Genomic DNA, 115343 nt, shown 5'->3' on the forward strand with positions numbered 1-115343 from the left:
CGCTGGATCGCCGATGACGGCCTCATCGTCCTGCGCACCGTGCGGAATCTGTTGGCGGGCAACGGTCCCGTGTTCAACAAGGGCGAGCGCATCGAGGCCAACACGTCGACGGCGTGGTCCTATCTGGTAACGCTCGGCGGCTGGATCGGCGGGCCGGTGCGCCTCGAGTACGTCGCCCTCACCCTCGCGCTGACGCTGAGCATCGTCGGGGTGGCGCTCGTCATGCTCGGCACCGGCCGGTTGTACGCGCCGAGCCTGCAGGGCCGCCGCGCGGTGCTGCTGCCCGCCGGCATCCTGGTGTACATCGCTCTTCCGCCGGCCCGCGACTTCGCGACCTCGGGCCTCGAAAACGGTTTGGTGCTGGCGTATCTGGGCCTGCTGTGGTGGATGCTGGTGTGCTGGTCGCAAGCGCCCCGCCGCAACCCGCCCGCCGGTCCCGACCCGCACGACGCCACCAGCGCGCGCTTCGACGCGACGCTTGCGTTCGTCGCGGGCCTGAGCGTCCTGGTGCGTCCCGAACTCGCACTCCTCGGTGTCGGCGCCCTGCTGATGATGTTCGTCGCGGCGAGTGGATGGCGCCGCCGGGCGGTTGTCTTCGTCGCAGGCGGCCTGCTTCCCGTGGCGTATCAGATCTTCCGGATGGGCTACTACGGCCTGTTGACGCCGGGAACCGCCGTCGCCAAGGACGCGACCGGGTCCAAATGGCAGCAGGGCTTCGTCTACCTGACCAACTTCAACGGACCGTACCTCCTGTGGGTGCCGCTGATCCTGCTCGTCGGCCTGGCGCTGCTGTTGCTCGCGGTCCGCGGGTTGCTCTGGGGTAGTGGCAATTCCCCCGGTCGCTACGCTCCTGCCCTCCGGATCCGCGAGCAGCCGGCCCGCAACCAGGGTCGCCTGCGCCGAATCGTCCAGAGTCCCAACGCGATCGTGGTGTTCATGGTCGTCAGCGGCGTGGTGCAGGCCGTGTACTGGATCCGGCAGGGCGGCGACTTCATGCACGGCCGCGTACTGCTGACGCCGATCTTCTGCCTGGTGATCCCGGTCGCCGTCATTCCGATCGTGTTGCCGCAGAACGCGAGAGCCACGCGCGGCCCCGGCATCCTGCTGGCGGGTGCCACCGGCGTGATCTGGCTCGCCGTGATCGGCTGGGCGCTGTGGGCGGCGAACTCGCCCGGCCTGGGCGCCGACGGCACTCGGGTGACGGCGTCCGGCATCGTCGACGAGCGGAAGTTCTACGCGCAGGCCACCGGCCACGCCCACCCGCTGACCGCCGCGGACTACCTCGACTATCCGCGCATGCGAGCGGTGCTGGTGGCGATCAACAACACTCCGGACGGCGCGCTGCTGCTGCCGTCTGGCAACTACGACCAGTGGGACGTGGTGCCGGCGGTCCCGCCGCCGGTTCCGGAGGGCGGGAGCGAAGCGACTGGGGGATCGGGTTCGGCTGCACCATCCGATTACATTCCGCCGCACACGGTGTTCTTCACCAACCTCGGCATGCTCGGCATGAACGTCGGCCTCGACGTCCGCGTCATCGACCAGATCGGGTTGGCGAATCCGCTCGCCATGCACACGTCGCGCATCGAGGACGGCCGGATCGGCCACGACAAGAACCTGTTCCCCGACTGGGCGGTGGCCGAGGGGCCGTTCCTCAAGGAGCGCCCGTTCATCCCGCCGTACCTGGACCCCGAGTGGATCGCGCAGGCGCAGGTCGCGTTGACGTGCCCGGAGACCGACGCCATGCTCAACTCGGTGCGGGGTGAGATGGGGCCGCGCCGCTTCCTCTCCAACCTGCTGCACGCGTGGCAGTTCACCGAGTACCGGATCGATCGGGTGCCGATGTACGAGTTGTACCGCTGCGGGCTGGAGCCGCCCGCGCCGAAGGTAGCGCCGTACACGGGTTTGCCAGCAACGGGACCGTGACCCACGTCACGTGAATTTGTCGGCCGGTCGGGTTCTCTGCTTTTCTTACCGTGGGAGTAACGCTCCGGTCGCGTTCGGCCGATAACAGTTCGAGCGAATCTCTCCTGCACAGCGCTGTGCACCGAAATCCGCTGCGCACGGCGCGCGGAACGGACGAAATGGACGGTAAGAACCAGACTATGGCCAGAACATCGCTGCCATCGCTCCGCCTCGCCGTGAGAAACAGTCTTCGACGGATGCCCGCGATGTTTGCCGCGGTCGCACTGCTCCCGGCGTTCCTGGTGGCCGGCGAGGTTGCCGGCGGGGCTCCCCGCGCGGCGGCGTTCTCCAAGCCGGGCCTGCCCGTGGAGTACCTCGACGTCCCGTCCGCGTCGATGGGCCGCGACATCCGCATCCAGTACCAGCCCGGCCGCGCGCCGGTCGTCGCACCGCCGCCCGAGCTGGGGCCCGACGGCCAGCCGCTCCCCGTCGCACACGGTCAGGGGATCGTCCCGCCGGTGGAGACCGGACCCGAGAAGGCGGTCTACCTCCTCGACGGGCTGCGCGCGCAGGACGACTTCAACGGCTGGGACATCAACACCCAGGCCTTCGAGTGGTTCAACGACTCGGGTGTCGCCGTCGTCATGCCGGTCGGCGGGCAGTCGAGCTTCTACACCGACTGGTACTCGCCGTCGAACCGCAACGGCCAGACCTACACCTACAAGTGGGAGACGTTCCTCACCGGTGAGCTGCCCAAGTGGCTCGCCGCGAACAAGAACGTGTCCCCGACGGGTAACGCCGTCGTCGGCCTGTCGATGGCGGGCGGCTCCTCGCTGATCCTGTCGTCGTATCACCCCCAGGTGTTCAGCTACGCGGCCGCGCTGTCGGGCTTCCTCAATCCCTCGACGCTGTTCATGAAGCAGGCCATCCGGTTCGCGATGCTCGACGCCGGCGGCTACAACGTCGACAACATGTGGGGCCTGCCGTGGAACGAGGCGTGGAAGCGCAACGATCCCGTCGAGCAGGTCGACCGCATCGTCGCGGCGGGCACTCGGCTCTGGATCTACTGCGCACCCGGCGGCGGCCCGCTCGCCGAGGACGTCGACCCGAGCCAGCGGTTCAACGCCGACAACCTGGAATCGCTTGCCATCGGCAGCAACAAGAAGTTCCAGGAGAAGTACAACAAGGCCGGCGGCAGCAATGCCACGTTCGTGTTCCCACCTGAGGGGAACCACTCCTGGAGTTACTGGGCCACGCAGCTTCAGACGCTCAAGCCCGATCTGATTCGCACGCTCAACGGCTGAGCGGCCGGGCGGCGACCCGCCCGTCGGTGTGGTTGGATACACACGCAACGCCGCTGTCCCTCAAGGGATTACCGGTCCGGCGCTGCGGCTGACGACGACGAACGGGATGGGTACCTCCATGGGATTTTTCGGGAAGATGTGGAGTGTCGCGGCGGTCGCCGTGCTGCTCCCCGCGCTCATCGGCGTCGCGGGTCAGCAGGCGACGGCGAGCGCGTTCTCGCGTCCGGGGTTACCCGTTGAGTACCTCGCCGTACCGTCGGCGGGAATGGGCCGCGACATCAAGGTCCAGTTCCAGAGCGGCGGCGCCAACTCGCCGGGCGTGTACCTGCTCGACGGTCTGCGCGCCCAGGACGACTTCAACGGCTGGGACATCAACACCGCGGCGTTCGAGTGGTACGAGGGCTCGGGCCTGTCGGTCGTCATGCCCGTCGGCGGCCAGTCCAGCTTCTACTCCGACTGGTACAAGCCGGCCTGCAGCAAGAAGACCGGCGGCTGCCAGACCTACAAGTGGGAGACGTTCCTGAGCCGGGAACTGCCCGCCTACCTGTCGGCCAACAAGGGGGTCGACGCGACGCGCAACGCGGCGATCGGCCTGTCGATGGCCGGATCGGCGGCGTTGACGATGGCGGTCTACCACCCGAACCAGTTCCAGTACGCCGGGTCGCTGTCGGGCTTCCTCAACCTGTCCGAGGGGTGGTGGCCGATGCTGGTCAACCTCTCGATGGGCGATGCCGGGGGGTACAAGGCCGACGACATGTGGGGCAAGACCGGTGACGCGGACAACGCGTGGAAGCGCAACGATCCGATGGTCCAGTTGCAGACGCTCGTCGCGAACAACACCCGCGTGTGGGTGTACTGCGGTGACGGCAAGCCGTCGGATCTCGATGCGGGCAGCAGTTCGGGCAACCTGTTCAACGCGAAGTTCCTCGAGGGCTTGACGATCCGCACCAACAGGACGTTCCAGGACAACTACCTCGCCGCCGGAGGCAGGAACGCGGTGTTCAACTTTCCGCAGAACGGCACGCACTCCTGGGGCTACTGGGGCCAGCAACTGCAGCAGATGAAGCCGGACATTCAGCGGGTGCTGAACGCGACGCCCGCGGCGTAGCCCTCGGAGCGCTTCGTTTTCAGCGAACGCCGGAGTCGGATGTGTTTGACTGACCACCGACTCCGAATCGAATTCTGCAAGAGGTGGGTATGAGACTGCTCTCGATACTGCTCCGGACGATGGCCGCGGTCACGCTGACCGCCGGGCTGTGGATTGCGAGCCCGCAGGTCGCCAGGGCGGACGGCGTCGAGATGCTCATGGTGCCCTCGGGTGCCATGGGCCGTGACATCCCGGTGGCGTTCCAGGCCGGTGGCCCGCACGCGGTGTTCCTCCTGGACGCGTTCAACGGCGGACCCGACGTCAGCAACTGGGTCGGGGCCGGCGGATTCGCCACGTTCGCTGGCAAGGGCGTCTCGGTGGCGGCGCCTGCCGGCGGCGCCTGGAGCATGTACACCAACTGGGAAGCCGACGGCTCCAAGCAGTGGGAGACGTTCCTGGCCGACGAGTTGCCGAACTGGCTGGCCGCGAACAAGGGCCTGGCGCCCAGCGGCCACGGTGTGGTCGGCGCCGCGCAGGGCGGGACCGCCGCGGTGACGCTGGCGGCGTTCCACCCCGACCGCTTCCGCTACGCGGGTTCGTTCTCCGGCTTCATGACCCCGTCGGCGACGACGATGAACGGCGCCATCACGGCGGGCCTGGCGCAGTTCGGCGGCGTCAACACCCAGGCGATGTGGGGGGCCGCGCAGCTCGGCCGGTGGAAGTGGCACGACCCGGATGTGCACGTTGCACTGTTGGCGCAGAACAACACTCGGCTCTGGGTCTTCAGCCCGTCCACGCTGACGTGTAGCGATCCCGCGGCGATGATCGGCTACTGCGACCAAGCGCAGGGCAGCAACCGCAGCTTCTATCAGCACTACCGGGCCGTCGGCGGGCGCAACGGCCATTTCGACTTCCCGGCCGGTGGGCAGCACGACTGGGGCACCTGGGGCCCGCAGCTCGGCGCCCTGTCGGGTGACCTCGTCGCCGCGATCGCCTAGCGGCGTTTCACCACGAGCAGTCCTGCGTTCTCAGCAAAGCCAACCCAGGGCCGGTCCAGACAGCCGGTACCTTGGAAACGTGCGACTCGACCCCAAGCTGACAGCAGGACTGGCTACCGGTCACCTGTCACTGGTGGCGTGTGCTGCGCTGCTCACCTCCGGATGCGGCATGGACGACGGTGTCATCACCGGGATGGGCATCACGACATCGCAGTCGGCGTCCATCGGATCCGGCCTGCAGTCGCTGGGGCAGCCGCCGGGCGATGAGCCGGCCCTCGTCGTCAACCCGCACCAGCGCGCCTACCTCGATGCGCTCACCGCCGCGGGGGTGAGGCCGTCGGGGGAGCTCGTCGCCCTCAGCATCGGGTCCTACGTGTGCCAGGCCCGTGCAGCCAATCAGACCGATCAGGCCGTGTGGGATTTCGTCCTGCCGATGGTGCGCGGCGACGTGCGCGACTCGCACAGCACGGTGGCCCCGCCACCTGCGGGTGAGGTGAACTCGGTGACCGCCGACTACATTCGCATCGCAACCGACAAGCTCTGCTAGGACATAAGCACAACCCTCATGGGAAATTCAGCCAACACCAGCCGCACGAAGCGGCATCGCATTCTCGGATTGGCGGCTGCCGCCTCCGTCACGGTGCTCGTCGCCGTCGTCGTCGCGGCCGTGGTCGTCTGGCTGCGCCAGCCGGAATCCCCGAAGCCGCCCCCGACGGCGGGCGGGCCCGGCACGTCGACGAGCACGATCCCGACGACGCCCGGTTCGAAGCCGCGGCCGGAGTTCCAGGACGCCAGCTGCCCGGACGTGCAGATGGTCTCCATTCCGGGGACCTGGGAGTCGTCGCCGCAGATGGATCCGCTGAACCCGACGCAGTTCCCCATCGCGCTGCTCCTCAACGTGACGAACCCGATCCGCGGTGGGTTCGACGACGGTCGGCTCGGGGTGTGGACGACGCCGTACACCGCGCAGTTCCACAATCCGTTCTCGGCCGACGGGCAGATGTCCTACAACGACAGCCGCGCCGAGGGCAAGCAGCGGACCGTCGACTTCATGACCGAACTGAACACCCGCTGCCCGCTGACCAGTTACGTGATCGTCGGCTTCTCGCAGGGCGCCGTGATCGCCGGTGACATCGCCAGCGACATCGGCAACGGCCGCGGCCCGGTGGACCAGGACCTGGTACTCGGTGTGACGTTGATCGCCGACGGCCGCCGCCAGGAGGGGGTCGGCAAGGAGGTCGGCCCCAACCCGCCGGGCCACGGCGCCGAGATCACCCTGACCGATGTGCCGATGCTGTCGACGTTGGGCCTGGCGATGACCGGCCCGAGGGAGGGTGGCTTCGGCGCCCTCAACGACCGGACCAACGAGATCTGCGCCGAGGGCGACCTGATCTGCGCCGCGCCGTCCGAGGCGTTCTCGATCATCAACCTGCCCCAGACCCTCGACACGCTGATCGGGGCGGCCGGGCGGCCGGTGCACGCGCTGTACGGCACCCCGGACTTCTGGGTGCTCGACGGTCAGACCGCGCCGGTGTGGACGGCGAACTGGGCCCGCGGCCTCATCGAGAACGCCCCGCGCCCGAAGCACGGGTGATTTGGCCTCGTGGTTCGAGGTCACCTAACATTAAGAGATATTTAAGAGCAGTAGCCGACGGCTTGCCCACGGTGTCCGCGCCGCGGTACCGGAGTGAGCGCCTACTCCTCGGTACGATCTTGTGGTTTGGCCATGTGCCGGTCATGCGAATGACGCTGAGACAGGAGAACGAGAATGGGCTTTCACAACCCGTTCCTGAAAGACGGACTGATCAAGTTCCCGGATAACGGCAACCTGGTCAAGCACGTCGAGAAATGGGCCAAGGTCCGCGGCGACAAGCTGGCGTACCGGTTCCTCGACTTCTCCACCGAGCGCGACGGCGTCGCGCGCGACCTGACGTGGGCCGAGTTCGGCGCGCGCAACCGCGCGGTCGCCGCCCGTCTGCAGCAGGTGACGGAGGAGGGCGACCGGGTCGCGATCCTGTGTCCGCAGAACCTCAACTACATCGTGGCGATGTTCGGCACGCTCTACGCGGGCCGCGTCGCCGTGCCGCTGTTCGACCCGTCGGAGCCGGGACACGTCGGCCGCCTGCACGCGGTGCTCGACGACTGCCAGCCCACGGCGATCCTGACGACCACCGACGCCGCTGAGGGGGTCCGGAAGTTCTTCCGGTCCCGGCCCGCCAACCAGCGTCCCCGCGTCATCGCGATCGACGCGGTGCCCGACGACGTCGGCGCCACCTGGGTGCCCGTCGAAGTCGACAACACCACCGTCGCCTACCTGCAGTACACGTCCGGGTCGACGCGCATCCCGACCGGCGTCGAGATCACCTACCTCGGCGTGGCCACCAACATCGTGCAGATCATCGAGGCGCTCGACGGCGAGGAGGGCGACCGCGGCCTGTCGTGGCTGCCGTTCTTCCACGACATGGGGCTCATCACCGCGCTACTGGCGCCGATGATCGGACACTTCTTCACGTTCATGACGCCCGCCGCATTCGTCCGCAGGCCCGGTCGCTGGATCCGGGAGATGGCGCGCAAGCCCGAGGACACGGGCGGGGTCATCTCGGTCGCTCCGAACTTCGCGTTCGACCACGCCGCGGCCCGCGGCCTGCCGAAGGACGACGAACCGCCGCTCGACCTGTCGAACGTGAAGTGCATCCTCAACGGCAGCGAGCCGATCTCGGCGGCCACGGTGCGCCGCTTCAACGAGGCCTTCAGCCCGTACGGGTTCAAGCCGGAGGCCATCAAGCCGTCCTACGGACTGGCCGAGGCGACGCTGTTCGTCTCCACCACCCCGATCAACGGCACGCCGACGATCGTCCACGTCGACCGCGCCGCGCTGAACACCGGCACGTTCGTCGTCGTCCCCGAGGACGCTGAGAACGGCGTCGCGCAGGCCGGTGCCGGCAAGGTCGGGATCGCCGAGTGGGCCGTCATCGTCGACGCGGAGTCGGCGGCGGAGCTGCCCGACGGCCAGATCGGTGAGATCTGGATCAGCGGCCAGAACATGGGCGTCGGGTACTGGAACAAGCCCGACGAGACCGTCGCGACCTTCCAGAACCTGTTGAAGTCGCGCACCACACCGTCGCACGCCGAGGGCGCCGCCGACGACGCCACCTGGGTGCGCACCGGCGACTACGGCGCCTTCCACGACGGGGAGCTGTTCATCACCGGCCGCGTCAAGGACCTGGTGATCATCGACGGCCGCAACCACTACCCGCAGGACCTCGAGTACTCGGCGCAGGAGGCCACCAAGGCGCTGCGCGTCGGTTACGTCGCTGCGTTCTCGGTGCCGGCCAACCAGCTGCCCGACGAGGTGTTCGAGAACGCGCACGCCGGGCTGAAGCGAGACCCCGACGATACCAGCGAGCAGCTCGTCATCGTCGGCGAGCGGGCACCCGGCGCCCACAAGCTCGACCAGGGGCCGATCACCGATGACATCCGAGCGGCCATCGCCGTGCGGCACGGCGTGACGGTGCGCGACGTGCTGCTCACCGCGGCGGGGGCCATCCCGCGCACCTCCAGCGGCAAGATCGGCAGGCGCGCCTGCCGAGCCGCGTACCTCGACGGCAGCCTGCGCGCCGGGAAGATCGCCAACGACTTCCCGGACGAGAAGGACTGACTCAACACGACCGGACCGACTGGGTCGTCGAAGATCGGCGAAAGTGAACGAACATGACTGAACCGCAGGATAATTCGCCGGCAGAACTGGGGGCGGCTCCGCAGCCGGATGTCGCCGCCGGAGCGGCTCCGCAGCCGGATGTCGCCGCCGGAGCGGCTCCGCAGCCCGATGTCGCCGCCGGGGCGGCTCCGCGAACCCACGTCTCCGTGCCCGAGCTCCGCGAGTGGATGCGCAACTGGGTCGCCAACGCGACGAACACCTCGCCGGACTCGGTCAACGAGTCCGCACCGCTGATCGAGTTGGGGATGGCCTCGCGTGACGCGGTGGCGATGGCCAGCGACATCGAGGACTACACCGGTGTCGTCGTGACGGCCACCATGGCCTTCCGGCACCCGACCATCGAGTCGCTCGCAACCGTGATCGTCGAGGGCGAACCCGAGGTCGAGGACGCCGCGGACGAGGACTGGTCACGCGACGTGGACGAGGGACGCACCAACGTCGCCATCATCGGCATCGGCACCCGCTTCCCCGGCGACATCAACACGCCCGACGAGATGTGGCAGGCGCTGCTCGAGGGCCGCGACGCCATCACCGATCTTCCCGAGGGTCGGTGGTCGGAGTTCACCTCCGAGCCCCGCATCGCCGAACGCGTTGCCAAGGCCCGTACCCGCGGCGGTTACCTCAAGGACATCAAGGGCTTCGACGCCGAGTTCTTCGCACTGTCGAAGATGGAAGCGGACAACATCGATCCGCAGCAGCGCATGGCGCTCGAGCTCACCTGGGAAGCGTTGGAGCACGCCAGGATTCCGGCATCGAGCCTGCGCGGCGAGAGCGTCGGCGTGTTCTTGGGCAGCTCCGTCAACGACTACATGTTCATGTCGGTCGCCGACCCGGCGGTCGCTCACCCCTACGCGATCACCGGAAACTCGAGCGCCGTCATCGCGAACCGGGTGTCCTACTTCTACGATTTCCGCGGCCCGTCGATGTCGATCGACACCGCCTGCTCGTCGTCGCTCGTCGCGGTGAACGAGGGCATCAAGGCACTGCGCGCCGGCGACGCCGACGTGGTGGTGGCCGGCGGCGTGAACGCGCTGATCACCCCGTTGGTAACGCTCGGCTTCGACGAGGTCGGCGGCGTGCTCGCTCCCGACGGACGGATCAAGTCCTTCTCCCAGGACGCCGACGGCTACGCCCGCTCGGAGGGCGGCGGCGTGGTCGTGCTCAAGCGACTCGAGGACGCGCGCCGCGACGGCGACGACATCCTCGCCGTCATCGCCGGTGGCGCCGTCAACCACGACGGCCGTTCCAACGGCATGCTGGCTCCGAACCCGGATGCTCAGGAAGCGGTGCTGCGCAAGGCTTATCACGACGCGGGCATCGATCCCAAGACCGTCGACTACATCGAGGCGCACGGGACGGGCACCATCCTCGGTGATCCGATCGAGGCGGACGCCCTCGGCCGGGTGATCGGGCGCGGCCGCAGCGTGGACAAGCCCGCGCTCCTGGGTGCGGTGAAATCGAATGTGGGCCATCTGGAATCGGCCGCGGGCGCGGCCAGCCTGGCCAAGATGGCGCTGGCGCTCAAGTACGACAAGCTGCCTCCGTCGATCAACTACACCGGGCCCAACCCGTACATCGACTTCGAGAAGGAACGCCTCAAGGTCAACGACACCGTCTCCGACTGGCCGCGCTACAGCGGGATCGCCATCGCCGGCGTCTCCGGTTTCGGCTTCGGTGGCGCCAACGCGCACCTGGTGCTGCGACAGGTACTGCCGACCGACCTCATCGAACCGGAGCCGAAAGCTCCTGTTGCCGAAGACAAGTCGGACGGTGCCGCTGCGAACGCCACGTACGTGGGCGGCGTGCGGATGGACGAGTACGGCGAGTTCATCGACGACGACGACGGTCTGGACCGCCCGGCCGCCTACGACGACGAGCACGAGCTGCCGGGTCTGACCGACGAGGCGCTGCGCCTGCTCGAGGTGGCCCGCGAGGAACTGGCGGCGGCCGAAGCGGCCGAGCCCACCGAGAAGATCGTCCCGCTCGCGGTGTCGGGCTTCCTGACCTCGCGCAAGCGCGCCACCGCGGCCGAGCTGGCCGACTGGATCGAAGGACCCGCGGGGCGGGGGACGTCGCTGGAGGCCATCGGCCGCTCGCTGTCGCGGCGCAACCACGGCCGTTCGCGCGCAGTGGTTCTCGCGCACAACCACGAGGAAGCCGTCAAGGGTCTGCGCGCACTCGCCGACGGCAAGCCGAACCCGCTGGTGATCACCGCCGACGGCCCCGTGACCAACGGCCCGGTGTGGGTGCTGGCCGGCTTCGGCGCCCAGCACCGCAAGATGGGCAAGAGCCTGTACCTGCGTGACGAGACGTTCGCGGAGTGGATCAACAAGGTCGACGCCTACGTGCAGGACGAGCGCGGGTACTCGGTGGTCGAGCTGATCCTCGACGACTCGCAGGACTACGGCATCGAGACCACCCAGACGGTGATCTTCGCGATCCAGGTCGCCCTCGGCGAGCTGCTCAAGGCGCACGGCGCGAAACCCGGTGCGCTGGTGGGCCAGTCGCTCGGGGAGGCAGCTGCGGCGTACTTCTCCGGTGGGCTGTCCCTCGAGGACGCCACCCGCACCATCTGCTCGCGCGCCCACCTGATGGGCGAGGGCGAGGCGATGCTGTTCGGCGAGTACATCCGCCTGATGGCGCTCGTCGAGTACTCCACCGACGAGATCAAGACCGTCTTCTCCGACTTCCCGGACCTCGAGGTCTGCGTGTACGCGGCCCCCACTCAGACGGTCATCGGCGGCCCGCCCGAGCAGGTCGATGCGATCATCGCGCGCGCCGAGTCCGAGGGCCGGTTCGCGCGCAAGTTCCAGACCAAGGGCGCCAGCCACACTCAGCAGATGGATCCGCTGCTGGGTGAACTGGCCGCCGAGATCCAGGGCATCGAGGCGCACCCGCTGCAGACCGCCTACTACTCGACGGTGCACGAGGGGCAGCTGATCCGGGCCGGCGCGGACCCGATCCACGACGTCGACTACTGGAAGAAGGGCTTGCGGCACAGCGTGTACTTCACGCACGGCATCCGCAACGCCGTCGACAACGGGCACACCACCTTCCTCGAGCTCGCCCCGAACCCGGTGGCGCTCATGCAGGTTGGGCTGACGACGGCGTCGGCCGGTCTGCACGACGCGCAGCTGATCGCGACGCTGGCGCGCAAGCAGGACGAGGTCGACTCGATGACCACGGCCATGGCGACGCTGTTCGTGCACGGCCACGACCTCGACTTCCGCACGCTCTTCACACGTGGGGATTTCGCCGCCATCCCGCCGACCCGCTTCAAGCGCAAGCCGCACTGGCTCGACGTCCACTTCGCCGGCGACAGCGCTGCGGTGCTGCCCGGTGGCCACGTGGCCACGCCGGACGGCAGGCACGTCTGGGAGTACGCGCCGCGCGGCGCCACCGACCTCGCGATGCTGGTGAAAACCGCTGCTGCGCAGGTGCTTCCAGATGCCCGACTGACCGCCTTCGAGCAGCGCGCGGTTCCGGCCGACGACGCGCGGCTCGTCACCACGCTGACCCGGCACCCCGGTGGGGCGACCGTGCAGGTGCACGCGCGGATCGACGAGTCGTTCACGCTCGTCTACGACGCGATAGTGACGCGCGGCGGTGCCGCAACGGTGCTGCCCTCGGCCGTAGGTGCGAGCAGCGCGGTCGCCATCGCGACGGATTCGATTGCGGCACAGCAGGCTCCACTAGGAGACGACGCTGGATCCGATGTCGCCGCCGGGGCGGCTCCGGCGATCCTGCAGGACAACCTCACCGCCGGCGCCGGGCTGGCCGCCGGGTTCAAGAAGTGGTCGGCCGATTCCGGTGAGACCATCGGCGAGCGCCTGGGCACCATCGTCGGCAGTGCCATGGGCTACGAGCCCGAGGACCTGCCGTGGGAGGTGCCGCTCATCGAGCTCGGCCTCGATTCGCTGATGGCGGTGCGGATCAAGAACCGTGTCGAGTACGACTTCGATCTGCCGCCGATCCAGCTGACGGCGGTGCGCGATGCGAACCTCTACGCGGTCGAGAAGCTCATCGAGTACGCCATCGAGCACCGCGACGAGGTCGATCAGATCGCCGAGACGCAGAAGGGGCAGACCGCCGAGGAGATCGCCGCCGCGCAGGCCGAGCTGATGGGCGGCGCGACCACGGTCGCCGAGCTCGAGGCCAAGCTGGCCGAGGCGGGCCACGCGCTGGGCGAGACCAAGGACGAGAGCACCGAGGCCGAGAGCACCGCCGAGCCCGCGCCCAAGAGCACGGAGTTCCAGATCCCGCCGCCGCCAACCGATCCGGCCGGCCCCGGTGTCCCGGCGCCGCCGACGAATCCGGCCGGTCCCACCGCGGAGGCTGGATTGCCGACTCCGTCGGCGGAGGCTGGATTGCCGACTCCGTCGGCGGAGGCTGGATTGCCGACTCCGTCGGCGGAGGCGAAGCAGAGCGCCGCGAAGGCCGCGGCGTCCGTGCTGACCCGGGAGGCGGTGACCGAGGCGCTCGGCGCCGACGTGCCGCCGCGCGACGCCGCCGAACGCGTCACGTTCGCGACGTGGGCGATCGTCACCGGCAAGTCGCCGGGCGGCATCTTCAACGAGCTGCCGTCGATCGACGACGCGGTCGCCGAGAAGATGGCGCAGCGCCTGTCCGAGCGCGCCGACGGCACGATCACCGCGGAGCAGGTCAAGGCCGCCGGCACCATCCAGGATCTGGCGGTCGCGGTGCGCGATGAGATGGACGCCGGTGTGGTCGACGGTTTCGTCCGCACGATCCGGGCCAGGCCCGAGGGATCGAACCGGATCCCGGTGTTCGTGTTCCATCCCGCTGGTGGTTCCACCGTGGTGTACGAGCCGCTGCTGAAGCGGCTGCCCGCCGACACCCCGATGTACGGCTTCGAACGCGTCGAGGGCTCCGTCGAGGAGCGCGCGGCCGAGTACCTGCCGAAGCTGCGGGAGATCCAGGGCGACGGTCCCTACATCCTGGTCGGCTGGTCGCTGGGCGGTGCGCTCGCCTACGCGTGCGCCATCGGGTTGGCGCGGGAGGGCGCCGACGTGCGGTTCGTCGGGCTCATCGACATGGTGCGTCCCGGCGAGGAGGTGCCGCAGACCAAGGAGGAGATGCGCGCGCGCTGGGACCGCTACGCGCTGTTCGCGTCGCGCACCTTCAACGTCGAGGTCCCGCCGATTCCGTACGAGCAGCTCGAACAACTCGACGACGACGGCCAGGTGCGATTCGTCCTGGACGCGGTCAGGGAAGCGGGCGTCGACATCCCCGGCGGCATCATCGAGCACCAGCGCACGTCTTACCTGGACAACCGCCTGCTCGAGACCGCGGAGATCCAGCCCTACGGCGGTCACGTCACGCTCTACATGGCCGATCGCTACCACGACGACGCGATCTTCTTCGAGCCCCGATACGCCATCCGTCAGCCCGACGGCGGGTGGGGCGAATTCGTCGAGGATCTGGAAGTCGTGCCGATCGGGGGCGAGCACATCCAGGCCATCGACGAGCCGTACATTGCGAAGGTCGGCGCTCACATGAGCGAGGCGATCACCCGGATTCAGGCGGAGGACAAGTGACCGAGACGCCGACGGCGAGCAAGGCCCACACGACCGCGGAGAAGCTCGCCGAACTGCGCGAGAAGCTCGAGCTCGCGAAGGACCCAGGCGACGAGAAGGCCAGGGCTCGCCGCGACAAGAAGGGCATCCCGTCGGCGCGGGCCCGCATCCACTCGCTACTGGATCCGGGCACGTTCCTGGAGATCGGCGCGCTCGCGAAGACGCCGGGTGATCCGAATGCGTTCTTCGGCGACGGCGTGGTGACCGGGCACGGCCAGATCAACGGTCGACCGGTCGGCGTGTTCAGCCACGACCAGACGGTGTTCCAGGGTTCGGTCGGCGAGATGTTCGGTCGCAAGGTGGCCAAGCTGATGGAGTGGGTGGCGATGGTCGGCTGCCCGATCATCGGCATCAACGATTCCGCGGGCGCCCGCATCCAGGACACGGCGACGTCGCTGTCCTGGTACGCCGAGCTGGGTCGCAGGCACGAGCTGCTGCGCGGCCAGGTGCCCGAGATCTCGCTGATCTTCGGCAAGTGCGCGGGCGGCGCGGTGTACTCGCCGATCCAGACCGACCTGGTGGTGGCGGTCCGCGACCAGGGCTACATGTTCGTCACCGGCCCGGACGTCATCAAGGACGTCACGGGCGAGGACGTGTCGCTCGACGAGCTCGGCGGCGCCGATGCCCAGGCCCGCTACGGCAACATCCACCAGGTGGTGGAGTCCGAGGAGGCGGCGTTCCAGTACGTCCGCGACTACCTGAGCTTCCTGCCGGCCAACACCTGGGACGACCCGCCGATCGTGAACCCCGGCCTGGAGCCGGAGATCACGCCGCACGACCTCGAGCTCGACGCGATCGTGCCGGACTCCGACAACATGGCCTACGACATGCACGAGATCCTGCTGCGGATCTTCGACGACGGTGACGTCTTCGAGGTGGCCGAGCAGGCGGGCCCGGCGATCATCACCGCGTTCGCGAGGGTCGACGGCAGGCCGGTCGGCGTCATCGCCAACCAGCCGATGTACATGTCGGGTGCCATCGACAACGAGGCGTCCGACAAGGCCGCCCGCTTCATCCGGTTCTGCGACTCGTTCAACACCCCGCTGGTGTTCGTCGTCGACACCCCCGGCTTCATGCCCGGTGTCGAGCAGGAGAAGGGCGGCATCATCAAGCGCGGCGGCCGGTTCCTCAACGCCGTCGTCGAGTGCGACATCCCGAAGGTGACGATCACGGTGCGCAAGTCGTACGGCGGCGCGTACGCGGTGATGGGGTCCAAGCAGCTGACCGCCGACCTGAACTTCGCCTGGCCGACGGCGCGCATCGCGGTGATCGGTGCCGAGGGCGCGGCGCAGCTGCTGGTGAAGCGCTTTCCGGATCCGACGGCACCCGAGGTGCAGAAGATCCGCGCCGACTTCATCAAGGGGTACAACGAGAACCTGGCGACGCCGTGGATCGCCGCCGAGCGCGGCTACATCGACGGCGTCATCGAGCCGCACCAGACGCGGCTGCTGTTGCGCAGCGCGATGCGACTGCTGAAGGACAAGCAGATCAGCCGCGTGCAGCGCAAGCACGGCCTCACCCCGCTGTAACCGCGCGGCTTGCGTGTGGGAACCCGCGCTCAGCGCGGGTTTCGACACGCGAATCGCCACGCGGCTGGTTGAATTAACGCTTGTGTCAAACCACTTCACCGGGCTGAGTCTCGGACCACCGCTCGGCGATCAACGCCTCGATCTGTGCGACCTCTACGCGTTCGAATCGCCGGCGGATCGCAGCCGGACGGTGTTGATCCTCAACGCCAACCCGCAGGCCGACTTCCTGCACCCTGACGCGATCTACCGGCTGGCGGTGGACAACGACGGCGATCTGCGCGACGACATCGCGTTCAGCTTCGTGTTCTCCGAGCCGAGGGCCGGCCGCCAGACCGTCGACGTCTTTATGGCCGAGGGAGAGGAGGCCGAACAGGCGGAGGCCGTCGGGGCCAAGCTGTTCGACGCCGTCGAGGTGTCCTTCGGCCCGACGCCGAACATCCACACGTCGGGCGACGTCACGTTCTTCGCGGGTGCCCGCAGCGACGCGTTCTTCTTCGACTTCGACGGCGTCAAGGAACTGTTCGACACCTCGGGCGGACGCAACTTCACCGCACCGCACCTCGGTGACCGGTCGCCGTGGAAGGGCGTCGATTCGAACAGCGCCGCCAACGTGTGCTCGATGGTCGTCGAACTCCCCACGAGCGCCCTGGGGGCCGATCCCGACATCCGGATCTGGGGCCGCTGCAGCGTGCGTCGCGACGGCGAACTGCTGCACGTCGACCGGGCCGGTCATCCGTCGGTCAGCAGCTTCTTCAACACCGACGACACGAAGGAGGAGTACAACGCCTCCCTGCCGGTCCACGACCGGGAACGGTGGACCGACATGTTCGTGCATCTGATGGGCCACACCGGCGGTTACACGCGCGAGGAGGCCATCGCGGCGATCGACGTCGAGGGCACCCTGCCCGACATGCTGACCTACGACCCGGCCCTACCCGCAACCTATCCGAACGGCCGGGTGTTCACCGACGACGTCATCAACTATCGGCTGGCGTTCCTCACCAAGGGCGAGTGCCCACCGACCGGGCTGAGTCCGCATACCGACACTCTGGCGGAGTTCCCGTACCTCGGGACACCGCACTGACGGGTGCTCTGAACGGGCCGTCATCGGTTACCTTCGAGTCGTGACGTCCGCCGCGAGTGAGGGTCTGCTGCGGCGCGTGCACTGGCGGGCGGCCGCCTCCGGTCAACTCAGCCTGCCCGCGGTGCCCGGCATGCTCGACGAGTACGTCGCCATGTGCACAGGAGTCTTCGCCAATGTGGGCAGGCGCTTCAGCGACGACGAACTCGCCCACCTGCGCTCGGTGCTGGAAGGTGAACTGGCACAGGCGTTCGCGGGTTCCCCGCGGTCGCACGTGGTGGTGTCCTACACCGCGCCGATCGCGGGGGCGCTCGACTACCACGTGAAGCCCGAATGGTGGACCGTCGAGGGCGCATACGAGAACTGGGTCGCCACCCGGCAGCCTCCGCTGTTCGGTACCGAGCCCGACGCGCGCATCTGGACGCTGGCGCACGAGGCCGCGGAGCCGTCGGGGTGTCCGGTGCTCGACATCGGCGGTGGGACGGGGCGCAACGCGCTGGCGCTGGCGCGGCGCGGGCACCCGGTCGACGTGGTGGAGATGACCCCGAAGTTCGCCGAGCAGATTCGCACCGAGGCCACCGCGGGTGGGCTCGACGTCCGGGTGATTCAGCGCGACGTCTTCACGACCATCAACGACCTGCGCCGCGACTATCGGCTGATCCTGCTGTCGGAGGTGGTGTCGGACTTCCGGTCGACGCGGCAGCTGCGCGCGATCTTCGAACTGGCGACGCAGTGCCTGGACCCGGGTGGGCAGCTGGTGTTCAACGTGCACCTCGCCAGGAACGGCTACCTGCCCGACGACGCGGCGCGACAGTTCGGCCAGCAGGCCTACACGTCGATCTTCACCAGGGGCGAACTGCGGGCAGCCGCATCGGGCCTGCCGCTGCACCTCGTCGGCGACGACTCCGTGCACGACTACGAGCAGGCGCATCTCCCCGAGGGATCGTGGCCGCCCACCGGCTGGTACGCCAACTGGGTCAGCGGGCTCGACGTGTTCGCCGTGTCGCGGGAGGAGTCGCCGATCGAGATGCGCTGGCTGGTCTACCGGAAGCCGAGTTGATTGCTCTATAGGATGCGCGAATGCCGTTAGCCGAAGGTGAGGTGATCGCCGGGTACACCGTGGTGCGATCGCTGGGTGCCGGCGGCATGGGTGAGGTGTACCTGGTTCAGCATCCTCGGCTGCCGCGGCGCGACGCGCTCAAGGTGCTCGGCGAGGCGGTGTGTTCGGACGACGAGTACCGCGAGAGGTTCCATCGAGAGGCCGACATAGCGGGCGGCCTGTCGCACCCGCACATCGTGATGGTGCACGACCGCGGCGATGTCGACGGCCGGCTGTGGATCTCGATGGACTACGTCGAGGGAGCCGATGCGGGTCGGCTGCTCGAGCGGGATTACCCGAACGGCATGCCGCCCGATCTCGTGGTCCGTCTGGTCACCGCGGTCGCCGAAGCGCTCGACTACGCGCACAGCAGGGGGCTGACGCACCGCGATGTGAAACCGGCCAACGTGCTGATCGCCAACCCCGGAGCGGACAACGAGCGGATCATGTTGGCCGACTTCGGTATCGCCCGCCGCAGCGATGATACGAGCAACCTGACCGGCACGAACATGACCGTCGGCACGGTGTCGTACGCCGCGCCGGAGCAACTGACCGGCGAGGGCGTCGACGGCCGTGCCGATCAGTACGCGCTCGCCGCGTCGGCCTATCAGCTACTGACCGGCGCCCCGCCGTTCCAGCACTCCAATCCGGCCGTGGTCATCAGCGCGCACCTGACGGCCGTGCCTCCTCCGATCGGTACGAAACGGCCCGAACTGGACAGCATGGGGCCGGCCTTCGACAAGGCACTGGCCAAGACGCCCGACGAGCGGTTCACCCGGTGCGTCGACTTCGCCCGCGCACTGGCGCACAACGTCGACGCGGTGGGCTCCGCACCGGGTTCGGACGCGCACGCCACCGTCGCCGCCCGTGCGGCGGCGGCGCCGGAGTCAGGACCCAGGCACGCGCGCCCCGCGGGCCCGTCGCGCGCAGGACGCGGTCCCTGGCTGCGCGTCGGCGTCATCGCGGCGATCCTGGCACTGGTGGTCGCGGTCGTGCTGCTGTCGGTCGACGACGAACGTGAGCGCAGGGCGCAGGACGTGCCGAAGCCGTCGACCAACGTTCCGGTCGTCGTCGTGGGTGCCGACTGCGCGACCCTCGGGGGCGCGGGGGTGACGGAGTCGGGGGATCCGGCGTACTGCGCCCGGATGCCGTCGGCCAACCGGGATCTGTGGTCGCTGAGGGAGGGCGACATCCCGGCCCCGACGATGGCCGCCGCGGCGGGCGATCCCGTCTACGCGCCTGCGACGGAGACACCGGTGCTGGTCTGCATGGAGCAGACCGGAGCGGACCGCCTCGAGTGCCACGACGACATCCGCGCCGAGAACACGGATCCGGCGGCTAACGACACGTTGACGCCGACTCCCACACCCTGACAACCGACCCGGCGTCAGTAGGATTCGCCCATGCCGTTAGCCGAGGGGCAGGAGATCGCCGGGTACACGGTGCTTCGGTCCCTCGGTGCGGGCGGAATGGGTGAGGTGTACCTGGCTCAGCATCCGCGGCTGCCGCGTCAGGACGCGCTCAAGGTGCTGGCGACGGCGGTGTGCGCGGACAGCGAGTACCGCGAGCGGTTCAACCGCGAAGCCGACATCGCCGCGACGCTGTGGCACCCGCACATCGTCGAGGTGCACGACCGCGGCGACGTCGAGGGCCGGCTCTGGATCGCGATGGATTACGTCGACGGCACCGACGCCGGACAACTGCTCGCCGACGAGTACCCGGACGGGATGCCCGCCGAGCAGGTGGTGCGGCTCGTCACGGCCGTCGCGGAGGCCCTGGACTACGCGCACGGCAAGGGGCTGACCCACCGTGACGTGAAGCCCGCCAACATCCTGATCGCCGAACCCGGCACCTCGAATGAGCGAATTCTGCTGGCGGACTTCGGGATCGCGCGGCGAAGCGACGACACCAGCAATCTGACGGGCACGAACATGACGGTGGGCACCGTCATCTACGCCGCGCCGGAGCAGCTGTGCGGTGACACGGTGGACGGCCGCGCCGACCAGTACGCGCTGGCGGCCACGGCCTACCAGCTGCTGACGGGCGTGCCGCCGTTCCAGCACTCCAATCCGGCGGTGGTGATCAGCCAGCACCTCACCGCCGCGCCGCCGCCGATCGGTGACCGCAAACCCGAACTCGCCGGCCTCGGCCCGGTGTTCGAGAAGGCCCTCGCCAAGGTCCCCGACGAGCGCTTCGGCAAGTGCGTCGACTTCGCCCGCGCACTGGCGCACGGCGTGGGGGTCACGCCCGGATCCGGTGGCGGCGACGCGACGATGCTCGCGATGCCCGCGTCCGGTCCGCGGCACGCGCGGGCCCAGGCGGCCCGGCGCCGGCGGCCCGCAATCGTCGTCGTCGCCGTGGCGCTCGGCGTTCTCCTGCTCGCGCTCGGCTCGGTCATCGTGATCGACCGCTCGCGGCAGCGGGCGCAGGACGCCGACGCGCCGCGCCCGCCGACGACGTCCGCGGCGCCCACCACGACCGAGCCCGGCATCTCGCTGCCCGTGGTGGCGATCGGCGCGACGTGCGCGACCGAGGGTGCGGCGGGCATCACCGAGGATTACAAGCCCGCCTTCTGCAGCCGCCTGCCCGGCAACGGCGCCACCGTCTGGTCGCTCTATCCCGGCGAAGTCGCTTCTCCCACAATAACTCCCGGTCCCGACGACGAGGTGTATCCGCCGGAGACCGAGACCCCTGTGCTGGTCTGCATGGAACAGACCGGCCAGAGCCGGCTGGACTGCCACGACGACATCGTCTCGGGCAACGCGACCCCCGCGCCGACGCCGGCGTCGTGACGTGACGTGCGGTCAGATCGCGTCGATGTCGAGCCAGTCGTCGACGTCGAAGCGGTCGCCGCGGGCCACGATCGTCGCGCCGCCGCGGCCGGGGTAGTGCGCCGGGATCATCAGCGCGCGGGCCCGCGCGGCCTCGGTGAAGACGCGCTTGCGCGTGACGCCTGCGGCCGCCGCGTCGACGTCGAACGCGCAGGCGTCCGAGGGCCGCGGAATCTGGATGGGGCAGTGGGTCAGGTCGCCGACGAACACCGCGGGCCGGCCCGCCTCGAGCCACAGCACCGACGAGCCCGGCGAGTGTCCCGGTGCGGGGCGCAGCCGCAGCGACTCACTGAGTTGCAGGTCGCCGGACCACAGTTCCATCTGGTCCTCCACGGGTAACACGCTGTCGGAGAACACTATCGACGCCGCCTCGTCGTGGCCGGGGCCGTCGGGGGCGAAGTGGCGGTAGTCCGCCTCGGGCATCACGTAGCGCGCGTTGGGGAACGTCGGCACCCACTGTCCGTTCTCGAGCCGGGTGTTCCAGCCCACGTGGTCGGTGTGCAGATGGGTGTTGACCACGACGTCCACGTCGGCGGTGTCGAAGCCCGCCGCGGCGAAGTCATCGAGGAAGGTCGTCGACAGGTGGTCGAGCGGCGGCATGTGCGGGCGGTCGCGGTCGTTGCCGACGCCGGTGTCAACGACGACGGTCAGCCCGTCGACCTCGACGACCCACGTCTGCATCGCGATCCTCCAGAGGTCCGCGGGCCGGTTCCAGAAGTCGGGATCGAGCAGGCCGGCGTGCGCGACCCACGCGTCGGCGGGGGTGTCGAACAGCGCGGTGCGCATCTCGACCCTGGTTTCGACGACCCTGCGCAGCGTCGCTCGCCCCAACCGCACGGTGTCCATGTCAGGGCTCGATGCGGATGCGTCCGGGTGACCACAGCCCGCTGTGGGTGGCGCTGCCGAGTTCGAGCTCCGCGGGTTGCGCGTCGACGACCGTGTCGAAGCGTCGCAGCGAGCCCCAGTCCTGGCCCCAGTCGTGCGACAGGTAGGTGGACATGACGGACGCCCGCAGCAACACGTCGGTGATGCCCAGCAGGCCGCCCTCGAGGCCGTTCTGCCAGGTGTCGGTGCTCTGCAGCTTCGCGTTGTAGTCCGGCGAGATGCGGAACCTGGGGATCTGGGTGACGCCGTTGGCGTGCAGCATCGGCTGCTGGCAGGGGAACGCCAGCCCGACGGCCCAGTCCATCAGGACGGGCTGCTCGGAGCCGACGTACTCCTGCACGGTCCGCACCTCGGGGACGCGCGGTGGCGTGATGGCGAGCCAGTCGCCGACGCTCAGGGACAGATCCTCGGCGACCACTCGCACCGCGACCGCGTCGTCGGGGATCTCGGCGCGCGGATAGCGCAGATTGCGCCAGCTGGGCGTCGGTCCGACGTCGAACGGGGTGACCCGCCCGGCGGGTACCGGCGCGCCGTCCGGTCCCGGCCTCGCGTACTCGAGCTCGACCTTCTGGCCGGAGTCGACGCCGTCGGCGACGCTGAGGCCGGTGATGGTTCCGGACGCGGTGACGACGACGAGCGGGTGCCCGTCGTCCGCGGCCGGCAGCTCGTACCACGCGGAGGTGAGTCGGCTCTCCCGTTGCACGCCAGTCGAATACGTTCCGGCAACCGGCACCCTGGCGGGGTCGAGGCCGTACGGCAACGGCACGGTCGACCCGTTGATGCCGGGCTTGGGCAGGCGGATCGGCCGGTTCCAGTCGTAATCGGTGCCGGGCTGCGGGTTGTTCTGCCGAATCGCCTCGGCGATGATCCGGTCCGGAACCCCGTTGGGGGAGAAGCCCACCGAGCCGGAGCCGGCGAGCGGGCCCAGCGGTCCCCAGGACTGGCCGGGACCCGGCGGAAGGGCGGTGAGGAAGCCGGCGTTCGAATCGGGTTCGACGAGGACGTCGTCGGCCATCCCGCATCCGCCGACGAAGGCGCGCACGTTGGCCCAACCGTTGGAGTAGGTGGGGTACTGCCGCACCACGCCGATGGCCATGGACGCCACGAACACGACGACCATGAATCCGGCGGCGATCGGGATGGGCGCCGCGGTCAGCTTGTCGACCACCGCGGACTCGTGCCGGTTCGACAGATGCAGCCAGAACGCCCACAGGGCGGCGATGGCGAACAGCGCGAAGAGGACGGCACTGACGCTCACCCCGCCCAGCTGAGGTATCGAATTGTTGAACGGCGCACCGAAGTTCGAGACGTACCACCAGCCGTTGGTGGAGGCGAAGCAGAGCGCCAGCACGAACAGCACCAGTGAGAGGAACGCCATCCGGTTGCGCGCGGAGCGCAGCACGATCGGCGACATCAGCACGGTGGCCAGTGCCGCCATGGCCGCACCCACGGCGGCGAACAGGCCGAAGTGGTGAATCCACTTGGTGGGGGTGAACATCAGGAAGAAGATCGTCCCGAAGATGACGCCCATGAGTCGCCACGCGGGACCGCGGGCCACCCCGGCAACCCGCTTGCGGCGCAGCATCAGGAACAGCGACGGGAACAGGCACATCGCGGTGAACAGGAAGGCGACGCGGCGTGCGATCGCACCGTCGGTGGTGGGCAGGACCAGGTAGTAGTAGCGCAGGTTCTCGGTGAACCACTCCTGGCTGGGGCCGATGGCCGTGCGAATCCTGGTGGCCTCCAACACCGTTGCCAGCGTCTGATCGGCGAACACCACCGTCAGCACGATGGTCCCGGCGGCCAGCAGCGGCAGGATCAGCGGCCAGGTGCCGACGAGCCTGCGTCTGCGCGCCACGATGCGCAGAATCGGACGGCCGCCCGCGACGAGTGCGGCGACCGCGATGAGCCCGGTGGGTTGGATCCCGAGCGTGAAGGCGGCGGTGACGATGGCGAGTGCGGCGGGGGTCAGCCGGCCCGAGGTGATGGCCCGCTCGATCAGCACGTAGGTGATGAGTGCGCCGGTGGCGATCTGGCCCTCGGGGCGAAGGCCGTTGTTGAACGGCATCCACGCCGCCAGCAGCACCAGGCCGGCCGCCCACAGTGCGGGCCTGCTCGCCACCACGGCGGGCCCGAGGCGGGGCAGCACCTCACGGGAGAGCAGCAGCCAGCAGACCAGCGCGCAGATGAGGTCGGGCAGTCGGATCCAGATGCTGGCGTCGCTCACCCGAGTCATGAGTGCCAGCAGGTTGTAGTACCAGCCGAACGGGTCCTCGGGACTGCCGAACCAGCGGAAGTAGTTCGACATGTAGCCGGCGTGGTCGGCGACTCGGGCCATGCCGAGGATGTAGCCGTCGTCCGACGAGTTGGCCCCGATGACGTACCAGAGCGCGAAACCGCCGACCACGACGCCGTCGACGGGGCTCGCGGTGCGCCAGCGCGCCGGAATCAGCCGGTGCATGCGACGCCCGTCGAGGCGGTCCAGTCGCCACAGTGCCACCAGCGCAACCACTGTCGACACCATGGCCAGCAGCATCGCGGTCAGCTTGAGGGCGGTCGGGTGCGAGGTGAAGCGGGTGTCGATGGTCGCCGAGAACGACAGCCCCGGCGGTGCGGGGCCGGTCAGGTCGGTGAACACGCCGACGATGGCGGGCCGCAGGTTCGGGTCGGCGTAGCCGCTGCGCGTCGGTGAGCCGTCGGGCTTCTTCAGGCCCACGAAGTCGGCGAACGTGCCGTCCAGCGTCGAGGTGATGTCGATGCTCGAACACCCTGGGGCACTCCCGGCGCCGCCCGCGACGCGGTCGCGGCTGACGCTGGCGATCACGACGTTGCGCACGATCACGTCGACGCGCGTGGTCGTGACGTTCACCAGCATCGCGTTCAGCGCGGCGTCCCGACCCTCGGCCGGTGCGGTGCCCAGCACCAGGCCGCCCTTCGGCGGCAGCGTCCGGATCAGCTCGCACGGCACCGTCGCGGACAGGCTCACCGGGGACAGCGAGATCAACGGTGCCGTCACGTTGCTGAACTGCCCCTGCTGGGGCCAGTTCAGCGTCGCCGTCGTCTGGGTGACCGGCAGCAGCGGGGTCGCGACGGCCAGCACGAAGCCGAGCAGGCCGGCGATCGCCGCTACCCAGCGGGTGATTCTGGTGTCGTTCTCTGCGTTCACTCGAGTGCCCTGATCGGTCCGCGGCGGGTCCAGCCGAACACTTGGGTCGAACCCTCCTCGATGGCGGCGTTGGGGGCGTCCTCGCTCGGCACCACCGGGGTGTAGCGCTCGATCGACCCCCAGTCGCGGTACCAGTCGTTGCGCAGGTAGGTCGGGATGGCCGTCGTCCGCAGCAGCGACTGGATGAACAGGAACGGCCCGCCGTCGGCGGCGGACTGCCACTGGCCCGACGAGATGACCATCTGCTTGAAGTTCGGCAGGATCCGGTACTCCGGCAGTTCGGCGACGCCGAGGTGCTCGGAGAACGGCCGCTGGCACGGGAAGTTGGCCGCGGTGGCGATGTCCATCAGCACGGGGGTCTGGCTGCCCATCAGGTCCTGGGCCGTCTCCAGCACCGGGACCCGCGGCGGGGTGAACCCGAACCACTGGTCGCTCGACAGGTTCGGATCGTCGGCGACGATCCGCGCGACGTTGGCCTCAGGGGGCGCCGTGGCCAGCGGGAACCGAAGGTTGCGCCAGGCCCGCTGCCAGAACACGTCGATCGGTTGCACCTCGTTGAGGGCCTGGTACGACCCGTCGGGCCTGCGCACGCCCCACTGCAGCTTGAGCGACTGGCCGTACTTGAACGCGCCGTCCTCCTCGTAGTACCAGATCGCGCCGACGGCCGCGACGCTGACGATCGGCCGGTCGGGGGTCCGCGGCGGCAGCTGGTACCAGGCCGAGGTCGCCTTGGCGGCTTGGGTGTTCTCGTCGTAGCTGCCCATCACCGGGGTGCGGGCCGGGTCGAGGCCGAAGGGCAGGAACACGCGCGAGCCGTTGACGCCCTCGGGCCCGTAGCCGCCGCCGGTGCCCGCCGCGTACCCGACGCCGATGTTCGGCTTGTCGACCGGGCCGTCGGAGTTCGGGGTGCCGGGGTTGCCCGCGATGGGTTCCGGCGGCTCGAGGGTGTCGCTGACTCCGTTCGGGGTGAAGCCCACGGGATCCTCGCCGCCCAGCGGCCCGTACCGGCCGAACCGCTGACCCGGAACCGGTTGCAGCATCCCGGCATTGGGGTCGGTCTCGACCAGAACGTCGTCGGCCATGGCGCAGCTGTCGCCTCCCAGCCCGGAGACGATCGCGTCGGCGTTGGCCTTCGCGGTGGTGTACGCGGGGTAGCGGCCCACGGCTCCCTTCGCCAACGAACCGACCTCGAGCACCACCATGATGATCGCGACGACGAGCAACGGCGTGGACGCCAGCGCTCGGTTGCGTCCGGTGTCGGCGACCTCGGTGTGTCCGGCGTAGTCCATCCGGAAGTGCAGCCAACCCGCGAGCAGACCGCAGGCGATGGCCAGCACCAGGAACAGCGTGGTGACGGGCTGACCGGCGATGACCGGTTGCTTGTCGAACCACGGCACCCCGTAGTTGCCGACGTAGAACCAGCCGTTGAGCCCCGACGTCGCCCACGCCAGCACGAACAGCAGGGCCGTCACGTACAGCGCGAGGTTGCGTCGGCTGTGCAGTCCGACCCTGGCGAACGCGAACGCGGTGACGCCGCCGAGTGCGCCCGCCAGGCCGGCGAACACGCCGAACTGCACGGCCCACTTCGTGGGGGTGAACGTCAGGAGCAGCAGGCCGATCGCGGTGGTTCCGGTGAGCCGCCACACCGGTCCGCTGACCGTGCCGGGCACGCCGGTGCGGCGCAGCAGCACCATGAGCAGACCGAACAGGCTGAGCAGCAGGATCAGCACTGCGAAGCGGCGGGTCAGCGTCCCGTCCTGGCTGTCCTCGACGGTCAGGAAGTAGTAGCGCAGGAACTCCTGGTACCAGGGGATCGTCGGCCCGACGGAGTACTTGATGCGGACCGACTCGGCGACGGTGGCAAGGGTCTGGTCGCGGAACACGACGACGAAGATCAGCGAGGCAGCGGCGGCCAGCGGGATCAGCTGGGCGGGCAGTCCGTCGTTGGGTCGCCGCGCCGCGACGATGCGCGTGACCGCCCGCGCGCCGATCAGCAACGGCGCCACGGCCACCAGGCCCTGCGGGGCGAGCGTCACGCAGAACACGGCGATCACGATCGCCAGCGCCGCCGGCAACAGCCGCCGCGTGCCGATGGCCGCCTCCATCAGCACCCACACGGCCACCACGCCGAACGCGATGAGCGGTTCGGGCCGCAGGCCGTTGTTGAACGGCAGCCACGCGGCGACGAACACCGCGCCGGCGGTCAGGACGGCCACCCGGTTCCGGTTCAGCTTGCGGCCGAGTCGGGGTAGTACGCAGCGGGACAGCAGCAGCCACGTTCCGATGGCGGCGAGGGTGGCGGGCAGTCGCAGCCAGACCCCCGCGGTGCTGATCGACGCCAGGTGGGCGAGCACCGACTGGTACCAGTCGAACGGCGCCTCGGACGCACCGAAGTAGCGGTAGTAGTTCGTGACGTACCCGGCTTCGCCGGACACCCTGGCGATGGTGGTGTTGTAGCCGTCGTCCGACGTCGTCGCGCCGATCACGTGCCACAGCAGCAGCGTGCCGATGACCGCGCCGTCGGTGAACCAGGTGGTGAACCCCGCCCGCAGGAAGCGCCGCCACCACGCGCCGGGTAGCCGCCTGCCCGACCGTCGATCGAGCGCCGCGAGCGCGACCATCGAGCCGAGGGTTGCGAGCACACCGAGGGCCATCAGCGCGGTCTTGAGGATCGTCGGCGACGTGATGAATCGGGTGTCGACGTCGATACGCGCCGACAGGCCCGGCTGGGCGGGCACGCGCAGATCGGTGAAAACTCCCGCCACCTGGGGCTTGTTCTCGATGGGGGCGCTACCGGTGGCGCCGGGGATGCCGACGAAGTCAGCACCCACCGCGCCGGGGTTCGCCCAGATGTTCAGCGTGCTGCACGCTCCGGACGCGACGGCCGCTCGCGGGGCGCCGACTGCCACGGAGTCGCGGAACGCCACGAACACGACGTCCTCGGTGGCGCGGACGACGAGTCCGTTGCGCGATGCGTCGATGCCGCCCTCGGGGATCGTCGCGAACACCAGGCCGCCCGCCGCGGGCAGGCTCGCGACCGCGCGGCAGGGAATCGACACGTCCAGCGCCAACGGCGCCCCGGACACCAGCGGCGCCGTGACGTCGGTGACGTTGCCGTCGGCGTTGGTGCCCTGCGGCCACAGGATGGTGGCGGTGGTCTGCTTCACCGGCAGCAGCGGCGTCAACGCGCAGAGGACAAGCCCGACGAGGCCCGCGACGATCGCGATGAGTCGAATGGTCCGTGCGGGCACGAGGGACAAGAGTATGCGACGTGGATGTGTGCTCTGCGGAGCCACACCTAGCAGGGCCGCAGCGGCGGCGCCCCTAGGAAGGCCGCAGCGGCGCCGGGCTCCACAGCCCGCTGCGCGTCGCAGTCCCCAGATCCAGCCGGGCGGTTTCCGCGTTCGGGTACCACGGCGTCAGGCGCTGCAGCGAGCCCCAGTCCCGGAACCAGTCGTTGTTGAGATAGGTCGGCACCGGGATCGCTCGCACCAACAGCTCGGTGATGCCGAGCGGTCCGCCGCCGAGGTAGTCCATCACCGGCGAGTTGGCCTCGGCGCCGAAGCGGTCCGGCAGGATGCGCCACTTCGGCACCTCGGCGACGCCGTTCTGGTGACCGAAGGGGCGCTGGCAGGGGAACGCCAGGCCGACGAGCCAGTCCAGCAGCACGGGATCCTGCGAGCCGACGACATCCTGCAGCGTCTGCAGCACGGGGATTCGAGGCGGCGTGACGGCGATCCAGTGTTGCGGCGAGAGGTCGTCGTCGCTGGCGACGATGCGGACCAGGGTCGCCTCGTCGGGGATCGCGGCCATGGGGGCGCGCAGGTTGCGCCACGCCGGTGCCGCGCCGACGTCGGCGAATCCGATGCCGCCACCGGGGGTGTTGCTCGCCGCCTGGTCGTCGGTGGCCCACTGCACGACGACCTCGCCCGGATCGAACCGGCCCGCCGCGGAGACCACCAGCAGCGGTCCCTCGACGTCGTCGCGGTCCGGCAACCGGTACCACGCCGAACGCAGCACCGCGGGGCGCTGAGTGCCTGCTCGCCAGCTGCCCATCACCGGTGTCGTCGCCGGGTTCAGCCCGTAGGGCAGCCGCGCGCGGGAGCCGTTGACACCGGCGGCCGCGGTGGTGCCGCCCTCCGTGCCGGGCTCGCTTCCGGTGACGACCGACCCGTCCGAATCCGCGAAGTTGCCGCTGCCCTGCGGCTCCATCACGGGATCGGCGGAGATGTCGGCGGGAATTCCGTTGGCGTCGAAGCCTTCCGAGGTGACCGCACCGAGTGCCTCGCCCACCGGAACGGCGCCCGCGGGCCGCAGCAAGCCGGCGTTGGTGTCCTGCTCGACCATGACGTCGTTAGCCAGGCCGCACGTCTTACCGGTGAGCGCCTCGAGGTTCGACCTGCCGACGGTCCAGCCGGGGTACTGACCGATCATCGCGACGGTCAGGGAGAACACCTCGAACAGCACGACGGCCCAGATCGACACGGCCAATGGAGCCTGGGCGATGCCGGACCATCGGCGCGGTTTCGACGGCGGCGAATCGCCGCGTCCGGAGAAGTGCAGCCACGCGGCGACCAGCAGGGCGACCACCGACAACCCGAGCAGGATGGTGGTGAAGCCGAACTTCCACTCGGGCATCGCATTCGCCCACGGCACACCGAAATTCGAGACGTACCACCAGCCGTTGACGGTGGCGAACGACAGCGCCGTCATGAACAGGACGGCGGCGGTGAAGACGGTCCGGTTGCGCCGCGACTTCATCGCCGAGGAGGCGACGGCGACGGCGGCCAGCGCGCCGAGTGAGCCCGCGAGTCCGGCGTAGACGCCGAAGTGGTGCGTCCACTTGGTCGGGGTGAACATCATCGCGAGGAACGAGATGATCGTGATGCCGATGATGCGGCGGCTGGGACCGAGTGCGGTGCCGGGGATCCGGCCCTTGCGCAGTGTCATGGCCACCGAAACCGCAAGTGCGATGAGCAGGGTCAGCACGGCGAACCGGCGGGCGACCGAGCCGTCCGGGCTGGTGGTGAACAGGCGTTCGTAGCGGATGTGTTCGTCGAACCAGGCCAGGCTCGGACCGACCATCGATTTGAACGTGCTGGCCTGGATCTCGGCGGCCATGGTCTGGTCGCGGAAGATCAGGAAGATGGTGACGGTGCCCGCCGCGAGGATGGGTGCCAGCAGGGCCAGGTAGCCGAAGCGCGAAACATGAGCGGCGACAATGGTTTTCAACGGTCCGATGGCGACCAGCAGGGCTCCGACGGCGGCGATGCCGGTCGGCCCGGAGAACAGGGTGAGCGCGCCGATGATGATCGCGACGGCGACCGGCAGCAGCCGGCTGGTGGCGACACCGCGCTCGACCGAGCACCACGTCAGCAGGATGCCGAGCGCGATGATGGGTTCGGGACGCAGGCCGTTGTTGAGCGGCAGCCAGAAGGCCAGGAACATGCCGGCGGCGGTCCAGGTCGCGGCCCGGCTGGACTTCACGGCGTGGCCCAGGCGCGGGATCACCTCGCGGCTGATGATCCACCAGCACGCCAGACCCATGAGCAGCGTCGGCAGCCGCATCCACACGCTGGCCGTGCTCACGTGCGCCCACATCGCGAGCAGGTCGTAGTACCAGCCGAACGGCGCCTCGGGGGTGCCGAACCAGCGGTAGTAGTTGGCCATGTACCCGGCGTTCTCCGACACCCTGGCCATGGTCAGGATGTAGCCGTCGTCGGAGGTGTTGGCGCCGACGAAGTGCCACCACACCATCAGCACGGTGACCACGCCGTCCAGCGGCGTCAGCGACCACCACCGCCGTGGCAGGAAGCGCCGGTGCCTCATCCCGTCGGCGATGTCGAGCCGGTGCAGCGCGATCAGCGAGACGACCGTCAGCAGCACGCCGACGACCATCGCCAGCGTCTTCGCCGATGTCGGTGACGTGCTGTAGCGGGAGTCGATGGTGGCGCGGAACTCCAGACCCGGCGGTGCGGGTCCGGACAGGTCGGTGAAGACGCCGACGATCTGTGGCCGGAAGTCGTAGCCGCTGCGCTCGCCGCGCAGCGGAGCACCGGGGTCGGCCTCTCCTGTCGTGTCCGGGCCCGCCTGCAACCCGACGAACTCGCCCGTGACCCTGTCGGCGTGCGCGGTGAACGTCAGCCGCTCGCAGGCCGGGCTGAGCACCTGGTCCAGCGGCGCGCTGACCACCGGGGTGTTGCGGACGATCACCAGCAGGTCGTTACCGACCCGCTCGATCAGCAGGCCGCGGTCGATGGCCTTCGGGGCCTGCTTCGGCACGGTCGACAGCAGCACGTTCTGCTGCCCCCGCAGGTCGGCGGCGGTCCGGCACGGAATCGAGACGGTGAGCTCCGTCGGCACGTAGCCGATCAGCGGGGCGTCGACGCTCTGCAGGACGCCGTTCTGCGGCCAGTTCAGCTCGGCGGTGGTCTGCGTGACGGGCAGGAACGGGGTGGCCAGCGCGAGGGTGGCGCCGACGAGTCCGGCGATGATGGCGACGAGTCGCACGGTCCGGTGGTTAGCCCCGTGATCCATCCCCCGTCGCTGCGCTCGCCAGGGGATCATCCCCCGTCGCTGCGCTCGCCCAGACGCGGCGCCCTGTCCTTCCACGTCGCTAGATGTTAGTGGTGCGGATCGCGACGACGAACGGACCGATGTCCGACACCGACCACTGCGGATCGTCGAACAGGGCCGAATCGAGCGTCACCTGATAGCGGCGGACGTTCGGTTGGTTGGGATAGACGTCCTGTGCGAGCCGCAGGGTGTAGGTGTCGTTGGCGCCGTGGCGCATCACGAAAACGGTCGGCGGGGCCCACGGCAGCGCGTCCAGCGCAGCGGCGAACTCACCCGGCTCGGTCAGCGTCGCCCAGCTCTCGATGGCCCGCGAGCGCTCGTCGAACTGCGCGAGCGGATTCGCGTAGTGCGAGGTCAGCCCCTGGAAACCCCAGTAGGGGTAGAAGGCGAGGAAGCCGTAGTCGGCGGTCATCACCACGGTCTGGTTCGGGGGTCTGCCGGTGGTTTCGCGGATCTTGGCGTCGACCTCGGCGTAGTAGCGCTCCGCGCCGGGAGGGCGGCGGTCGGCACGCTGGCCGTACCCGTCGGTGTCGGTGTAGGCGACCGCGATGTCGGGCCGGATGGTGTCGGGGATGTCCTGGGCGAACGTCAGCCCGCCGATGACGCCGATGGCCGCCGCCGCCGCGACGATTCGCCGCGACTGTGTGTGGAAGCGGGTCGCGAACGCCTGCGTGGCGGCGATGAACCCGAATGCGCCGGCCGCGCTCAGCAGCACCGTGAGCGTGGGCTGCAGGCGGAAGGACAGCAGCGTCGTGCCCACCAGCGTCGTCACCATCGACAGCAGCGACCACGCGTACACCGACAGCACGGCGATCGCCAGCGCGCCCGCCCGGACGGATGAGCGCGCGTAGACCACTAGCCACACCGTGCCGACCATGCACAGCGCGCCGAGAAGGGTGAAGTCCAGCATCGGGAAGGTCAGTTGGGCACCGGCTTCGGGCAGATAGTGCTGGGCGGTGCCGGCGTCGGCCGGCGACCCCTTCGCCGCGGCGATCAGATACGGCCCCCAGCCGATCAGGGCCAGCGCTCCGGACAGGGCGGCGATCACCACGAGGCGGAGCACCGGCGCCCACGTGCGCCCGGCGATGGCGGCCAGCAGTCCCATGATCGCGATCGCGAACGCGGCGAATCCGAACAGCAGCGTGTAGAACAGCGCCGCACCGCCGAGGAAGAGGCCGACGGCTACCACCGCGCCCCACCCGCTGTGCCGATTCCCCGAGTCGCTGCGCTCCTGCCCGCCTGCGCGAGCCTTGCCCCGCAGCCCCGACCACGCCAGCACGAACACCGGCGGCAGCAGAATCGTGATGACCGCGGCGTACGGCTCGGCGGGCGAGTACGCCAGCATGGTGGCCACAGTGGTGGTCGTGACCACCAGCGCGAACTCGAAGCGGATCAGATGCAACCACAGCACCAGCGCGACGGCGACCGCGGCGGTGATCGAGATGATCGACCACGGCTTGAACATCTCCCAGGCGGGCGTGCCGGTGAACGCGGCGAGCCGGCCGCCCAGCCAGAACCAGCCGGGCGGGTAGAACGGCGGCAGCCCCTGATAGGTCATGTCCTGGGGGGCGGCGGTATCGGCGAGCCGGGTCAGGTACTCGGTGCGGAACTGCTGGTCGACGGAGACGCCGAACAGGTACAGCTTGGTGGCGCCCAGCGGCATGGCCAGGGTCGCAGAAGAAAAGGCCGAGAGGAACAGCACCGCGGTCGCCCTGGCCACCCACCGCCTGCCGCGCCGCCACAGCAGGCCCGCGGCGAAAACACCTGCGAGGCAGACGAACTGGCCGACCGTAGTCAGCGCGTACAGCTGATTGGACGAGTTGAAGGCGGGCCAGTCGACGCGCGCGATCGCCGTCAGCGACACCACCGCGACGACGACGGCGATGAGCACGGCGGCCAGCATGTGGCCGAGGACCGTGAGAGCTTGGCGCACGCCGAACCTTAGATCGGCAGCTTGCGGAAGATCGGCCTCGGGATGTGCCGCAGGACCATCATCACGTAGCGAAACGGGCCGGGCGCCCAGACCAGATCCTTGCCCTTCGCCGACGCGGTCACCGCGAGCTCGGCGACGTACTCCTTGTCGACGGTGAACGGCGCCTCCTTCGTGCCGGTCGCCTTCCAGTGCGCGATCGTCGTCGAGGTCCGCACCTGGCCGGGACGGATGACGAGGACGCGAACGCCGAACTCGCGCAGCGCTTCTCCGAGACCGAGATAGAAGCCGTCGAGGCCGGCCTTGGTCGAGCCGTAGACGAAGTTCGACCGGCGGACCCGCTCGCCTGCGGCCGAGCTCATCGCGATGATGCGGCCCGATCCCTGTGCCCGCATCTTCTCGCCGAGCAGCACACCGACCGAAACCGCTGCGGTGTAGTTGATCTCGGCGATCTGAACCGCCTTGCGTTGGTTCTGCCAGAGTTCCTCGGCGTCGCCGAGCAGACCGAACGCGACGACGGCCACGTCGACGTCGCCACCGGCCCAGGCCTTGTCGATGACGGCGGGGTGGTCCGCGCTCTTCACGCCGTCGAAGTCGATCCACTCGACCGACCTCGCGCCCGCCGCCGTCATCGCGGCGATGGCGTCGGCCTTGCGCGGATGGTCCGGCAGATCGGCGAGGATCACGCGGGCGGCTGCGTTGCGCAGGTAGCGTTCGCCGATCGCCAGCGCGATCTCGGATGTCCCGCCGAGCAGCAGGATGGCCTGCGGATTACCAACGGCGTCAAAGACCATTTAGAGCAACTCCAGACGTCGGGCCATATCCGAGGCGAAGACGCCGTCGGGATCGACCTTGCGGCGCACCGAGATCCATTCGTCGATGCGGGGGTACATGGCGTGGAACGTGGCGGCGGTGGTGCGGTTGTCCTTGGCGGTGTACAGCCTGCCGCCGAACTCGAGCACCCGCTTGTCCAGTCCGTTGAGGAACTCGTTGAGGCCGGGCCGGATCGGGAAGTCCACGCAGACGTTCCAGCCGGGGATCGGGAAGCTCAGCGGTGCTTGGTTTCCGGGGCCGAAGAGCTTGAACACGTTGAGGAACGACACGTGCCCGCTGGCTTGGATGTCGACGAGGATGCGCTTGAACTCGTCGACCGCCTCGACGGGTACGACGAACTGGTACTGCGCGAATCCGTCTGAGCCGTAGGCGCGATTCCACTCGCCGACCATGTCGAGCGGATGGTAGAACTGCGTCAGGTTCTGGGCTTTGCCTCGATAGGTCTTGCCCATCTTGTACCAGAGTTCGGTCATCGGGCCGAAGGTGAACTTGTTGGCCAAGCCGTTGGGGAAGATGTCGGGCGCCGTGAAGAACTGTGGCGCATCGAATTTCAGCGGATCCTTCGCCAGCTTCTCCGGCAGCTGGTCGAGGGTGGCCAGCGACCCGCGGGAGATGACGGCGCGGCCCAGCTTCGGCGGTGCGCTCATCGCGTCGAACCAGCCCGACGAGTAGGTGTAGTTGGATTCGGTGCCGTCGCTGTGGAACGCGATGGTCTCGTCGAGGCTCGCGGTGACGTCGCCGTCGGCGATGAAGTAGGCGGTCTCGGTGGGCGTCATCGCGATCTTCGCGCGCAGGATGATGCCGGTCAGCCCGTTGCCGCCGACGGTCGCCCAGAACAGCTCGGACTCCTCGCCTTCAGGCGTCAGAGTGCGGACGTCACCGGAGGCCAGCAGCAGGTCCATCGACAGCACGTGGTTGCCGAAGCTGCCCGCGCTGTGGTGGTTCTTCCCGTGGATGTCGCACGCGATGGCGCCGCCGATCGTGACCTGCCGGGTGCCGGGCAGCACCGGCACCCACAGGCCCAGCGGCAGCGCGGCGCGCATCAACTGGTCGAGGTTGACGCCGGCGTCCACGTCGACGATGTGGCTGTCGCGGTCCATCGAGTGGATCTTGTTCAGCGCGGGCATGTCGATGACGAGGCCGCCGCCGTTCTGCGCGTTGTCGCCGTAGGACCGGCCGAGGCCGCGGGCGAGAACACCCCTGCCGCCGCGTCCTTGCTGTGCGGCCTGCGCGACGGCGTCGACGATGTCGCCGGCATCCGGAGTGGAGAGCACCGTGGCGACGGACGGCGCGGTGCGCGCCCAACCCATCAGGCGCTTCTGGGTGGTCGTGAACATCGTGACGAGGGTACCGCCCTCAGGAGAGGCTTCCGTCCTCCCCGAGTCGCTTCGCTCCTGCCCACCGGAAGATCACCGCGCGCTGCACCACGAAGTTGATGACGGTGGCGGTGCCCTGTGCGATGACGAAGGCCACCACCACGCCCAGTGCCGAGTAGTCGAAGATCCGCAGGAACAGGTGGTTGAGGCCGACCTGCACGACGAACGTGGTGATGTAGAGCGCCCACACCGCAGCGAGCCGCTTGCCGCTCGGCGGAGCCTGGAACGTCCACCGCCGATTCAGCAGGTACGCCGTCGTCGTTCCCGCGACCCAGCCGAGGGTCTTCGCGAGGTCGGGTTGCATGCCCGCGAGCTTGTACAGCAGCACGTAGAGGCCGAAGTCGACGACGGCCGACAGTCCGCCGGTGACCACGAACCGGAACACCTGGGTGCCCAGGCTGAGGTTCGCGGGTTCGGGTGGTTCGGGCGGCACTGTCACGACAGCGCAGCTTACGGCGCTGCGCTCGGGACTCCGCTACCCCCAGATCCACTCCGTCAGATCGATGATGCTGATCAGCAGCACGGGGTCGGTGGAGCGCACCAGCAGCGGCGGTGACACCCTGGTCTGCACCGCGTAGTTCTCGGTGTGATTCCACGAGATCGACGCCGACTTGGTCCTGAGTCGTTCAACGCATTCAGCGGGGGCTGCCACTCCGAAGTCGGTGAGCAGTTCCGGCAGGGGCTGCCTGGCGACCGTCGCGCCGTCGATGTAGCCGAGCATGTCCGCGCAGGCCTGGTTGGCGTAGATGATGTCGCCGTGCAGGGCAACCGCCAGCATCGCGATCGGCAGGCGGTCCAGCAGCTTCAATGCCGGAAGTTCGTGAAGGTAATCGATCAGGTCTGTCGGTGCGGCGGTCTGACGTCGGTCGTGCATTGGTTCGCTCCCGGAAGACGGCAAGTGGATACCCGACGTCACCAAGGGTTCGGAGCAACGGTCTCTGAGATAGTAGCGGCGTTAACTGTTCGGCGACGAGGTTCGGCCGTACCTCTCGATGACGGCGCGGGCAGCGTCGCTGAGGTGTTGATTGTTGTCTCTTGCGATCTTCCGCAGCCGCGCGTAGGCCTGCGCCATGTCGAGGCCCAATCGCTCCGCGAGCACACCTTTAGCCTGCTCGACGATGATTCTGCTGTTGAGCGCGGTCTGGAGCTGTCCGTTCAGCTCGGCTCCCCGCATGATCACCCGCTGCTGCAGGATGCCGATCGTCGCGACGTCGGCGAGGGCCTGCGCGACTACGACGTCCGAGTCCGGTAGCAGGCCCGGCTCAGTGCGAAACAGATTCAGTGCTCCGATGCGCTCGGTGCGCAGCCGGAGTGGGATCGCGAAGACGGCGCCGAACCCCTCGGCGAGTGCGCCATCGGCGAACGCGGGCCACCGGTCGCGTCCGACAGCCAGATCTTCGACGAACACCTGGCGCCCCGTGCGAAAGGCCTCGAGACACGGGCCGGCATCGGACTGAAGTTGTAGCAGGTCGAGTATTCGTGCCTGCTCGCTGGTGGAGGCCAGCACCTGCAGACCGCCGTGCGGATCTGAGAGGAGGAGTCCCGCCGAGTCGGTGGCCAGCAGCGATACGCAGTCGTCGACCATCTGCTGGGTCAGATCGACGACGTCGTAATCGTCGACCAGGGTGTCCGCAAGTGCGACGAACGTCTGCACCAGGGCAGCTTCGCGACCGTCCATGGGATCTTCTCTTTTCCCGTCGTCATTCGTTGTCATCGGGTCAGCTCTCGTTGTCGGAGTCGAAGCGGAGGCGCCGATCGATGACGGCGCGGGCGACCTCGTGCAGCGGCCGGTCCGTCGCGAAGGCGTGTGCTCGCAATCTGAGGTAGGCGATCCGAGGCGAAACGGACAGCTGAGCGACCACCATGCCGGTGGCCTGGTGGATTTCGACGGATGACGGCGACGGTGCCCACCAAGCCTCGCCCCCGGGGGGGTCGCCGTCAACCGGTTCGCTGCGCGTCAACAGGATCGTCGTGACGATGTCCGCGACCGCGACCACGTCGGCGACCTCGGCGCGTTCCAGTGGAACGGGTTCGTTGCGGGACAGTTCGAGGACGCCGACGGAGATCGCGCCGATCAGGAGCGGGAAGGCGAACAGTGCGCCGCGTGCGTAGCCGTCCAGTGCGGTGACGAATCCCGGCCAGCGATCGAACTCGGCCGACACATCCCCTACCAGGACGGGCACGCAGTGGGCCAGCGCGTCGAACGCCGGGCCCTCACCGGCCAGGATCTGCTGGGCCTGAAGTCGCGTCGCGGTCTCGTCCGACGCGCCCAGCGGTTCCCACGTCGACGACGGTGCGCTGACGCCGATCGCGGCGGAGTCGACGGGCAGCACCGCCACGCAGCAGACCGATACGGCGTCGGCGGTCAGCGAGCCGTCGGGGTACCCGGCGAGTGCCGCCATGAACTTGCCGGAGATCGCGCTCACGTGCGATCACATCGGTCGTTGTGCACGCAATTCATCTGCGTCCCGTCGGTAGCCCCTGATTACACGACGCGGGGTGGTCCGGGCGCGGTGCTGGGTTCCAGCCTACGGCCGTGCCAATCCGCTGGTACGCAGTACCTCGCAGAGCGCGTCCACCGCGCGGCCGAACGCGTGCTCGGCGGGTGCGGCGAAGCCGATGATAACGCCGTCCTGCTCGGGCACCTCCTGGCCTGCGGCGGGGTGTCGCATCAGTGCGAGGCCGGACAGTGCGATGCCCGCCCCGCCGGCCCGCCGCAACACCTCGGGCTCGGCCCCGTCGGGCAGCGTCAGCAGCATGTTGACGCCCGCGGCCAACCCGCTGATGCCCACCGCGAAGGGGGACAGCGCGGCGGCGAGGGCGTCACGGCGGCGGCGGTAGCGGGTGCGCATGCGCCGGACGTGCTTGTCGTACTGCCCGCTGGAGATGAAGTCGGCCAACGTCAGCTGGGTGAGGGCGTCGACGAAGTACTGCTGGCCACCCGCGGCGGCGATCACGGGGTCGACGAGGTGGTCGGGCAGGACCATCCACCCCAGCCGCATCGCCTGGGCCATGCTCTTGCTCGTCGAGCCGAGGTAGGCGACACGGTCCGGGCACAGTCCCTGCAGTGCGCCGATCGGTTGGCGGTCGTAGCGGAACTCACCGTCGTAGTCGTCATCGAGGACGTAACCCCCTGTGCGCCTAGCCCATTCGATGGCTGAGGTGCGCCTGCTGGCGTGCAGGGGCATGCCGAGCGGGCTGTGGTGTGCCGGTGTCAGCAGCGCCGCCGAGACCTCGAGGGTGTCGAGTTCGGCGGTCTTCGCGCCGAGGTCGTCGACGCCGATCGGCACCGTGGGGACGTTCATCGCGGCGAGAGCATCGCGGAAGACGAACAGCGAGTAGGCCTCCACCGCGACGGCGCCTCTCCTGCCGAGTACCTGCGCCAGGAGCTGCACCCCGTGCCGGACACCCGCGCAGATCACGATCGAGTCCGGTGAGGTGCGCACCCCGCGGACCCTCCCGAGGTACTCGGTGAGCGCCTCCCGGAGCTCGATGCGGCCGCGCGGATCGCCCATGCGAAACGCGTCGGTGGGGGCGTTCTGCAGGGCGCGTCGGCTCGACGCCAGCCAGGCGCTGCGGGGGAACTCCGCGACGTCCGGCGAACCCGGCATGAGGTTATGGATCGGGGTGCCGGGGGTTCGCCTCGGCCGCGGCGGTAGTGAGGTCGTCACCGCGCCGACGACCCAGGTGCCCGCCCCCTGGCGCGACGCCAGCCAGCCTTCCGCGACGAGTTCGGCGTAGGCCTCGGCGACGGTGTTGCGGGCCAAGCCGAGATCGGTGGCGAGTGACCGGGACGGCGGAAGCATGCCGCCCTCTGCGAGCCGGCCGGAGCGGACGGCGTCCCGCAGCGCGTTGATCAGCAGTTCCCGCGCCCCGCGGGCGCCGGGGGTGATGGCGGTGCGCAGGTCGAGGTGCAGGTCGCGGGCGCCGGAATTGGCCCATGAAGTCACTGTCGAATTGAACCATGTGGACGGTTCTTTGCCGCCTAGCGTTATCGGCATGACGCACACCCTCGAGCAGCCCACCGCCATCCACCGCCTGAAGATCTACAAGGTCTCGCCCGAGCTCTACGACGCGATGATGAAGCTGTCCACCGAGGCGGCCAAGGACATCGATCCCACGATCGCCGAGCTCGTCAAGATCCGTGCCAGCCAGCTCAACCACTGCGCCTTCTGCCTCGACATGCACGTCGCCGACGCCCGCGAGCAGGGCGAGACCGAACAGCGCCTGGCGCTGATCGCGGCGTGGGAGGAGGCGGGCACGCTCTTCACCGATCGTGAGCGCGCCGCCCTCGAGCTCACCGAGGCCATCACCGAACTCGGCAACGGCCACGTCTCCGACGACGTGTACGCCAAGGCCGCGGACGTCTTCAGCGAGAAGGAACTCGCCCAGGTCATCGCGATGGCCGTCACCATCAACGCGTGGAACCGGTTCAACGTGGCGACCCGGATGAAGGCCCCCCGTCGCTAGCCCCGAACGTGAAGATATGCGCGAGACCGCGCCCGAATTTCGCGCATAGCTTCACGTTCGCGGGGAGCTAAACCCAGTAGGCGACCCGCGAGCGGTACTGCCGCATCGCGAGCAACGTGACGACCCACCCGACGACGGTCAGGACGATCACCACCGCCCAGTGCCGCCATTCCTGGTCGGCCCCGAGCAGTGGCGCGCGGACGATGTCGACGTAGTGCAGCAGCGGGTTGAATTCGATGATCCTGGCCCATGTTCCGGCGCCCTGCTCCTGCAGCATCTGGTCGTTCCAGATGATCGGCGTCAGGTAGAACAGCAGCTGCACCAGGCTGAAGAGCAACGGGCTGATATCGCGGTAGCGGGTGGCCAGGATGCCGAAACACAGTGCCACCCAGACGCAGTTCAGCACGATCAACGCCAGCGCGGGGATCACGGACAGGTCGGTCCACTTCCACGGCTGCGGGAAGATGACGGCGATGATGACGAAGATGATGACGTTGTGGCCGAACAGGATCACCTGACGCCACACCAGCCGGTACACGTGCACCGACAGCGGTGTCGGAAGTTGTTTGATCAGGCCCTCGTTCGAGACGAACACGTCGGCGCCCTCGAGGATCGAGGCGTTGATGAGGTTCCAGATGATCAACCCGAGCGTCACGTAGGGCAGGTGCTCGGCCAGTGGCAGACCGAACAGCACTGAGTACAGCCCGCCGAGGGCGCAAGCCATCGTGCCGGTCGCGATGGTGATCCAGAACGGGCCGAGCACCGAGCGTCGGTACCGCTGCTTGATGTCCTGCCAGCCCAGGTGCAGCCACAACTCGCGCTTGCCGAATCCCGTGGCGAGGTCCTGCCACGCGCGCCCGAAGGTCTTCGACTGCGCTGCCGCGTCGATGAACGTCACGTGTCAGTCCTTCCGAATCTCTCGCGTCTGCCCAACCCCCGCAAGCGAAGCCACTCCCGGAAGCCCGCCGGATCGCGCTGGGACACCAGGAAGAACCAGCCGAAGCGCAGCCACTCCTGCAGCAGCTGGTGCCGCATTCCGCGTTGGGCCTGCAGGTAACCCCGGTTGCGATAAACGAAGTAGCGCTTGGTCTCGTCGGCCGGGTACTGCGTGTGCATCCGGCCGTTGAGGATGGGCTTGAACTCGTCGGACCCCTGCGGGTGCAGGTAGATCGCGTCGAGGCAGGTGCCGAACGGCAGCTTCGACAACAGCAGCCGCCGGTGCACGTCCGTCTCGTCGCCGCGGATGAAGAGCCGAAGATCCGGCACGCCAACGGCTTCCACCGTTGAGGCCCGGAACAGCGCCCCGTTGAACAGCGAGGCGATCCCGGCGAGCAGGTCACCCTGCCCGTCGACGCGCAACTCGGACACGTGCCGCCGCCACACCAGGCCGCGGCGCAGGGGGAAGGCGAGTCGGTCGGGGTCGGCGAGGTCGCAGACCATCGGCGACACCTCCGCCAAGCCGTGCCGGTCCGCACACGCCAGCAGCGTCGCCAGTACGGAGTCGTCGGCCGGCCTGCCGTCGTCGTCGGCCAGCCAGACCCAGTCCGCACCGAGGCTCAGCGCGTGGAGTATGCCCAGCGCGAACCCGCCCGCCCCACCGAGATTGCGGCGAGAACCCAGGTATGTGGTCGGAACAGGCTGTGCCGCAACGAGTTCGGCGACCGCGGGATCGTCGTCGTTGTCGACCACGACGAGGTGGTCGGGGGCCCGGTTCTGCGAGGTCACCGCGCGCAGCGACTCGGCGAGGGCGGCCACCCGGCGGTGGGTCACCACCACCGCGCACACCGTGTCAGGCACGCGCGTCCTCGTCGAGCACCTCGCGGACGTGACGCGCCGCATCCTCGCCCTCGTAGGCGCGCACGACCTCCTCGATACCGCCGGTCATCTTGATGGTGCCGTGGTCGACCCACATCGCGGTCTTGCACAGCCGGGCCAGGAATTCGTTGCTGTGGCTGGCGAATACGAGGATGCCGGAGCGCGCCACCAGGTCCTGCAGCCGGGTGCGGGCCTTCTTGAGGAACTCGGCGTCGACGGCGCCGATGCCCTCGTCGAGAAGGAGGATCTCCGGGTCGATGCTGGTAACCACGCCCATCGCCAACCGCACCCGCATGCCGGTGGAGTAGGTGCGCAGCGGCATCGAGAGGTAGTCGCCGAGTTCGGTGAAGTCCGCGATCTCGTCGACCTTGGCCGCCATCTGCTTGCGGGTCTGGCCGAGGAACATGCCGCGGATCAGGATGTTCTCGAACCCGGAGATCTCCGGGTCCATGCCGACGCCGAGATCGAACACCGGGGCCACTCGGCCGCGCACGGTGGCCGATCCGCGGGTCGGCTCGTAGATGCCCGACAGCAGGCGCAGGAGCGTCGACTTGCCCGCGCCGTTGTGCCCGACGAGGCCCACGCGGTCACCCATCTCCAGCGACATGGTGATGTCGCGTAGCGCCTCGATCACCACGACGTTGGACTCGTTGCGGCCGATCGCGCCGCCGGCCTTGCCGAGGAAGGCCTTCTTCAACGAGCGCGACTTGGCGTCGAAGATGGGGAACTCGACCCATGCGTTCTGGGTCGAGATCGACGGGTGCTCACTGCTGGGCGGGCTACTCACCGCTAGATGTACTGACCTGTCCCGGACTGATGCCCCGGGCCACCGGGGACGCCGGTGACGCCGGGGGGCAGCGCGCCCTGGCGCATCTGCTCCAGCTGCTGGCGGGCCGCCATCTGCTGGGCGAACAACGCGGTCTGGATGCCGTGGAAGAGGCCCTCCAGCCAACCCACCAGCTGCGCCTGCGCGATGCGGAGCTCGGCGTCGGACGGCAGCGCGTCCTCGCCGAAGGGCAGCGCGAGACGCTCGAGTTCCTCGCGGAGTTCGGGTGCCAGCCCCTCCTCCAGCTCGTGCACGCTGCGCGCGTGGATCTCGCGCAACCGGCTCCGGCTCGCGTCGTCGAGCGGGGCGGCCCGGACCTCCTCGAGCAGCTGTTTGATCATCGTGCCGATCCGCATGACCTTCGCCGGCTGTTCCACCAGGTCGGTCAGCGACTTGCCCTCGGCGTCGGAGGTGTCCCCGGCGTCCTGCGAATCGATGATCTCGAAGTCGTTGTTCTCGGTCGTCATGCGCCCTGCCACTCGTAGATGCGGTCCGAGCCGTTGTCGTAGATCTTCTTCCACGACCGCGACTTGTCTAGCGAGACTAGTCCGTCGGGCATGGCGAACCCGAGGACCACCGGGGTGCTGGTGATGGCGTACCGGATGTTGAGCGCGTGCACCGCCTCGGCGACCCTCGGATCGGTGTCGGCGTCGTCGGCGTACGCCCAGAAGATGAAGCGGTGATAACCCGGCCCCTGCTGCTGGGGGTAGTCGTAGTGGGTCCACAGCGGATGAAGGCCGTTGACGGCGTACATCCACGCCGTGCCGTCGGTGTTGGCGTTGCCGATGAGGGTGTCGCGGGCGCCGGGCAGCGTCGCGAGGTACGCGAAGGCCTCGAGGTCCTTGTCGTCGACCATCACGCGGTCGTACTTCTGGCCGATCAGATACGCGTGCCTCGGGAAGTAGTGCCATGCGACGCCGACCGTCGAGACGACCAGCAGCGCAGCGGTGAGGGCGTAACCGGCGCGCGCGCCGAGACGCGGCGTGACGCGGTGCACACCGGCCACCGCGGCGGCGATCGCGGCGAACAGGGCGATCCCCGCCATCGGTGTGATGAGCAGGGTGACCACGGCCGACAGTCTGCGGGGGTCGCTGTAGAACAGGTCGCTGAAGGTGCCCGTGATGACGCCGACGGGCCCGCCGAACGGCGCCGACGAGTGGACGATCGAGACGATCATGAGCAACCACACGGCCAGCGGCCACCAGATGCGCCGGACCAGCAGGATGACGCCGCCGATGCCCGCCAGCGCGATCAGGATGTTCTGGATCGGATAGTCGTTGAGGTGTCGCGTGTGCTGCACGATCGCGTCGAAGAGCGCCTTCTTCTTCCCCTCATTCGTCACGAACGCGTGCCCGACGATGATCTCGGCCTGCTGCAGCACCCCGACGAACTGGGGTAGGAGCAGTACGAGGGTGGTTACCGCGACGGCGGCCAGGGCGACGACGTCGCGGAGGCGTCCGCGCACCGGGTGCCACAGGGCGTCGCACAACCACCACGCCGCGACGAAGACGACGGCGACGACCCCGCCGGTGATGTGCACGGAGAACACCCCGACCAGCGCGATGATCGCGATCGGGATGCGGTCGCGGTGCCGGAGTGTCGACGCGATCAGGGCGAAAGCGGGCACGGCGACGCCGTAGGCGACGAGGTTGGGCATCGACGCGGTGTCGAACTCGACGTAGGGGACCGCGGTGAACGACGCCGACAGGGCCGCCGCCGCCGCTGCGGCGCCCGCGGTGCGCCACTGGTCGGTCCGCGGTCGCAGCAGCTGCCACGTGAGCGTCGCCGCGCTCACCGGGAACAGCCAGACCGCGGCGGCCAGGGAGTTCAGCGTGTAAGCCGTGGTGGGCGCCGCGCCGGTGAGCTGGGCCTGCACGGCGGCCAGCGCGTGGAACGTCGACGGGTAGTAGAGCGTGTCGTGGGTCTCGACGTTGCGCAGATCGCCCATGTGGGTGGGAGAGGCCTGCCCGGTGTCGAGGATGAATCTGATCGTGTTGGCGTGCCAGACCGAGTCCCAGGTGCTCGGAACGGATTGCCAGTTGGGCATCCCGCGCATTGCTGCGATCAGCACCAGACCGGCGCCGAGTGCCACCCCGGCGGCGACCACCAGCGCAGGTCCACGCGCTGCGCCGAGCGTCTCGGCGGTCCGGTCGCGGAAGCGTGAAAGAGCTAGCTGCGCAACGGTGACGAGGGTCACAGCAACGAGCAGAGCAAGCATCGCCGTGCCCGCGTTCCACGGAACTCCGATTGCGCCCATCGGCAGGATCGCCAGCGCGATTACCCCGTAGGTCAGGGCGGGGCCGACGGCGATGGCGGTCGGCCAGGTTAGCTGTGCGGTGCGCGCCACGATTGCTCCGGGGATGACCAGCAACAACGTCGCCACTAGGACTCCGGCTGCCAAGGTCACTGCACTAGTATGGCTGCCCAGGTGACTAGGTCTGCCGGGGCGTACGTGGCGATCTGCACCTGACCAATTCGTTTCGCGTTGCGTTATTCACAGACACTCGAAGGTGGCTGGCATGGCATACGACGTTGCCCGGGTGCGAGGTCTGCACCCGTCGTTGGGCGACGGCTGGGTGCATTTCGACGCCTCGTACGGCATGTTGCTGCCGGATTCGGTCGCGACGACCGTGTCGACCGCCTTCCGCGGGTCGATGACCACCGACGTCGGCCCGCACCCCGCCGCCCAGCGCAGCGCCAACGTCCTGAAGGCCGCGCGCCAGGCCGTCGCCGACCTCGTCGGCGGGGACCCGCGTGGCGTGGTGCTCGGCGCCGATCGCGCGATCCTCCTCTCGGCGCTCGCGGATGCGGCGCCGAACCGGATCGGGCTCGGTCAGGAGGTCGTGGTCACACGCCTCGACGACGAGGCCAACGTCGCGCCGTGGCTGCGCGCCGCGAGCCGCTACGGCGCCAAGGTCAAGTGGGCCGAGATCGACATCGAGACGGCGGACCTGCCCGCGTGGCAGTGGGAGACGCTGATCGACAACCCAACTCGGTTGGTCGCGATCACGTCGGCGTCGTCGTCCGTCGGGACGGTGACCGATCTGGGCCCGGTCACCAAGCTCGCGCACGAGAACGGTGCGCTGGTCGTCGTCGACCACTCGGCGGCCGCTCCGTACCGTCTGTTCGACATCGTCGACACCCAGGTCGACGTCGTCGCACTGAACGCCGTCGCATGGGGCGGACCGCCGCTGGGCGCGTTGGCATTCCGCGAACCCTCCGTCATCGAGACGTTCAGTTCGGTGTCGATGAACCAGTTCGCCACCGGGACCGCGCGCCTCGAGATGGGCGGTCACCAGTTCGGCATGCTCGCCGGTCTGGTTGCCAGTGTCGAGTACCTGGCCAACCTCGACGAATCGGCGTCGGGGTCGCGGCGCGAAAGACTGGTCCACTCAATGCAATCCGTGGGTATCTACCTGGATCGCATGTTCGACTACCTGGTGACGGCGCTGCGCTCGCTGCCGCTGGTGATGTTGATCGGTCAGCCCGAGGTGCGGATCCCCGTCGTGAGCCTGGCCGTACACGGGGTGCCCGCGGACCGCGTCGTGCAGCGGCTCGCGGACAACGGCGTGCTCGCGGTGTGCAACACCAGTTCGCGGGTACTGGACGCCATCGGCGTGAACGACATCGGCGGCGCGGTCACCGTCGGCCTGTCGCATTACACGACGATGGGCGAGATCGACCAGCTTGTGCGCGCGCTCGCCTCGCTCGGTTGACGCGTCAGTCCGACACGCGCAGAACGACTTTCCCCGTCACCTCGCCGGAGCGCAGCAGTCGGTGCGCTTCCTCGGCCCGAGCGATGGGCAGCTGGGCGCCGATGATCGGACGGACCCGTCCGTCGGCGATCATCGGCCACACGTTCGCCACCACCGCCGCCACGATGGCCGCCTTGCCCGCCGGCCCGTCGACGGGCCGTGAGCGCAGTGCCGTTGCGATGACGCCCGCCCGCTTGGCCAGCAGCTTGCCGAGGTTGAGTTCGCCCGTGACGCCGCCCTGGAAGCCGATGACGACGAGTCGACCGTCGGGTGCGAGGGCGTCGATGTTGCGGTCGAGGTACGAGGCGCCCATCAGGTCGAGGATCACGTCGGCCCCGGCCCCGTCGGTCGCCTCCCGGATGCGTTCGACGAAGTCCTCGTCGCGGTAGTTGATCAGCACGTCCGCACCGAGTTCGGCACACAGCGCGAGCTTCTCCGCCGATCCCGCGGTGACGGCCACGCGGGCGCCGAGTGCGTGCGCCACCTGGATGCCGTGCGTGCCGATGCCGCTGCCGCCGCCGTGCAGCAGCACGGTCTGACCCGCTGAAAGATTCGCTGTCATCACGAGGTTGGACCACACGGTGCACGCCACTTCGGGAAGTCCGGCGGCGTCGTGGCGATCCACACCGGAGGGGATCGGCATCACCTGACCGGCGGGTACGGACACCCGTTCGGCGTATCCGCCGCCTGCCAGCAAAGCGCAGACCGGCTGACCTACGGACCAGCCGGTGGCGCCCGAACCGATCTCGGTGATTTCCCCGGAAACCTCTAGCCCGATCACGGGGCTGGCGCCGGGGGGCGGTGGATAGTGTCCGGCGGCTTGGAGGAGGTCGGCGCGGTTGACGCCGGCAGCAGCGACTTTGATCATGATTTCGCCGGGTTGAACTGCGATGTCCGGAACGTCCCGCCACGCCATGCCGGTGGCGGGGTCGGCAACGATTGCTTGCATGTTCATAACCTTACGGGCAGGCCACGACCGTCCTACTATGTGGCAATGGGGGACATGACCGCCACACCAGGGACAGGCGCAATGCCGGGCCTCGATGCGGCGGAACAGCGCGCGTGGCAAAACTTCCTGGACGCGTCCCTGCGGCTCTACGCAACGCTCAACCGGTCCCTCGTCGAGACACACCAGCTCACCTTGAACGACGTCCGCCTGCTCGACATCCTGGACCGCTCGCCGGCGGGCTGTGAACGCATGGGCGACGTCGCGGACGAGCTGCTCTCGTTGCCCAGCAGGGTAACTCGCCAGATCCACCGGCTGGAGTCGCAGCAGTTGGTGACGCGCAGCCCGAGCCCCGACGACGGCCGAGCGGTCCTGGCGACCATCACCCCGTCGGGCCGGGCGCGACTGCGCGAAGCCATCGAAACCTACGGGGAGGGCGTGCGCGCGAACTTCGTGGGCAAGCTGTCGAAACCCCAGGTCGTCGCGATGGGAGAGAACTGTCGGCGCATCATCGCCGCGCTGCAGACCGATCCGTCGCCCGCTCGCCTGGGGCGGGTCTGAACCCCTTACGATTGTCGGCGGTGGCGTGGCAGAGCGGCCTAATGCACTCGCCTTGAAAGCGAGAGACGGCTAACACCGTCCGGGGGTTCAAATCCCTCCGCCACCGCCACATCGGCGACCCAGTGCCCTCCGCTGACGGGGAGTGAGCCGTCCCCACAGGGCCCGGATCCGGTGGCGCGGGAGCATCAGACGCTCGTAGGTGTAATACGGCTGGTGACTCGAGTACGCGAACGTCACCGAGTACCGCTCGGTGCAGGTGGGCGCGAAGACCCGGTGGAACACCTGCCCGGTGTCGGCGTACACGGTGGTGAACCTCGGTCCGGTCACGCGATGCCACTCGCTCCTGGGTACGACGTCGGCCATTCGCTCGTCGGAGACCGCGTGGTGCTGTCGGGAGCTCAGCGAACTCACGCGCGCCGTATGAGTCCGGTCGACGTAGCCGAACGGCCCCGCCCCGTCGTCGACGTCGGAGAGGTAGACGATGACCTTGAGGATGCGTCGATCCTCGTGGTCGAGATGCCACGATCGCACCGTCTCGTGGCGGGCGCCCTGAGCCGACCGGACGAGTTCGCGTTTCACTTCGACGCCGAGGTAGCGCGGCGGCAGGCCGATGTAGTTCTCGGCCAGGTCGAGAAAGCGGTTCGACAGGCCCCAGATGAACACATCGGGTTCGTCGCTCAGTTGCCGGGGGGACGCCTTCACGCACGGCTCGGGGGTGCTCGTCTCTCGAAGCGTCTCAATGAGCCGGTAGGCGGCGCCGAGCACCTCCTCGGGCATGTCGATCGTCTGCAGCGACACCCCGCGGGCCTCCAGCGCGTCGATGATCTCGCGGTCGGAAACGGACACCGCGGGAACGTGTTCCACGTGTTCGGCGATCCGGGTCGCATACCTCGCATCGGCCAGCGGTCGCACGATGCGCGACTGCATCAGCGTTCTGCGGTGGAACGCGGCCCGACGCCGGCCGGCGCTCGCCAGGCGTAGCGCGAACATCGTGGCACCGGTGGGTGCGCGCCGGGCGCCGATCGGGGAAACGCGACTCTGGCTAAGGCTCATGCTGGAAATCGGCGGCACACCGTAGTTCGCCAGAACGTCAAGATCACGCTCAGGATTCTGCCAGGAAGCGGGTCCGGTGAAGGTTACGAAAGTATGTCCGGCTCGACCGCTGTTTTCGCGTTAACCGTTAATAAGCAGCGCTTTTGACAGTGAACGCCAAACGACGGATCCCCGACTACTGACTCCGCGGGGTTGGCTCCGGTACATCGTCCGTGAATTTGCCTGCTGTCCGAAACCGTCCGGAACCGACTTGCCAGCGCAAAGCGGTGCTCACACCCCGATGAGGCCGTCGACCCAGCCCCGAGCGAAGTACAGCAGAAAGCCGACGGCGACGATCCACAGCAGCGGGCTGATCTCGCGGGCCTTGCCGGACGCACTGCGCAGCACCACCCACGAGATGAACCCGACGCCGATGCCGTTGGCGATCGAGTAGCTCAGCGGCATCACCGCAACGGTCAGCACCACGGGCAGCGTCACCGAGAAGTCGGAGAGGTCGATCTCGCGCAGATGCGAGGCCATCATCGCGCCGACGATCACCAGTGCGGCGGCCGCCACCTCGGAGGGCACGATCGCCGCCAGCGGCGTGAGAAACATTGCGGCGAGGAACAATACGCCCGTCACCAGGCTGGCCAACCCGGTTCGGGCACCCTCGCCGATGCCCGAGCCGGACTCGATGAACACGGTGTTGGACGACGCCGACACCGCGCCGCCCGCGACGGCGCCTGCGCCCTCGACGACGAGCGCTGACCGCAGCCGCGGGAAGTCGCCCTGCTCGTCGGCGAGATCGGCCTGCCGCGACAGCCCGGTGAAGGTGCCCATGGCGTCGAAGAAGTTGGTGAACACCAGCGTGAAGATCAGCATCACGGCGGCCAGGATGCCGATGCGGCCGAAGCTGTCGAAGCTGAAGGCGCCGACGAGCGACAGATCGGGCACCGCGAACGGCGACCCCGACAGCGTCGGCACCGACAGACTCCAACCGCCGGGCTTGTCCTGCGACGAGCCCAGGTGCCAGACGGCCTCGACGATCACCGCCGCGACCGTTCCGCTGACGAGGCCGATCAGGATGGCCCCGCGGACCTTCCGCGCCACCAGGGTGCCGGTCAGCAGCAGCGTCAGCACGAAGATGACGGCGGGCACGGTGGTGATCGAGCCGACGCCGCCGGTACCGAGCCCCAGCGGCGGTGACGGGAAGTCGGTGCCACCCACGAAACCCGCGTCGACCAGACCGATGAACAGGATGAATAGCCCGATACCCGCGGTGATCGCGAGCTTGAGCTGCATGGGCACGGCGTCGAAGATCATCTTGCGCAGCCCGGTCACCGCCAGCGCCACGATGATCAGGCCGTTGATGACCACCAGGCCCATCGCCTCGGGCCACGTCAGCGAACCGACGATGGAGCTCGCGAGGAACGAGTTGATGCCCAGGCCCGCCGCGAAGGCGAACGGCAGCCGGGCGATGACGCCGAAGACGATCGTCATGACGCCGGCGGCCAGCGACGTCACCGCCGACACCTGAGTGAAGCCGAGCTCGTTGCCCGCCACATCGGGAGTGCCCGACAGGATGATCGGGTTCAGCACGATGATGTAGGCCATCGTGATGAAGGTGACGACGCCACCACGCAATTCGGTGGCCACCGTGGAGCCGCGGGACGAGATCTCGAAGAAGCTGTCGAGGCGAGTCACGGCTCGACCTTAGGAGATGGGCCGGGCCTGCGCCCGACCCAACCCTCAGGCGTAGCCCAGGGCCGCGTTCTCGGCGCGGATCCGGACGTTCAGCACCGCGGCGTTGGCGATGCTGAACACGATCGCGGTCACCCAGGCGGAGTGGACCAGGGGTAGCGCCGCGACCTCGGCGACCACCGCCGTGTAGTTCGGATGATGGATCCACCGGTAGGGCCCGCCTCGCACCAGCGGCGCGTTCGGGACGACGATCAGCCGCGGGTTCCAGTGCTTACCCAATGTGGTGGCGCACCACCAGCGCATCGCGGTGCTGAGCGCCACCACGCCCACCATCGGCCAGCCCAGCCACGGCACGAAGGGTCGGTGCAGGGCCGCCACCTCGAGGATGCACGCGACGAGCAACAGCGTGTGCATGCCCACGATCACCGGGTAGTGCCCGCGGCCGAACTCCTTGCCGCCGTTGGCGAAAGACCACGCCGCGTTGCGCCGCGCCACGACCAACTCGACCAGTCGTTCGGCCCCGATCGCGAGGATGAACAGGTAGTAGTACACGTCGCCTCCTACCAGCTCAGCAGTAGCAGTTCGAAGCTGAACCCCGGACCCATCGCCAGCATCACGCCGAGCTCGCCGGGGCTCGGCGGCTCGAGCACGGTACGGCGCAGCACGTCGAGTACCGACGCGGACGAGATGTTGCCGTGCTCGCGCATCGAGTCCGCGCTGTGTGCAAGGGCGGCCGGCGGGAGTCCGATCGCGCGCCGAATCGAGTCGATCACCTTGGGGCCACCGGGATGGCACACCCAGGTCGCGATGTCCGCGGTGGTCAGCCCGTAATCGGCCAGGAACCCGTCGACCTCCGCACCCAGGTGGTCGTCGGCCATTCTCGGCACGTCACGGGACATCACCAGCCCGAAGCCGCTGGAGCTGACGTTCCAGCCCATGACGTCGATCGTGTCGGGGAACAACCTGCTGCGGGTCGCGAGTATCGACGGCCCCGACGGGGCGGTGGGGTAGGCCGGGGCACGATCGGCGCCGGTGCCGACGACCGCGGCCGCGCCGTCCCCGAACAGGCAGACGCCGATGAGCGCGGGGATGGAGGAGTCGTCGCGCTGCAGGGTGAGTGAGCACAGCTCGACCGACAGCAGGATCGCGACGTCACCGGGGTAGCCCCGCAGATAGTCGTGCATGCGAGCCGTTCCCGCCGCGCCCGCCACGCAGCCCAGCCCGAACAGCGGGATGCGCTTGATGTCGGGCCGAAACCCGACGCGGCCGGCGAGGCGGGCGTCGATCGTCGGCACCGCGACGCCGGTGCTCGACACGGAGATGACGGCGTCGACGTCCGAGGGCTCCAATCGGGCCGCCTCCAGTGCCGCCCGGATGGCCTGCGTTCCGAGGTCGGTCGCGACCTCGACATAGGCGGCGTTCGCTTCGGTGAACCCGGTCATCTCGGCGTAGCGCGGGAGCGGAACCGCGAGGTTGCGCGACTCCACTCCGCTGGTCTGGGTGAAGCGTTCGAAGCCGGGTGGCGCGACGTCGGTGAGCTCGCGGGTGACCTCGTCCTGGGTGTGGCGGTGAGGGGTGAACGCCACCGCCGTGCTCGCGATGCGTGGAGCGCCGATCCGTTGCAGGGCAAGGCGATCGGTTGATGTGAAAGGGGTTGTATCAGTCATGGCGCCGAATATCCGCGCCGAATCTGAAAAGTCACCCGGAAGTGAAAACGAACACAGCGCGGAATAAAAAGGGGCGCTATTCCATTGCGGGCGTGGCTGATATCGCTTTGACCTGGGAGAAGCCCGGATTCAGGTCGGCCGGCGGCTAAATGCGGTCGCCGAATTCTGGCGACTTCATCGGGGAATGCTGCTATTCACCCTGGAATTCCGGCGGCCGCTTCTCGAACATCGCCGTGATGCCCTCGCTGAGATCCTTGCTCGGCAGGAACGCGGAGTTCCACGCGGCGACGTAGCGCAGGCTGGCCGACACCGCGGCGGTGCGCTGCTCGTCGAGCACGTCCTTGATGCCGTTGACGACGAGCGGCGGGTTGGCGGCGATCTCGCGGGCGGTGGCGTGCGCGGCGGCGAGGCTGGCCTCGGCGTCGTCGTACACGTCGTTGACCAGACCGATCTTCTCGGCGCGGGATGCGTCGATGTCGCGTCCGGTCAGGGCGAGTTCACGCAGATGCCCGTCATTGAGGATCAGCGGCAGCCGGGCCAGCGAGCCGACATCGGCGACGATCGCGAGCTTCACCTCACGCACCGAGAACTTCGCGTCCGCGCTCGCGTAGCGGATGTCGACCGCGGAGATCAGGTCGACACCGCCGCCGATGCACCAGCCGTGCACCGAGGCGATGACCGGGGTGCGGCAGTCGGCGACCGCGGTGATGGACTGCTGCATCGTCTTGAGGTGAGCGTGGAAGTCCGCGCGGGGTTTGGCGGTCGCGCCGTCGGCCATCACCGCCGCCAGCGTGCCGCCCATCGCGGCCAGGTCGAGCCCGTAGCTGAAGTGCTTGCCCGAGCCGGTCAGCACGATCGCGCGGATCGCAGGGTCGGCGTCGAGCGACCCGAACACCTCGGGCAGCTCCGCCCAGAACGCCGGGCCCATCGCGTTGCCCTTGCCGGGGCCGATCAACGTCACCTGCGCGACGTGGCCCTCGACGTCGACCGTGACGGATTCGTAGGTGTCACCCATGCCCGCAGGCTAGCCGCCTACGGCGGCGGCGTTCCAAGCAGGATCTCGCTGACGGTCACGTCGGGTAGGAACTGGCACGCGGCGTCGGTGAGGCCCTTGGCGATGTCGACGTTCTCGGGACCGAGCACCGACCCCTCCTGATTCAGGATCGCCTCGATCACGGCGTCCTGTCCGGCGGCGTCGAGGTCGTTGTACTGCTCGCACGTCGTGGAGAGGGCGTCTCCCGGTGGCTGCGCTCCGGGGGTGCGACTCGGCGTCGAGCGGGTTGTGGTGCGGGGAGTCGAGCTTCGCGTCGACGGGGTCGGGATGCGGGTCTCCGCGGTCGCGTCGGGCGAGCCCGCCCGCGTCGCGGTGCCCTCCACGGTGCGGCTGCAGGCGCCGACGAGGCCGGTCAGCAGCAGCGCCGCGCCGGCCGCGACGGCGACCGACCGAACCGCCGTGAGACTCACACCCGCTCCAGATAGAAGTAGAGGTGCCGGGTGCCGTCGAGGGCGCCCTTGCCGTTCATGATCCCAACGACGGCGTTGTCGTCGACGACCTTGAAGTGGTCGTGCACCGGCTTGCCGTCGTAGACCATCGACGCGACGAGTTCGCCGCGGAACTCCTCCATCCACAGACTGGCCTCGCCGTTCATCGCCTCGGTGTTGGAGAACCTGTTCCCGTCGGCGTCGAGGCACACCAGCGGTTTGGCATCGCTGGCGGAGACGAACGTCTTGCCGAACCAGTTGAGCCGCTTCATGAAACCGTTGGCCCGGTGGCCGGTGTCGAACTCACCGCCCTTCCACTCGCCGATCATGAAGTCGACGGTGGCGGGTTTCAGCGTCTCCCAGAACGCGTCGAGTTCGGCGTCGGGGATCCGGTCGGTGCGCTCGGTCAGTTCGGCGAACGTCTTGCGTGCCTCGGTCATGCGTCTCCAATCCAGCGGCGTGCGAACGCCAGGAAGGCGTCGTTCTCGTGCGGGGCGGCGACGGTGACCCGCACGCCGTCCTCACCGTAGGGCCGCACGATGATGCGGTTGTCCGCCGAGGCCTCGGCGAACTCCTGGGCGCGGCCGGGCAGCGGCAGCCAGACGAAGTTGGCCTGGGAGTCCGGAACCGAATAGCCGGCCGTCCGGAGCGCGGCGGTGACGCGTGCGCGCTCGGCGACCACGGCGTCGGTGCGGGCCAGCAGTTCGTCCGAGGCGTCGATCGACGCGATGGCCGCCGCCTGCGAGACGCTCGTCGCCGTGAACGGAACGTAGACCTTTCCGAGCGCGGTGATGAGGTCGGGATCCCCCACGGCGTAGCCGATCCGCAGCCCCGCCAGCCCGTACGCCTTCGAAAAGGTGCGCAGCACAACGACGTTGTCGTGAGCTCGCACCAGCCCGAGGCTGTCGGGCAGCATGCCGTCGCGGATGTACTCGACGTAGGCCTCGTCGATCACGATGAGGATGTGCGGCGGCACGGCGGCCACGAAACGGGCGAGGGCGGTGGGGTCGACGACGGTGCTCGTCGGGTTGTTCGGGTTGCACACGAAGATCAGGCGGGTGCGGTCGGTGATGGCGGCCAGCATCGCGTCGAGGTCGTGGACGTGGTCGCGCAGCGGCACCTGGACGGGGGTGGCTCCGGCGGTGCGCACCTGCAGCGGGTAGATCTCGAAGCTGCGCCAGGCGAACAGCACCTCGTCACCCACCGTGCTGGTGATCTGGATCAACTGCTGACAGAGACTGACCGATCCCGAGCCCACCGAGATGTTCTCGGGAGCGACGTCGACATGCTTCGCCAACCGCTCCTTCAACTCGACGTAGCCGTTGTCCGGATAGCGGTTGACGAACTCGGTGGACTTCTCGATCGCGGCACGGACGCTGGGCAGCGGACCGTCGACGGTCTCGTTGCTCGCGATCTTGATGGCGCCCGGAACGGTACGGCCGGGGGTGTAGGCCGGTAGGTCGGCCAACTCGGGGCGCAGACGGGCAGTCACCCGAGCCAGTCTAGGGCGGTGGCGTGGGCGCGCTTCAACTGCTTTGCCTTCCGGCGTCGCGTCTGTGTACGCTGTGCCCTCGGATCGTTCAGGAGGCGTGCCAGAGCGGCCGAATGGGACTCACTGCTAATGAGTTGTCCGTCTTAAAGCGGACCGGAGGTTCAAATCCTCTCGCCTCCGCCACATAACTGAATAGCAAGCGCCCGTAGCTCAACGGATAGAGCATCTGACTACGGATCAGAAGGTTAGGGGTTCGAATCCCTTCGGGCGCACTCATCGACCAGGGGGAACGGGTCTCGGCACGCAACGCGCATCGCGTGTTCTCCCCGGCTCATCCTCATCCGCGCCGCGGTTGCGGCGTGACGACGACAGGCGATCGCGCGGCCTGCAGTACGGCACCGCTGACCGACCCGAGCAGCATGCGGTGGAACCCACCTCGGCCTCGGCGGCCCACCACCGTCAATTGCGCGAACGCCGAGTGCGCGATCAACTGACCGGCTGGGTCGCCGTCGGCGACGAGCGGCTGCACCACGACCTCGGGGTGGTCCGTCTTCGAGCCGGCCAGGCGCTCGGCGAGCAGCCTGGCACCGAACGCTCGCGCGCAGGACTCCTCCATGCTCGGCAGTTCGGCTGCTTCGGCGTCGGTGCACGCGTGCAGTGCCACGAGTTGCAGGTGTCGTCGGGAGGCTTCGGCGAACGCGAACGCCGTCGCCCATTCCGATGCCGGCGAACCGTCGACACCGACCAGGATCGTGGTCCGCCGCGCGAGTGCTGCCGGCTCATCGTCGCCGATCACCGCGACGGGGCAGTGGGCGTGCCGACTGACGGCGGCGCCGGTCGATCCGAGCAGCGCGGTGCGGAAGGTCTCCTGGCTACGTCGGCCCAGGACCACGAGGTCGGCTCTGCTGGACCACTCGATGAGAACGGAGGCCGGCGCACCCCAGATGAGTCGGCGTGCGATGCGCCCGCGCTGGTCATCGGGAAGGCTCTCGTGCACGATCCTGCACGCACCGGCCAGGACCCGCCGACCCTCGCCTTCGCGCCAGGTGGCTAGCTCAGTCGACGACAGCGGATCGGGAGCAGGCGACAAGCCGCTTCCCGGCGTCGCCGCGCCGAGCACGTGTACGAGTGTCAGCCCCTTCTCGTGCAGCGCAGCGTAATCCGCCGCCCATCGCAGCGCTGCGCGCGACGCCGGAGATCCGTCGACGAATTCGACTTGGCTTACGACGTTTTCGCGCGGCCGAGCGACACCGGTGCACTCAAGGTCCTGTTGACGCCGGCACGGTGACGACGACCGGCACGACGGTGCGCCCGCCGACGAGGATGAAGTGGTTCGACATCCACCGAACCACTGAGGCGTCGAGGGCGGTTCATCTGCGATTCGGGCTTCCGTCGATCAGCACACCGCGCCGTTGTTCCGAAAGACGCTCGCAACGAGGGCTTTCGACCCTCGCAGCGACACCCCGATCACGGCACAGTAAGCAGATGTACACCGCCTGCGGTAGGAGCATCAACATGACCGCGAGATTTCCCGACTCGGACACGGTCCGCACCGTGCTGTCCATGGCCACCCGCGCGCCGTCGGTCCACAACACGCAGCCGTGGCTGTGGAGGGTCGGAGAAGACAGTCTGCACCTGTACGCGGATACCTCCCGGCATCTGGTCCACACCGACCCCGATCAACGGGACCTTCTGCTCAGTTGCGGCGCGGCGCTTCATCATGCGGTGACGGCCCTAGCCGCCCTGGGTTGGCAGAGCAAGCTCGTGCGCCTGCCCAACCCAGCTGATTCGAGTCACTTGGCGTCGATTCGGGTGCATCGTCAGGAACCCGCTGAACTCGACGTCCTGCTGGCGGCGGCGATTCCGCGCAGGCGAACCGACCGTCGGCTGTACAGCTATTGGCCGGTGCCGCGCGCCGACATCGCGACAATCGGCATTCGGGTGGCGCGGATGGGTGTGCAGATGCGTCGGGTGGAGATGTCAACCGAACTGAAAGCCATTGTCGCCGAGTCTGTGTGGAACCACGCTCACGACGACGGCTACCTCGACGAGTTGACGATGTGGAGCGGGCGACACGCTTCCAGAGCGGGCGTGCCCGCCCGGAGCATCCCGAACCCGCATCCCGGCGCCGCGTTACCGAGCCGAATCTTCGCGGGCGCCGCCCTCGATCAGCCGCCCGATACGCCGGCCGAGCACGACCACGCCGTCGTGCTGGCGCTCGGCACCGGTGGCGATGACGCCGTCTCACGCCTTCGCGCCGGGGAAGCCGCGAGCATAGCCATGCTCACCAGCACGGCGCTGGGCCTGTCGAGCTGTCCGATCACGGAACCGCTGGAGATCGCCGATACCCGTGCGGCCGTCCGCTCCGAGGTGTTCGGGGGAGTGGAGTACCCACAGATGATGCTGCGGGTGGGTTGGGCGCCGGTCGGTGCCGACCCGTTGCCGGCGACACCGCGACGTCGGATCGAGGACGTCGTGTCCGCACTCGACGGATCGCCGTTCCGCTGGAACCGGTGATGTGACCGGGTCGGCTGCTGGAGTTCGCGGCTGCCGCCGGGGCCGCTCGGTGCACTGCAGTAAACGGCCCCTCCCCGCCAGATTCGGCAAGGCCACGTTCGAGCCGGGCCGGCACCGCTATTTTCGTGCCCATGGCCTACTCGTACGACCCTCGCGCATTGATCGGACGTGCGGTCGGCGCCGCGCGAATCGGGCTCGACGTTTACTCCTGGGCCGAGGAACAGGTGGTCGGCGCGATCAGGCACGGCCTGGACTCGATCGACCCCGCGGACGCGCTGGAGGAGCCCGCGCCCGATGCGGTCGCAGAGCCGGCGAAACCGGACCCGAACTCGCTCAACGGCAAGATGACCCGGTTGCTCGACCGGGCGCTCGACCAGAACACCAAGGGCAGCCGGGCCGAGCTCTACCACCACCTGCTCGACCAGCTGGTCGCCGACGAGGCGAGAATCCTCGGGGCACTGTCGGACGGGTCGTCGTCGCCGATGGTCAACGTCTTCACCTGGCTCAGCCCGCGCGTACCGGGCCGGGCCGTGCTGGAGAACGCGTCGCTGATCGGGCGCACCGCGAATGTGGCGCTGCCTCAGATGGTTCCCCAGTACGTCAGCCACCTGCTGTCGCTGGGCCTGGTCGAGGCTCGACCCGAGGACCCCGAGTTGGCCACCGAGTACGAGGTGCTGATGGCCGAGTCGTCGGTGCTGGCGGCCGTGAAGAGCGCGTCGCGTGGGCCGTTGGCGGCCAAAGTCGAGAAGTCGACGCTGACCCTGTCGTCGCTGGGCGCCTCGCTATGGGCGGCGACGATGCAGGACGACGGTCTGTGACCTCTCAGACGCTCGTCGCACTCTCGAGTTGGGCGGACATCAAGCAGGACTTCAGCGCCTACTGGTTCGTCTACCTGTCGATGCCGTTCGTCGCGGCGTTCGTCGGGTGGAGCACCAAGATCGTGGCTCTCGAGATGCTGTACCGGCCGCTCGAGTTCAAGGGCTGGGGACCGATCGGCTGGCAGGGGATCGTCCCGCGGCGCGCGGGCAAGGTGGGCTCCAAGACCATCGACCTGCTGACTTCCAACCTGCTGAAACCCGAGGAGCTGCTTGAACGTATCGACGCCGACGAGGCGGTCGACGCGCTCCGCGGTCCGCTCACCGCGGCGATCGACGACATCTCCCGCGACCTCGCGGAGGAGATCCGGCCCGGCTTGTGGGATGCGCTGCCGGAGTCCACCAGGCAGGCGGTGCAGGACCGCATGCAGGCCCAGGCGCCGCGAATCGTCGAGAACATGCTGACCGAGATGAAGTCGGACCTCGGCCGCTACCTCGATCTGCAGTTCCTCGCGGTGACGACGCTGGTGCGCAACAAGGAGAAGCTCGTCAAGCTGATGCGCAGCGTCACCACCGACGCGATGGCGTTCGTGCGGCGCAGCGGCATCTACTTCGGCCTCGTCATCGGCCTCGTCCAGATGGTGGCGTGGGCGCTGTTCAAGAACCCCTGGATCATGCCCGCGTTCGGCTTCGCCGTCGGCTTCATCAGCGACTACATCGCGCTCAACATGCTGTTCCGGCCGGTGCAGCCGCGGAAGTTTCTGGGAGTCATCCCCTTTCAGGGATTGCTGCACGCCGAGCGTGACAAGATCACCCGCGACTACGCGAAGATCCTCGCCGACGACCTGTTCGCGCCCGAGATCATGTTCGACGCCATCATCAAGGGTCCCGGCTCGGACAAGCTGTTCGCGTTGGCGGCCAGGGAGATCGACGCCGCAATCGACGCGCAGACCGGAGTCGTGCGGCCGGTCGTGACGCTGGCGGTCGGCACCAAGCGCTATCGCGCGTTGAAGGACCGCGTCGTCGCACTGGTGTTGGAGCGGCTGCCCGACACGCTGCTGGAGGCCCAGGAGTACGCGACCAGCGTGATCGACCTGGAGAACACCATCATCGACAAGATGAGCCAACTGAGCAACGAGGAGTACGAGTCGATCCTGCGGCCGGTGTTCAAGGACGACGAACCGTTGATGATCGCGGTCGGCGCGGTCCTCGGCGGTGTGGTCGGTGAGGTGCAGGTGCAGATCATCGAGTTGTTCACGCACTGACGCGTGCGAGGATGGCGCGATGACTCCTCCCGTGATCCAGCGCTGGTACGAGTTCATCGAGGGCGGGCACTCCCTCGACGCGCTCGACGCCCTGCTCGACGACGCCGCCGTCTTCTACTCGCCCGCGATCTTCAGCCCGCAGGAGGGCAAGGCCAAGACGGCGATGTACCTCACCGCCGCAGCGAAACTGTTCGGCGGCACCGACTTCCGTTACGAGGGCGAGTGGTACGGCGACCGGTCTGCGGTGCTGGAGTTCGCCGCCACCGTCGACGGCATGTACGTCAACGGCGTCGACATGATCACCTGGAACGACGACGAGCGGATCGTGTCGTTCAAGGTGATGATCCGGCCGTTCAAGGGGCTTCAGTCGGTGATGGGGAAGATGGCCGAGTTGCTCATGCCGACCTGACAGCGATCGCGCAGCGCGTCGGCGGTGATCGGGCGGGAGAAGTAGTGCCCCTGCGCGACATCGCAACCGTAGTCGCGCAATCTGTCGGCTGTCGCCTCGTCCTCGACACCCTCTGCGACACAAACGATTCCGAGTGTGTGCGCGAGGTCGATGACGGACTGGACGATCGCGGCGGCGCGCTGACTGCGCAGTACCGGTGCGATGAACTGCCGGTCGAGTTTCAGTTCGTCGATGCGAAGGTCGCGCAGATAGCTCATCGTCGCGTAGCCGCTGCCGTAGTCGTCGATGGCGACGCGCAGCCCGTTGGCGCGCAGTCTGTCGATCACGGTGCTGGCGCGGCGGATGTTGGCGACCAGTAGATGCTCGGTGATCTCGACCGAGAGGGCCGTCGGCGGCAGGCCCGCATCGCTGACCGCGGCGAGGATGCGGTCGGGCAGGGCGAGGTCGTCGAGCGAGGGCGCGAACAGGTTGATGGCGACCGGCATTTCGCACGTTCCCGGCTGGAACCACGTCGTGGCGTCGGCGACGGCCCGGTCGAGCACCAGATCGGTCACCGCGCCCATCAGTCCGTTCTGCCGCACCAGCGGCAGGAACTGGTTGGGTGTCAGCACGCCGAGTTCGGGGTGCGGCCATCGGATGAGCGCCTCGACGCCGACGATGCCCCCCGACGACAGGCTGATCTTCGGTTGGTAGACGAGGCTCAGCTCGGCGTCGTCGATAGCGCGCCGCAGCTGACCGAGCAACTGGATTCCTGACACCGTCGTGCGGCGTCGCTTACCTCCGTTGGACGCAGCCGTTCGCAACTCCGCGCGATCGACCAGCCGCATGTCGGCCGTGAAGGTCTGCACGCCTCCGATGCCCGCGCGCTTCGCGGTGTACATCGCGAGATCGGCGCGCTTGAAGAGCTCGTCGGCGGTGATCTCCTCGTCGTCGATCGGCGGTGCGGTGGCCAGTCCGACACTCGGATGGATGAAGAGGTCGTCGCCTTCGAGGTAGAACGGCTTGTCGAAGGCCTCGACGATGCGCTGTGCGAGCTCGGCGGCGGAGACCGGGCCGTCTTCGATGAGGACGGCGAACTCGTCGCCGCCCAGTCGCGCGACGGTGTCGCCCGCGGGCACGACGCTCGTCAGTCGGTCGGCGATGTGGCGCAGCAGCGCGTCACCGTACGAGTGGCCCAGGCTGTCGTTGACCATCTTGAAATCGTCGAGATCCAGTGACAGCACGGACACCTTGCGATCGTCGCGTTGGCGCAACAGCATCGCGTGGTCCAGGCGATCGCTGAACAGCAGGCGGTTGGCCACTCCGGTGAGGGGATCGGTCAGCGCCTGCTCGGCGACCACGTCGAGCAGGGCTCTGTTCTCGAGCAGGATCGTGAGCTGCCGGATCAGTGCGGCGCTGATGAGAAGCACGCCGGCGACCAGGAGCGGCCGGTCTCCGGGGGTGAACTCCCACAGCGCCGTCACGCTGACCGGTATCGCGAATACGAGGGGTGCGTAGGGCAGCCAGAACAGTTGCCGCCGCCGTGTGACGGCGGCGGTTACGCCGGCCAACCGCGGTGTGTGGAGTTCTCGAAGCGCCCCTGCGGCGACCAGGAGCATGCCCGCCGCCCAGCCGATGGCCAGCAGCGGGTTCGTGCGCTCCCCGATGGACTGGACGTAGACGAGTGCGCAGTCGGTGATCGCCACGATGATCAGACCGAACGTCACCGTCACCATCGAGCCCCGGTACGGCGCGCGCACGGCGGCGGTGACGACCAGTGCCATCGTCACCATGACGAGATCGGCGATCGGATACGCCAGGGCGAGCGCCAGTTGCGCTTCGTTGCCCGCGTTCTGCTCGAACAGGCGGTGAAGGATCAGCGGCCAGAGCACGAGGAACAGTGCCGACGCGACGATCAACCCGTCGAGCAGCGGGCGAAGCGCGAGAGGCCGTCGTTCGCGGGGGGCGTTCACGCTCCAGGCGACGCCGGTGGCGATCGGAAACATCAGGTAGGCGACGTCGATGAACGAGAAGCCCGCGGGCTCGGTGCGGAGCACCAACCGGTAGACCAGCCAGGCCGCGTCGCCGATGAGCCAGCCGAACAGGCCGAATGCGAAGAGCGACCACGCCAGGCGCAGCCGTCCCTGTGCCTTCTTCGCCACTGTCAGGGCGCAGGTGAAGGCCAAGCCAGCGAAGGCCAGCGAGCCGACATCGCTCACGGTGTCGGTGACGACCGGGCCGCCCCAGCTGAACACGATCCAAAGTGCAAACACCACGAGCGCCGCGGAAGCAGCGCTCAGTGTGGCTCCCGACCTGCGTGTCAGCACTGAACTCTCCCTGATCGGAGCTATCGTTCGACAGTGACTGCCGGATTGTCAAGCTAGCCCGTCCTTGCTTGAGGTACGGCGCTGGCCATCAGTTCAGCAACGTCGTCTTCGTTCTACGGCTAACCACGGTCGGTTAGCGTTGAGGTGTGCGCGCATTGTTGATTGCCGACACCCATCTGCCGAAGCGGGCGCGTGACCTGCCCGCGGTGGTGTGGGAACAGGTGGCGCTCGCCGATGTCGTCTTCCACGCCGGGGACTGGGTGGAACCCGATCTGTTGGACGAGCTTCAGGCGAGATCCGCGATGCTGGTGGCCTGCTGGGGCAACAACGACGGCGACGAACTGCGCCGTCGACTCCCGGAACGCGCTGACGTGACGCTCGCAGGCGTTCGGTTCACCGTCGTCCACGAGACCGGCGGGTCGAAGGGGCGGGAGGCGCGGATGGCGGCGCTGTACCCCGATAGGGACGTCCTGGTGTTCGGGCACAGCCACATTCCGTGGGACACCACGGCGGACACCGGCCTGCGGCTGCTCAATCCCGGCTCACCGACCGATAGAAGGCGCCAGCCGTTCTGCACGTACATGACGGCGACGGTCGCCGACGGTGCGCTGTCCGATGTGGAACTTCACCGTGTCTGACCGTCCGGCCACCGTCGACGACGTGCACCGGCTCGCGGCGGCGATGCCGCACGTGACTCGCGTCGAAGGGTCGAAGGGGAGGCCGATCTACCAGGTGGGCGGCAAAGCGTTCGTGTTCTTCCGGAACCCGCGGCCGGACGCGCCGCATCCGGATGTCATCGTCATCTGGGTGGGGTCCGAGGCGGACAAGCTCGCCCTGGTGCAGGACCGTGATTCGCCCTTCTTCACGACCGGCCACTTCAACGGACACCGCTCGGTGCTCGTCCGGGAGTGCGATCTGCACCGAGTGGGCCTAGCCGAGCTCACCGAACTGGTCCAGGACGCCTGGCTGTCGCAGGCTTCCAAGCGTCGAGGGGAGAAGTGGCTCGCGGATCAGTCCTGATCGGCGGCGACGATCATCGCGATGTGCTTCGTGGCCCAATCACCGAGCGGCCCAAGCGCATCCAGCAGCTCCCGGCCGGCGTCGGTCATCGAGTACTCGACCTTCGGCGGCACCTGGTGGTAGCTCTCACGATGTACGACGCCGTGCCGTTGCAGTTCCTTGAGGTGCTGCGTGAGCATCTTCTGCGAGATGCCGGGCAGGCTGCGGTGCAGCGCGTTGAACCGCTTGGGACCCTCCTGCAACTCCCAGAGGATCAGCGGCTTCCACTTGCCGTCCACGACGGCCATCGCCGCGTCAAGCCCGCAGGTGTACCTACCCAGTTGCACTGCTCACCGCCGTTACTTTCCTTTTGGTAAGTACCGCACTTTTTAGTGGGTACTTGTCGTCGGCCCCGTGTCACCTCGACGATATCTCCATGTCCTCCTCAGTGTCGTTTCTCGGAACGGGCGCAATGGGTTCCGCTCTCGCGGGCGCTTCGGCGACGGGCGGGCGGACCGTCACGGTGTGGAACCGCGACCGCACCAAAGCCGATGACCTGGCCGGTGTCACGGTCGCGGACTCGCCCGCAGACGCGATCCGCGCGTCCGACGTCGTCGTGGTGTGTCTACTCGATCACGCGTCCGTGCACGCCGTACTCGATCCGGTAGCCCACGCGATCCGCGGACGCCACGTCGTCAACGTGACCACCACGACGCCCGCCGAGGCGCGGGCCCTGGCGGACTGGACGAGGAACCTGGGAGCGGATTATTTGGACGGCGGGGTGATGGCCGTCCCGGAGTTGATAGGAACCCCCGCCGGTGAGGTGCTGTACAGCGGCTCAGCCGAGGTCTTCGATGCACATCGCGGACTGCTCGAATCATGGTGCCGTGCTGAGTATCTCGGCTTCGACGCGGGCGCCGCAGCACTGTACGACCTGGCCCTGCTGGCCGGCATGTACTCGATGTTCGCCGGGTTCTTCCACGGCGCCGCCATGGTCGGGACAGCGGGCGTATCCGCGACGGAGTTCGCAGGGCGTGCGACGCCGTGGCTTCAGGCGATGGCCGACAGTCTCACGGACTTCGCTGCCGTCGTCGACGCCGGGGACTACGGCGCGGCAGGGCAGCAGAGCCTGTACTTCTCCGATCCCCGCTACATCGTGACCGCCAGCCGCGACGCCGGCGTCCGCACCGATTTGATCGACGCCGTACGCGCACTCGTGCTCCGGCAGATCGACGCGGGCCACGGCGCTGACGGATTCGCCCGAGTCATCGAGAGTTTCAGGGGCGCGGCATGACCACCGTGAGCGTTCTGGGCTTGGGCCCCATGGGACGTGCACTCGCTGGCGCGCTCCTCGACGCCGGACTGTCGGTCACCGTGTGGAACCGCACGCCGTCCCGAGCCGACGAACTGCTTGGCAGGGGCGCACATTGGGCGGGAACGCCCGCCGAGGCCGTCGCGGCGAGTGACGTCACGCTGATCAACGTGGTGGACCACGACGTGGTGGATGCCGTGCTCGACACGGCGGGTCCGGCGGTGGACGGCCGCGGAATCGTCGGGCTCACCTCGGATACACCCGAACGTGCCCGGCACACGGCGACGCTGGTGGCCGCGGCGGGAGGGCGCTATCTCGACGGCGCCATCATGACCCCGGCACCGACCATCGGCACCGACGCCGCCAGTGTCCTGTTCGCGGGCCCGCGATCGCTGTTCGACAGCCACGCATCGATGTTCGCGGAACTCGGCAGGGCTACGTGGCTGGGCGAAGATCACGGTTGCGCAGCGGGTTTCGACGTCGCGCTGCTCGATCTGTTCTGGACGTCGACGGGTGGCTTCCTACACGCGCTGAAGGTGGCGCAGGCGAACGGCGTAGGCCCGAGTGATCTGTTGCCGCACGCGCTCGGGATCGTCGAGATTCTGCCCGCCGTCTTCACCGAGCTGACCGAGCGAGCGCGCGACGGGAATCACGCCGACAGTACGGCGCCGGTGTCCTCGGTGGCAGCCTCGCTGCGGCACCTTATTGCGGCATCGCGGGATGCCGGCGTTGGTAGCGATGCGCTGCAGGCGCTGAAACGGTCGGTCGACGCGGTCGTCGAACAAGGACACGGTGCGGATGAAGTCACGCGGGTGCTCGACCACCTCTGACTAGAAGGGGTCGTCGTCTTCTGGTGTGAGGAGGCGTTCGGGGTGGTGGAGGTTGTTGACGTGGGGTCGGCCGGTGACGGGGTCGATCCATGCGTAGCGGCCGTCGGGTCGGCGGCGGGTTTTCCAGCCGGTGTCCTCGATCATCTGGTTGCCGGGTCCGCAGGCGAGGGTGAGGTCGTCGATGTTGGTCTGGCCGTGGTGTTTCCAGTCGGCGACGCCGTGGTGGGCCTGGGTGCGGTAGAAGTCCACGGTGCAGCCGGGGCAGGTGCATCCGCGTTCCCGGCCGAACAGCATGAGCTTCTGAGCTCCGGTGGCGCAGCGTTGCGCGCGGCCGAGGTGCAGGGCCATCGAGGTGTGGCCGTCGAACACGGCGAGGTAGTGGTAGGCGTCGGCGGCCATGGTGATGAGGTCGCGCATCGGCAGGCGGGTGCCGCCGCCGGTGACGGCGTGACCGGCGCCGGCTTGGAGTTCCTGCAGGGTGGTGGTGACGACCACGGTGGTGGGCAGCCCGTTGAGCGTGCCGAGGGTGTTCGAGCGCAGGAGTAGGTCCAGGGCGGTGGCGAACGCGTCGTGGGTGTATTGGGCTCTGGTGCGCCACAGGTGGTCCAGGACCGGGGTGGGTGGCGGGGGTGGTGGGTCGTCGGGGTGCGGGGCGAACGGATCGTCCTCGGCGGCAGCGGGTTCGGAGTCAGGGTTGGGGTCAGGTTCCGGCTCCGACTCCGCCTCGGGTTCGGGTCGGGGGTGGCGGCCGCGTTCGGCGAATTTGGCCTGGATGGGTTCGATGAGGGCGCGCAGTGTCGGCGAGATCCATCCGGACAGGTAGCTCAGGCCGTCGGGTTGCTGATTGCCCAGGTGCAGGCCCACCTTGCGCGCGGCGGCGTCGGCGGGTTCGTCGCCGTCGGGGTGCAGCAGCGCCAGCAGGTGGATCGCGGCGACGGTCAGCGATCGCGGGTCCAGGGTGGCGGCGGCCTGAACCAGGGACGCTTCGGCGTGGGCGGAGGTGGTCGGGTCCACCGATGCCGGCAGGGCGGCGAGGAACTTGGCGATGACCTCGACGTGTTCGTCGCCGATGGTCCCGTCGGCCAGTGCGGTGGCGGTGTGTTCCCACTGCGGGGGCAGCTGCTCACCGTGCAGGGTCCGGCGGGGGGCGAGTTGTCGGGCGCGGGTGAGCAGTCTGCGGGCGCGGCCGGTGCTCATCCGGGTGCGCAGGGTCAGCAGTTTGGTCCAGGAGGTGGCGCCCAGTTCGACGGGGGACGCTTCGCGTTGCAGGCGGGCCAGGATCGCGTAGCCGGCGGTCGGGATGCGGCGGGTCTGGTCCTCGATCCCGGTGAAGTGGGTCAGCAGCTCGTGGTGTGAGGGGGTGTCGACGTCGGCGGCCAGCAGTGCGTCCACCCCGGCGGTGAAGGCGGCGAGTGCCTCGTCGATCGACATGCTTCGAACATACCTTCGATCGCTGACGATTTCGATCGCACGGAGCCGCCCTGTGGATGAACCTCGAACTGTGGATAAGTCGGTCGCGCAACACGTTTCACGTCGGTGTCCTGTGCTATGCAGAGGGCCGGACCGCCGGGCAGGTTGACTGACTACTGCGTGAATATGCGATGGTTCTCACCCGACGAACAGATCCGAGTGGCAACCTCGTCGGCATGGATCAGAAACCCGCCTCAGCCGTCATCGAGTCCGCCCACGCCGCGGCGCTGGCCGCGCTGCCGCTCGACGACACCACCGACTTCGAAGACGCCGACCGGGGCTTCATCGCGGCGTTGGACCCGTGCGTGGTCACAGCGGCTGACGGACGTGTCGTCTGGGACAACGACGTCTATGGATTCCTCACCGGCGACGCGCCGACGAGTGTGCACCCCAGCCTGTGGCGACAGTCGCAACTGTGCGCCAAGCAGGGTCTCTACGAAGTGGTCGAGGGTATCTACCAGGTGCGCGGGCTCGACCTGTCGAACATCACCTTCATCGAGGGTGACACCGGAATCATCGTCATCGACCCGCTCATCTCGACGGAGACGGCGGCGGCCGCACTCGCGCTGTACCGCGCGCATCGCGGCGACCGTCCGGTCGTCGCCGTCATCTACACGCACAGCCACGTCGACCACTTCGGCGGCGTTCTCGGCGTCACGTCCCAGGCCGAGGTCGACGCGGGCACCGTCGCGATCATCGCGCCGGAGCACTTCACCGATCACGCGGTGCAGGAGAACGTGTACGCGGGCACGGCGATGGCACGGCGGGCCGCCTACATGTACGGCGCGGTACTCGAGCGCGGCCCGCAGGGACAGGTCGGCTGTGGGCTCGGGCAGGTCGGCTCGACGGGCGAGGTCGCGCTGATCGTGCCGACCGTCGACGTCAAGACCACCGGCGAGACGCACACCGTCGACGGTGTCGAGATCGAATTCCAGATGGCCCCCGGCACGGAGGCTCCCGCCGAGATGCACTTCTACTTCCCGAAGTTCCGGGCGCTGTGCATGGCAGAGAACGCGACGCACAACCTGCACAACCTGCTGACGCTGCGCGGCGCGCTGGTGCGCGATCCGCACGGGTGGTCGGGCTACCTGACCGAGGCCATCGACGCGTTCTGCGATCGTGCGGACGTCGTGTTCGCCTCACACCACTGGCCGACGTGGGGTAGGGAGAACATCGTCGAATTCCTCTCTCTGCAACGTGATCTGTACGCCTACCTGCACGACCAGACGCTGCGCCAGCTGAACCAGGGTTTCACCGGCATTGAGATCGCCGAGACCTTTCAGATGCCGCCGGCCCTTGAGAAGGCGTGGCACACCCACGGCTACTACGGATCGGTCAGCCACAACGTCAAGGCGGTGTACCAGCGTTACATGGGGTGGTTCGACGGCAACCCCGGCCGGCTGTGGGCGCATCCGCCGGAGGCCATCGGGCCGCGCTATGTCGAGGCGATGGGTGGCCTGGACCGGGTCGTCGAAATCGCACAGCATGCCGCCGATGACGGCGATCTCCGTTGGGCGGCAACGCTCCTCGATCACGCCATCTTCACCGATCAGGAGCACGCGGACGCCAGGGCGCTGTACGCGGATGTGCTCGAGCAGTTGGCCTACGGCGCGGAGAACGCGGTCTGGCGGAACTTCTTCTTCTCGGGGGCAACGGAGTTGCGGGAGGGCAACTTCGGCACCCCGACGCAGACCGCATCCCCGACCATGATGGCTCAGTTGACGCCCGATCAGATGTTCGACGCACTGGCGATCAGCGTCGACGGGCCGCGGTCGTGGGACCTCGACATCGCGCTCGACATCACGTTCACCGACCTCGACGCCAACTACCGGCTGGCACTCCGCAACGGCGTGCTGGTGCATCGCAAGGTGGCAGCGGATCCGGCCACTGCCACCGCCACCTTGACGGTGGCCACCAAAGTGCGCTTGCTACAACTCGTCTCGGGCGACCTCACATCGCCCGGCGTGGAGATCGGCGGCGACGCTGCGGCCCTGCAGCAGCTCGTCAACGCCCTCGACAAGCCGGACCCCGGCTTCAACATCATCACGCCGTAGGGAACAGGTACCGGTCGACCACGTCGTCGGCCTCGCGGCGGAGCACGGGCAGCGCATCGAGCGGCCACCACTGGATCTCGGCGATCTCGAATCGGCCGGTCGCGACCGCATCGGGACCGTCATCGGCGATCCGATCCAGGCGGTAGACGTGGTCGATGTGGCGCGCTGCGCGCTGGGTGTGCGTGCCGAGCAGCGTCAGTTCCTCGGCGGCCACGTCGATCCCGGTCTCCTCGCGCAGTTCTCGGACGGCGCAGTCAACGGGATCCTCGCTGCGGTTCATCACGCCGCCGGGGAATCCCCATGCGCGCTCGCCATAGCCGTTGCGCACCAGGAGAACCCGATTGTCGACGACCCAGACGACCAGCGATCCGGCGGTGAATCTGGTCGACGTCCAATACACGATGAGGCGGACCACGCGCGGCGAAAGCAGACGGCCGAGGAGTACCTGCAACATACTCAGGGCATTCCGCCGTCGGCTCGGATGATCGATCCGCTGGTGTAGCTCGACGCATCGGACATCAGGAACAGCGCCGCACCGACGATCTCGCGTGGTTCACCCAGCCGCTTGAGCGCGAAGTGCTGTACGCCCGCGGTCGTCGCCTCGATGTCCCACGCCTTGCTGACGTCGGTAAGGAACGGACCGGGCATCAGCGTGTTGACGCGCACGGTCGGGCCGTACGCCAGCGCGAAGCCCTCGGTCAGCGCGTTCAACCCGGCCTTGGACGCCGCGTAGGGCAGCATGTGCGCGTCGGGTCGGCGCGATCCGCTGGTGCTCACGTTGATGATGGATCCGCCGCCATCGGCGACCATCCGATCGCCCACCAGCGCGGTCAGCCGGAACGGCCCCTTGAAGTTCAGGTTCATCACCGAGTCGAACAGCTTCTCGGACACCGATCCCAGCGACTCGTACAGCGGCGACATGCCCGCGTTGTTCACCAGCACGTCGACGCGCCCGAACCGCTCGTAGGCGGCGTCGACCAAGCCGTCGAGTTGGTCCCAGCGACCGACGTGCACGCCGTACGGCAGCGCGGCGCGGCCCGTCGCGGCGGTGATCTCGTCGGCGGTGGCGACGCAGGAGTCGTAGTTGCGGCTGGCGATGATCACGTCGGCGCCGCAGCGGGCGGCGGCGAAGGCCATCTCGCGGCCCAACCCCCGGCTGCCGCCGGTGATCAGCACGACCTTGTCGGTGAGGTCGAAGAGTTCGTCGGCGAAACCCATTCCTCAGTCCTTTCCGGCGTCGCGCACCACGCGGTGCACGAAGCCCAGCTTCGAGGTAACGGCCGGTGGAATGTCGAACGGGTACAACGGATTCTTACCCATCGCCGTGTTGACGCGATTGAACAGCAGCGACAGCCAGTGCCAGTCGAATAGCAGCCGTTCGACGGGCCCGTCGGCGTAGGACTCGAGCGGCGCGATGTCGTGCGGCGCGGCGAACCGGACCCGGTCGGCGTGCAGGACGAGACCCGCCTCGCGGCTGGTCTCGATGGTGTCGGTGATGTGCAGGTAGTGGGCGAAGCACTCCGCGAAGTCCTCCCACGGGTGCATCGTCGCGTACTCGGAGATGTACGACTCCGCCCAGTCGGCGGGCGCGCCCGTGGCGTAGTGCCGGGCGATCTCGCCGGAGTACGAGATCCGCTCGTCTCCGAAGAGGGTTCGGCAGTCATCGAGGTATCGCGCTGCGCCGGAACCGGTTTCGACGAGGATGTGCTGGTAGTAGTGCCCGACCTCGTGGCGGAAGTGGCCGAGCATGGTGCGGTACGGCTCGCCGAGACGCACTCGCAGCGTCTCGCGGTAGACGTCGAGCGACTCGACGACGTCGATCGTGATGACACCGCCGGCGTGCCCGATGATCACCTTCTCGCCGGTGGTGTAGCTGGACAGCAGATCGAACGCCAGACCGCCGTCGCTGCGCCAGTAGGGCTCGATCGGCAGTCCGAGTTCGGCGAGTTGGTAGACCAACCGCCGTAGCGCCCGGGCCGTCGGCACCAGCTTCTCGCGGGCCAGCGTGTCGTCGGCGGCGGGTTCCCGTCGGATCAACGAGTCGGCCAGGCAGCGGCCCCGGACGAACTCCGACTGCTCGGCTTCCGTCAACCAGTTGCACCCGAGGGTGGTGTTCTGCGTGCACCGGATCCACTGCACACCGTCGATCGTCGACCCGCTCTCGTCGACCGCGACCATCGATCTGGTCGGCAGGTGCAGGCCCACCGCGGTGCGGCAGGTGTCGCAGCGGTGTGCTTCGAACGCGACGAAGGAGCGGCACACCGGACAGGCGAACGCACGCACGCCATATGGTGGCACACATGCAACTGCTGGTGATCAGACATGCGCTGCCGTTGCGCAGCGAGCCGGGTGAGGGTGCGGACCCCAACCTCTCGGAGGACGGCATCGAGCAGGCCAAGCGGCTGCCGGACGCGTTGGCCCGGTTTCCCATCACCCGGATCGTCAGCAGCCCGCAGCGCCGCGCGATCCAGACCGCGCAGCCCGTCGCCGACGCGCTCGGTCTCACGATCGACATCGACGAGCGGGTCGCCGAGTACGACTACGGGCTCTCGCACTACGTGCCCATCGAGGAGGCCTCCGAGGAGGACGTCCAGCGTCTCATCGCCGGGCATCTGCCGGGCAACGTCGACCAGGACGCGTTCATCGCGCGGGTCAACGAGGGCGTCGCGGACATCGTGGCCGGCGCCGGTCACGAGGACACCGTCGCGCTGGTGTGCCACGGCGGCGTCATCAACGCGCTGGTGCACACGATCATGCAGACCGAACGGCTGCTCTGCGTCCAGGTCGACTACGCCGGCGTCACGCGGCTGCTGTCGTCGCGGACCGGAAAACTCGGTGTGGCGTCGGTGAACGGCACCGAACACGTATGGGACCTGCTGCCCAGAAACCAGCGGTGGTAGACAAGTCCCGTGACGGAGCAACTCGAGGGCCTCGACCTCGCCAGGCTGGACCAGCACCTGCGCTCGATCGGCGTCCCGCGCTCCGGTGACTTGAGGGGCGAACTGATCGCCGGTGGCCGTTCCAATCTGACCTTCCTGGTCGAAGACGACGCGTCGAAGTGGGTGCTGCGCCGCCCACCGCTGCACGGCCTGACACCGTCGGCACACGACATGACCCGCGAGTACAAGGTCGTGGCCGCGCTGGCCGACACCCCGGTGCCGGTCGCCCGCGCCGTCGCACTCGGCGAGGACGATACGGCGATCGGGACGACGTTCCAGATGGTCGAGTACGTGCCCGGCCGGGTGATCCGCCACACCGATCAACTCGAGGCGCTCGGCGACCAGAACACCATCGATGCGTGCGTCGACGCGCTCATCAAGGTGCTCGCCGATCTGCACGCCGTCGACCCGGAGTCGGTGGGACTCGGCGACTTCGGCAAGGCGAGCGGCTATCTCGAGCGGCAGGTGCGGCGCTGGGGCTCGCAGTGGGATCTGGTGAAGACCGAGGACGACGAGCGAGACGCCGATGTCCGCCTGCTGCACGCCAAGTTGGGCGAGCGGATCCCACCGCAGAGTCGCAGCGCGATCGTGCACGGTGACTACCGCATCGACAACACGATGCTGGACGCCGAGGACGCCACCAAGGTGCGCGCGGTGCTCGACTGGGAGATGTCGACGCTCGGCGACCCGCTGTCCGACGCCGCGCTCATGTGCGTCTACCGGCATCCGACGTTCGACAAGGTGCACGCCGACGCCGCGTGGGCGTCGCCTCTGATCCCGTCGGCGGACGATCTGGCGCACCGCTATTCGCTCGCAGCCGATCAGCCGTTGGCGCACTGGGACTTCTACATGGCGCTGGCGTACTTCAAGCTCGGCATCATCGCCGCGGGCATCCAGTTCCGGGACCGGATGGGGGGCGGCACCGAGTACGGGGACATGGTCGGCGCGGCCGTCGGCCCCTGTATCTCAATGGGTCTGGCCGAACTCTCCTGATGGGGTTCTCCCCGTCGCTTCGCTCGCGCCGGTCCGGATTCGCCCACCGCGTGGTTGGGTAGATACGTGCACATGATGAGGCGCGAGGTCGGGACGTATCTCGACGTGTACATCGGTGCCCCCACCACCCTGGAGTTCCAGATCGCGGTCGCCCCGCAGCCGGGCGCCCAGGTCACCGAGCTGTTGTCATTCACGTTGAACGGCAATGAGATCGAGGCCACCGAGCTCGTCGGCGACCACGGGAACCGCATCCACAAGTTCGACGCGGAGGCGGGGCAGCTGGAGGTGAACTACACCGCCACCGTGCTCGGCCAGGCGGATCCGGCTCCCGTCGAGGAACTCGACCTCTCTACGTATCTGCGGCCCAGCCGGTATGCGGAGGCGGATAAGCTCTTCGGCTTCGCCGCCACTGAGTTCGGCGATCTCACCGATCACTCCGTGCTGTTGGAGAAGGTGTCGATGTGGGTGGGTTCGCGGCTGGGCTACGTCCCGGGGTCGTCGGATCCCATCGACGGGGCGGTCGACACGCTGCTGGCGGGTCGCGGTGTCTGCCGCGACTACGCGCACCTCGTGGTGGCGCTGTTGCGCGCGGTGTTCGTGCCCGCGCGGTTGGTCGCCGTCTACGCGCCGGGCCTCACCCCGATGGACTTCCACGCGGTCGCGGAGGCGTACATCGACGGGCACTGGAGGGTGGTCGACGCGACGCGGTTGGCTCCACGCCAGACGATGGTGCGCATCGGTACCGGACGCGACGCCGCGGACACGGCGTTCATGGACAACCACGGCGGTTTCGTGAACCTCAACTGGATGAGCGTCAAAGCGTGGCTCGAGGGTCCGCTTCCGTCGGAACTCGTCACCGATCTGGTGAGCCTCCGGTAGGGGTTCGGCTCACCGCGAGTCGATTAGAAGCCGGCCTTCAGGTTCTTCTTCGCGGCGCGGCGCAACTGCAGGATGCGCACGGTGCCGACCAGGAACGTGAGCAGCCCGCCCGCGATCGCCGCCAGAAGCAGGGCGACGCCGACCGGCAACTCCCACGCCCAGCCGAACATGTGGATGGTGGTGGTGTCGGTGTTCTGCATGACGAACACCAACAGCAGGATCAGCACGACGAAACCGCCTGCCAGAGCCGACCACAGGGCACCGGCGCGGGTGAACTTGCCCGCCTCGTCGGCAGGCATCGTCGGCTTGGTGTCCGGTACCGGGTCGTCGATCGGCGCCTCGGCCGGGAGCGAGTCCGACGGCAGCGGTTCGAAGCCGGGGTCCTTGGGTACTAACGGGTCGCTGCTCATGGCATCATCTTGCCCTCTCGCGCCGCGAGGGAAACGACAAACACGAGCAGGAGGGTCGACCTGCGGTTAGGGTCGCGGAAAGCTGTGACCCGGAGAAAGCCGGGAAAGGACGTTCGCATGAACCGCGCGCTGGCTCTCATAGCCGCATTGATCGCACTGCTGGCCACCGCGTGTGGCAGCGCCAACCCGTTGGGCGGCGGTGAAATCTCCGGCGACCTGAAAACCATCAAGGTGGGCTCCGCGGACTTCCCGGAGTCGCGCATCATCGCCGAGATCTACGCGTTGGCGTTGGAGGCCAACGGCTTCGAGGTCAGTCGCCAGTTCGGCATCGGCAGCCGCGAGGCGTACGTGCCCGCGGTCAAGGACCATTCGATCGACCTGATCCCGGAGTACACCGGCAACCTGCTGCAGTACTTCGACAAGGAGAACAAGGCCACCGACCCGGATGCCGTGCTGCTGGCGCTGTACAACGCGCTGCCCGGCGACCTGTCGATTCTGACCCCGTCGCCCGCCAATGATCAGGACGCCGTCGTCATCACCCGGAAGACGGCGGACGAGTGGAACGTCAAGAGCATCGCCGATCTGGCGAAGCGCTCGCCCGAGGTGAAGTTCGGCGGCCCGTCGGAGTTCCAGACCCGGGCCGAGGGGCTGCCGGGGTTGAAGGCCAAGTACGGCCTGGACATCGCCCCCGGAAACTTCCTCGCCATCAACGACGGTGGCGGGCCCGCGACGGTGCGGGCGCTGGTCGAGGGGTCGATCACCGCGGCGGACATCTTCACGACCTCGGCGTCGATCCCGCAGAACGATCTCGTCGTGCTCGAGGATCCCAAGAACAACTTCCTGTCGGCCAACGTCGTGCCGCTCGTCGCATCGCAGAAGATGTCCGATCAGTTGAAGACCGTGCTGAACGCGGTGTCGGCCAAGCTCACCACGGAGGCGCTCGTCGAAATGAACACCGAGACGTCCGGGAACGCCGGCATCGACCCGGACGAGGCGGCGGAGAAGTGGGTTCAGGCGAACGGATTCGACAAGCCGGTGGCCGGATGAGCGCTTGCGCGAAGACCAGGGAGCACGGATAGCGACATGATCTCCTTCGAGAACGTCACCAAGAAGTACCCCGACGGCACGGTCGCCGTCGACGACCTCACCATCGACGTGCCGGAGGGCACGCTCGCGGTGTTCGTCGGGCCTTCGGGCTGCGGCAAGACGACGTCGATGCGGATGATCAACCGAATGATCGACCCCACGTCGGGCACGCTCACCGTCAACGGCGACGACGTCACCAGAGTGGATCCGGTCAAGCTGCGCCTGGGCATCGGCTACGTCATCCAGAGTGCGGGTCTGATGCCGCATCTGCGGGTGGTCGACAACGTGGCGACGGTGCCCGTCCTCAAAGGCGAATCGCGGCGGGCGGCGCGCAAGGCGGCGCTCGGCGTGCTCGAACGTGTGGGCCTGGATCCGAAGCTCGCCGACCGGTACCCGGCGCAACTCTCGGGCGGCCAGCAGCAGCGCGTCGGGGTGGCGCGAGCGCTCGCCGCCGATCCGCCGATCCTGCTGATGGACGAGCCGTTCAGCGCCGTCGACCCGGTGGTTCGCGAGGACCTGCAGGCCGAGATCCTGCGACTGCAGAGCGAACTGCGCAAGACCATCGTGTTCGTCACCCACGACATCGACGAGGCGATCAAGCTCGGCGACAAGGTCGCGGTGTTCGGACGCGGGGGCAAGCTGCTGCAGTACGCCGAGCCGTCGTTCGTATTGTCCAACCCCGCAGACGAACTCGTCTCCGGCTTCGTCGGCGCCGACCGCGGTTACCGGGGGCTGCAGTTCTTCAAGGCGACGGGTCTGACGCTGCACGACATCCGCAGCGTCGCCGAAGCCGATATCGACCGACTCGAACTCGGGCCGCAGGAGTGGGCGCTCGTCATCAAGGCGGACGGCAAGCCGTTCGCGTGGATCAACGCGGACGGCGTCGCAGTGCATCGCAAAGGCAGCGCGCTGTACGACAGCACCATTGGCGGGGGGTCGTTCTTCCCTCCCGACGGCTCGCTGCGGCTGGCGCTGGACGCAGCGCTGTCCTCACCGTCGGGGCTGGGCGTCGCGGTCGACGAGAACGGCCGGCTCATCGGCGGTGTCGACGCCGACGACGTGCTGGACGCGTTGAAGAAGCAGCGTCGCGTGCCCGAGGTGGGATAGCCCCGTGAACTACCTGCTGACGCACCTCGACGACGCGTGGGAGCTGACGGTCATCCACCTGTGGCTCTCGCTGCTGCCGCTGGCGTTGGGGTTGGCGATCGCCGTGCCGTTGGGTGCGCTGGTACACCGGACGACCGTCCTCCGCAGGATCACCACCATCAGCGCGAGCATCGTCTTCACGATCCCGTCGCTGGCGCTGTTCGTGGCGCTGCCGCTGATCATCCCGACCACCATCCTGTCGCCGACCAACGTGATCGTCGCCCTGACGCTCTACACGGTCGCGCTGCTGGTGCGAGCGGTGCCGGAGGCGCTCGACGCCGTCCCGGCCAACGTCCTGGACGCGGCGACCGCGGTGGGGTACAAGCCGCTCACGCGAATGCTGAAAGTCGAACTGCCGCTGGCGATTCCGGTGATGGTGGCCAGCCTGCGCGTGGTTGCCGTCACCAACATCTCGATGGTGTCGGTCGGATCGGTCATCGGCATCGGCGGCTTGGGCACCTGGTTCACCGAGGGATACCAGTCGGATAAGAGCGACCAGATCATCGCGGGCATCATCGCCATCTTCGTGCTGGCACTGGTGATCGACACGCTCATCATGTTCGCGGGCAAGGCCGCGACGCCGTGGACGCGAGTGGGCCACGTGAGCAAGCGGGCCGCGAAGGCAGGTGCGGCGTGAACTTCCTGCAGGAGGCACTGGCCTACATCTTCACGGCGTCGAACTGGGGCGGCAGCGACGGCCTCGGCATGCGGATTGTCGACCACCTGCAGTACACCGCGGTGGCCGTGGTGTTCTCCGCGCTCATCGCGATCCCGATCGGGATGGTCATCGGACACACCGGCAAGGGCACGTTCCTCGTCGTCACCGGGGTCAACGCGCTGCGCGCCCTGCCGACGCTCGGCGTCCTGCTGCTCGGCGTGCTGCTGTGGGGGCTGGGCCTCATCCCGCCGACCGTCGCGCTGATGCTGTTGGGCATTCCGCCTCTGCTAGCGGGCACCTACGCGGGCATCGCCAACGTCGACCGCGACGTCGTCGACGCCGCGAGGTCGATGGGCATGACCGAACGGCAGGTGCTGCTGCGCGTCGAGGTGCCGAATGCGCTGCCGCTGATCCTCGGCGGACTGCGCACGGCGACGCTGCAAATCGTGGCCACCGCGACCGTCGCCGCCTACGCCAGCCTCGGCGGCCTGGGCCGCTACCTGATCGAGGGCATCAAGGTGCGCGAGTTCTACCTCGCCCTGGTCGGCGCGGTGATGGTGACCGTCCTCGCGCTGATCCTCGACGCCGTCCTGGCGACGGTGGTCTGGTGGTCCGAACCCGGCACCGACAGATTCCGCCGGATGCCGCAGCCGCTACTGGGTGACGAGGTCGCCCTCCAGACGTTCGGCGCATCTCGATCCAGCGGCTCTTCTCAAGGCGGCTACGAAGGACGGGGTCCGTCGCCTACGGTAGACGGGTGAGTGCAGCCCAATCCGCTCCCGAGGCATCCGCTTTCCCCGCGATCTTGACGTGGCGCGCGCACGACGTCCCGCGGATGGAGTCGGTGCGGGTGCAGTTGTCCGGAAACCGCATCAAGGCCTACGGCCGGGTCGTCGCCGCGGCGACCGCCTCCCATCCGGCGTTCAGCGCCTCGTACGACCTGAACACCGATGATCGCGGCGCCACGAAACGCCTGTCGATGACCGTCACCCTGGCCGAACGCGAGCGGCAGCTGTCGATCGCGCGCGACGAGGAGAACATGTGGCTGGTGCAGGATCACCAGAGCTCCAAGCGCGCGGCCTTCGAGGGTGCGCTGGACGTGGACGTGATCTTCAGCCCCTTCTTCAACGCGCTGCCGATCCGCCGCACCGGCATCTATCAGCGCAGCGACACCATCGCGGTGCCGGTGGTCTACGTGCGGGTGCCCGATCTCTCGGTGGAACTCGAGACCATCACCTACACCAACGACGGTTCCGTGTTCGGGCTGAACTCGCCGGTCGCCGACACCCCGATCACGGTCGACGACAACGGGTTCATCCTCGACTACCCCGGACTGGCAGAGCGGATCTGATCACGCCGCCGGCCCGCCCCTGAGCGGCGAGCTCGGCGCGCCAGTTGTCCTCGCCGACGGCGACCGTGACGATGTCGGGCCTGACCAGGCTGTCGTAGCTGACCCTCGCGGCGTGGCCGCTCTCGACCAGATCGGCGACCGATGCGTGGGCCGACAGTCCGTTGCGGGCCTGCTCCAGCCGGTAGATCGCCCGGTTGAGCATCACCTGCAATTGCTCCGAGTTCGCCTCGCACATCGCTCGGACGAGGTCGGGTGAGGTTGCGGCGACGCGGGTCCCGTCGCGGAACGAGCCTGCCGCCAGCGCGAAGGCGAGCGGCACGTCGAACGCCGTCGCGGCGAGGGCCTCGGCGAGCAGATGGGGGAGATGCGAGATGGCGGCGACCGCGGCGTCGTGTTCGTGCGCGCGGGCGGGCACCACGACCGCGCGGCAGTCCAGCGCCAGGTGCATGACGTCGGTCCAGACGTCGGCGTCGACGTGGTCGTCGACGCTGACCACCCAGGGCGCGCCGACGAAGAGATCGGGGCTGCCCGCACTCCACCCGGAGTGGGCGGTGCCCGCCATCGGGTGGCCGCCGACGTATCGATCGAGCAGGCCGTAGTCGGTGACGAGCCGCAGCAGCGCGCCCTTCACGCTGACGACGTCGGTCAGGGCGCAACCGGGCGCCGTCGTCCGGATGTGGTCGAGCATGATCGGCAGCGCGGGCACCGGGACCGCGAGCACGATGAGCGCATCGCTCGCCGCGGCGCGGGTGAGCACTTCGGTGATGCTGTCGGTCGCGTTGAACCCGTCGAACCGCGCGGCCTGCACCCCGTCGATGGACCGGTTGTAGCCGAACACCTCTCGGCCGGTGGCTGTGAGCGCCCGCATCACCGAGCCGCCGATCAGGCCCAAGCCCAACACACACACCGGTGGTTTCACGTTTCAAGGTTGGCACATCGCGCCGTCGCGCCGGCGTCGGGCTTGGTCTTGATCGCTGGTCATGGCTCTGGAAGAGGGATAGCGTTAGCGCCATGGGAGCACAGCGATCGCAGGCGCAGGGCAAGGCCGGCGACCTCCCCGAGGGCTTCGGTGTCGCGGTCGTGCGGGAGGACGGCAAGTGGCGTTGCTCGCCCATGGGCCGAGGCGCTCTGAGCAGCCTCACCTCCGCTGAAACGGAGTTGCGGGAATTGCGCAGCGCGGGCGCGGTTTTCGGGCTGCTCGACGTGGACGACGAGTTCTTCGTGATCGTGCGACCCGCCCCCTCGGGAACCCGGTTGTTCCTCTCGGACGCCACCGCGGCGCTGGATTACGACATCGCCCAGCAGGTGTTGGAGAAACTCGATGCCAGCATGGACCTGGACGACCTCGAGGACGAGGATCCGTTCGAGGAGGGCGATCTGGGTGTGCTCTCGGACATCGGCCTCTCCGAGGGTGTGCTGAGCATCATCCTCGATGACGACGAGTACGCCGACGAGCAGCTGAGCCGCATCGCGCAGGAGATGGGCTTCGGCGACGAACTGTCGGCGGTGCTCGACAAGATCAGTAAGTGAGTTCGGGCGACCAGGCTCTGATCCGGCGGGCTCTCGAGGTAGCGGCAGCAGCCGACCCCCGTGACGTTCCCATCGGTGCGGTGGTGTTCGCCGCCGACGGCACCGAGTTGGCGTGCGCCGCCAACGCCCGTGAGGAGACCGGCGACCCCACCGCACACGCCGAGGTGCTGGCGCTGCGGGCGGCCGCCCGCGTGGTGGGCGACGGTTGGCGGCTCGAGGGCGCGACGCTGGCGGTGACCGTCGAGCCGTGCACGATGTGTGCCGGCGCGCTGGTGCTGGCGCGCGTGCAGCGGTTGGTGTTCGGGGCGTGGGAGCCGAAAACCGGTGCGGTCGGATCGCTGTGGGACGTCGTGCGCGACCGGCGGCTCACGCATCGCCCGCAGGTGCGCGGCGGAGTGCTGGCCGACGAGTGCTCGGCCCTGCTGACGGAGTTCTTCGCGCGACAGCGCTAGCGGTCGGTGAGCGCGATGGCCGATTAGGGCGAGGCCGGGCACTGCCGGTAAGCTGCCCCGCGGTGGCGTGTCCGAGCGGCCTAAGGAGCACGCCTCGAAAGCGTGTGACGGGTAACCCCCGTCCGAGGGTTCAAATCCCTCCGCCACCGCCATAGCCCCGAGCCTGCTGACGCAGGTGAGGGGCTGTTTTATTGCCTGCTCTGCGCCTGTCAGCTCCTCCTGTGCCCACAGTCCGCGACCGCCTCCGGATGTGGAGGCCGTTCCCATCGATCGTAAATCGACAGCGACGCCATCCGGGGATAGAGGATCGCTGGACCGAGCCATCGAGCAACGAAGCGGCGCAACGCGAGTCCCTCACGCGGTTCCTCGCCAGGATCGGTCAGCATGGACTGCACCGTGCGCAAGGTCATCTCGGCAAGGTCACGGAGGGCGAGGGCATCGAAGCCGTGAAGTTCCCAATCGACCTCGAGTTGATGAAATGCGGTTAAGCAGACCGAGATTGCCGTGTCGGAGGATAGCGACGTGACGGCTTCGCCGTCATTTCGCGCAGTCAGCAGGCTTTCCAGCTGCGGATCGCCGACGAGGTTCTCGACTCCGAAAGCAATACATTCCACCACCACGGCGACCGGGTCTTCGAGGCCGCTGACGTGGTGGGCAACCTGGTCGATGAATCCGTTGACGGCCCGCATCCCGCTGGCCATGAGCAATGCGTCGGCATTGGGGAAGTAGCGGTACACCGTCTGGCGTGTGACCCCGAGCCTGCGGGCGACGTCGGCGAGACGTATCGCCGCTCCGTTCTCGGCGACCTCCTCGTCCACCGCACTGAGGATGCGCGAAATAGCTTCCTCGTCCGAAGAGGGCGTCGAACCTGCCCAGCCGCGACTACGCACTCGCCGTCACCACCCTTGCGCTGGTGAACTCAATCGAAAGAGTCGACGGCCCGGTCATTCCCAGCAACGGCTTCCACGGAGCCGGACCAACGCGGTGAGCGTCCGGAAGGCGACGCGTAAGGACTGTGAGTGCTTCCGCGAGTTCCCGGCGTGCGAGGTTCGCCCCTAGGCAGTAATGCGCGCCGCCACCGAACGTGAGGATTGCGGGAACGTCGTTGCGCGCGATGTCGAAGCGGTCCGCATCGTCATAGATCGCTGGATCTCGATTGGCGGCGAAGGTGTTGACGACGACGAGCGTTCCCGCCGGGAACAAGAAGCCGCCGAATTCGACATCGTCAGCGGCGGCTCGCGGCACGATGCAGGCTGCGGGCGAGTGGCGCATGCTTTCTTCAACGGCCTGCATCGCAAGCTCTGGTTGGTCGCGCAACTTCGCCCATTGGTCCGGATGATCGCACAGCACCTGCACTGACGCCGACAATTGGTTTCGCGTCGTGTCCGTTCCGGCCATCAGGAATCCGGCCACCAGCATGCGGAGTTCGTCGAGGTTGAGTCGGTCGCCGTCACTTTCGGCACGGATGAGTTCGGACAGCAGGTCTTCCTTGAGGTTGTCTCGTCGGGCCGCGACCATATCGTCGACGTAGGCGTCGAGTTCGCTCCACGCGCGCATGATCGCGGCCTCGTCGAAGTTGACGTCAGGCTGGAAGTTGAGGGCCTTGAAAACCTCCTCTGTCCAGTCCGCGAACATCTGCCAGTCCTCGGGGGGTGCACCGAGCAGCGCGCAGATGATCGGGGTCGGGTACCGGTACGAGATGTCGGTCACGACGTCGCACCGTTCGGCGTCCGCGACCTGGTCGATCAACCCGTTGACGACGTCGCGGATCGTGTCTTGAAGACGCGAGGTCGCACGAGGAGTGAACGCCTTGGATACCAGCTTGCGCAACCGGACGTGTGACGCACCGTCGAGGCCCAGGAGGCTGTTCGCCATCTTGTCGAACAACGGCCCTGACGTGATGCCTTGTGCCGCCAGGGTGACTCCGGGTGGTAGGCGGAATCTGTTGTCGCGCAATAGGTCGCGAGCCATCTCATAGGACAGTATCTCCGGACCGAGCGGCCCGATTGCGATAGGTGAACGCGATTGCGCGTCTCGGACGTCGTCGAGGACGTCATGCGGAGTGGCGTTGAGGTCATAGCTGAACGTGGGTAGGCCGGAGTCGAAGACGCTGGGAGCAGTGCTGTTCGCGTTCATCAATCTCTCGCCTTCCAAATCCCGCCGTCGCAGGCGGATGCACGGACATAACTGACAAGAGCGTATGACCAGTGTGGACAGACCGTCAATGAACTTCGACATATCCCCAGTAAAAAGGAATGAGTTGCCCTGCGCGATCATACGTTCACGTGTCTAGCGTCCGTCTTCACGGCAGGCCATCCGAAACACTGTTGATGCACTCCGGGCCGCACTCATCGAAGAGCGCCGTGGGCGTTGCTGCCAGCAAACAGCAAAAGTCTGACGCTAACGTCAGTTAGTTTTGGCAGCTATCGCTTCTCATCGCCAACTCCGGGTGTTACGTTTCTGGGTAATTCCTGAGGAACGCGGCGAATGGACTGTTCACATGGCATCTAAGCGACTTAAGCACTTCGGACAGGCCAAGCGAGTCGCCGCGGTAAGCGTCGCTACCGCAACGGCTAGCGCCCTCGTCGTCGGCGCCGCTCCTTTGCCGATGGCAAACTCATACCAGCTGCCGGTCACCCTCGCCGCCTCCACCACGGGCGCACCGGGCCTGCCGCCGATGGAACTTGCACCGGGAGCCCCCGACCCGGCGTCGATCCCGGACCTCACCTTCGGCCTCGGTCCGCAGGGCTACCAGGCGTTCCAGACCTACGGCGCGCAGCTGCAAACCGCCTTCCTCAACAACGTCAACCTGGCCGGAGTGCTCGAGCGACTCGGCGTCGATCCCGAGACCGCGATCAACACCGCGCTCGGCAACGCGCTGGTCTCGGCCCTCACCGGCGTGACGATCCCGGTCGATCAGGTCCCCGTCATCGGCGGAGTGCTGTCGAACGCGGGTATCACCAACGTGGCGGCGCTGTTGTCGCTGCTCGGGCTCAACCTCGACGACCCGCTGGGTCTGACGGGACCCACCCCCGGCCTGAACATCATCACCACCGGACCGCCGTTCAGCCTGCTCAAGTTCCTGGGTATCGATCTCGGCTGGGTGCCGGGCTTCCCCAACTCCGTCGCCAGCGAGATCAACGGCACGCCGTACCTCGGGATCAGCCCGGTCGCCGTGTTGCAGACCCTGAAGACGTTGCCCGGCGTCACGGCGGCCGACAGGCTCATTCTGGATCCGCTGATCCTCACCGCCCAGGGCATCTTCGGCGACGCCAGCGCGATCGACGTCCGCGTTCCCATCGTCATCGGTTTCGGTCTGGGCGCCTTCGCCGCGGGGCAGGCCTACCCGCAGGTCGTCGCGGACCTCGCCAATCAGCCCGGCGGTGCGAACAACGTGGGCACCGACCCCCTGGCGGGCAGCCTCACCATCCTGCCTATGATCCTGCTGCGCAACCCCGGTCGCGCAAACGGCGGCCTGTTCGCGCGCTTCTACCCGCAGGCCGGCCTGCTCGGCATCGACACCGTCACGCCCGACACCGCGGTCAGCAGCAGCTCGGACGGCACGGGGCTCAGCATCCCGGTCGGGAACACCGGCATCGTGATCGGCGACGCCAACCTGATTCCGATCAAGGTCGACGGAACCGTCGAGTACGACCCGCTGTCGGACGTACCAGCCTGGCCGAACCCCGTGTCGCTGGCGAATTCACTTGCCGCCTTTGCCTTCCCGACGTACATCCTGCGCGGCGTGGACGCAGCGAGCGTCACCGAGGTGCTGGACGGACAGCTGACGCCGCAGCTGGCCGCGGCGCTCGGCAACACCGGTGGTCCGCTCGCGCTCAACCTGTACCTGACGCTCCCGGTCAACAACGCCCTGCCGCTGCTGGAACCGGTCAGGCTCCCGATCGACGTGATCAACCTGTTCACCGGAGCCAATCTGAACAACCCGATCGCGACGGCGTTCGAGCCCTTCCTGACCACGCTGACCAACCTCGGCTACACCGACGTGGAGCGCACTGTCGTCAACGGGGTCCCGGTGTACGACCGCACGCTGGATCAGGGCAACGTGATCACCCCGTTCGGCACGCTGCCCTCGAACGTCGACTGGGGTCAGGTGCCCGGCGACCTCCTCGTCCAACTGGTGGCCGGATTCCAGAAGGCGATCTCCGACGGCCTTGTGGGCAGCACGCCGGTCGTCAACCCGCTCGGCATCATCGCCAACCTGCTCGGGCTCAACCTGCCCGGCGCGGCGGGCGCGTCGAGCCCGCTGACCGACCTGGTCGACGTGTCGGCCTTCACCACCCCCGCGGTGCAGGCCGCAGTTCCGGCTGCGGCACTGTCGGAGGAGCCCGCCCCGAACACCCTGGCGCAGCGCAACTCCGGCATCGAGGCGTCCGATCCGGCCCCGACGCAGGAGCCGGTTGCCGAGTCCGCATCGATGAGCGACCCCGAGGTGACGGATCAGCAGCCTGTCGACCCGGAGAAGCCCGTCAAGGTCACGACGACCAGCCCGGCGGCCGTGAAGAACGCCGCCGAGGAGCTGAACAAGGCGGCTCAGGACGGCCAGGCCGGCATCAACAAGACCTTCAAGGACGTCGCGGACGGCGTGAACGGTCTGGTGCGCGCGGTTACCGGACAGTCCACCCCCGGTGACACCGCCAAGCCGGCTGAGGCGGTCACGGACAAAACGGATGAGGACAAGACGGACAAGGCCTCCGACGGGGGCGGGGACGGCTCCGGCGGGTAGGACGACTACGCTGACGTGCTGCTGCGGAGCTGAGTGAGCAACGCCTGCAGGCGATCCCGGCTAGTTGGTCGTCGGTGGTGGGTTCGGTTTGAAGGGGTCGTACCACCACCAGTGGGCGCGTTCGCCGGTCGGACCCTTGTAGGGGGCGACCGCGGGTGGGGGTGTCGTCGGTGGCCGGGCGAGGGAGGCGTTGGTCAATATTCGGCCGCGGCGGTCGGTGACGGTGAGGTGGTAGGCGTCGCCACCGATGGTGATGACACCCCGGTGATGCAGGCGGTGGTGGTACGGGCAGACCAGGACCAGATTGTCCAGTTCGGTGGGTCCGCCGTCCCCCCAGTGCACGATGTGATGGGCGTGCAATCCTCGCGTCGCTCCGCAGCCGGGCACCACGCAGGTGCCGTGGTCGCGGTGCTCCAGAGCGCGGCGCAGGCGGCGGTTCACGGTGCGGGTGGCCCGCCCGGTGCCGATCACCCGGCCCGCGCGTTCGAACCACACCTCACAGGTGGCGTCGCAGAGCAGGTAGCGGCGCTCCTCGTCGGACAGCAGCGGCCCCAGGTGCAGGGCGGCCAAGCGTTGGTCGAGGTCGAGGTGGACCGCGACGGTGGTGCGCTGGCCGTGCGGGCGACGCTCCACGTCGGCGTCCCAGCCGGCGTCGACCAGGCTCAGGAACCCGTCCACCGCGGTCGGCATCGGCGGGGTCTGCCCGGTTTCGCGGTCGGCGTGATCCCGTTTCCAGTCGGCGATCAGCGCGTCGCGGTGCGAGCCCAGCGCGGCGTCGAAGCGGGCGGCGTCCAGCTTCGGGGAGGGTGATCTTCCACGTGGTGTGGTCCCCGTGCTCGGATTTGGTGATCGACCGCTTCGGTTCGGGTGTCGGCTTGTCGGGTGTGGATTCCAGGCTGATCGCCGTGCGCAGTTGGGTGACGGTCGCACTCCGGGCGAGGTGGGCGTAGTGGGCGTCGGAACCGTCGCCGGCGTTCTCGGCGATCGCGCCGACCTGATCGAGTGAGAGCCGGCCCTCGCGCAGCCCGTCGGTGCACTGCGGGAACTCGGCAGCCCGCTTCGCCACCGCGACGACGGTCTCGGCGTTGCGCGGGGAGCAGCCGGTCTTCCAGGCGACCAGTGCGGCGATCGATCGGCAGCCGGTGTTTCCCCAGAGGCCGTAGACGCCGTCGCCGTCGATCTCGGCCACGATGTCGACGATGCGGCCGTCGAGGGCGTTGCGCTGCCCGGTGATCTCGGCGAGCTCGGCGAACAACGCGTCGAGCCTCTCGCCGCGACTGAGGTCGGGCCCGTAAGACGCTGCCGCCGTGGACATGACCCCGTACTGGCACGCGGGTACGACAAAAAAGCCGACCGCCAGGGGTCTGCGACTAAGGAATACTCGACACTGATGATCGTCGTCTCCCGCTGTGCCGCGCTGCTCGCCGCTGTCGTCGTAGCCGCCTCGCTGTCCGCCTGCACCAGGAGTGTGGACGGCGACGGGCACTACGCCGATGCGAAGACCGCCGCGCAGACGCCCTCGAACACGTCCGCGCAGTCGGACAGGCTGATCAAGATCGACCAGCTGCCGAGCCTGGTCCTGCCCCCTGCGGACATCGGCGAGATCATGGGGGTACCGGGCATGCAGATGCTGGTTCCGTACCAGACCTTCGAGCAGATGCCCGACGACACCATCTCCGATCCGGCCTGTTTCGGCGCGATGTTCGGTGCGGTCGAACCGGTGTATCGGGGATCGGGCTACCAGGGTGTCCTCGGACAGCGGCTCGCCGACCCGGCCGACATGTCCGCCGGCCGGCTCGATCAGGCGATCATCGCGTTCGGCGACGGTGCCGACGCGACGGCGTACGTGAGCGACCAGGTTGACGCGTGGAAGGACTGCGGTGGGAAGCCGCTCACGCTCAAAGTCGCCGACATGCAGGTCAACTGGGCCGTCGACGTCCCCCGGTACGTCAACGGGGTCGACGTCCTGACCCGCACCCAGGAGGGCGGCGACGGATTCGGTTGTGGGAGGGGCATCCTCGCGAAGGACAACACCGTGATCGACGTCGCGGTGTGCGGTCCCGACACGGTGAAGGCGGGCGACTACGCCGCTGCGATCGCCGACGGAATCAACGCGAAGTACCCCGAGTAGCGCCGTTCACGCCGCGGCGATCTTCTTCGCGATCTCGTTGGTGACCGAGACGACCTGAGCCGCAGCGTCATTCGCCGAGCAGGCGAAGGTGTCGATGGCGATGTTGTTCCTCGGCGCGAGAGCCCGCACGCACGTCCACCCCTGGGCGTTCTCCAACGTCTGGGTCTGAGTGATCATCCGGTCACCCGTGTCGGTCATCGGGCCGACCACGATCTGGACGGTGTTGCCGTTCGGCGTGAAGGTGAGCGTGCGGTTGGCGCAGCGTTGCCACTCCTCGACCTCCTTCTCGAAGTAGGCCTGTGGCCCGTCGGCGTTCTGGAAGCCGACCACGGCTTGAAAGGTTTGGAAGAGCAGGCCGATCTCGTTGGCGTTGGGCCGTACGTAACCCGTTTGAGCGGTGCTGATGTACCCGGAACCGGCGTACGCGTCCTGTTGGCCCGGAGCGAAGGCGCCGACGCAGTCGCGGTCCTGCAGGTTGCCACCGTCGGTGCCCATCCTGGCGCCCTCCGTGACCTTCTCCATGTCCACGCCCATGATCTTGTTGACCTCGGCGTTGGTGAGCAGGAGACTCTTCAGATCGTTCAGGGGAACCGCGGGCAGCGCCGACGTGCTCGGGGACCGGGACGTCGTCGGTGCGGTGTCGTTGGATCCGCCGGTCGCCACCACCGCCGTCACGGTTCCCGCCACCGCCAGCACCACCACCGCCGCGAGCGCGGCGATCCACGCTCCGCTGCGCTTGCGGCGCAACGGTATCGGCTGAACAGGCGCTGCCATCGCCGTCCGTGGACTCTCGCCCGGCTGCCACCACTGCTGCACCGGCATCGGCATGCGGACCATCGTCGCGGGGTCCTGTCCGGCCAGCGCCGCTGACGCCGCCGCCGCGAGGTCGGCACCGGACTGGAACCGTCGCGCCGGGTCCTTGGCCATCGCGGTGGCGATCACCCAGTCCAACGCCGGCGGCAGACCCGGCATCCTGTCGGTCACCCGCGGCGGCGGTGTCTCGAGGTGGGCCATCATCACCGCGGGTACACCGTTGGAGTCCGCGAACGGCGCGCGGCCGGTCAGCAGGCCGTACAGCGTGCACCCCAGCGAGTACAGGTCGGCGCGTCCGTCGAACGGCATGCCCGCCAACACCTCCGGTGCCGCATAGGCGACGGTCGCGAGCACGGCGCCGGTCATCGTCAGGCCGACGTCGTCGAGCGCACGGGCGATACCGAAGTCGCCCAACAGGACTCGCTCGATGCCGCCTTCGTTGGACAGCAGGAAGTTGGCGGGCTTGACGTCACGGTGCACGACGTTGCGGGCGTGCGCGTAGTCCAGCGCCTTGGCGACTTCGGACACGACGAACACCGCGCGGGCCGGTGGCATCCGGCCGGCGTGCAGCGCCGCGTCGGCGTCGGTGCCGTCGACGTACTGCATCGCGATCCACAGCTGACCGTCCTCGGTCTCGCCGCGCCGGTAGATCGAGACGATGTTCGGGTGGGACAACCCGGATGCGACATCCGCCTCGCGGACGAACCGAGCGCGGAACTCCGGGTCGCGCGACAGTTCGGCGGACAGCACCTTCAGCGCGTCGAAGCGGGGCAGCGTCGGGTTCTGCGCCAAGTACACGGTGCCCATACCGCCTGCGCCGAGCGGTCTTTCGATGCGATAGCCCGCCACCACCGATCCTGCGGAGAACATCGTCAGCTCCCGTCCATCTTCGTCAGGACCAGGTTCGCGACCGCGACTCCCGGATTGAGCCGTCTGATAGTCGCCGCGTCGTCCGGATTCACCGGATCCGCGGGGCGTTGGGCACAGGCGTGCACGTCTACCACGACGTTGTTGCGCACCGCCAGGGCGCGCTGGCACACCTGCTGCGGCAGATCGGGCCAGGTCTGCGGGAGCGTCAGGATGCCCGCCGCGTCGGTGGACACTGCGCCGAGTTGCACGTCGCGGGTGAAGCCCGCGGGCATGGTGAGCGTCAGCGTGCGGTTGGCGCACGGTGCCCACGCCGCCTGCTGCGCGGCGCGGAAGTCCTCGGCCCGCTCGGCGCTGGGGAAGGTCGCGACGGCCACGGTCGCGTTCGTCACGTAGTAGCCGGTGGTGGACTGGTCGAACACCGTGCGCGCTTGAAAGCCCTGGAATCCGCTGCCGCCGTAGGTCGCCTTCTGAGCCGACGACCACGCTCCAATGCACTGGGCGTCGGAGGTGAAGTACGACGAGTTGTCGAACGGGATGGGGGCCGGTGGCCGCTCGGTGAGGACGCCCCCGCCGATGGCGGCTGAGACCGACTCCCCGGTGGGAAGGAAGCCGCCGAGCGCGGATGCCGCGACGGTGGGCGCTACCGGCGGCGCAGTCGGGGTAGGCGGCGTCGACGAGGTCGTGGGGTCGACCGGGGCCGCGCGCTCCTCGGGGGAGCCGCCCAGCAGCACGGCCGCGGTGGTGCCGCCGGCGACGAGGGCGACGACGGCGGCGACCCCCATGATCCACAGCCGACGGCGAGGCACGGTGGGAGATGTTGGGGGAGGGCGCATCTGCGTCGGCGCACCGGCGGGGCTCAGCATCGTGCGCCCGCCGGATTCCGGTTGCCACCACCCGCCGTCGGCCTGGCGCTGTGGATACAAGCTGACCTCGCTGCTGGGCACGGCCGCCAACGGTGCCGTGCCGGTGTGGTCTCGCAGTGCCGCGCTCGCGGCGAAAGCCAGTTCCTGCGCCGACCGGAATCGCAGCGCCGGATCCTTCGCCATGCCGGTTGCGATGACACCGTCGAGCGCGGGGGGAAGACCTGGCGCGAGGTCGGTGACACGAGGCGGTGGCCGGTGCAGGTGCGCCATCATCACAGCGGCGGGTCCGTTGGCTCCGGAGAACGGGGTCTTACCCGTCAGCAGTCGGAACAGCGTGCAGGTCAGGGAGTAGATGTCGGCGCGGCCGTCGAAGGGGTGACCGGACAGCACCTCGGGGGCGGCGTAGGCCATGGTGGCCACGACGGAACCCGTCATCGTCAGCCCGACGTCGTCGAGTGCTCGCGCGATTCCGAAGTCTCCCAGCAACACTCGCTCGTTAACGCCCGGTGGGCCGGATAGCAGGAAGTTGCCCGGCTTGACGTCGCGGTGCACGACGTGGTGCTGATGGGCGTAGTCGAGCGCCTTGGCGACCTCGGCGACGATGTGGATGGCGCGTGCGGGCGTCATGGTCCCCGACTTCAGTGCGGCGTCGGCGTCGGTGCCGTCGACGTACTGCATCGCGATCCACAGCGATCCGTCCTCGGCCTCGCCGCGGCTGTACACCGACACGATGTTGGGATGCGAGAGCTTTGATGCGACGTCGGCCTCGCGAATGAACCGGGCCCGGAACTCCGGTTGCCGCGACAGTTCGCCGGTGAGCAGCTTCAGCGCGTCGAGCCGGGGGAGTTCCGGGTTCTGTGCCAGGTAGACGCTGCCCATCCCGCCGACCCCGAGTAGCCGTTCGACGCGGTAACCCGCGATCACCGAACCGGCCGTCACCATGGGTGCAAAATACCGGGCGCCCCGGGGTGGTCAGCGCAGGTCTTCGTCACACCGGCTCGGCGGTGAACCCTACGGATCCTCGTTCTTCTCCGGAGTCGTAGCGCCCGCTGGTGCGGCACCGCCGTCCTCGGGTTGCAGCTCGGCCGAGCCGTCGTCCTCCTCGGCAGCCAGGTGTTCCTCCACCTGGCGGTCATCGGGTTCCGTCATCGTCTACCGGTCCTCTCCTCGGGTGGGTGTGAGTACCCCGTTGCGCCGGTCGAAACCCCGCCGTGACTTCCCCGTCACCCCAGATGTTCTGGACGCCCGGCTGTCCGGCGGTGGCTAAGCTGCCGCTCGGAAGGCGGTAACTCATGCGGTTCGTATTCGTGCACGGTGGTTTTCACGCGGCGTGGTGCTGGGATCGCACCGTCGCCGAACTCGAGGGTCTCGGGCACGACGCCGTCGCCGTCGACCTGCCCGGCCACGGTTCGCGGGTGGACGAGGAGTCGACGCTCGCCAACCGACGCCAGGCGGTCGCGGCCGTGATCGAAGACGGCGACGTCGTGGTCGGGCATTCCGGCGGTGGCTTCGACGCCACCCTCGGTATCGACGTCGCGCCCGAAAAGGTCAGCCACGTGGTCTATCTCGCCGCCGCACTGCCGCGTGAGGGCCGCAGCTACACCGAGGCGATGACGATGGGCAACGCCGAGGACGGTGATCTGAACGGCGACGTCGGGGAGATGTTGAGCTACCTGCACTTCGCCGAGGACGGGGCGATGACGTTCGCCGACTTCGAGGGCGCGTGGAAGTACTTCTACCACGACTGCGACGAGACCACGGCCCGCTGGGCGTTCGACCGGCTGGGGCCGGAGCGCTTCGGCGACACGACGGTCTCGCCGGTGCACGTGCCGAACTTCTGGGCGGCAGACCTGCCGCGCAGTTTCATTCTCTGCCAACAGGATCGGTCGATGCCGCGGTGGCTCGCCGATACCGTCGCGCGCCGTCTCGGCGTCGAGCAGCTGACGATCGACGCGTCGCACTCGCCGTTCCTCAGTCGGCCGAGGGAGCTTGCCGAACTCCTGGTGCACGCGACGACGACACGGCCCGGCGGCCCACTGCTGCCGGACTGAGCGCTACCTGCGGATCCTCGGGGCCAGCTGAACGCTCTCCGGCACCACCGTCGGGTTCGCGTACGACAGCGTCACCAGGGACACCAGCGTGTTCGCGACGTCGTTCAACGCCGACATCTGGGCGGGCAGCTGGCCGTGCTCGACCCACGACTTGAACAGCTGGGCCAGCAGATCGCGGTCGGCGCCCCGGAGGATCTCGGTGTCCTGGGTGGGGCCGATGCCCACGCGCACGATCGACAGGTTCGGGTGCTCGCTGCGCCAGGCCAGCAGGATCTCGTCGAGCGCGGCCTTGCTCGCGCCGTAGGCGGCAACACCGGCCCGCGGCCTGCCGACGTCGTTGCTCGATGCGACGAGCAGGACGCCGTTCTCGGACAGGTGCGGCAGTGCGGCCCTGACGACGTGGTTGGCGCCGAGCGTGTTGACGCTGAACGCGTGGATCCACGTCGAGACGTCGGTGTCCTCGATGTGGGAGAACGGGATGACCGTGCTGGTGAACACGACCGCGTCGAGCCCGCCGAGCGCCTCGGCGGCCGCCGTGACCGTGCTCGCGACGGCAGCAGGCGTGTCGGAGACGTCGAGTTCGAACGCGAAGCCGTCGATCTTGGTGGCCAGCTCGGTCAACAGCTCCATCCGGCGGGCGGCGACGGCCACCTTCGCGCCGCGCTCGGCGGCGGCGGTGGCGACGGCGTGGCCGATACCCGACGACGCCCCGACCACGAGAAGGCGCAGCCCTGCGGCATCGGCTAGTTGACTACTCACGGGAACCACCTTTGCGGCTGACGCTGCCTGAACCTTTCAGAGGTCACAGTAGAGCCTGAACGAAGGTTTGCCTTAGTTGGCCCGTGGTTTACACCGCGAGCGCGGTCAGTAACGCGTCCGCGGGCGGGATGTCCGTGGGCGCATGGGCCGCGAACGGCCCGACCAGCGACCGCCGGGCCAGCGGGCTGCCGATGACGGTGGCCTCGGCCGTTCCCTTCGGGGTGGGGATGTCGAACGTCGAGCCCGGAATCAGCACGTCGTCGCCCACGAACGGGTCACCGCCGAACCACTCGTCGAGCCACCGCGCGGCCAGTTCCTCGACCGCGGGCGGGTTCTGCGGCGTGGGGAAGCCGGCGGCGACGTAGGCGGCGAACTGGATCAGCGGGTTGCCGCCGCGCATCGAGTCCATGTGCACGCCGTCGGTGAGCACCACGCCGTTGAAATGGTCGGGCCGCGCCGAGCTCAGCGCCTCGTTGATGGTGCTAGTGGAGTTGTACAGATTCCGCGGCGCGCCGATCTCGCGGATCGGGATGTAGTGGTCGGTCGCGGCCTCGTAATCGGCGAGGCGAGCCAGTGCTGTCTCGATGGTTCCGGGGAGCGGCACGCCGTCGAGCGTGATCACCCCGACGAGGTCGGCGGCGCCGCCGTTGAGGGTCAGGAAACCGGCCGCGGCCGGGACGAGATTGCCGCCCAGTGAATGCCCCATCAGGGCGAATTTCTGTGGCAGCTTCGCGGTCACCGGGTCCAGTCCGTAGCGCGTCGCGAAACCCGCGTCCAGGGCGCTTCGCGTCAGCGCCGTCCGGTCACCCACGAAGAGGTCGGCGATCTCCGACGCCATCCCGGCGCCCCCGAGCCAGTGGTCGTCGCCGAGGAAGAGATTCGACGGAATCGTCGGCGTCACGACGATGCTGTGGGTGCGCTCGGCCAGGTTGGCGGCCGTGTAGCTGTACATCGGGCCGAGCGCCAGGAAGCCGTGCTGCAGCACGACGAGGCGGTCGGGCGGAGTGTCGCCCTCGGGGTAGTACCAGTTGGCGGCGATGCGCTGGCCGTTGCCGAGGGTGATCCACGAGTCGCGGACCGTGACCGTGCTGCCGGGCGGTAGCACCGGCGGGCCTGACGCCAGGGCCTCGACCGCCTGCAGCGCCGTCAGGGCGATCGATCCGACGTTGACGACGACGCTCGCGATCACCGAGCCGACGATGCCCAGCAGGGACGGGGCGGGTGGGGCGACGGCGGGAGCCATGAGGGCGCGGGCGGAGACCAGCGACGCCGTTGGTGCCGCCTTGGTGTTGGCCGCGACGTCGGACGCGGCGGCCTCGATGACTGCGGGCGCCTCGGGTGCGACCTCGGTCGGCTCGGCGGCCTCGGCGGCTTCGGACGTCGCGGGCTCGGGGGTGCCGGCGGGCTTGGCGACGGTCGCGGCCGCCGAGTCGACGTCGGCGGGCTTCTTCTTCGTCGTGCCGCGCTTGACGGGCTTTGCGGCGGGTTCGGCGTCGTCGGCGTCGTCAGCGTCCTCGCCTGTGCTCGCCGGGCTCTCGACCTCGTCGGCGTCGTCCTGCGTCGACTCCGTTTCGCCGACGCTCGAAGCGGGCTTGGACGGCGTGCTGTCCGGCTTATCCGGCGTCGTCGAATCCGCTGCGCTCGCGGCAGGCTTCGAGGAATCGGAGGTGCTCGTGCCGCCGCCGTCCGACCCCGAGTCGGTATCGGCGCAAGCGACCCCGGCTCCGGCCAGCAGTGCCGCCGATACCCCCGCGGTGACAACGCCCGCACCCAACCACGCCGACAAGTGCTCCATGTCGGCGATCCTGACAGGACTCGACGGCGCCCGTTGTCGGTTCACGCGACTTCACGCGTTTCGAACACGTGTGCGAGGGTAGACGAGCCTCCATGAGCAACCCCACCCAACCAGCACCGAACGAGACGCCCGAGAAGGATCCGGCCGACTGGGCCACGGGCGATGAACCGATGACAGGGCCCCAGCGCAGTTACCTGCACACCCTCGCGCAGGAGGCTGGCCGCGAGGTACCCGACGAGCTGTCGAAGGCCGACGCGTCGAAGCTGATCGACGAACTTCAGCAGACCACCGGCCGCGGAACCGACTGACACGCGAAACCCCGGCCGCCACGAGGGCGACCGGGGTTCGGCGTGTGAATGCTCGGCGGGTTTAGACGCCGACCACCTCTCGGGCGATGTCCGCGACGCGAACCTGCGCCGCCGAGACGACGCCCTGGCGGTTCTTGTGCTGCTCCTCGTACGCGATCACGGTGCGCAGATCGGCGGGGTCCTCGAGGTCCTTGATGGCCGCAACCGCCTGGCTGACGTTCAGCTCGTCGTAGTCCGCGATCGGCAACTCATCGGCCTGCACCGTTCCGGTGGAGGAACGCAGCGAGTGAAGCGCGTCCGCGGCGTCCTCGGCACCCGCGTCACGGGTGACCTTCTCGGCGGTCTCCAGCGCTGCGTCGCGCCCGGCGGTGAACGCCTTCGATGCGACGTCGCGTGCCCGGACACCACGGTCGACGAGTTCCTCAGCCGACGACTGGGTGCTGCGCAATGCGTCGATGACGCGGTCGAGTCCGCGCGTCGACAGCTGCACCGGCAGATTGGCGGCCTTCACGGCGATACCGGCTGCGGCCTGCATGGGTGAGCGGCGCAGAGCGGCGGGGCCGCCGAGCGCGTCCTCGGCCAGCACGGTGGTGAGCCAGTCGATGGTCGCTGCGTGCGCGTCGATGAGCTTGTCGGCAAGCGCCTCGACGTTCTTGTTCTGCGCGGCGACGGCAAGGGCCTTGATGTAGCGCGACCGGTCGTGCAGTTCGTGCTCGAGAGCGAGGTCGCCCAGGAGCGCCTCGTCGAACGGCTGAGCCTGCTCGGTGATGGCCTTGAACGCTGCGGCGGCACGACCGATGAACGGTGCGACGACGTTCGGGAAGCCGCCCAGTTCGCGAATCGTCGACGCGATGATGAGGGCGCGCTCGGCGGCGTGCTCGGCGTTCTGCGTCAGTTCGCGCTCGACGGCCTCGGTGCGGGCCTGTGCGACGCGGGTCTCCGCGATCTGGATCTCGGTGTGCGTAAGCTCCAGTACGGCGCGGAGCTGTGCGATGAGTGTGGTGATGTCCTTTGACGGCATACCTTTTCGAACCCACTTCTATTGTGTTGGTTTACTAGCGCGATTGCGCCACGTAGAAGGCGTACCCGCATAGCCCGCTCGGTAACGAGACCTGACTGTTGCTTGAATCACTCCCTGATCACACCCGGCCCGCGTGGCTACCAGTCGTGCGTTCGGTGCCGAGGCCTCTCGCCTGCGATCGGGCGCTCTGACATGCTCGACGCGAGGGAACCGAGCGAAGGAATCGACAATGAAGGCCGTTAGCTGTCTGGAAGGTGAACTTTCCGTCGTCGATCTGCCGTCGCCGCAGCCGGCCCGCGGGCAGCTCCTGCTCGACGTGCGCCGATGCGGTATCTGCGGGTCGGATCTGCACGCGAAGGATCACGCGGGTGAACTCGTCGACGTGATGGAGTCGGTCGGCTACCACGACTTCATGCGCAACGACACCCCAGTCGTCATGGGCCACGAGTTCTGCGGGGTGGTCGCCGAACGCGGCCGCGGTACCGCCAAGGAGTTCAAAACCGGTGCGCTCGTCGTCGCGTTCCCGCTTCTGCGTGCGAACGGCGGTGTGCACCTCACCGGGTTGTCGCCGCTCGCGCCGGGCGGTTACGCCGAGCAGGTGCTCGCCGAGGCGGCGATGACCTTCGTCGTACCGAACGGGCTGGACGCCGACACCGCCGCGCTGACGGAACCGATGGCGGTCGCTCTGCACGCCGTGCGGCGCAGCGAGGTCGGCAAGCGCGACGTCGCAGTCGTCGTCGGGTGTGGTCCGGTTGGCTTGGCGGTCATCTGCCACCTGAAGACGATGGGCGTGGATACGATCATCGCCAGCGACTTCTCGCCCGGCAGAAGGGCGTTGGCGGTGCGGTGCGGCGCGGACGTCGTCGTCGACCCGGCCAAGGAGTCGCCGTACGACGTGCTCGCCGCCAAGAAGGGCGTGCTGACCCACGTGCCCGACCTCTACGAGCTGGGGGTGGGCTCGATGGAGAAGCTGCGCAAGGTGCCCGGCTGGGCGCACCTCTACCGGGTGGCGGACACGCTCGGGGCCGCAGGCCCGAAACGGTCGGTGATCTTCGAATGCGTCGGGGTCCCCGGCATGATCGACGGCGTGGTCGCGGCCGCACCGGTCGGCGCCAGGGTGGTCGTCGTCGGCGTGTGCATGGGCGAGGACGCCTTCCGACCCGCCATGGCGATCAGCAAGGAGGTCGACATGCGCTTCGTATTCGGTTACACGCCACTGGAATTCCGCGACACGCTGCACATGCTGGCCGACGGCAAACTCGACGCGTCGGCACTCGTCACGGGTACCGTGGGCCTCTCCGGCGTCGACGCCGCCTTCCGCGCGCTCGGGGATCCGGAACGGCACGCCAAGATCCTCATCGACCCGGCCAGTTCGTCCACCGAGGTCTGATCAGGTGTCGACGTTCTGGATCTACCTGCGCCTTCAGGCCATGATGTTCGTCTTCGGAATCGTCGGCCCGATCTTCCTGTTCGGCTACTTCGCCGCCCAGCCGGATCCGACGTTGCGCTGGATGTACTGGTGGGGCCTGTTCATCACCGCGTTCGATGTGCTGCTCGCGCTGGCGCTCACCAGGAACACCGTCCTGGCCGACGCGAAGAAGGAAGAGGGCAGGCTCGCGCAGAAGATGCTGAGGCGCCGGGCTAGCTCGTCGCGTCCCTAGTCGACTTGGCCATCACCTGAGCGCCCGACGTCAGCGCCCTGCGCCACGGCGCGACGCCGTCCACCTCGATCTCGATCGAAATGCTGAGCACCGTCCGGATCAGCACGATCATCCCGAGCACGGCGGCGTCGGTGAGCGACGGTGTCGATGTCACGGTCTTGACGATGTCGGCGGCCACCAGCAGTTCCAGGCCGAGCAGGATGGCGCCGCCCAACGTGTTGCGCAGCGTCTTGAACGCCCGCTCTCCGCTCCCGGTCCGCTTCCACGCGATCGCCGCGAGCACGAACGAGAACCCCGCCCCGAGCGCCATCGCGCCGACACCGAGAAGCTCGAACGCCTGCGTCGCGCCGCTGAAGAACGACTCCGCCGCCATGGGGGTTACTGTTCCCCCGCGAGCGTGCGTGTCTGCGCACGACACGCCGGGCACTGGTGTACCAACGCGCACGCTCGCCGAGGGAAGTGACAAGATCGCGGGATGTTGGCCGACTACCCGGTCACCCCGCCGCCACTCCCGTCGCCGGTGTTCAGCGCCCAGCGCTGGGCGGAGTTGACGTTCGTGCACTGGCCGGTGGACCCCGCTGCCGTCGCGCACTTCTTCCCACCGGGCACCAGGCCCGACGTCGTGGACGGCGTCACGTACGTCGGATTGATCCCGTTCTCGATGAGAGATCTGGCGGTGGCGGTTCCGCGACCGATCCCGTACTTCGGCTACTTCCTCGAGACCAACGTCCGGCTGTACTCGACCGACGACTCGGGACGGCACGGCGTGCTGTTCAGCTCGCTCGAGACCGAGCGGCTGGCGGTGGTGCCCGCCGCGCGGATCTCGCTGGGCACGCCCTACACGTGGGCTCGGATGCGGATGAGCAGGGCGGGCGACCGCATCACCTACGACAGCGTGCGCAGGCTGCCGCGCCGCGGACTGCGCAGCCGGATCGTCGTCGACGTCGGCGGGCGGATCGAGCCGACCCCGCTCGAGGTCTGGCTGACGGCGCGGTGGGGTGCGCACACCCGCAAGGCGGGCAGGACGTGGTGGGTGCCCAACGAGCACGAGGAGTGGCCGCTGCACACTGCTGAGATCGTCGACGTGACAAGCGATCTGGTGGCAGCGGCAGGTGTCGTGACAGCAGGAGCTCCGCTGCGCGGGCTGTACTCGCCCGGCGTGAGCGCTCGGTTCGGCCGCCCGTCGGTGGTCGGCTGAACGGCGCGACTACGAACCCTTCTTGGCTGCCGCGGCCTTGGCGTCGGCGGCCTCCTTCGCCTTCTCCGCGGCGATGACCCTGCCCTCCGGGCTCGCGGCCGAGTATCCGGCGCCGGTGGCCGACGCCTCCGCCGAGTAGCAGTTCAGCGACACCCGCACCTCGTTGGTCGGCGACCCCGAGGAGTTCGGCGGCGGCGGCATCGTCTGCTCGGTGGCGTTGGAGACGAGACAGTCGGGCCACGCCTTCTGGTCGCCGACCGTCGTCGACACGACCGGCTTGAATCCCGCGTCGCTGAGCTTGGACGACGCCGCGCTGTAAGTCTGGCCCGTCACCGACGGAGGCGACGCGGCATGGGCCGGGACCGCGGCCGCCATGGCCGTCGCCGTCGCCGCAGCCGCCGTCCACAGCACGACTGCGCGTGCACTCATCATCAGTGCGCCTTGATCGCGGGTACCGCCATGGCGGTCGCCTCGGTCGTCGCCGGCGGCGCCCAGGTCGCCGTCGCCCCCATGTTCATTCCGGCGACCACCGGCTGGGAGTAGGTGGTGTTCGCCGGGGCGTCACCCGACCCCGCGAGCGACGAGCTGTGTGCGGGCGAACTGTGCCCGATGCCGAATACGCCCATGGCGAAGGCTGCGCCGACGCCGAGGACCATGCCGATCCGTGTGACGCCCTTCGGCGTCGTGGTGCGGGTGATCTCGTTCATGCCGCGATGGTGCGGACGCCAACCTACGACGGACTGGAATTGGGCTGTGACGTTTCTGGTTCGGCTGAATTCGCTTCCTCGGGAAACGCTGTGAGCCGCGTGACGTGGTGTTCAATGGAAACCCATGGCCGCGTCCGACAAGTCGACGGCGGGTGATTCGGTCACCCGCAGGATGCTGCTGGATGCCACGATGCAGATCATGCTCGAAGAGGGCTACGCGGGCGCCACGTCGCGCCGGGTGGCCGCGCGAGCCGGCGTGAAACCCGCATTGGTGCACTACTACTTCCCGAACATGGACGAGCTCTACCTCGCGGTGTTCCGTGAGGGCGCGCAGGTCAACCTCGACAGGCAGCAGGAGGCGCTGGCGTCGGACCAGCCGCTGCACGCGCTGTGGGACGAGGCCAGCGAACCGAGCGGGGCGCGGCTGCTCATGGAGTTCATGGCACTTGCCAACCACCGCAAGGCGATTCGATCGGAGATCGCGCTGTGGGCGGAGCGTTGGCGTGATGCTCAGATCACCGCGCTGGACACGATCCTGCGCGAACACGGTGCCGCCGGTGACTGGCGCACCCCCGCGGTCGTGTCGGTGCTGATGGCGTGTGTCGGCCGGATGCTGGTGCTCGAGGACGCACTCGACATCTCCACCGGCCACGGGGAACTGCGGACCCTGATCTCGCAGACGATCGACGACGTCGAACGGCCGATCTGAGACCGACGTGAGTTCACCGCCACCGCCACAGGCAAAACGCCCGTACAACAGCCCCGCCCGACGCCGCAGGGTCGCCGAAACCCGCGACCGGATCGTGACGGCGGGAGCCGCCCTGGTGCGTGAATTCACCAGCTGGGACTGGGACGGGCTGACGTTCCGGGCCGTTGCCGAACGCGCCGACGTCAGCGAGCGCACCGTCTACCGGCACTTCCCCACCGAGCGTCAGCTGCACGACGCCGTCATGGCCCGGCTGGAGGACGAAGCCGGGATCACTTACGACGACGTCGAACTCGGCACCATCGCGGAGGTGACGGGACGGCTGATCGCGTCGTTGCGGCGGTTCGCCGTCGAGCAGACGGTGCGGACCCCGCAGAGTCCCGCATTCCTCGGGGCCGACGAGCGGCGGCGCGCCGCCCTGTTGCACGCGGTACAGGCCGAAGCCCCCGACCTGACCGACGTGCAGCAGCGCATCGCCGCAGGCCTGCTGGACACGGTGTGGAGTCCGGCCACCTACGAGCGGCTCGCCAGCGCGTGGGGGCTCGACGACGACGTCGCGTTCGGTGCGATCGAGTGGATGATCTCGGGGGTGGTGTCCGCCGTTCGATCAGGCGACATCGCCGCAGCGGAACCGTCGGTGACCAAGGGACGCGCTGAGCGTCGGGCCGCAGGCCCTTGACGTCAGGCGGCCTTATCGGCGGCGGGATCGGAATCCGAAGCGGGGGCGGGCGCCGGTGCCGATTCCGCAGCCGGCGCCGTCGTATCCTCTTGTCCGGCAACGGGATCCGCGATGATCGGGGTGACCGTTGCGCCGCCGGGGGTGGCCGTCGTGCCGCCGGCCACGGTGGTCGTCGGCTCCGATTTGTTGCCGTCCGACGTGACCGTCGGATGGGTGATGCGCGCGTCGGGTTCGGGGACCGGTTCGGGCTCGGGCTCCGGCGTCGTCGTGGCTCCGGCGGCCACCGTGGGCGGATCGGCCGGTGCCGGATCGCCTATGGGGGAGGGGGTTTCGCTCGGCGCCGGTGCCGAACGCCCGTTCTCGGCTGCGCTCGTGTCAGCCGGCCCCGCGAACGACGTGACGGTCGTGTCCTGCACCGACTCCTGGCCGCCCGACACCGCGTCGGTGACACCCTGCTGCAGCGCGCCGGGCACGCCGAGCAGAGCCTCGACGATCTTGCCGGGCGGGGTGATGAACGAGAACGGCGTCGGCGTCGCGGGGTTGGCGTAGGTGCGATCGGTGTAACCCATGTCGACCGCCAGTCGGATGACCGGTTCGAGGGCCGCCAGCACCGGTTCGGTGAGCGGGGTGAGGAACAGTAGTGCTGCGACCTCCCGCACCGGGCCGAGCAGCGGCAGGTGCCTGGCGCGCACCAGGATATAGGTGTCGGTTCCGCCGGCGCCGTTGTCCGGCACCGTCTTGATCACGGAGCCGGCGGGCAGGTTGTCGACGTCCACCGGGTCGTAGTAAGGGTCGGGGTGCGCGTACCGGATCGAGAGCAGGGCGTTGGCGATCGACAGCGGATTGAAGTAGGCCGGGAAGTCGGCATACGTGTCGTACTCGTTGGTGACGTAGGTGGAGTCGTAGGGCGTCGGTTCGGCGGGACCGAAGTCCGGCAGTAGGCCCGGAATGGTGAAGCCGGGGAAACGGGCGAACACTCCGCCGTTCGGCAGGTACGGCGACGCGATGAACAGGAAGTCGATGTCGTCGGACGACGGCGCACCCTCGACGTCGGCGAGACGTCGCTTGACGGCTTCGGCGACCAGGGTTCCCTCCGAGTAGCTGACGACCCGGATCCCGCTGTCTCCGTTGTCCGCGATCGCCTGCGTCAGCTTGGGGACGCCGTCGTCCATGCTGCTTTGGAAGTTGATGTCGGCGAGGTAGGGGATGCCGTAGTAGGTGTAGTCGTCCCCCCACTCGGTGGGAGCGATCTTGCCGCTCAGTTTGGCCGGAATGTTGGCGGACAGGGTGTCGTCCTTGCCGCCGATGCCGAGCACCGCGTTGGCCAGGTCGACGCCGAGGTTCGCGGCCGTGACGTCGATCGCGTGCCCGAGGACGAGCGGCCCGGAGAGTCCGACGGCGACGGCGGCGGCGGCGATCGCCTTGCGTGCGCGGCCCTTCCTCGGCATGCGGTGTGCGGCCACGAACGTCCCCCTCGAACCCGTGTGTGCTGCGACGCTGCAGCGCAGTCCGGACGCTACACCTCGTCTGTGGTGATCAACGGACGATTCGGGCAGAAACGAAGGGGATGACAAGAATTAGCTGGGGTCTGGTCGACCGGGGAATGCCGCGCTGATGCGGCAGCATCCCCCGGTCGACTGTCGCGCCGCGCCTATGGGCAGGCGACGACCAGCTCGAAGGGCTTGGTGATGATGCCGGCCATCGGGTTGCTCATGTCGGCGCCCGTGGCGTTGCCCTTGATGGTGTAGGTGTTGCCGTCCTTGGTCGCCGTGGCGTCGCCCGCTCCGGCACCGACCGCGAGCATGGCGCCGTCCACGTTGCCGAGCGCAACGGTCGACACCGTGGGTGCGTCGCCCGCGCTGACGGTGGCGGCGATGCCGGTGGTCCCCTGGCCGATCGCGATCGCGACGGTGTCGCCCATGGTCGTGCAGGTGGGTGAGCCCGTAATCCCCTTGTCGGCTCCGTCGATCGTCAGCTTGGTGGCACCGCTACTCGCTTCGGCCGATTCGCTCGCAGACGACGATGCGGAACTCGACTCCGACGAACTCGAGGAACTCGAGGAACTCGACGCTTCCGGCTTATCGGCCGACGACGAACAACCAGACAACCCGGCGATCAGCATCGCCGCCCCGCTTACGGCTACCAGCAACCCACGCTTCACTACGTTGCTCCTTGTTTAGGTGCGGCCCGTCAAGATCGGCGGACCATCCCGAGAAGTATGGGGTGATGCTCACGGGGTGTACGGCGATTGAGCGAAATACCTTCCGAGCAGGACATAAGACGTCCGGGGCCGACGGGGCGCGGTCGCGGCGGCGATCGGCAGCGCGCAGAGTGTGAGAATCTACGGCGGTGAGCGCGTCGACCGGGAGGTTCTTCGAAGTCGAGGCGGAGCTGGCCGGACGTGCCGGCCGGGTCGGGGTGATCCACACGCCGCACGGTGACATCCGCACCCCGGCGTTCATCGCCGTCGGCACCCAGGCGACCGTCAAGGCGGTGCTGCCCGAGGCGATGAAAGACGCTGGCGCGCAGGCGGTTCTGGCCAACGCCTACCACCTCTACCTGCAGCCGGGCCCCGACGTCGTCGACGAGGCCGGGGGTGTCGCCAGGTTCATGAACTGGCCGGGGCCCACCTTCACCGACAGCGGTGGCTTCCAGGTGATGTCGCTGGGGGTGGGATTCAAGAAGGTGCTCGCGATGGATACGACGCGGGTGCAGGCGGACGACGTGATCGCCGAGGGCAAGGAGCGGCTGGCCCACGTCGACGACGACGGCGTCACCTTCCGGTCGCATCTGGACGGCTCGACGCACCGGTTCACGCCGGAGGTGTCGATCGGCATTCAGCACCAACTCGGCGCCGACATCATCTTCGCGTTCGACGAGCTGACCACGCTGGTGAACACCCGCGCCTACCAGGAGAGTTCGGTGCAGCGCACGCACGACTGGGCGGTGCGCTGCCTCGCCGAACACCGCCGGCTCACCACCGAGCGCGCGACGAAGCCGTACCAGGCGCTGTTCGGCGTCGTGCAGGGCGCGCAGTACGAGGACCTGCGGCGGCAGGCGACGCGCGGCCTGGCGGGCATCGTCGACGCCGACGGCAGGGGCTTCGACGGCTACGGCATCGGCGGCGCGCTGGAGAAGCAGAACCTCGCGACGATCGTCGGCTGGGTCACCGATGAACTGCCCGCCGACAAACCCCGTCACCTGCTCGGCATCAGCGAACCCGACGACCTCTTCGCCGCGATCGCCGCGGGAGCCGACACGTTCGACTGCGTATCGCCGTCGCGGGTGGCGCGCAACGCGTCGATCTACTCGGTGTCCGGGCGGTACAACATCACGGGCGCCCGCTACAAACGCGACTTCACGCCGCTCGATCCGGAGTGCGACTGCTACACGTGCGCGCACTACACCCGTGCTTACGTGCGACACCTGTTCAAGGCCAAGGAAATGCTGGCCTCGACGCTCTGCACGATCCACAACGAGCGGTTCATCATCAAGCTCGTCGACGACATCCGGCAGTCGATCCTCGACGGCGACTTCGACGCCTTCCGCGCGCACGTTCTGGGTCGCTACTACTCGTCCTAGCTGCACCGTCTTAGACGCGTGCACAATAAGAGCATGACGATTGCCGCCGACGCCCAGACCATGCTCATGGCGCTGCTCGATCCGTCCAACCGGGCCGACCCGTATCCGGTCTACGAGCGGTTCCGCGACCACGGTCCGCTGCTGATGCCTGCCGCGCACCTGACGGTGTTCTCGTCGTTTCGCGACTGCGACGACGTGCTGCGCCATCCATCGTCGGCAAGCGATGGGATGAAGTCGACGGCGGTGCAGAAACGCATCGCGCAGGGGGAGGTGGTGCGGCCGTTGGGCCCGCCGGGGTTCCTGTTCCTCGACCCGCCCGACCACACCCGGCTGCGCAAGCTCGTCAGCAAGGCGTTCGTGCCCAGGGTCGTCAAGGCCCTCGAACCCGACATCGTCGAGATGGTCTCCCGCATGGTGGACGCGATCGAGGCGCGAGGGTCCTTCGACGTCATCAGCGAGCTCGCCTACCCGCTGCCCGTCGCGGTGATCTGCCGGCTGCTCGGCGTGCCGCTGGAGGACGAGCCGCGGTTCAGCAGCGCCTCGGCGATCCTGGCGCAGGCGCTCGACCCGTTCATCACCATCAGCGGCGACAGCCCGGACAACGTCGACGAACGCCTGGAGGCGGGCCGCTGGCTGCGGGAGTACCTGCACGCGCTGATCGACCAGCGTCGCGGGGATCCGCGCGACGACCTGATCTCGGGCCTGATCGCCGCCGAGGAGGCCGGTGACCAACTGACCGAGGACGAGATCGTCGCGACGTGCAACCTGCTGCTGATCGCGGGCCACGAGACCACCGTCAACCTGATCGCCAACGCGACCCTCGCGATGCTGCGGCAGCCGGCGCAGTGGACGGCGCTGGCCGCCGATCCGGACCGGGTGTCGGCCGTCGTCGAGGAGACCATGCGCTACGACCCGCCCGTGCAGTTGGTCATGCGCATCGCGGGGGCGGATATGACGATCGGGGGTGTGGACGTCGCACGGGGCGACACCATGATGCTGCTGATCGCCGCGGCGCATCGCGACCCGGCCGCCCACGACCGGCCCGACGAGTTCGACCCCGACCGCGGGACCATCCGCCATCTCGGCTTCGGCAAGGGGCCGCATTTCTGCCTGGGCGCTCCGCTGGCGCGGCTCGAGGCGTCGGTCGCGCTGTCGGCCGTCGCGCGGCGCTTCCCGAACGCGCGCCTCGACGGCGAGCCCGTCTACAAGCCGAACCTCACGCTGCGCGGCTACTCGTCGCTCTCGGTGACTTGTGGAGTCTGAGTAACGCCCAGCGCGACGGGTGCACAACGAATCGCTATAGGGTCGCGCCATGCCCGAGGAACTGAGCGCCGCCGACGCCGCTGCCCGACTTGAGCCCGCGGACACGCTGGGCATCCCGCTGGGGCCCGGCCAGCCGCCGGCGTTTCTCCGCGAACTCGGCGAGCGCGAGGACTGGACGGATCTAAGGGTGTTCGGGGCGCTGCTCGCGGTGGGCACCGAACTGTTCACCCGGTCCGGGGTGCGCTACCTGTCGGGGTTCTTCGGCCCCTTGGAGCGCGCGTTGTTGGGCGCCGGCGCCGATATTCAGTTCACCCCGGCCGACTTCCGCCGCTTCGGGCCGCTCCTGGAACGCCAGGCCCCGCGGGTGATGACGACGGTTGCGGCACCGCCGGATGCCGACGGCTGGTGCTCGCTGTCGCTGCATGCGGGCGGCACGATCGACGAGATCCACCGTGCCGGAGTCGATCCGGACCGGGTGCTCGTCGTCGAGGTGTCCGATGCGTACCCGCGAACGTTCGGCCTCGGCGACCACCGGCACGCCGTGCACGTCGACGAGATCGACATCCTGGTGCGATCGTCCGATCAGCCGCTCGCGCTGCCGGGCGGCGACGCTCCGCCGAGCGACGTCGACAAGGCGATCGCGAAGCACGCCGTGGACTACATCCCCTCCGGCGCAACGCTTCAGACGGGCATCGGCTCGATTCCCAACCAGATCGCGACACTGCTCGCCGAGGGGGACGGCCACGACTACGGCCTGCACAGCGAGATGTTCACCGACGGCTGCATGAAGCTGCATCGCGCAGGCAAGATCAGCAACGCGCGCAAGGGGCAGTATCACGGGGTGAGCGTGACGACGTTCGCCTTCGGCTCGCCCGACCTGTACGCCTGGCTCGACGAGAACTCCGACGTCGCGTTCCTGCCGGTCGAGATCATCAACTCGCCCGAGGTCATCGCGGGCAACGACACGATGGTCTCGATCAACGGCGCGCTCGGCATCGACGTGCACGGCCAGGTCGTCGCGGACACGATCAACGGCGCGCAGTTCAGCGGCATCGGCGGCGCCGAGGACTTCGTGGCGGGCGCGGGCCTGGAGCTGACCGACCGCTCGCTGATCTGCCTGCCCGCGACGTTCGAGAAGGACGGCGAGGTGCAGTCCCGCATCGTGCCCGCGTTCGCCGCCGGCTCGGTGATCACCACGCCGCGGCATCACGTCGACGTCATCGTCACCGAGTACGGCGTGGCCGAACTGGAGGGTCGGACCGTGCGCGAGCGGGCCGAGGCGCTGGCCGCGATCGCGCACCCCGACTTCCGCGAAGAACTCCTCGCCGCTAGGTGAGGGATTCGACGACCTCGCGGGCAGCGCGTTCGCCCGCGTCGACCGCGCCCTCCATGTAGGCGCTCCAGTAGGTCGCGGTATCGGTTGAGGCCCAGTGGATCACGCCGACGGGTGTGGACAGCGCCGCGCCGTACTTGGTCCACACGTGTGGCCCGTGGTTGGCGTTGTAGCAGCCTCGCGTCCACTGGCGGTCCGACCACTCGCCGTCGACGTAGAACTCGGGCTTGGCCGCTCTCGGTCCGTAATGCCGGACCAGCTCCGCGGTCAACGCCGCCCGCCGCTCGGGCTCCGGCAGCCGGCCCGCGGTACGCGCTTCGTCGCCCTCGAGGAACATCAGGATGACGCCGTGGTCGTCGCCGGGGATGCAGGTGTCGTTCGACATGCGCGCCGGGCCGATATCGGAGATCAGCTGACCGTTGAAACCGTCTGCGCGCCAGAAGGGTTCGTCGTACACGAAGAACGCCTTCATCGCCGATCCGTTCGGCAGTCGCTGGGTCAGCTGGTCACGGACACCCGACAGCGGCGGGTCGTACAGGATCCTGCCCGCGAGCGTCGGTGAGATCGCGACGATGACACGTCGGGCCCGTGCCACCAGCCCGCCGCGGCAGTACACGGTGACGGAGTCGACTTCGTGCTCGATCGTCTGCACCGGTGCCTCGACCACGATGTGTGCGGCGATCAACGCCGACAGCCGCTTGGTGATTTCGCCTGTGCCGCCGACGAATCGGGTGGTCTGCGCCCCGCCCTCGGACTCCGCGAAGAGTTCCGATGTCACCCCGCAGGTCTGAATCGTGAAGAGCAGGTGCAGGAACGACACCTCGGCCGTCGGCACCGCGAGTATCCCGACGGTGCAGATCTCGAGCAGCGTCCGGGCGACGGGGGACAGCCCCTGGGCGTCGTACCAGGCGCCCGCCGTGACGGCGTCCCACTCGGCGGCGCGCGGGGCCGACCACGGAGCCTCGACCGGAACCTCGGCGGCGAGCACGTCGAGCCGACGCAGCACGAGTTCCAGCTCCTTCAACTCCGAGGCGAAGCGCGCGTGAAACTCGCCCTCCCGCAACACCCCCGAGCCGACCAACTCATAGGACGTCTCGCCGTCGTCGTACTGCCGGTAGGTCTGCACACCGAGTTCCTCGGCGAGTGCGAACATCCGCTGGTGTGTGTCGCCGATCCACTGTGCACCGAGTTCGACGGGGACGCCCGCCGTCACCTCCTCGGTGAGGATGCGGCCGCCGACCCGCTCGTCGGCTTCGAGGACGAGCGGCGTGAGTCCGGCCGCCAGCAGCGCCCTGGCCGCGATCATGCCGGACAGGCCGGCTCCGACGACGACGACGTCCGCTTCCACGTTCCGAGACATGGGCCTCACACTCTCACACCGCCACCCCGCCGAGCGTTGACTTATGTCACGCGAAACCGCGCCGGACCGTGGCGGTAACCAACGTTCGCGAGGGTTAGAGCGGGTTGAGGATGCGGTCGAGGAACTGCCGGGTGCGCTCCTCCTTCGGGTTCTCGATGACCTCCGCGGGTGTGCCCTGCTCGAGGATGACGCCCTGGTCGGTGAACAGCACCTGGTTCGACACCTGCCGGGCGAACTGGATCTCGTGTGTGACGATCACCAGTGTCCAGCCCTCGACGGCCAGGTCCTTGATGACCGACAGCACCTCGCCGACGAGTTCCGGATCGAGTGCCGACGTCGGCTCGTCGAACAGCACCAGCTTCGGCTTGAGCGCCAACGCTCGGGCGATGCCGACGCGCTGCTGCTGGCCGCCCGACAGCTGGAAGGGGTACTGGTCCTTCTTCTCGGCCAGCCCGACCTGGTCGAGCAACGCCAGCGCATCGGCGACGGCCTCGTCGCGAGGCCGCTTCTGCACCATCACCGGGCCTTCGATGACGTTCTCCAGCACCGTCCTGTGCGGGAACAGGTTGTGGCTCTGGAACACGAAACCGCTGCGCGACTGAAACCGTCGGATCTCGGGTTTCGGTGTGGGCGTGGAGAAGTCGATCTCCACGTCGTCCACCCGGATGACGCCGGAGTCAGCCCTGTCGAGCGCGTTCAACGTACGCAGCAGCGTCGTCTTCCCCGAACCCGACGGTCCGATGATGGTCGTCGCGGTGCCGCTTTGCACCCGGAACGAGACGCCGCGCAGCACCTTGTTGTCGCCGAACGCCTTCTCGACGTTCTCGGCGGTGACCCGGTAGTCGATGTCCTTCGACGTGCTCAGCGACGTCATCTCGCCACGTACCTTTCCAGTCGGCGCTCGACTCTGGCCTGTCCGAACGACAGCACCAGGCAGATCACCCAGTAGTAGATCGCCGCGGTGCCGTACAGGGCGAAGAACTCGAACGTCGGCGCGGCCACGATCTGCGCCTGCCGGAGAAGTTCGGTGACGAGGATCGTCGAGGCCAGCGACGTGTCCTTCACCAGGGAGATCAGCGTGTTCGACAGCGGCGGCACCGCGACGCGGGTGGCCTGCGGCAGGATGATGCGCCGCAGCGCGCCGGTGTAGTTGTAGCCGATGGTCTCGGCCGCCTCCCACTGTCCCTTCGGCACGCTCAGGATCGCCGAGCGGATGATCTCGGCCGCGTAGCCGCCGACGTTGAGGCTGAACGCGATGACCGCGGCGGGGAACGGGTCGATCTTCACGCCGAATTCGGGTAGCGCGTAGAACACGATGAACAGCTGCACCAGCAGCGGAGTGCCGCGGATGATCGAGATGTAGAACCTGGCCACGTTGCTCAGCACCACGTTCGACGACAGCCGCGCCAGCGCCACCGCCAGCGCGATCACCAGGCCGACGATGAAGCTGATGATCGTCAGCGGGATGGTCATGGTGAGCGCGGCCTTGGCCAGCGGCCACAGGTTGTCGAGGATCAGCTGGAACGCCGAGCGGACCGGGGGCGCCTCCTGCTGCGATCCCGGCGGGCTCTGAGTGCCCTCCGGTGCGGCACCCGTCGCGTCGGCCTTCAGGTACTTCTGCGAGATCTCGGAGAGCGTGCCGTCGGCGCGCAGATCGTCGAGTGCGCCGTCGAGTTCGGGCAGATAGCCGCTGTCCTTGCGGGCCGCGAAGCCCTGGTCGCTCTTCTCGCCCGTCTGCGCGGCGATCTTGACCGACGTGTCTCCCGTCTCCGCGAGATAGGCGTAGACCGCGATGCTGTCGTTCACGGTGGCGTCGATGCGGCCCTGGTTCAGCAGCGTGATCGCCTGCGCGAAACCCTCCACCCCCTCGACGTCGGCACCGGCGTCGCGGGCGACCTGGGCCCAGTTGCTGGTGATCGACTGGGCGGTCCTCTTGCCCTTCAGGTCGGTGAGCGACGTGATCGAGTCGTCGTCGGCCCTGGTGACGATCACCCCCTCGCCGACGGAGTAGGGCTCCGAGAGGTCGTACTTGGCTTGGCGTTCCGGTGTGATGGTGACCTGGTTGGCGACGATGTCGAAGCGGTTGGCCTCCAGCGCCGCGAAGATCGAGTCCCACGGCGTCTCGACGAATTCGACTGGGACACCGAGCTGTTCACCGACCGCCTTGGCGACGTCGATGTCGTAGCCGACGAGTTCGCCGGTCGCGGGATCGTGATAGCTGAACGGCGAGTACGTGCCCTCGGTGCCGACGCGCAGCACCCCGGCGGCCCGGATCGGCGTGTTCGCGGGTGCCCCCGTGGCGTCGGCTTTGAGGTACTTCTGCGAGATCTCGGCCAGGGTGCCGTCGGCCCGCAGTTCGTTCAGCGCCCTGTCCAGTTCGGGGAGGTAACCGCTGTCCTTGCGGGCGGCGAAGCCCTGTTCGCTCTTCTCGCCGACGGTGCCCGCGATCTTGACCGTCTTGTCGCCCGTCTCCGCGAGGTAGGCGTAGACGGCGATGCTGTCGTTGATGACGACGTCGACGCGACCCTGGTTGAGCAGCGTGATGGCCTGGGCGAAGCCGTCGACGGCCTCGACCCTGGCACCGGCCTTCTTCGCGACCTCCGACCAGTTGCTGGTGGCGTTCTCGGCGGCGGTCTTGCCCTTGATGTCGGCGAGCGACGTGATCGAGTCGTCGTTCGCCCGTGTGACGATCACGCCCTCGCCCACGGTGTAGGGCTGCGACAGGTCGTACTTGCCCTGGCGTTCGGGATTGATGGTCACCTGGTTGGCGACGACGTCGAACCGGCTGGCCTCGAGTGCGGCGAACATCGAGTCCCACGGTGTTTCGACGAATTCGACTGGCACACCCAGCTTCTCGCCGACCGCCTTGGCGACGTCGACGTCGTACCCGACGAGTTCGCCCGTCGCGGGGTCGTGGTAGCTGAAGGGCGAGTAGACGCCTTCGGTGCCGACGCGCAGCACCCCGGCCGACCTGATCGGATCCTCGGTCTTACCGGACGAGCCGCAGGCGGTGGCGAACACCACCAGCAGTGCGACGAGTGCGACGAGCGACCGGGGGAGGCGAGAGGTGGTCACCGGCGGACCGTAGCAACCCGGCGCGCGGCCGGACAGGGTTCTGCTCACGACGGGCGGTATACCCACGGTTGACGGGGTAAGCACCCCGGCTCGAATTCGCCGAGCATGCCGTCCAACGTGGTCGCCGAGTACCCGAGCGACGACGCGATCAGGGTGAGCGCATGCTCAACCCCCAGTTCGGCCAACGTGACAGCGCCGTCGCGCTTGGCGAGTCGCTTACCCTCGGCGTTGACGGCCAGCGGCACGTGGGCGTAGGTCGGCGGGAGGTGGCCGAGCAGCGTCGCGAGGTACGCCTGCCGTGGCGACGACGACAGCAGGTCGTCGCCGCGCACCACCTGGTCGACGTGTTGCGCCGCGTCGTCGACGACGACGGCGAGGTTGTAGGCGGGCACACCGTCGAAGCGGCGCAGCACGAAATCGTCGACCAGGCCGGTGTATTCGCCGTGCAGCAGGTCGGTGACGGTGAATGCGGTGACGTCGGAGCGCAGTCGCAGCGCGGGCGGCCGGTCAGCCGAGGCCCGGCGTTCTGAGCGCTCGGCGTCGGTCAGGTCCCGGCAGGTGCCGGGATAGGCGCCCTCCGGGGCGTGCGGTGCCCGCGGCGCGGAGAGGATGTCCTTTCTGCTGCAGAAGCATTCGAACGTCAACCCGCGTGCGGTCAGGTCGTCGACCACCTCGTGGTACCGCCCCTCGTGGGCGGTTTGGCGCTCGGGCGGTTCGTCCCACGTGACGCCGATGGCGGCCAGATCCGCTACCTGCCCGGCGGCGATGTCCGGGGACGTGCGGTCGTCGAGATCCTCGACGCGGATCAGGAACCGGCGTCCGGTCGACCGGGCGAACAGCCAGGCCAGCGCCGCCGTGCGCAGGTTGCCGATGTGCAGATCGGCCGACGGACTGGGTGCGAACCGGCCGGACTGCATGACCGCAATCTAGCCGAGGCCCCGATCCAAACACCGCCCCAACACCGCGGCTGGTGAACTCTCCGGCATGATCTCGTTTCCCGTGTACACCGCACTCGCCGCACCTCTCGCCGCCGCAGCCGTGGTACTCGTCCCGATGAGCGCCGCAACCGCCGAGCCGGCGGGTCCACTGATCGAAACGACCTGCTCCTACGAGCAACTCGACGCCGCGCTGCGCATCGAGGCGCCGCAGGTGGCGGACCGGCTGGCGCAGAACCCGACTGCGCAGCAGCGGGTCCGAGACTTCCTCGCGCTGCCGGTCGACCAGCGGCGTGATCGCGTGCAGGACGTGCTTGCTCGGAACCCCGACTGGCAGCAGAAGATCGACGAGAAGCGCGGCACTCCGGAAGGTCAGCAGAAGATCGACACGATGAACAGGATCGCGACGACCTGTCCCGGCTACTGAGCGCCGGGCAACTCCACCTCGACCACCAGCCCACCGCCCTGGCGAGCGGTGAGGCGGAGCGCTCCGCCGTGAGCGGTGGCGATGGAGCGGACGATCGACAATCCCAGACCGGTACCGCCGCCGGTGCGGGAGTCGGGGCCGTCCGCTCCGTGCCGCCGGAACGGTTCGAGCAGTCCGGCCACGTCGCCGGGCGCGACCACCGGGCCGCTGTTCTCGACGACCAGGACGGCGCGGGCACCGCGCATGGCGACCACGACGCGCACCCAGCCCTCGCTCGAGTTGTAACGAATGGCGTTGTCGATGAGGTTGCCCGCCAGACGCTCGAGCAGGGTGGGGTCGCCCAAAGTGACCGCGGGGTGCAGATCCGCGACGAGGGAGACGCCTGCGGTGTCGGCCGCCGCCCGTGCCGCCCCGATGGCCCGCTCGGTGACCTCGGCGAGGTTCACGCGCGTGCGGGTTTCCAGCCGGCGCTGGCTGCTCGCCAGTACCAGCAGCCCGTCGATCAGGCGCTCCTGACGGTGGTTGACCGCCAGCAGTGTCGCACCGAGCCGACGTGTCGACTCGGGCGTCGCGGAGTCGTCCAGCGCGACTTCGATGAGGGTTCGGTTGATCGCCAACGGGGTTCGCAGTTCGTGCGACGCGTTGGCGACGAAGTGGCGCTGTCCGTCGAACGCACGATCCAGACGTTCGAGCATGTCATCGAAAGTGTCTGCCAGAACCTTGATCTCGTCGTCCGGGCCCGTCATCGAGATGCGTTCGCTGAGATGCAGATCGGCGACCCGGCGCGCTGTCGCGGTGACGTCGTGCAGAGGCGCAAGGACACGGCCGGCGAGGAGCCAACCGATGAGCCCCGCCAGGAGGCCGACGACGCCCAGCGACGCCAGCGAGAACACCAGCATCGCGCGAAGTGTTTCGCGGCGCTCTCGGGCGGCCTGCTCGGAGATGGTGTCGACCACCCGCTCGATCACGGGCATGCGCCCGAGCCCGCGTTGGTCCACGGCCTGGTCGAACAGCGCTCGCGCGTTGTTCGCGGGCCGGTGGCTCAGCGAGATCTGCAGATAGAAGAACATCAACGCGACGAGCAGTGCCCCCGCGACGAAGAACGCTCCGGCGTACAGCAGCGTGAGGCGAGTGCGGATCTTCATGGCATCCGGTACCCGACGCCGGGTTCGGTCTCGATGAGCGGTGGCTCGCCGAGCTTTCTGCGGAGCATCATGATCGTGTACCTCACCACACCGGTGAACGGGTCGGTGTGCTCGTCCCAGGCCTTCTCGAGCAGGTACTCGGCTGAGACGACGCCGCCCTCGGCGAGCATGAGCTCGTTGAGAACGGCGAATTCCTTGCGGGACAACGCGATCTGCGTCGAGTCGCGGCTGACTGTGCGTCGGTGCTGATCCAGTTGGACGCCGTTGCGCTCCAGCACCGGTGGGTTCGCGGGCCGTGACCGACGGGCCAGCGCCTGGATGCGGGCGACGAGCTCGGCGAACGCGAACGGTTTGGCGAGGTAGTCGTCGGCGCCGAGGCCGAGCCCCGTCACTCGGTCGGCGATCGTCGTCGACGCCGTCAGCATCAGAATCCGCGGATGGCCGCCCGCGTCGCTGAGCGCCGAGCACACGTCGTCGCCGTGTACGTGGGGCAGATCGCGATCCAGTACGACGACGTCGTAGTCGTTGACCGACGTCCGCTCGAGGGCGGCCGCTCCGTCGTACACGGTGTCCACCGCCATCGCGTGCCGCCGAAGGCCGTCGGCGATCGCATCCGCGAGCAGCCGCTCGTCTTCGACAACCAGAACGCGCATGCCTCCATGCTGCACGCTATCGGCGTTTGTGCGCTGTGAGGGCGGGTCGGAGGTGCGTCCGACCCGCCCTCGTCCGCAGCCCTAGATCAATCCGGGTCCCGGCAGCCCGACACCGGCACCGGGGAGCAGGCCCAGCCCGGACATGGGTCCGCCGAATCCGCCGAGTCCGGGTCCCGGCAAGCC

103 protein-coding genes, 4 tRNA genes and 2 pseudogenes (2 of these 109 running past the window's edge) are annotated in these 115343 nt (G+C 68.4%); 52 read left to right on the forward strand and 57 right to left on the reverse strand.

The window, feature by feature from the left end; translation table 11 throughout:
- The 13 genes from zomB to NM203_RS26950 form a co-directional block, all read left to right on the forward strand.
- Positions 1 to 1923, forward strand: partial view of a terminal beta-(1->2)-arabinofuranosyltransferase gene (gene zomB, locus NM203_RS26890; protein WP_308212854.1) — the 3' portion only. Its footprint begins 165 nt before the window's first position; only the last 1923 of its 2088 coding nucleotides appear in the window; its start codon lies off the left edge, out of view; its stop codon occupies positions 1921 to 1923.
- 236 nt (positions 1924 to 2159) lie between these two features.
- Complete coding sequence (locus NM203_RS26895) at positions 2160 to 3206, forward strand: alpha/beta hydrolase (RefSeq protein ID WP_255063665.1); 1047 nt, start codon at positions 2160 to 2162, stop codon at positions 3204 to 3206.
- Positions 3207 to 3324: 118 nt separating this feature from the next.
- Positions 3325 to 4314, forward strand: a complete 990-nt coding sequence (locus NM203_RS26900) for an esterase family protein (RefSeq protein ID WP_255063666.1) — start codon at positions 3325 to 3327, stop codon at positions 4312 to 4314.
- An 89-nt stretch (positions 4315 to 4403) separates the two neighbouring features.
- Positions 4404 to 5291 (forward strand): alpha/beta hydrolase-fold protein, encoded by an 888-nt coding sequence (locus NM203_RS26905; protein WP_408633426.1) that lies wholly within the window; start codon positions 4404 to 4406, stop codon positions 5289 to 5291.
- A gap of 79 nt (positions 5292 to 5370) precedes the next feature.
- The gene (locus tag NM203_RS26910; protein ID WP_255063667.1) at positions 5371 to 5838 is read left to right on the forward strand and encodes a DUF732 domain-containing protein; all 468 of its coding nucleotides are present in this window, start codon (positions 5371 to 5373) and stop codon (positions 5836 to 5838) included.
- Between the two features lie 18 nt (positions 5839 to 5856).
- A complete protein-coding gene (culp6, locus tag NM203_RS26915; protein ID WP_255063668.1) occupies positions 5857 to 6885 on the forward strand; it encodes a carboxylesterase Culp6 in 1029 nt (342 codons plus the stop codon).
- A gap of 174 nt (positions 6886 to 7059) precedes the next feature.
- Positions 7060 to 8949, forward strand: a complete 1890-nt coding sequence (gene fadD32, locus NM203_RS26920) for a long-chain-fatty-acid--AMP ligase FadD32 (protein ID WP_255063669.1) — start codon at positions 7060 to 7062, stop codon at positions 8947 to 8949.
- Between the two features lie 227 nt (positions 8950 to 9176).
- On the forward strand, positions 9177 to 14567 hold the full coding sequence (gene pks13, locus NM203_RS26925) for a polyketide synthase Pks13 (protein WP_408633428.1): 5391 nt from the start codon (positions 9177 to 9179) through the stop codon (positions 14565 to 14567).
- Positions 14564 to 16135, forward strand: coding sequence for an acyl-CoA carboxylase subunit beta (locus NM203_RS26930; RefSeq protein WP_255063671.1), 1572 nt, complete (start codon positions 14564 to 14566; stop codon positions 16133 to 16135). The genes pks13 and NM203_RS26930 overlap by 4 nt, the downstream gene beginning before the upstream one ends.
- A gap of 82 nt (positions 16136 to 16217) precedes the next feature.
- Entirely contained in the window at positions 16218 to 17219 is a 1002-nt protein-coding gene (locus NM203_RS26935) for a DUF4331 family protein (RefSeq protein WP_255063672.1), read from the forward strand.
- Between the two features lie 64 nt (positions 17220 to 17283).
- Positions 17284 to 18276, forward strand: a complete 993-nt coding sequence (locus NM203_RS26940; protein WP_303625295.1) for a class I SAM-dependent methyltransferase — start codon at positions 17284 to 17286, stop codon at positions 18274 to 18276.
- Between the two features lie 20 nt (positions 18277 to 18296).
- Complete coding sequence (locus NM203_RS26945) at positions 18297 to 19688, forward strand: serine/threonine-protein kinase (protein WP_255063674.1); 1392 nt, start codon at positions 18297 to 18299, stop codon at positions 19686 to 19688.
- A gap of 30 nt (positions 19689 to 19718) precedes the next feature.
- On the forward strand, positions 19719 to 21107 hold the full coding sequence (locus NM203_RS26950; RefSeq protein WP_255063675.1) for a serine/threonine-protein kinase: 1389 nt from the start codon (positions 19719 to 19721) through the stop codon (positions 21105 to 21107).
- Positions 21108 to 21119: 12 nt separating this feature from the next.
- Here the strand turns inward: NM203_RS26950 and NM203_RS26955 are convergent, their stop codons facing one another.
- From NM203_RS26955 to pdxR, 12 genes are all read right to left on the reverse strand, one after another.
- Positions 21120 to 21992, reverse strand: coding sequence for an MBL fold metallo-hydrolase (locus NM203_RS26955; RefSeq protein WP_255063676.1), 873 nt, complete (start codon positions 21990 to 21992; stop codon positions 21120 to 21122).
- 1 nt (position 21993) lies between these two features.
- Entirely contained in the window at positions 21994 to 25197 is a 3204-nt protein-coding gene (locus NM203_RS26960; protein ID WP_308212855.1) for an arabinosyltransferase domain-containing protein, read from the reverse strand.
- Positions 25194 to 28448 carry an arabinosyltransferase domain-containing protein gene (locus tag NM203_RS26965; protein WP_255063677.1) on the reverse strand — a complete coding sequence of 1085 codons (3255 nt, stop codon included), beginning with the start codon at positions 28446 to 28448 and terminating at the stop codon, positions 25194 to 25196. Before NM203_RS26965 ends, NM203_RS26960 begins: the two co-directional genes overlap by 4 nt.
- Positions 28449 to 28521: 73 nt before the next feature.
- Positions 28522 to 31764: an arabinosyltransferase domain-containing protein gene (locus NM203_RS26970; RefSeq protein ID WP_255063815.1), complete on the reverse strand. Its 3243-nt coding sequence runs from the start codon at positions 31762 to 31764 to the stop codon at positions 28522 to 28524.
- A gap of 49 nt (positions 31765 to 31813) precedes the next feature.
- Positions 31814 to 33676 carry a galactan 5-O-arabinofuranosyltransferase gene (locus NM203_RS26975; RefSeq protein ID WP_255063816.1) on the reverse strand — a complete coding sequence of 621 codons (1863 nt, stop codon included), beginning with the start codon at positions 33674 to 33676 and terminating at the stop codon, positions 31814 to 31816.
- Between the two features lie 38 nt (positions 33677 to 33714).
- Positions 33715 to 34497, reverse strand: coding sequence for a decaprenylphospho-beta-D-erythro-pentofuranosid-2-ulose 2-reductase (locus NM203_RS26980; RefSeq protein ID WP_255063678.1), 783 nt, complete (start codon positions 34495 to 34497; stop codon positions 33715 to 33717).
- Positions 34498 to 35874: a decaprenylphosphoryl-beta-D-ribose oxidase gene (locus tag NM203_RS26985; RefSeq protein ID WP_255063679.1), complete on the reverse strand. Its 1377-nt coding sequence runs from the start codon at positions 35872 to 35874 to the stop codon at positions 34498 to 34500.
- Positions 35875 to 35893: 19 nt separating this feature from the next.
- Entirely contained in the window at positions 35894 to 36352 is a 459-nt protein-coding gene (locus tag NM203_RS26990; RefSeq protein WP_308212856.1) for a GtrA family protein, read from the reverse strand.
- A gap of 36 nt (positions 36353 to 36388) precedes the next feature.
- Entirely contained in the window at positions 36389 to 36787 is a 399-nt protein-coding gene (locus NM203_RS26995; protein WP_255063680.1) for a PAS domain-containing protein, read from the reverse strand.
- An 81-nt stretch (positions 36788 to 36868) separates the two neighbouring features.
- Positions 36869 to 37591, reverse strand: a complete 723-nt coding sequence (locus NM203_RS27000; protein WP_255063681.1) for a GAF and ANTAR domain-containing protein — start codon at positions 37589 to 37591, stop codon at positions 36869 to 36871.
- Positions 37592 to 37631: 40 nt separating this feature from the next.
- Complete coding sequence (locus NM203_RS27005; protein ID WP_255063682.1) at positions 37632 to 38339, reverse strand: GAF and ANTAR domain-containing protein; 708 nt, start codon at positions 38337 to 38339, stop codon at positions 37632 to 37634.
- A gap of 102 nt (positions 38340 to 38441) precedes the next feature.
- Complete coding sequence (gene pdxR, locus NM203_RS27010) at positions 38442 to 39863, reverse strand: MocR-like pyridoxine biosynthesis transcription factor PdxR (protein ID WP_255063683.1); 1422 nt, start codon at positions 39861 to 39863, stop codon at positions 38442 to 38444.
- Between the two features lie 49 nt (positions 39864 to 39912).
- On the opposite strand from pdxR, the gene NM203_RS27015 reads away from it, so the two are divergent.
- Positions 39913 to 40383 carry a carboxymuconolactone decarboxylase family protein gene (locus NM203_RS27015; protein WP_255063684.1) on the forward strand — a complete coding sequence of 157 codons (471 nt, stop codon included), beginning with the start codon at positions 39913 to 39915 and terminating at the stop codon, positions 40381 to 40383.
- 67 nt (positions 40384 to 40450) lie between these two features.
- On the opposite strand, the gene wzm is transcribed toward NM203_RS27015, so the two are convergent.
- Genes wzm through NM203_RS27040 form a run of 5 tightly spaced genes read right to left on the reverse strand, consistent with a single transcriptional unit; the run spans position 40451 to position 45431 of the window.
- Entirely contained in the window at positions 40451 to 41281 is an 831-nt protein-coding gene (gene wzm, locus NM203_RS27020; RefSeq protein ID WP_255063685.1) for a galactan export ABC transporter permease subunit Wzm/RfbD, read from the reverse strand.
- A complete protein-coding gene (gene glfT1 / locus NM203_RS27025) occupies positions 41278 to 42222 on the reverse strand; it encodes a galactofuranosyltransferase GlfT1 (RefSeq protein WP_303625273.1) in 945 nt (314 codons plus the stop codon). Before glfT1 ends, wzm begins: the two co-directional genes overlap by 4 nt.
- Positions 42173 to 42985, reverse strand: coding sequence for a galactan export ABC transporter ATP-binding subunit Wzt/RfbE (wzt, locus tag NM203_RS27030; protein WP_255063687.1), 813 nt, complete (start codon positions 42983 to 42985; stop codon positions 42173 to 42175). The genes glfT1 and wzt overlap by 50 nt, the downstream gene beginning before the upstream one ends.
- Positions 42986 to 42987: 2 nt before the next feature.
- The gene (locus NM203_RS27035) at positions 42988 to 43491 is read right to left on the reverse strand and encodes a bacterial proteasome activator family protein (protein ID WP_255063688.1); all 504 of its coding nucleotides are present in this window, start codon (positions 43489 to 43491) and stop codon (positions 42988 to 42990) included.
- Complete coding sequence (locus NM203_RS27040) at positions 43488 to 45431, reverse strand: DUF6541 family protein (protein WP_255063689.1); 1944 nt, start codon at positions 45429 to 45431, stop codon at positions 43488 to 43490. Before NM203_RS27040 ends, NM203_RS27035 begins: the two co-directional genes overlap by 4 nt.
- 112 nt (positions 45432 to 45543) lie before the next feature.
- On the opposite strand from NM203_RS27040, the gene NM203_RS27045 reads away from it, so the two are divergent.
- Positions 45544 to 46740, forward strand: coding sequence for a cysteine desulfurase-like protein (locus NM203_RS27045; protein ID WP_255063690.1), 1197 nt, complete (start codon positions 45544 to 45546; stop codon positions 46738 to 46740).
- A gap of 4 nt (positions 46741 to 46744) precedes the next feature.
- On the opposite strand, the gene NM203_RS27050 is transcribed toward NM203_RS27045, so the two are convergent.
- Positions 46745 to 47728 (reverse strand): NAD(P)H-quinone oxidoreductase, encoded by a 984-nt coding sequence (locus tag NM203_RS27050; protein WP_255063691.1) that lies wholly within the window; start codon positions 47726 to 47728, stop codon positions 46745 to 46747.
- Between the two features lie 45 nt (positions 47729 to 47773).
- Here NM203_RS27050 and NM203_RS27055 point away from each other — a divergent pair, with 45 nt between their 5' ends.
- The gene (locus NM203_RS27055; RefSeq protein WP_255063692.1) at positions 47774 to 48286 is read left to right on the forward strand and encodes a MarR family winged helix-turn-helix transcriptional regulator; all 513 of its coding nucleotides are present in this window, start codon (positions 47774 to 47776) and stop codon (positions 48284 to 48286) included.
- Between the two features lie 19 nt (positions 48287 to 48305).
- Positions 48306 to 48395 (forward strand) — tRNA-Ser (locus NM203_RS27060).
- Here NM203_RS27060 and NM203_RS27065 read toward each other — a convergent pair.
- The 8 genes from NM203_RS27065 to hisC form a co-directional block, all read right to left on the reverse strand.
- Positions 48374 to 49276, reverse strand: a complete 903-nt coding sequence (locus tag NM203_RS27065; RefSeq protein WP_255063693.1) for a hypothetical protein — start codon at positions 49274 to 49276, stop codon at positions 48374 to 48376. The genes NM203_RS27060 and NM203_RS27065 overlap by 22 nt on opposite strands.
- A gap of 333 nt (positions 49277 to 49609) precedes the next feature.
- Positions 49610 to 51022 carry an NCS2 family permease gene (locus NM203_RS27070; protein ID WP_255063694.1) on the reverse strand — a complete coding sequence of 471 codons (1413 nt, stop codon included), beginning with the start codon at positions 51020 to 51022 and terminating at the stop codon, positions 49610 to 49612.
- 45 nt (positions 51023 to 51067) lie between these two features.
- A complete protein-coding gene (locus tag NM203_RS27075) occupies positions 51068 to 51571 on the reverse strand; it encodes an isoprenylcysteine carboxyl methyltransferase family protein (protein WP_255063695.1) in 504 nt (167 codons plus the stop codon).
- An 8-nt stretch (positions 51572 to 51579) separates the two neighbouring features.
- On the reverse strand, positions 51580 to 52686 hold the full coding sequence (locus NM203_RS27080; protein WP_303625274.1) for a type III polyketide synthase: 1107 nt from the start codon (positions 52684 to 52686) through the stop codon (positions 51580 to 51582).
- 190 nt (positions 52687 to 52876) lie between these two features.
- Entirely contained in the window at positions 52877 to 53701 is an 825-nt protein-coding gene (locus NM203_RS27085) for a crotonase/enoyl-CoA hydratase family protein (protein ID WP_255063696.1), read from the reverse strand.
- A 17-nt stretch (positions 53702 to 53718) separates the two neighbouring features.
- A complete protein-coding gene (locus NM203_RS27090; protein WP_255063697.1) occupies positions 53719 to 54150 on the reverse strand; it encodes a hypothetical protein in 432 nt (143 codons plus the stop codon).
- Entirely contained in the window at positions 54147 to 54608 is a 462-nt protein-coding gene (locus NM203_RS27095; protein ID WP_255063698.1) for a DUF4334 domain-containing protein, read from the reverse strand. The genes NM203_RS27090 and NM203_RS27095 overlap by 4 nt, the downstream gene beginning before the upstream one ends.
- Positions 54605 to 55660, reverse strand: a complete 1056-nt coding sequence (gene hisC / locus NM203_RS27100; protein ID WP_255063699.1) for a histidinol-phosphate transaminase — start codon at positions 55658 to 55660, stop codon at positions 54605 to 54607. Before hisC ends, NM203_RS27095 begins: the two co-directional genes overlap by 4 nt.
- A 91-nt stretch (positions 55661 to 55751) precedes the next feature.
- On the opposite strand from hisC, the gene NM203_RS27105 reads away from it, so the two are divergent.
- Together NM203_RS27105 and NM203_RS27110 are read left to right on the forward strand one after the other, a co-directional pair.
- Positions 55752 to 55843, forward strand: a tRNA-Ser gene (locus tag NM203_RS27105).
- A 16-nt stretch (positions 55844 to 55859) separates the two neighbouring features.
- Positions 55860 to 55932, forward strand: a tRNA-Arg gene (locus NM203_RS27110).
- Between the two features lie 65 nt (positions 55933 to 55997).
- Here the strand turns inward: NM203_RS27110 and NM203_RS27115 are convergent.
- The gene (locus NM203_RS27115; protein ID WP_308212857.1) at positions 55998 to 57041 is read right to left on the reverse strand and encodes a universal stress protein; all 1044 of its coding nucleotides are present in this window, start codon (positions 57039 to 57041) and stop codon (positions 55998 to 56000) included.
- A gap of 134 nt (positions 57042 to 57175) precedes the next feature.
- Here NM203_RS27115 and NM203_RS27120 point away from each other — a divergent pair, with 134 nt between their 5' ends.
- The 4 genes from NM203_RS27120 to NM203_RS27135 all read left to right on the forward strand — a co-directional run bounded on the left by NM203_RS27120 (position 57176) and on the right by NM203_RS27135 (position 60666).
- The gene (locus tag NM203_RS27120) at positions 57176 to 58177 is read left to right on the forward strand and encodes an Acg family FMN-binding oxidoreductase (RefSeq protein ID WP_255063700.1); all 1002 of its coding nucleotides are present in this window, start codon (positions 57176 to 57178) and stop codon (positions 58175 to 58177) included.
- A gap of 131 nt (positions 58178 to 58308) precedes the next feature.
- The gene (locus NM203_RS27125; protein WP_255063701.1) at positions 58309 to 58995 is read left to right on the forward strand and encodes an Abi-alpha family protein; all 687 of its coding nucleotides are present in this window, start codon (positions 58309 to 58311) and stop codon (positions 58993 to 58995) included.
- A complete protein-coding gene (locus NM203_RS27130; protein WP_255063702.1) occupies positions 58992 to 60257 on the forward strand; it encodes a DUF445 domain-containing protein in 1266 nt (421 codons plus the stop codon). The genes NM203_RS27125 and NM203_RS27130 overlap by 4 nt, the downstream gene beginning before the upstream one ends.
- A gap of 19 nt (positions 60258 to 60276) precedes the next feature.
- The gene (locus tag NM203_RS27135; protein ID WP_255063703.1) at positions 60277 to 60666 is read left to right on the forward strand and encodes a nuclear transport factor 2 family protein; all 390 of its coding nucleotides are present in this window, start codon (positions 60277 to 60279) and stop codon (positions 60664 to 60666) included.
- Here the strand turns inward: NM203_RS27135 and NM203_RS27140 are convergent.
- Complete coding sequence (locus NM203_RS27140) at positions 60621 to 62900, reverse strand: putative bifunctional diguanylate cyclase/phosphodiesterase (protein ID WP_255063704.1); 2280 nt, start codon at positions 62898 to 62900, stop codon at positions 60621 to 60623. The genes NM203_RS27135 and NM203_RS27140 overlap by 46 nt on opposite strands.
- A gap of 218 nt (positions 62901 to 63118) precedes the next feature.
- Between NM203_RS27140 and NM203_RS27145 the strand changes: the two genes are divergently transcribed.
- Together NM203_RS27145 and NM203_RS27150 are read left to right on the forward strand one after the other, a co-directional pair.
- On the forward strand, positions 63119 to 63610 hold the full coding sequence (locus NM203_RS27145; RefSeq protein WP_255063705.1) for a metallophosphoesterase family protein: 492 nt from the start codon (positions 63119 to 63121) through the stop codon (positions 63608 to 63610).
- Complete coding sequence (locus NM203_RS27150; protein WP_255063706.1) at positions 63603 to 63992, forward strand: MmcQ/YjbR family DNA-binding protein; 390 nt, start codon at positions 63603 to 63605, stop codon at positions 63990 to 63992. The genes NM203_RS27145 and NM203_RS27150 overlap by 8 nt, the downstream gene beginning before the upstream one ends.
- Here NM203_RS27150 and NM203_RS27155 read toward each other — a convergent pair.
- Positions 63983 to 64279 carry a winged helix-turn-helix transcriptional regulator gene (locus NM203_RS27155; protein ID WP_255063820.1) on the reverse strand — a complete coding sequence of 99 codons (297 nt, stop codon included), beginning with the start codon at positions 64277 to 64279 and terminating at the stop codon, positions 63983 to 63985. The genes NM203_RS27150 and NM203_RS27155 overlap by 10 nt on opposite strands.
- Positions 64280 to 64407: 128 nt before the next feature.
- On the opposite strand from NM203_RS27155, the gene NM203_RS27160 reads away from it, so the two are divergent.
- On the forward strand, positions 64408 to 65265 hold the full coding sequence (locus NM203_RS27160; protein ID WP_255063707.1) for an NAD(P)-dependent oxidoreductase: 858 nt from the start codon (positions 64408 to 64410) through the stop codon (positions 65263 to 65265).
- Positions 65262 to 66113: an NAD(P)-dependent oxidoreductase gene (locus tag NM203_RS27165; RefSeq protein ID WP_255063708.1), complete on the forward strand. Its 852-nt coding sequence runs from the start codon at positions 65262 to 65264 to the stop codon at positions 66111 to 66113. Before NM203_RS27160 ends, NM203_RS27165 begins: the two co-directional genes overlap by 4 nt.
- Here the strand turns inward: NM203_RS27165 and NM203_RS27170 are convergent, their stop codons facing one another.
- Positions 66114 to 67544 (reverse strand): HNH endonuclease signature motif containing protein, encoded by a 1431-nt coding sequence (locus NM203_RS27170; RefSeq protein ID WP_255063709.1) that lies wholly within the window; start codon positions 67542 to 67544, stop codon positions 66114 to 66116. It abuts the gene before it with no gap.
- Positions 67545 to 67759: 215 nt separating this feature from the next.
- Between NM203_RS27170 and NM203_RS27175 the strand changes: the two genes are divergently transcribed.
- Entirely contained in the window at positions 67760 to 69637 is a 1878-nt protein-coding gene (locus tag NM203_RS27175) for an alkyl/aryl-sulfatase (RefSeq protein WP_255063710.1), read from the forward strand.
- Here NM203_RS27175 and NM203_RS27180 read toward each other — a convergent pair.
- Genes NM203_RS27180 through NM203_RS27190 form a run of 3 tightly spaced genes read right to left on the reverse strand, consistent with a single transcriptional unit; the run spans position 69627 to position 71920 of the window.
- Positions 69627 to 70091, reverse strand: a complete 465-nt coding sequence (locus tag NM203_RS27180) for an NUDIX hydrolase (RefSeq protein ID WP_255063711.1) — start codon at positions 70089 to 70091, stop codon at positions 69627 to 69629. The genes NM203_RS27175 and NM203_RS27180 overlap by 11 nt on opposite strands.
- A 2-nt stretch (positions 70092 to 70093) precedes the next feature.
- Positions 70094 to 70855, reverse strand: a complete 762-nt coding sequence (locus NM203_RS27185; RefSeq protein ID WP_255063712.1) for an SDR family NAD(P)-dependent oxidoreductase — start codon at positions 70853 to 70855, stop codon at positions 70094 to 70096.
- A 3-nt stretch (positions 70856 to 70858) separates the two neighbouring features.
- Positions 70859 to 71920: a zinc-binding metallopeptidase family protein gene (locus tag NM203_RS27190; RefSeq protein ID WP_255063713.1), complete on the reverse strand. Its 1062-nt coding sequence runs from the start codon at positions 71918 to 71920 to the stop codon at positions 70859 to 70861.
- Between the two features lie 17 nt (positions 71921 to 71937).
- Here NM203_RS27190 and NM203_RS27195 point away from each other — a divergent pair, with 17 nt between their 5' ends.
- From NM203_RS27195 to NM203_RS27205, 3 genes are all read left to right on the forward strand, one after another.
- A complete protein-coding gene (locus NM203_RS27195) occupies positions 71938 to 72537 on the forward strand; it encodes a histidine phosphatase family protein (RefSeq protein ID WP_255063714.1) in 600 nt (199 codons plus the stop codon).
- A gap of 9 nt (positions 72538 to 72546) precedes the next feature.
- The gene (locus NM203_RS27200; protein ID WP_255063715.1) at positions 72547 to 73569 is read left to right on the forward strand and encodes a phosphotransferase family protein; all 1023 of its coding nucleotides are present in this window, start codon (positions 72547 to 72549) and stop codon (positions 73567 to 73569) included.
- A gap of 75 nt (positions 73570 to 73644) precedes the next feature.
- Entirely contained in the window at positions 73645 to 74448 is an 804-nt protein-coding gene (locus NM203_RS27205; protein WP_255063821.1) for a transglutaminase-like domain-containing protein, read from the forward strand.
- A gap of 23 nt (positions 74449 to 74471) precedes the next feature.
- On the opposite strand, the gene NM203_RS27210 is transcribed toward NM203_RS27205, so the two are convergent.
- Positions 74472 to 74858 carry a LapA family protein gene (locus tag NM203_RS27210; RefSeq protein ID WP_255063716.1) on the reverse strand — a complete coding sequence of 129 codons (387 nt, stop codon included), beginning with the start codon at positions 74856 to 74858 and terminating at the stop codon, positions 74472 to 74474.
- A 117-nt stretch (positions 74859 to 74975) separates the two neighbouring features.
- Here NM203_RS27210 and NM203_RS27215 point away from each other — a divergent pair, with 117 nt between their 5' ends.
- From NM203_RS27215 to NM203_RS27235, 5 genes are read left to right on the forward strand one after another with little or no spacing between them, the layout of a single operon-like run.
- On the forward strand, positions 74976 to 75905 hold the full coding sequence (locus NM203_RS27215) for an ABC transporter substrate-binding protein (protein ID WP_255063717.1): 930 nt from the start codon (positions 74976 to 74978) through the stop codon (positions 75903 to 75905).
- Between the two features lie 36 nt (positions 75906 to 75941).
- Complete coding sequence (locus tag NM203_RS27220) at positions 75942 to 77051, forward strand: ABC transporter ATP-binding protein (RefSeq protein ID WP_255063718.1); 1110 nt, start codon at positions 75942 to 75944, stop codon at positions 77049 to 77051.
- Positions 77052 to 77055: 4 nt separating this feature from the next.
- Positions 77056 to 77727 carry an ABC transporter permease gene (locus tag NM203_RS27225; RefSeq protein WP_255063719.1) on the forward strand — a complete coding sequence of 224 codons (672 nt, stop codon included), beginning with the start codon at positions 77056 to 77058 and terminating at the stop codon, positions 77725 to 77727.
- Positions 77724 to 78509 (forward strand): ABC transporter permease, encoded by a 786-nt coding sequence (locus tag NM203_RS27230; RefSeq protein WP_255063720.1) that lies wholly within the window; start codon positions 77724 to 77726, stop codon positions 78507 to 78509. Before NM203_RS27225 ends, NM203_RS27230 begins: the two co-directional genes overlap by 4 nt.
- A complete protein-coding gene (locus tag NM203_RS27235) occupies positions 78506 to 79099 on the forward strand; it encodes a putative glycolipid-binding domain-containing protein (RefSeq protein ID WP_255063721.1) in 594 nt (197 codons plus the stop codon). The genes NM203_RS27230 and NM203_RS27235 overlap by 4 nt, the downstream gene beginning before the upstream one ends.
- Here NM203_RS27235 and NM203_RS27240 read toward each other — a convergent pair.
- Positions 79062 to 80006 carry a prephenate dehydrogenase gene (locus NM203_RS27240; protein ID WP_255063822.1) on the reverse strand — a complete coding sequence of 315 codons (945 nt, stop codon included), beginning with the start codon at positions 80004 to 80006 and terminating at the stop codon, positions 79062 to 79064. The genes NM203_RS27235 and NM203_RS27240 overlap by 38 nt on opposite strands.
- Positions 80007 to 80110: 104 nt before the next feature.
- On the opposite strand from NM203_RS27240, the gene NM203_RS27245 reads away from it, so the two are divergent.
- From NM203_RS27245 to NM203_RS27255, 3 genes are all read left to right on the forward strand, one after another.
- Complete coding sequence (locus NM203_RS27245; RefSeq protein WP_255063722.1) at positions 80111 to 80629, forward strand: tRNA adenosine deaminase-associated protein; 519 nt, start codon at positions 80111 to 80113, stop codon at positions 80627 to 80629.
- Positions 80626 to 81081, forward strand: a complete 456-nt coding sequence (locus NM203_RS27250; protein WP_255063723.1) for a nucleoside deaminase — start codon at positions 80626 to 80628, stop codon at positions 81079 to 81081. The genes NM203_RS27245 and NM203_RS27250 overlap by 4 nt, the downstream gene beginning before the upstream one ends.
- 61 nt (positions 81082 to 81142) lie before the next feature.
- Positions 81143 to 81233, forward strand: a tRNA-Ser gene (locus NM203_RS27255).
- Between the two features lie 57 nt (positions 81234 to 81290).
- On the opposite strand, the gene NM203_RS27260 is transcribed toward NM203_RS27255, so the two are convergent.
- Together NM203_RS27260 and NM203_RS27265 are read right to left on the reverse strand one after the other, a co-directional pair.
- Complete coding sequence (locus NM203_RS27260; RefSeq protein WP_255063724.1) at positions 81291 to 81971, reverse strand: TetR/AcrR family transcriptional regulator; 681 nt, start codon at positions 81969 to 81971, stop codon at positions 81291 to 81293.
- A complete protein-coding gene (locus NM203_RS27265; protein ID WP_255063823.1) occupies positions 81964 to 83217 on the reverse strand; it encodes a cytochrome P450 in 1254 nt (417 codons plus the stop codon). The genes NM203_RS27260 and NM203_RS27265 overlap by 8 nt, the downstream gene beginning before the upstream one ends.
- A gap of 472 nt (positions 83218 to 83689) precedes the next feature.
- On the opposite strand from NM203_RS27265, the gene NM203_RS27270 reads away from it, so the two are divergent.
- Positions 83690 to 85825, forward strand: coding sequence for an alpha/beta hydrolase family protein (locus tag NM203_RS27270; protein WP_255063725.1), 2136 nt, complete (start codon positions 83690 to 83692; stop codon positions 85823 to 85825).
- A gap of 60 nt (positions 85826 to 85885) precedes the next feature.
- Here NM203_RS27270 and NM203_RS27275 read toward each other — a convergent pair.
- A pseudogene (locus NM203_RS27275) lies at positions 85886 to 87140 on the reverse strand (HNH endonuclease signature motif containing protein).
- Between the two features lie 75 nt (positions 87141 to 87215).
- Between NM203_RS27275 and NM203_RS27280 the strand changes: the two are divergent.
- Positions 87216 to 87956 carry a sensor domain-containing protein gene (locus tag NM203_RS27280; RefSeq protein WP_255063726.1) on the forward strand — a complete coding sequence of 247 codons (741 nt, stop codon included), beginning with the start codon at positions 87216 to 87218 and terminating at the stop codon, positions 87954 to 87956.
- A 6-nt stretch (positions 87957 to 87962) separates the two neighbouring features.
- Here the strand turns inward: NM203_RS27280 and NM203_RS33215 are convergent, their stop codons facing one another.
- From NM203_RS33215 to NM203_RS27300, 3 genes are all read right to left on the reverse strand, one after another.
- Entirely contained in the window at positions 87963 to 89639 is a 1677-nt protein-coding gene (locus NM203_RS33215) for a serine/threonine-protein kinase PknH/PknJ (protein WP_303625275.1), read from the reverse strand.
- 2 nt (positions 89640 to 89641) lie between these two features.
- Positions 89642 to 91444, reverse strand: a complete 1803-nt coding sequence (locus NM203_RS27295) for a serine/threonine-protein kinase PknH/PknJ (RefSeq protein WP_255063727.1) — start codon at positions 91442 to 91444, stop codon at positions 89642 to 89644.
- Between the two features lie 69 nt (positions 91445 to 91513).
- The gene (locus tag NM203_RS27300; RefSeq protein WP_255063728.1) at positions 91514 to 91651 is read right to left on the reverse strand and encodes a hypothetical protein; all 138 of its coding nucleotides are present in this window, start codon (positions 91649 to 91651) and stop codon (positions 91514 to 91516) included.
- A 143-nt stretch (positions 91652 to 91794) separates the two neighbouring features.
- On the opposite strand from NM203_RS27300, the gene NM203_RS27305 reads away from it, so the two are divergent.
- Complete coding sequence (locus NM203_RS27305) at positions 91795 to 92553, forward strand: alpha/beta fold hydrolase (RefSeq protein WP_255063729.1); 759 nt, start codon at positions 91795 to 91797, stop codon at positions 92551 to 92553.
- Between the two features lie 3 nt (positions 92554 to 92556).
- Here the strand turns inward: NM203_RS27305 and NM203_RS27310 are convergent, their stop codons facing one another.
- On the reverse strand, positions 92557 to 93312 hold the full coding sequence (locus tag NM203_RS27310; RefSeq protein WP_255063730.1) for an SDR family oxidoreductase: 756 nt from the start codon (positions 93310 to 93312) through the stop codon (positions 92557 to 92559).
- Positions 93313 to 93400: 88 nt separating this feature from the next.
- A complete protein-coding gene (locus NM203_RS27315) occupies positions 93401 to 95107 on the reverse strand; it encodes an alpha/beta hydrolase (protein WP_255063731.1) in 1707 nt (568 codons plus the stop codon).
- Between the two features lie 92 nt (positions 95108 to 95199).
- On the opposite strand from NM203_RS27315, the gene NM203_RS27320 reads away from it, so the two are divergent.
- On the forward strand, positions 95200 to 95415 hold the full coding sequence (locus NM203_RS27320; RefSeq protein WP_255063732.1) for a DUF3072 domain-containing protein: 216 nt from the start codon (positions 95200 to 95202) through the stop codon (positions 95413 to 95415).
- Between the two features lie 61 nt (positions 95416 to 95476).
- Here the strand turns inward: NM203_RS27320 and NM203_RS27325 are convergent, their stop codons facing one another.
- Complete coding sequence (locus NM203_RS27325; protein WP_255063733.1) at positions 95477 to 96436, reverse strand: DUF8129 domain-containing protein; 960 nt, start codon at positions 96434 to 96436, stop codon at positions 95477 to 95479.
- Between the two features lie 229 nt (positions 96437 to 96665).
- On the opposite strand from NM203_RS27325, the gene NM203_RS27330 reads away from it, so the two are divergent.
- Entirely contained in the window at positions 96666 to 97826 is a 1161-nt protein-coding gene (locus NM203_RS27330) for a zinc-binding dehydrogenase (RefSeq protein ID WP_255063734.1), read from the forward strand.
- 4 nt (positions 97827 to 97830) lie between these two features.
- Positions 97831 to 98097: a hypothetical protein gene (locus NM203_RS27335; RefSeq protein ID WP_255063735.1), complete on the forward strand. Its 267-nt coding sequence runs from the start codon at positions 97831 to 97833 to the stop codon at positions 98095 to 98097.
- Here the strand turns inward: NM203_RS27335 and NM203_RS27340 are convergent.
- Positions 98078 to 98470, reverse strand: coding sequence for a DUF1622 domain-containing protein (locus NM203_RS27340; protein WP_255063736.1), 393 nt, complete (start codon positions 98468 to 98470; stop codon positions 98078 to 98080). The genes NM203_RS27335 and NM203_RS27340 overlap by 20 nt on opposite strands.
- A 102-nt stretch (positions 98471 to 98572) precedes the next feature.
- Between NM203_RS27340 and NM203_RS27345 the strand changes: the two genes are divergently transcribed.
- Complete coding sequence (locus tag NM203_RS27345) at positions 98573 to 99295, forward strand: YqjF family protein (protein WP_255063737.1); 723 nt, start codon at positions 98573 to 98575, stop codon at positions 99293 to 99295.
- 9 nt (positions 99296 to 99304) lie between these two features.
- On the opposite strand, the gene NM203_RS27350 is transcribed toward NM203_RS27345, so the two are convergent.
- Together NM203_RS27350 and NM203_RS27355 are read right to left on the reverse strand one after the other, a co-directional pair.
- Positions 99305 to 99727 carry a hypothetical protein gene (locus tag NM203_RS27350; protein ID WP_255063738.1) on the reverse strand — a complete coding sequence of 141 codons (423 nt, stop codon included), beginning with the start codon at positions 99725 to 99727 and terminating at the stop codon, positions 99305 to 99307.
- Positions 99727 to 100002 carry a hypothetical protein gene (locus NM203_RS27355; RefSeq protein ID WP_255063739.1) on the reverse strand — a complete coding sequence of 92 codons (276 nt, stop codon included), beginning with the start codon at positions 100000 to 100002 and terminating at the stop codon, positions 99727 to 99729. The genes NM203_RS27350 and NM203_RS27355 overlap by 1 nt, the downstream gene beginning before the upstream one ends.
- Before the next feature lie 124 nt (positions 100003 to 100126).
- Between NM203_RS27355 and NM203_RS27360 the strand changes: the two genes are divergently transcribed.
- Together NM203_RS27360 and NM203_RS27365 are read left to right on the forward strand one after the other, a co-directional pair.
- Positions 100127 to 100711 carry a TetR/AcrR family transcriptional regulator gene (locus tag NM203_RS27360; RefSeq protein ID WP_255063740.1) on the forward strand — a complete coding sequence of 195 codons (585 nt, stop codon included), beginning with the start codon at positions 100127 to 100129 and terminating at the stop codon, positions 100709 to 100711.
- A 7-nt stretch (positions 100712 to 100718) separates the two neighbouring features.
- Positions 100719 to 101387 carry a TetR/AcrR family transcriptional regulator gene (locus tag NM203_RS27365; RefSeq protein WP_255063741.1) on the forward strand — a complete coding sequence of 223 codons (669 nt, stop codon included), beginning with the start codon at positions 100719 to 100721 and terminating at the stop codon, positions 101385 to 101387.
- Between the two features lie 2 nt (positions 101388 to 101389).
- On the opposite strand, the gene NM203_RS27370 is transcribed toward NM203_RS27365, so the two are convergent.
- Complete coding sequence (locus NM203_RS27370; protein ID WP_255063742.1) at positions 101390 to 102850, reverse strand: PE-PPE domain-containing protein; 1461 nt, start codon at positions 102848 to 102850, stop codon at positions 101390 to 101392.
- Positions 102851 to 103038: 188 nt separating this feature from the next.
- On the reverse strand, positions 103039 to 103548 hold the full coding sequence (locus tag NM203_RS27375) for a lipoprotein LpqH (protein ID WP_255063743.1): 510 nt from the start codon (positions 103546 to 103548) through the stop codon (positions 103039 to 103041).
- A gap of 188 nt (positions 103549 to 103736) precedes the next feature.
- On the opposite strand from NM203_RS27375, the gene tgt reads away from it, so the two are divergent.
- From tgt to NM203_RS27390, 3 genes are read left to right on the forward strand one after another with little or no spacing between them, the layout of a single operon-like run.
- A complete protein-coding gene (gene tgt / locus NM203_RS27380) occupies positions 103737 to 104969 on the forward strand; it encodes a tRNA guanosine(34) transglycosylase Tgt (RefSeq protein ID WP_255063744.1) in 1233 nt (410 codons plus the stop codon).
- A 33-nt stretch (positions 104970 to 105002) separates the two neighbouring features.
- The gene (locus NM203_RS27385) at positions 105003 to 106232 is read left to right on the forward strand and encodes a cytochrome P450 (protein WP_255063745.1); all 1230 of its coding nucleotides are present in this window, start codon (positions 105003 to 105005) and stop codon (positions 106230 to 106232) included.
- Positions 106233 to 106281: 49 nt separating this feature from the next.
- Entirely contained in the window at positions 106282 to 107568 is a 1287-nt protein-coding gene (locus NM203_RS27390) for an acetyl-CoA hydrolase/transferase family protein (protein WP_255063746.1), read from the forward strand.
- On the opposite strand, the gene NM203_RS27395 is transcribed toward NM203_RS27390, so the two are convergent.
- The 5 genes and pseudogenes from NM203_RS27395 to gluQRS all read right to left on the reverse strand — a co-directional run bounded on the left by NM203_RS27395 (position 107561) and on the right by gluQRS (position 112917).
- The gene (locus tag NM203_RS27395; RefSeq protein ID WP_255063747.1) at positions 107561 to 108925 is read right to left on the reverse strand and encodes a flavin monoamine oxidase family protein; all 1365 of its coding nucleotides are present in this window, start codon (positions 108923 to 108925) and stop codon (positions 107561 to 107563) included. The two genes, NM203_RS27390 and NM203_RS27395, sit on opposite strands and share 8 nt — an antisense overlap.
- Positions 108926 to 109019: 94 nt before the next feature.
- The gene (locus NM203_RS27400; RefSeq protein ID WP_255063748.1) at positions 109020 to 109799 is read right to left on the reverse strand and encodes an amino acid ABC transporter ATP-binding protein; all 780 of its coding nucleotides are present in this window, start codon (positions 109797 to 109799) and stop codon (positions 109020 to 109022) included.
- The gene (locus NM203_RS27405) at positions 109796 to 111619 is read right to left on the reverse strand and encodes an ABC transporter permease subunit (RefSeq protein WP_456299318.1); all 1824 of its coding nucleotides are present in this window, start codon (positions 111617 to 111619) and stop codon (positions 109796 to 109798) included. The genes NM203_RS27400 and NM203_RS27405 overlap by 4 nt, the downstream gene beginning before the upstream one ends.
- Positions 111599 to 112084, reverse strand: a pseudogene (locus tag NM203_RS33565) (transporter substrate-binding domain-containing protein); the annotation flags it as partial. The pseudogene NM203_RS33565 and the gene NM203_RS27405, both read right to left, overlap by 21 nt.
- On the reverse strand, positions 112045 to 112917 hold the full coding sequence (gene gluQRS, locus NM203_RS27415) for a tRNA glutamyl-Q(34) synthetase GluQRS (RefSeq protein ID WP_255063749.1): 873 nt from the start codon (positions 112915 to 112917) through the stop codon (positions 112045 to 112047). The pseudogene NM203_RS33565 and the gene gluQRS, both read right to left, overlap by 40 nt.
- Positions 112918 to 112984: 67 nt before the next feature.
- Between gluQRS and NM203_RS27420 the strand changes: the two genes are divergently transcribed.
- The gene (locus NM203_RS27420; RefSeq protein WP_255063750.1) at positions 112985 to 113362 is read left to right on the forward strand and encodes a hemophore-related protein; all 378 of its coding nucleotides are present in this window, start codon (positions 112985 to 112987) and stop codon (positions 113360 to 113362) included.
- Here NM203_RS27420 and NM203_RS27425 read toward each other — a convergent pair.
- The 3 genes from NM203_RS27425 to NM203_RS27435 form a co-directional block, all read right to left on the reverse strand.
- Positions 113356 to 114507 carry a sensor histidine kinase gene (locus NM203_RS27425; RefSeq protein ID WP_255063751.1) on the reverse strand — a complete coding sequence of 384 codons (1152 nt, stop codon included), beginning with the start codon at positions 114505 to 114507 and terminating at the stop codon, positions 113356 to 113358. The two genes, NM203_RS27420 and NM203_RS27425, sit on opposite strands and share 7 nt — an antisense overlap.
- Positions 114504 to 115160, reverse strand: coding sequence for a response regulator transcription factor (locus tag NM203_RS27430; RefSeq protein WP_255063752.1), 657 nt, complete (start codon positions 115158 to 115160; stop codon positions 114504 to 114506). Before NM203_RS27430 ends, NM203_RS27425 begins: the two co-directional genes overlap by 4 nt.
- A gap of 81 nt (positions 115161 to 115241) precedes the next feature.
- A protein-coding gene (locus NM203_RS27435; RefSeq protein WP_255063753.1) for a hypothetical protein crosses the window boundary here: on the reverse strand, positions 115242 to 115343 show its end. It continues 207 nt past the right edge of the window; the window shows 102 of its 309 coding nt (coding positions 208–309); its start codon lies off the right edge, out of view; the stop codon is at positions 115242 to 115244.

It is taken from the genome of Mycolicibacterium arenosum (assembly GCF_024320865.1).
Taxonomy (GTDB): domain Bacteria; phylum Actinomycetota; class Actinomycetes; order Mycobacteriales; family Mycobacteriaceae; genus Mycobacterium; species Mycobacterium arenosum.

What these genes read in the sequence shown, in the direction of transcription:
- NM203_RS26895 (WP_255063665.1), top strand. Translation starts at nt 2,160, where the DNA reads ATGCCCGCGATGTTTGCCGCGGTCGCACTGCTCCCGGCGTTCCTGGTG.
- NM203_RS26900 (WP_255063666.1), top strand. Translation starts at nt 3,325, where the DNA reads ATGGGATTTTTCGGGAAGATGTGGAGTGTCGCGGCGGTCGCCGTGCTG.
- NM203_RS26905 (WP_408633426.1), top strand. Translation starts at nt 4,404, where the DNA reads ATGAGACTGCTCTCGATACTGCTCCGGACGATGGCCGCGGTCACGCTG.
- culp6 (WP_255063668.1), top strand. Translation starts at nt 5,857, where the DNA reads ATGGGAAATTCAGCCAACACCAGCCGCACGAAGCGGCATCGCATTCTC.
- fadD32 (WP_255063669.1), top strand. Translation starts at nt 7,060, where the DNA reads ATGGGCTTTCACAACCCGTTCCTGAAAGACGGACTGATCAAGTTCCCG.
- pks13 (WP_408633428.1), top strand. Translation starts at nt 9,177, where the DNA reads ATGCGCAACTGGGTCGCCAACGCGACGAACACCTCGCCGGACTCGGTC.
- NM203_RS26945 (WP_255063674.1), top strand. Translation starts at nt 18,297, where the DNA reads ATGCCGTTAGCCGAAGGTGAGGTGATCGCCGGGTACACCGTGGTGCGA.
- NM203_RS26950 (WP_255063675.1), top strand. Translation starts at nt 19,719, where the DNA reads ATGCCGTTAGCCGAGGGGCAGGAGATCGCCGGGTACACGGTGCTTCGG.
- NM203_RS26955 (WP_255063676.1), bottom strand. Translation starts at nt 21,992, where the DNA reads ATGGACACCGTGCGGTTGGGGCGAGCGACGCTGCGCAGGGTCGTCGAA.
- NM203_RS26970 (WP_255063815.1), bottom strand. Translation starts at nt 31,764, where the DNA reads ATGATCCCCTGGCGAGCGCAGCGACGGGGGATGGATCACGGGGCTAAC.
- NM203_RS26975 (WP_255063816.1), bottom strand. Translation starts at nt 33,676, where the DNA reads ATGCTGGCCGCCGTGCTCATCGCCGTCGTCGTCGCGGTGGTGTCGCTG.
- NM203_RS26980 (WP_255063678.1), bottom strand. Translation starts at nt 34,497, where the DNA reads ATGGTCTTTGACGCCGTTGGTAATCCGCAGGCCATCCTGCTGCTCGGC.
- NM203_RS26985 (WP_255063679.1), bottom strand. Translation starts at nt 35,874, where the DNA reads ATGTTCACGACCACCCAGAAGCGCCTGATGGGTTGGGCGCGCACCGCG.
- NM203_RS26995 (WP_255063680.1), bottom strand. Translation starts at nt 36,787, where the DNA reads ATGCACGACCGACGTCAGACCGCCGCACCGACAGACCTGATCGATTAC.
- NM203_RS27000 (WP_255063681.1), bottom strand. Translation starts at nt 37,591, where the DNA reads ATGGACGGTCGCGAAGCTGCCCTGGTGCAGACGTTCGTCGCACTTGCG.
- NM203_RS27015 (WP_255063684.1), top strand. Translation starts at nt 39,913, where the DNA reads ATGACGCACACCCTCGAGCAGCCCACCGCCATCCACCGCCTGAAGATC.
- glfT1 (WP_303625273.1), bottom strand. Translation starts at nt 42,222, where the DNA reads ATGCGGCGCGTCACGTCCGCGAGGTGCTCGACGAGGACGCGCGTGCCT.
- NM203_RS27035 (WP_255063688.1), bottom strand. Translation starts at nt 43,491, where the DNA reads ATGACGACCGAGAACAACGACTTCGAGATCATCGATTCGCAGGACGCC.
- NM203_RS27045 (WP_255063690.1), top strand. Translation starts at nt 45,544, where the DNA reads ATGGCATACGACGTTGCCCGGGTGCGAGGTCTGCACCCGTCGTTGGGC.
- NM203_RS27050 (WP_255063691.1), bottom strand. Translation starts at nt 47,728, where the DNA reads ATGCAAGCAATCGTTGCCGACCCCGCCACCGGCATGGCGTGGCGGGAC.
- NM203_RS27055 (WP_255063692.1), top strand. Translation starts at nt 47,774, where the DNA reads ATGGGGGACATGACCGCCACACCAGGGACAGGCGCAATGCCGGGCCTC.
- NM203_RS27065 (WP_255063693.1), bottom strand. Translation starts at nt 49,276, where the DNA reads ATGTTCGCGCTACGCCTGGCGAGCGCCGGCCGGCGTCGGGCCGCGTTC.
- NM203_RS27080 (WP_303625274.1), bottom strand. Translation starts at nt 52,686, where the DNA reads ATGACTGATACAACCCCTTTCACATCAACCGATCGCCTTGCCCTGCAA.
- NM203_RS27085 (WP_255063696.1), bottom strand. Translation starts at nt 53,701, where the DNA reads ATGGGTGACACCTACGAATCCGTCACGGTCGACGTCGAGGGCCACGTC.
- NM203_RS27095 (WP_255063698.1), bottom strand. Translation starts at nt 54,608, where the DNA reads ATGACCGAGGCACGCAAGACGTTCGCCGAACTGACCGAGCGCACCGAC.
- NM203_RS27120 (WP_255063700.1), top strand. Translation starts at nt 57,176, where the DNA reads ATGACCGCGAGATTTCCCGACTCGGACACGGTCCGCACCGTGCTGTCC.
- NM203_RS27125 (WP_255063701.1), top strand. Translation starts at nt 58,309, where the DNA reads ATGGCCTACTCGTACGACCCTCGCGCATTGATCGGACGTGCGGTCGGC.
- NM203_RS27135 (WP_255063703.1), top strand. Translation starts at nt 60,277, where the DNA reads ATGACTCCTCCCGTGATCCAGCGCTGGTACGAGTTCATCGAGGGCGGG.
- NM203_RS27155 (WP_255063820.1), bottom strand. Translation starts at nt 64,279, where the DNA reads ATGGCCGTCGTGGACGGCAAGTGGAAGCCGCTGATCCTCTGGGAGTTG.
- NM203_RS27160 (WP_255063707.1), top strand. Translation starts at nt 64,408, where the DNA reads ATGTCCTCCTCAGTGTCGTTTCTCGGAACGGGCGCAATGGGTTCCGCT.
- NM203_RS27165 (WP_255063708.1), top strand. Translation starts at nt 65,262, where the DNA reads ATGACCACCGTGAGCGTTCTGGGCTTGGGCCCCATGGGACGTGCACTC.
- NM203_RS27170 (WP_255063709.1), bottom strand. Translation starts at nt 67,544, where the DNA reads ATGTCGATCGACGAGGCACTCGCCGCCTTCACCGCCGGGGTGGACGCA.
- NM203_RS27175 (WP_255063710.1), top strand. Translation starts at nt 67,760, where the DNA reads ATGGATCAGAAACCCGCCTCAGCCGTCATCGAGTCCGCCCACGCCGCG.
- NM203_RS27180 (WP_255063711.1), bottom strand. Translation starts at nt 70,091, where the DNA reads ATGTTGCAGGTACTCCTCGGCCGTCTGCTTTCGCCGCGCGTGGTCCGC.
- NM203_RS27185 (WP_255063712.1), bottom strand. Translation starts at nt 70,855, where the DNA reads ATGGGTTTCGCCGACGAACTCTTCGACCTCACCGACAAGGTCGTGCTG.
- NM203_RS27195 (WP_255063714.1), top strand. Translation starts at nt 71,938, where the DNA reads ATGCAACTGCTGGTGATCAGACATGCGCTGCCGTTGCGCAGCGAGCCG.
- NM203_RS27205 (WP_255063821.1), top strand. Translation starts at nt 73,645, where the DNA reads ATGAGGCGCGAGGTCGGGACGTATCTCGACGTGTACATCGGTGCCCCC.
- NM203_RS27210 (WP_255063716.1), bottom strand. Translation starts at nt 74,858, where the DNA reads ATGAGCAGCGACCCGTTAGTACCCAAGGACCCCGGCTTCGAACCGCTG.
- NM203_RS27215 (WP_255063717.1), top strand. Translation starts at nt 74,976, where the DNA reads ATGAACCGCGCGCTGGCTCTCATAGCCGCATTGATCGCACTGCTGGCC.
- NM203_RS27220 (WP_255063718.1), top strand. Translation starts at nt 75,942, where the DNA reads ATGATCTCCTTCGAGAACGTCACCAAGAAGTACCCCGACGGCACGGTC.
- NM203_RS27245 (WP_255063722.1), top strand. Translation starts at nt 80,111, where the DNA reads ATGGGAGCACAGCGATCGCAGGCGCAGGGCAAGGCCGGCGACCTCCCC.
- NM203_RS27265 (WP_255063823.1), bottom strand. Translation starts at nt 83,217, where the DNA reads ATGAACGCGAACAGCACTGCTCCCAGCGTCTTCGACTCCGGCCTACCC.
- NM203_RS27270 (WP_255063725.1), top strand. Translation starts at nt 83,690, where the DNA reads ATGGCAAACTCATACCAGCTGCCGGTCACCCTCGCCGCCTCCACCACG.
- NM203_RS27280 (WP_255063726.1), top strand. Translation starts at nt 87,216, where the DNA reads ATGATCGTCGTCTCCCGCTGTGCCGCGCTGCTCGCCGCTGTCGTCGTA.
- NM203_RS33215 (WP_303625275.1), bottom strand. Translation starts at nt 89,639, where the DNA reads ATGTTCTCCGCAGGATCGGTGGTGGCGGGCTATCGCATCGAAAGACCG.
- NM203_RS27295 (WP_255063727.1), bottom strand. Translation starts at nt 91,444, where the DNA reads ATGGTGACGGCCGGTTCGGTGATCGCGGGTTACCGCGTCGAACGGCTA.
- NM203_RS27300 (WP_255063728.1), bottom strand. Translation starts at nt 91,651, where the DNA reads ATGACGGAACCCGATGACCGCCAGGTGGAGGAACACCTGGCTGCCGAG.
- NM203_RS27305 (WP_255063729.1), top strand. Translation starts at nt 91,795, where the DNA reads ATGCGGTTCGTATTCGTGCACGGTGGTTTTCACGCGGCGTGGTGCTGG.
- NM203_RS27315 (WP_255063731.1), bottom strand. Translation starts at nt 95,107, where the DNA reads ATGGAGCACTTGTCGGCGTGGTTGGGTGCGGGCGTTGTCACCGCGGGG.
- NM203_RS27320 (WP_255063732.1), top strand. Translation starts at nt 95,200, where the DNA reads ATGAGCAACCCCACCCAACCAGCACCGAACGAGACGCCCGAGAAGGAT.
- NM203_RS27325 (WP_255063733.1), bottom strand. Translation starts at nt 96,436, where the DNA reads ATGCCGTCAAAGGACATCACCACACTCATCGCACAGCTCCGCGCCGTA.
- NM203_RS27330 (WP_255063734.1), top strand. Translation starts at nt 96,666, where the DNA reads ATGAAGGCCGTTAGCTGTCTGGAAGGTGAACTTTCCGTCGTCGATCTG.
- NM203_RS27340 (WP_255063736.1), bottom strand. Translation starts at nt 98,470, where the DNA reads ATGGCGGCGGAGTCGTTCTTCAGCGGCGCGACGCAGGCGTTCGAGCTT.
- NM203_RS27345 (WP_255063737.1), top strand. Translation starts at nt 98,573, where the DNA reads ATGTTGGCCGACTACCCGGTCACCCCGCCGCCACTCCCGTCGCCGGTG.
- NM203_RS27350 (WP_255063738.1), bottom strand. Translation starts at nt 99,727, where the DNA reads ATGATGAGTGCACGCGCAGTCGTGCTGTGGACGGCGGCTGCGGCGACG.
- NM203_RS27355 (WP_255063739.1), bottom strand. Translation starts at nt 100,002, where the DNA reads ATGAACGAGATCACCCGCACCACGACGCCGAAGGGCGTCACACGGATC.
- NM203_RS27360 (WP_255063740.1), top strand. Translation starts at nt 100,127, where the DNA reads ATGGCCGCGTCCGACAAGTCGACGGCGGGTGATTCGGTCACCCGCAGG.
- NM203_RS27385 (WP_255063745.1), top strand. Translation starts at nt 105,003, where the DNA reads ATGACGATTGCCGCCGACGCCCAGACCATGCTCATGGCGCTGCTCGAT.
- NM203_RS27390 (WP_255063746.1), top strand. Translation starts at nt 106,282, where the DNA reads ATGCCCGAGGAACTGAGCGCCGCCGACGCCGCTGCCCGACTTGAGCCC.
- NM203_RS27395 (WP_255063747.1), bottom strand. Translation starts at nt 108,925, where the DNA reads ATGTCTCGGAACGTGGAAGCGGACGTCGTCGTCGTCGGAGCCGGCCTG.
- NM203_RS27400 (WP_255063748.1), bottom strand. Translation starts at nt 109,799, where the DNA reads ATGACGTCGCTGAGCACGTCGAAGGACATCGACTACCGGGTCACCGCC.
- gluQRS (WP_255063749.1), bottom strand. Translation starts at nt 112,917, where the DNA reads ATGCAGTCCGGCCGGTTCGCACCCAGTCCGTCGGCCGATCTGCACATC.
- NM203_RS27420 (WP_255063750.1), top strand. Translation starts at nt 112,985, where the DNA reads ATGATCTCGTTTCCCGTGTACACCGCACTCGCCGCACCTCTCGCCGCC.
- NM203_RS27425 (WP_255063751.1), bottom strand. Translation starts at nt 114,507, where the DNA reads ATGAAGATCCGCACTCGCCTCACGCTGCTGTACGCCGGAGCGTTCTTC.
- NM203_RS27430 (WP_255063752.1), bottom strand. Translation starts at nt 115,160, where the DNA reads ATGCGCGTTCTGGTTGTCGAAGACGAGCGGCTGCTCGCGGATGCGATC.